This window comes from Vibrio sp. STUT-A11 (genome assembly GCF_026000435.1).
Taxonomy (GTDB): domain Bacteria; phylum Pseudomonadota; class Gammaproteobacteria; order Enterobacterales; family Vibrionaceae; genus Vibrio.
On record NZ_AP026763.1, the window covers coordinates 920,735 to 1,036,077 of the forward strand.

Annotated in this window: 118 protein-coding genes and 2 tRNA genes (2 of these 120 running past the window's edge); 80 read left to right on the top strand and 40 right to left on the bottom strand. The window is 45.1% G+C overall.

The features are described 5' to 3' along the window. The 9 genes from OO774_RS04335 to OO774_RS04375 form a co-directional block, all read left to right on the top strand. Nucleotides 1-878 carry the 3' portion of an aspartate-semialdehyde dehydrogenase gene (locus tag OO774_RS04335; protein ID WP_264905016.1) on the top strand. The gene continues 136 nt to the left of window position 1, outside the view, so only the last 878 of its 1,014 coding nucleotides appear in the window; its start codon lies beyond the left edge, outside the window; its stop codon occupies nt 876-878. A gap of 198 nt (nt 879-1,076) precedes the next feature. Beyond that, on the top strand, nt 1,077-4,814 hold the full coding sequence (locus OO774_RS04340; RefSeq protein ID WP_264905017.1) for a FimV/HubP family polar landmark protein: 3,738 nt from the start codon (nt 1,077-1,079) through the stop codon (nt 4,812-4,814). 124 nt (nt 4,815-4,938) lie between these two features. Further along, complete coding sequence (gene truA, locus OO774_RS04345; RefSeq protein WP_264905019.1) at nt 4,939-5,733, top strand: tRNA pseudouridine(38-40) synthase TruA; 795 nt, start codon at nt 4,939-4,941, stop codon at nt 5,731-5,733. Nucleotides 5,734-5,928: 195 nt separating this feature from the next. After that, a complete protein-coding gene (gene accD, locus OO774_RS04350; RefSeq protein ID WP_264905021.1) occupies nt 5,929-6,855 on the top strand; it encodes an acetyl-CoA carboxylase, carboxyltransferase subunit beta in 927 nt (308 codons plus the stop codon). A 45-nt stretch (nt 6,856-6,900) separates the two neighbouring features. Then, nucleotides 6,901-8,160, top strand: a complete 1,260-nt coding sequence (folC, locus tag OO774_RS04355) for a bifunctional tetrahydrofolate synthase/dihydrofolate synthase (protein WP_264905023.1) — start codon at nt 6,901-6,903, stop codon at nt 8,158-8,160. A 30-nt stretch (nt 8,161-8,190) separates the two neighbouring features. Beyond that, the gene (locus tag OO774_RS04360; protein ID WP_264905025.1) at nt 8,191-8,778 is read left to right on the top strand and encodes an SPOR domain-containing protein; all 588 of its coding nucleotides are present in this window, start codon (nt 8,191-8,193) and stop codon (nt 8,776-8,778) included. Between the two features lie 61 nt (nt 8,779-8,839). Further along, nucleotides 8,840-9,331 (top strand): CvpA family protein, encoded by a 492-nt coding sequence (locus OO774_RS04365; protein WP_237315031.1) that lies wholly within the window; start codon nt 8,840-8,842, stop codon nt 9,329-9,331. 36 nt (nt 9,332-9,367) lie between these two features. Continuing rightward, entirely contained in the window at nt 9,368-10,882 is a 1,515-nt protein-coding gene (gene purF, locus OO774_RS04370) for an amidophosphoribosyltransferase (protein ID WP_264905027.1), read from the top strand. A gap of 506 nt (nt 10,883-11,388) precedes the next feature. Further along, nucleotides 11,389-14,292, top strand: coding sequence for a polysaccharide lyase family 8 super-sandwich domain-containing protein (locus OO774_RS04375; protein ID WP_264905028.1), 2,904 nt, complete (start codon nt 11,389-11,391; stop codon nt 14,290-14,292). A gap of 111 nt (nt 14,293-14,403) precedes the next feature. Here the strand turns inward: OO774_RS04375 and OO774_RS04380 are convergent, their stop codons facing one another. Then, a complete protein-coding gene (locus OO774_RS04380; protein ID WP_264905029.1) occupies nt 14,404-15,279 on the bottom strand; it encodes a LysR family transcriptional regulator in 876 nt (291 codons plus the stop codon). 295 nt (nt 15,280-15,574) lie between these two features. Between OO774_RS04380 and OO774_RS04385 the strand changes: the two genes are divergently transcribed. From OO774_RS04385 to recR, 7 genes are all read left to right on the top strand, one after another. Next, complete coding sequence (locus OO774_RS04385; RefSeq protein ID WP_264905031.1) at nt 15,575-16,672, top strand: response regulator; 1,098 nt, start codon at nt 15,575-15,577, stop codon at nt 16,670-16,672. 231 nt (nt 16,673-16,903) lie between these two features. Continuing rightward, nucleotides 16,904-17,032: a hypothetical protein gene (locus OO774_RS04390; protein ID WP_264905032.1), complete on the top strand. Its 129-nt coding sequence runs from the start codon at nt 16,904-16,906 to the stop codon at nt 17,030-17,032. Between the two features lie 17 nt (nt 17,033-17,049). Next, nucleotides 17,050-17,454 carry a YbaN family protein gene (locus OO774_RS04395; protein WP_264906067.1) on the top strand — a complete coding sequence of 135 codons (405 nt, stop codon included), beginning with the start codon at nt 17,050-17,052 and terminating at the stop codon, nt 17,452-17,454. A gap of 162 nt (nt 17,455-17,616) precedes the next feature. Next, nucleotides 17,617-18,162 (top strand): adenine phosphoribosyltransferase, encoded by a 546-nt coding sequence (gene apt / locus OO774_RS04400; protein WP_014232598.1) that lies wholly within the window; start codon nt 17,617-17,619, stop codon nt 18,160-18,162. 8 nt (nt 18,163-18,170) lie between these two features. After that, nucleotides 18,171-20,315 (top strand): DNA polymerase III subunit gamma/tau, encoded by a 2,145-nt coding sequence (dnaX, locus tag OO774_RS04405; protein WP_264905035.1) that lies wholly within the window; start codon nt 18,171-18,173, stop codon nt 20,313-20,315. 244 nt (nt 20,316-20,559) lie between these two features. Next, on the top strand, nt 20,560-20,889 hold the full coding sequence (locus OO774_RS04410) for a YbaB/EbfC family nucleoid-associated protein (protein ID WP_005380618.1): 330 nt from the start codon (nt 20,560-20,562) through the stop codon (nt 20,887-20,889). A 30-nt stretch (nt 20,890-20,919) separates the two neighbouring features. Then, on the top strand, nt 20,920-21,519 hold the full coding sequence (gene recR / locus OO774_RS04415) for a recombination mediator RecR (RefSeq protein ID WP_264905042.1): 600 nt from the start codon (nt 20,920-20,922) through the stop codon (nt 21,517-21,519). A gap of 80 nt (nt 21,520-21,599) precedes the next feature. On the opposite strand, the gene aqpZ is transcribed toward recR, so the two are convergent. The 3 genes from aqpZ to OO774_RS04430 form a co-directional block, all read right to left on the bottom strand. Next, complete coding sequence (gene aqpZ / locus OO774_RS04420; RefSeq protein ID WP_264905044.1) at nt 21,600-22,298, bottom strand: aquaporin Z; 699 nt, start codon at nt 22,296-22,298, stop codon at nt 21,600-21,602. A gap of 179 nt (nt 22,299-22,477) precedes the next feature. Beyond that, nucleotides 22,478-22,726 (bottom strand): YkgJ family cysteine cluster protein, encoded by a 249-nt coding sequence (locus tag OO774_RS04425; RefSeq protein ID WP_264905046.1) that lies wholly within the window; start codon nt 22,724-22,726, stop codon nt 22,478-22,480. A 123-nt stretch (nt 22,727-22,849) separates the two neighbouring features. Beyond that, the gene (locus tag OO774_RS04430; protein ID WP_264905048.1) at nt 22,850-23,098 is read right to left on the bottom strand and encodes a GlsB/YeaQ/YmgE family stress response membrane protein; all 249 of its coding nucleotides are present in this window, start codon (nt 23,096-23,098) and stop codon (nt 22,850-22,852) included. 189 nt (nt 23,099-23,287) lie between these two features. On the opposite strand from OO774_RS04430, the gene OO774_RS04435 reads away from it, so the two are divergent. After that, nucleotides 23,288-23,728, top strand: a complete 441-nt coding sequence (locus OO774_RS04435; RefSeq protein WP_264905050.1) for a YcgN family cysteine cluster protein — start codon at nt 23,288-23,290, stop codon at nt 23,726-23,728. Between the two features lie 134 nt (nt 23,729-23,862). Further along, nucleotides 23,863-25,542, top strand: coding sequence for a mechanosensitive ion channel family protein (locus OO774_RS04440; protein ID WP_264905052.1), 1,680 nt, complete (start codon nt 23,863-23,865; stop codon nt 25,540-25,542). A gap of 164 nt (nt 25,543-25,706) precedes the next feature. Here the strand turns inward: OO774_RS04440 and OO774_RS04445 are convergent, their stop codons facing one another. The 5 genes from OO774_RS04445 to gap form a co-directional block, all read right to left on the bottom strand. After that, on the bottom strand, nt 25,707-26,066 hold the full coding sequence (locus OO774_RS04445) for a hypothetical protein (protein WP_264905054.1): 360 nt from the start codon (nt 26,064-26,066) through the stop codon (nt 25,707-25,709). A gap of 256 nt (nt 26,067-26,322) precedes the next feature. Continuing rightward, a complete protein-coding gene (locus OO774_RS04450) occupies nt 26,323-27,270 on the bottom strand; it encodes a ChaN family lipoprotein (protein WP_264905056.1) in 948 nt (315 codons plus the stop codon). A 98-nt stretch (nt 27,271-27,368) separates the two neighbouring features. Beyond that, nucleotides 27,369-28,193 carry a 23S rRNA (guanine(745)-N(1))-methyltransferase gene (gene rlmA, locus OO774_RS04455; protein ID WP_264905057.1) on the bottom strand — a complete coding sequence of 275 codons (825 nt, stop codon included), beginning with the start codon at nt 28,191-28,193 and terminating at the stop codon, nt 27,369-27,371. A 185-nt stretch (nt 28,194-28,378) separates the two neighbouring features. Next, a complete protein-coding gene (locus OO774_RS04460; protein WP_264905059.1) occupies nt 28,379-29,263 on the bottom strand; it encodes a D-hexose-6-phosphate mutarotase in 885 nt (294 codons plus the stop codon). 147 nt (nt 29,264-29,410) lie between these two features. Then, nucleotides 29,411-30,406, bottom strand: a complete 996-nt coding sequence (gene gap, locus OO774_RS04465; RefSeq protein ID WP_014232584.1) for a type I glyceraldehyde-3-phosphate dehydrogenase — start codon at nt 30,404-30,406, stop codon at nt 29,411-29,413. A gap of 337 nt (nt 30,407-30,743) precedes the next feature. Between gap and msrB the strand changes: the two genes are divergently transcribed. Further along, nucleotides 30,744-31,154: a peptide-methionine (R)-S-oxide reductase MsrB gene (gene msrB / locus OO774_RS04470; protein ID WP_264905061.1), complete on the top strand. Its 411-nt coding sequence runs from the start codon at nt 30,744-30,746 to the stop codon at nt 31,152-31,154. Nucleotides 31,155-31,253: 99 nt separating this feature from the next. Here the strand turns inward: msrB and OO774_RS04475 are convergent, their stop codons facing one another. Next, complete coding sequence (locus tag OO774_RS04475) at nt 31,254-32,075, bottom strand: DUF2989 domain-containing protein (protein WP_264905063.1); 822 nt, start codon at nt 32,073-32,075, stop codon at nt 31,254-31,256. 99 nt (nt 32,076-32,174) lie between these two features. Between OO774_RS04475 and OO774_RS04480 the strand changes: the two genes are divergently transcribed. Continuing rightward, the gene (locus tag OO774_RS04480; protein WP_264905064.1) at nt 32,175-32,459 is read left to right on the top strand and encodes a DUF1315 family protein; all 285 of its coding nucleotides are present in this window, start codon (nt 32,175-32,177) and stop codon (nt 32,457-32,459) included. Nucleotides 32,460-32,530: 71 nt separating this feature from the next. Here the strand turns inward: OO774_RS04480 and ansA are convergent, their stop codons facing one another. Together ansA and sppA are read right to left on the bottom strand one after the other, a co-directional pair. Further along, nucleotides 32,531-33,544: an asparaginase gene (gene ansA, locus OO774_RS04485; protein WP_264905066.1), complete on the bottom strand. Its 1,014-nt coding sequence runs from the start codon at nt 33,542-33,544 to the stop codon at nt 32,531-32,533. A 112-nt stretch (nt 33,545-33,656) separates the two neighbouring features. Then, nucleotides 33,657-35,507, bottom strand: a complete 1,851-nt coding sequence (sppA, locus tag OO774_RS04490) for a signal peptide peptidase SppA (protein ID WP_264906068.1) — start codon at nt 35,505-35,507, stop codon at nt 33,657-33,659. A gap of 225 nt (nt 35,508-35,732) precedes the next feature. Here sppA and OO774_RS04495 point away from each other — a divergent pair, with 225 nt between their 5' ends. From OO774_RS04495 to OO774_RS04505, 3 genes are all read left to right on the top strand, one after another. After that, nucleotides 35,733-37,745: an NADPH-dependent 2,4-dienoyl-CoA reductase gene (locus OO774_RS04495; RefSeq protein ID WP_264905068.1), complete on the top strand. Its 2,013-nt coding sequence runs from the start codon at nt 35,733-35,735 to the stop codon at nt 37,743-37,745. A gap of 186 nt (nt 37,746-37,931) precedes the next feature. Further along, complete coding sequence (locus OO774_RS04500) at nt 37,932-38,480, top strand: NAD(P)H nitroreductase (protein ID WP_264905070.1); 549 nt, start codon at nt 37,932-37,934, stop codon at nt 38,478-38,480. A 100-nt stretch (nt 38,481-38,580) separates the two neighbouring features. Beyond that, complete coding sequence (locus OO774_RS04505; protein ID WP_264905072.1) at nt 38,581-40,545, top strand: DNA topoisomerase III; 1,965 nt, start codon at nt 38,581-38,583, stop codon at nt 40,543-40,545. A gap of 205 nt (nt 40,546-40,750) precedes the next feature. Here the strand turns inward: OO774_RS04505 and OO774_RS04510 are convergent, their stop codons facing one another. Together OO774_RS04510 and OO774_RS04515 are read right to left on the bottom strand one after the other, a co-directional pair. Beyond that, a complete protein-coding gene (locus OO774_RS04510) occupies nt 40,751-40,957 on the bottom strand; it encodes a hypothetical protein (RefSeq protein ID WP_264905073.1) in 207 nt (68 codons plus the stop codon). Nucleotides 40,958-41,099: 142 nt separating this feature from the next. Then, nucleotides 41,100-41,789, bottom strand: coding sequence for an SDR family oxidoreductase (locus OO774_RS04515; RefSeq protein ID WP_264905074.1), 690 nt, complete (start codon nt 41,787-41,789; stop codon nt 41,100-41,102). Nucleotides 41,790-41,917: 128 nt separating this feature from the next. On the opposite strand from OO774_RS04515, the gene OO774_RS04520 reads away from it, so the two are divergent. After that, nucleotides 41,918-42,835 carry a histone deacetylase gene (locus tag OO774_RS04520; RefSeq protein ID WP_264905076.1) on the top strand — a complete coding sequence of 306 codons (918 nt, stop codon included), beginning with the start codon at nt 41,918-41,920 and terminating at the stop codon, nt 42,833-42,835. Nucleotides 42,836-42,925: 90 nt separating this feature from the next. Here OO774_RS04520 and fecE read toward each other — a convergent pair whose 3' ends face one another. Genes fecE through OO774_RS04535 form a run of 3 tightly spaced genes read right to left on the bottom strand, consistent with a single transcriptional unit; the run spans nt 42,926 to nt 45,656 of the window. Then, on the bottom strand, nt 42,926-43,690 hold the full coding sequence (gene fecE, locus OO774_RS04525) for a Fe(3+) dicitrate ABC transporter ATP-binding protein FecE (RefSeq protein ID WP_264905077.1): 765 nt from the start codon (nt 43,688-43,690) through the stop codon (nt 42,926-42,928). Next, nucleotides 43,690-44,658: an iron chelate uptake ABC transporter family permease subunit gene (locus OO774_RS04530; RefSeq protein ID WP_264905079.1), complete on the bottom strand. Its 969-nt coding sequence runs from the start codon at nt 44,656-44,658 to the stop codon at nt 43,690-43,692. Before OO774_RS04530 ends, fecE begins: the two co-directional genes overlap by 1 nt. Continuing rightward, the gene (locus tag OO774_RS04535) at nt 44,655-45,656 is read right to left on the bottom strand and encodes an iron chelate uptake ABC transporter family permease subunit (RefSeq protein ID WP_264905080.1); all 1,002 of its coding nucleotides are present in this window, start codon (nt 45,654-45,656) and stop codon (nt 44,655-44,657) included. Before OO774_RS04535 ends, OO774_RS04530 begins: the two co-directional genes overlap by 4 nt. Before the next feature lie 334 nt (nt 45,657-45,990). Here OO774_RS04535 and OO774_RS04540 point away from each other — a divergent pair, with 334 nt between their 5' ends. Together OO774_RS04540 and OO774_RS04545 are read left to right on the top strand one after the other, a co-directional pair. Beyond that, complete coding sequence (locus tag OO774_RS04540) at nt 45,991-48,117, top strand: TonB-dependent siderophore receptor (protein ID WP_264905082.1); 2,127 nt, start codon at nt 45,991-45,993, stop codon at nt 48,115-48,117. Then, entirely contained in the window at nt 48,117-49,001 is an 885-nt protein-coding gene (locus tag OO774_RS04545) for a Fe(3+) dicitrate ABC transporter substrate-binding protein (RefSeq protein WP_264905084.1), read from the top strand. Before OO774_RS04540 ends, OO774_RS04545 begins: the two co-directional genes overlap by 1 nt. A gap of 208 nt (nt 49,002-49,209) precedes the next feature. Here the strand turns inward: OO774_RS04545 and OO774_RS04550 are convergent. From OO774_RS04550 to OO774_RS04560, 3 genes are all read right to left on the bottom strand, one after another. Then, nucleotides 49,210-49,300: transfer RNA gene (locus OO774_RS04550), tRNA-Ser, on the bottom strand. Between the two features lie 153 nt (nt 49,301-49,453). After that, on the bottom strand, nt 49,454-51,262 hold the full coding sequence (locus OO774_RS04555; RefSeq protein ID WP_264905086.1) for a DUF3413 domain-containing protein: 1,809 nt from the start codon (nt 51,260-51,262) through the stop codon (nt 49,454-49,456). Nucleotides 51,263-51,284: 22 nt separating this feature from the next. Continuing rightward, nucleotides 51,285-51,512, bottom strand: coding sequence for a YejL family protein (locus tag OO774_RS04560; protein ID WP_264905088.1), 228 nt, complete (start codon nt 51,510-51,512; stop codon nt 51,285-51,287). Nucleotides 51,513-51,597: 85 nt separating this feature from the next. On the opposite strand from OO774_RS04560, the gene yejK reads away from it, so the two are divergent. The 3 genes from yejK (at nt 51,598) to OO774_RS04575 (ending at nt 55,365) form a co-directional block, all read left to right on the top strand. After that, entirely contained in the window at nt 51,598-52,596 is a 999-nt protein-coding gene (yejK, locus tag OO774_RS04565) for a nucleoid-associated protein YejK (protein WP_264905090.1), read from the top strand. A gap of 226 nt (nt 52,597-52,822) precedes the next feature. Continuing rightward, nucleotides 52,823-54,073, top strand: coding sequence for an Hpt domain-containing protein (locus OO774_RS04570; RefSeq protein WP_264905092.1), 1,251 nt, complete (start codon nt 52,823-52,825; stop codon nt 54,071-54,073). Nucleotides 54,074-54,201: 128 nt separating this feature from the next. Further along, nucleotides 54,202-55,365, top strand: a complete 1,164-nt coding sequence (locus OO774_RS04575) for a chemotaxis protein (protein WP_264905094.1) — start codon at nt 54,202-54,204, stop codon at nt 55,363-55,365. 84 nt (nt 55,366-55,449) lie between these two features. On the opposite strand, the gene nhaC is transcribed toward OO774_RS04575, so the two are convergent. Then, on the bottom strand, nt 55,450-56,898 hold the full coding sequence (gene nhaC / locus OO774_RS04580) for a Na+/H+ antiporter NhaC (protein WP_264905096.1): 1,449 nt from the start codon (nt 56,896-56,898) through the stop codon (nt 55,450-55,452). Nucleotides 56,899-57,328: 430 nt separating this feature from the next. On the opposite strand from nhaC, the gene asd reads away from it, so the two are divergent. Beyond that, nucleotides 57,329-58,444 carry an aspartate-semialdehyde dehydrogenase gene (gene asd / locus OO774_RS04585; RefSeq protein ID WP_264905098.1) on the top strand — a complete coding sequence of 372 codons (1,116 nt, stop codon included), beginning with the start codon at nt 57,329-57,331 and terminating at the stop codon, nt 58,442-58,444. Nucleotides 58,445-58,474: 30 nt separating this feature from the next. On the opposite strand, the gene OO774_RS04590 is transcribed toward asd, so the two are convergent. Together OO774_RS04590 and OO774_RS04595 are read right to left on the bottom strand one after the other, a co-directional pair. Further along, complete coding sequence (locus tag OO774_RS04590; protein ID WP_264905099.1) at nt 58,475-59,347, bottom strand: ion transporter; 873 nt, start codon at nt 59,345-59,347, stop codon at nt 58,475-58,477. A gap of 35 nt (nt 59,348-59,382) precedes the next feature. After that, the gene (locus OO774_RS04595; RefSeq protein ID WP_264905101.1) at nt 59,383-60,021 is read right to left on the bottom strand and encodes a YchE family NAAT transporter; all 639 of its coding nucleotides are present in this window, start codon (nt 60,019-60,021) and stop codon (nt 59,383-59,385) included. A 701-nt stretch (nt 60,022-60,722) separates the two neighbouring features. Between OO774_RS04595 and adhE the strand changes: the two genes are divergently transcribed. Continuing rightward, entirely contained in the window at nt 60,723-63,425 is a 2,703-nt protein-coding gene (gene adhE / locus OO774_RS04600) for a bifunctional acetaldehyde-CoA/alcohol dehydrogenase (protein WP_264905103.1), read from the top strand. Between the two features lie 160 nt (nt 63,426-63,585). On the opposite strand, the gene OO774_RS04605 is transcribed toward adhE, so the two are convergent. From OO774_RS04605 to sodB, 3 genes are all read right to left on the bottom strand, one after another. Further along, nucleotides 63,586-64,269 (bottom strand): SDR family oxidoreductase, encoded by a 684-nt coding sequence (locus OO774_RS04605; RefSeq protein ID WP_264905105.1) that lies wholly within the window; start codon nt 64,267-64,269, stop codon nt 63,586-63,588. A 182-nt stretch (nt 64,270-64,451) separates the two neighbouring features. Further along, nucleotides 64,452-64,955 (bottom strand): VC2046/SO_2500 family protein, encoded by a 504-nt coding sequence (locus OO774_RS04610; protein ID WP_264905106.1) that lies wholly within the window; start codon nt 64,953-64,955, stop codon nt 64,452-64,454. 154 nt (nt 64,956-65,109) lie between these two features. Beyond that, entirely contained in the window at nt 65,110-65,694 is a 585-nt protein-coding gene (sodB, locus tag OO774_RS04615; protein WP_264905108.1) for a superoxide dismutase [Fe], read from the bottom strand. Between the two features lie 283 nt (nt 65,695-65,977). Between sodB and OO774_RS04620 the strand changes: the two genes are divergently transcribed. From OO774_RS04620 to OO774_RS04650, 7 genes are all read left to right on the top strand, one after another. Beyond that, nucleotides 65,978-66,313 (top strand): Grx4 family monothiol glutaredoxin, encoded by a 336-nt coding sequence (locus OO774_RS04620; RefSeq protein ID WP_237316306.1) that lies wholly within the window; start codon nt 65,978-65,980, stop codon nt 66,311-66,313. Nucleotides 66,314-66,545: 232 nt separating this feature from the next. After that, nucleotides 66,546-67,574, top strand: coding sequence for an IS110 family transposase (locus OO774_RS04625; protein WP_264905110.1), 1,029 nt, complete (start codon nt 66,546-66,548; stop codon nt 67,572-67,574). Between the two features lie 552 nt (nt 67,575-68,126). Continuing rightward, on the top strand, nt 68,127-69,158 hold the full coding sequence (locus OO774_RS04630) for an asparaginase (protein ID WP_264905112.1): 1,032 nt from the start codon (nt 68,127-68,129) through the stop codon (nt 69,156-69,158). Nucleotides 69,159-70,043: 885 nt separating this feature from the next. Next, nucleotides 70,044-70,211: a hypothetical protein gene (locus OO774_RS04635; RefSeq protein ID WP_170887429.1), complete on the top strand. Its 168-nt coding sequence runs from the start codon at nt 70,044-70,046 to the stop codon at nt 70,209-70,211. A 39-nt stretch (nt 70,212-70,250) separates the two neighbouring features. Next, nucleotides 70,251-70,556 (top strand): helix-turn-helix transcriptional regulator, encoded by a 306-nt coding sequence (locus OO774_RS04640; RefSeq protein ID WP_170887430.1) that lies wholly within the window; start codon nt 70,251-70,253, stop codon nt 70,554-70,556. Next, complete coding sequence (locus OO774_RS04645; RefSeq protein WP_264905115.1) at nt 70,537-71,496, top strand: reverse transcriptase family protein; 960 nt, start codon at nt 70,537-70,539, stop codon at nt 71,494-71,496. The genes OO774_RS04640 and OO774_RS04645 overlap by 20 nt, the downstream gene beginning before the upstream one ends. Nucleotides 71,497-72,245: 749 nt before the next feature. Next, nucleotides 72,246-72,875, top strand: a complete 630-nt coding sequence (locus OO774_RS04650; RefSeq protein ID WP_264905116.1) for a DsbA family protein — start codon at nt 72,246-72,248, stop codon at nt 72,873-72,875. A gap of 84 nt (nt 72,876-72,959) precedes the next feature. On the opposite strand, the gene OO774_RS04655 is transcribed toward OO774_RS04650, so the two are convergent. Both OO774_RS04655 and rnt read right to left on the bottom strand, forming a co-directional pair. Continuing rightward, nucleotides 72,960-74,285, bottom strand: coding sequence for a Na+/H+ antiporter family protein (locus OO774_RS04655; protein WP_264905117.1), 1,326 nt, complete (start codon nt 74,283-74,285; stop codon nt 72,960-72,962). A gap of 21 nt (nt 74,286-74,306) precedes the next feature. Further along, a complete protein-coding gene (rnt, locus tag OO774_RS04660; RefSeq protein WP_264905118.1) occupies nt 74,307-74,957 on the bottom strand; it encodes a ribonuclease T in 651 nt (216 codons plus the stop codon). 317 nt (nt 74,958-75,274) lie between these two features. On the opposite strand from rnt, the gene OO774_RS04665 reads away from it, so the two are divergent. Beyond that, nucleotides 75,275-76,156 carry an OmpA family protein gene (locus tag OO774_RS04665; RefSeq protein WP_264905119.1) on the top strand — a complete coding sequence of 294 codons (882 nt, stop codon included), beginning with the start codon at nt 75,275-75,277 and terminating at the stop codon, nt 76,154-76,156. A gap of 75 nt (nt 76,157-76,231) precedes the next feature. On the opposite strand, the gene OO774_RS04670 is transcribed toward OO774_RS04665, so the two are convergent. Continuing rightward, nucleotides 76,232-76,666, bottom strand: a complete 435-nt coding sequence (locus OO774_RS04670) for a DUF2753 domain-containing protein (RefSeq protein WP_264905120.1) — start codon at nt 76,664-76,666, stop codon at nt 76,232-76,234. Between the two features lie 140 nt (nt 76,667-76,806). Further along, nucleotides 76,807-77,223 carry a lactoylglutathione lyase gene (gene gloA, locus OO774_RS04675; protein WP_264905122.1) on the bottom strand — a complete coding sequence of 139 codons (417 nt, stop codon included), beginning with the start codon at nt 77,221-77,223 and terminating at the stop codon, nt 76,807-76,809. Between the two features lie 710 nt (nt 77,224-77,933). Between gloA and OO774_RS04680 the strand changes: the two genes are divergently transcribed. The 4 genes from OO774_RS04680 to OO774_RS04695 all read left to right on the top strand — a co-directional run bounded on the left by OO774_RS04680 (nt 77,934) and on the right by OO774_RS04695 (nt 83,408). After that, complete coding sequence (locus OO774_RS04680) at nt 77,934-78,713, top strand: TetR/AcrR family transcriptional regulator (protein WP_264905124.1); 780 nt, start codon at nt 77,934-77,936, stop codon at nt 78,711-78,713. A gap of 218 nt (nt 78,714-78,931) precedes the next feature. Further along, complete coding sequence (locus OO774_RS04685) at nt 78,932-81,319, top strand: efflux RND transporter permease subunit (RefSeq protein ID WP_264905126.1); 2,388 nt, start codon at nt 78,932-78,934, stop codon at nt 81,317-81,319. A 44-nt stretch (nt 81,320-81,363) separates the two neighbouring features. Beyond that, nucleotides 81,364-82,185 carry an outer membrane lipoprotein-sorting protein gene (locus tag OO774_RS04690; RefSeq protein ID WP_264905128.1) on the top strand — a complete coding sequence of 274 codons (822 nt, stop codon included), beginning with the start codon at nt 81,364-81,366 and terminating at the stop codon, nt 82,183-82,185. Between the two features lie 14 nt (nt 82,186-82,199). Continuing rightward, nucleotides 82,200-83,408, top strand: a complete 1,209-nt coding sequence (locus OO774_RS04695) for a hypothetical protein (RefSeq protein WP_264905130.1) — start codon at nt 82,200-82,202, stop codon at nt 83,406-83,408. Nucleotides 83,409-83,495: 87 nt separating this feature from the next. Here the strand turns inward: OO774_RS04695 and nth are convergent, their stop codons facing one another. The 8 genes from nth to OO774_RS04735 all read right to left on the bottom strand — a co-directional run bounded on the left by nth (nt 83,496) and on the right by OO774_RS04735 (nt 91,854). Then, a complete protein-coding gene (gene nth, locus OO774_RS04700) occupies nt 83,496-84,131 on the bottom strand; it encodes an endonuclease III (protein WP_264905132.1) in 636 nt (211 codons plus the stop codon). Nucleotides 84,132-84,371: 240 nt separating this feature from the next. Continuing rightward, nucleotides 84,372-85,064 (bottom strand): electron transport complex subunit E, encoded by a 693-nt coding sequence (locus tag OO774_RS04705; protein ID WP_264905133.1) that lies wholly within the window; start codon nt 85,062-85,064, stop codon nt 84,372-84,374. Beyond that, complete coding sequence (rsxG, locus tag OO774_RS04710; RefSeq protein ID WP_264905134.1) at nt 85,061-85,696, bottom strand: electron transport complex subunit RsxG; 636 nt, start codon at nt 85,694-85,696, stop codon at nt 85,061-85,063. The genes OO774_RS04705 and rsxG overlap by 4 nt, the downstream gene beginning before the upstream one ends. 7 nt (nt 85,697-85,703) lie before the next feature. Then, nucleotides 85,704-86,750, bottom strand: coding sequence for an electron transport complex subunit RsxD (gene rsxD / locus OO774_RS04715; RefSeq protein ID WP_264905136.1), 1,047 nt, complete (start codon nt 86,748-86,750; stop codon nt 85,704-85,706). Further along, nucleotides 86,750-89,242, bottom strand: a complete 2,493-nt coding sequence (gene rsxC / locus OO774_RS04720; protein ID WP_264905138.1) for an electron transport complex subunit RsxC — start codon at nt 89,240-89,242, stop codon at nt 86,750-86,752. The genes rsxD and rsxC overlap by 1 nt, the downstream gene beginning before the upstream one ends. Nucleotides 89,243-89,250: 8 nt before the next feature. Continuing rightward, complete coding sequence (gene rsxB / locus OO774_RS04725) at nt 89,251-89,847, bottom strand: electron transport complex subunit RsxB (protein WP_264905140.1); 597 nt, start codon at nt 89,845-89,847, stop codon at nt 89,251-89,253. A gap of 4 nt (nt 89,848-89,851) precedes the next feature. Further along, nucleotides 89,852-90,430: an electron transport complex subunit RsxA gene (gene rsxA / locus OO774_RS04730; RefSeq protein ID WP_264905142.1), complete on the bottom strand. Its 579-nt coding sequence runs from the start codon at nt 90,428-90,430 to the stop codon at nt 89,852-89,854. Nucleotides 90,431-90,867: 437 nt separating this feature from the next. Then, nucleotides 90,868-91,854: a zinc ABC transporter substrate-binding protein gene (locus OO774_RS04735; RefSeq protein ID WP_264905144.1), complete on the bottom strand. Its 987-nt coding sequence runs from the start codon at nt 91,852-91,854 to the stop codon at nt 90,868-90,870. Nucleotides 91,855-92,004: 150 nt separating this feature from the next. Between OO774_RS04735 and OO774_RS04740 the strand changes: the two genes are divergently transcribed. The 9 genes from OO774_RS04740 (at nt 92,005) to OO774_RS04780 (ending at nt 99,019) form a co-directional block, all read left to right on the top strand. Beyond that, nucleotides 92,005-92,736 (top strand): metal ABC transporter ATP-binding protein, encoded by a 732-nt coding sequence (locus tag OO774_RS04740; RefSeq protein WP_264905145.1) that lies wholly within the window; start codon nt 92,005-92,007, stop codon nt 92,734-92,736. Further along, nucleotides 92,726-93,550 carry a metal ABC transporter permease gene (locus OO774_RS04745; protein ID WP_264905147.1) on the top strand — a complete coding sequence of 275 codons (825 nt, stop codon included), beginning with the start codon at nt 92,726-92,728 and terminating at the stop codon, nt 93,548-93,550. The genes OO774_RS04740 and OO774_RS04745 overlap by 11 nt, the downstream gene beginning before the upstream one ends. Before the next feature lie 30 nt (nt 93,551-93,580). Further along, a complete protein-coding gene (gene zigA / locus OO774_RS04750) occupies nt 93,581-94,783 on the top strand; it encodes a zinc metallochaperone GTPase ZigA (RefSeq protein WP_264905148.1) in 1,203 nt (400 codons plus the stop codon). After that, on the top strand, nt 94,783-95,451 hold the full coding sequence (locus OO774_RS04755; protein WP_264905150.1) for a DUF1826 domain-containing protein: 669 nt from the start codon (nt 94,783-94,785) through the stop codon (nt 95,449-95,451). Before zigA ends, OO774_RS04755 begins: the two co-directional genes overlap by 1 nt. Before the next feature lie 4 nt (nt 95,452-95,455). Continuing rightward, a complete protein-coding gene (locus OO774_RS04760) occupies nt 95,456-95,920 on the top strand; it encodes a transcriptional repressor (protein WP_264905152.1) in 465 nt (154 codons plus the stop codon). Between the two features lie 88 nt (nt 95,921-96,008). Then, nucleotides 96,009-97,343, top strand: a complete 1,335-nt coding sequence (locus OO774_RS04765) for a dihydroorotase (protein ID WP_264905154.1) — start codon at nt 96,009-96,011, stop codon at nt 97,341-97,343. Nucleotides 97,344-97,387: 44 nt separating this feature from the next. Next, nucleotides 97,388-97,612, top strand: a complete 225-nt coding sequence (locus OO774_RS04770; RefSeq protein WP_264905155.1) for a hypothetical protein — start codon at nt 97,388-97,390, stop codon at nt 97,610-97,612. Next, nucleotides 97,602-98,615: a GTP-binding protein gene (locus OO774_RS04775; protein WP_264905156.1), complete on the top strand. Its 1,014-nt coding sequence runs from the start codon at nt 97,602-97,604 to the stop codon at nt 98,613-98,615. Before OO774_RS04770 ends, OO774_RS04775 begins: the two co-directional genes overlap by 11 nt. Before the next feature lie 146 nt (nt 98,616-98,761). Continuing rightward, nucleotides 98,762-99,019 (top strand): hypothetical protein, encoded by a 258-nt coding sequence (locus OO774_RS04780; RefSeq protein ID WP_264905157.1) that lies wholly within the window; start codon nt 98,762-98,764, stop codon nt 99,017-99,019. A 110-nt stretch (nt 99,020-99,129) separates the two neighbouring features. Here the strand turns inward: OO774_RS04780 and OO774_RS04785 are convergent. Beyond that, nucleotides 99,130-99,205, bottom strand: a tRNA-Asn gene (locus tag OO774_RS04785). A 277-nt stretch (nt 99,206-99,482) separates the two neighbouring features. Then, complete coding sequence (locus tag OO774_RS04790; protein WP_140249196.1) at nt 99,483-100,205, bottom strand: helix-turn-helix transcriptional regulator; 723 nt, start codon at nt 100,203-100,205, stop codon at nt 99,483-99,485. 432 nt (nt 100,206-100,637) lie between these two features. On the opposite strand from OO774_RS04790, the gene OO774_RS04795 reads away from it, so the two are divergent. The 28 genes from OO774_RS04795 to OO774_RS04930 form a co-directional block, all read left to right on the top strand. Beyond that, on the top strand, nt 100,638-102,872 hold the full coding sequence (locus OO774_RS04795) for a DNA-binding protein (RefSeq protein ID WP_264905159.1): 2,235 nt from the start codon (nt 100,638-100,640) through the stop codon (nt 102,870-102,872). Nucleotides 102,873-102,934: 62 nt separating this feature from the next. Beyond that, nucleotides 102,935-103,642: an ATP-binding protein gene (locus OO774_RS04800; protein WP_153645786.1), complete on the top strand. Its 708-nt coding sequence runs from the start codon at nt 102,935-102,937 to the stop codon at nt 103,640-103,642. A gap of 10 nt (nt 103,643-103,652) precedes the next feature. After that, entirely contained in the window at nt 103,653-104,165 is a 513-nt protein-coding gene (locus OO774_RS04805) for a hypothetical protein (protein WP_264905161.1), read from the top strand. Beyond that, a complete protein-coding gene (locus OO774_RS04810; RefSeq protein WP_025636972.1) occupies nt 104,165-104,683 on the top strand; it encodes a helix-turn-helix transcriptional regulator in 519 nt (172 codons plus the stop codon). Before OO774_RS04805 ends, OO774_RS04810 begins: the two co-directional genes overlap by 1 nt. A 74-nt stretch (nt 104,684-104,757) precedes the next feature. Next, nucleotides 104,758-105,030, top strand: coding sequence for a hypothetical protein (locus OO774_RS04815; protein WP_264905164.1), 273 nt, complete (start codon nt 104,758-104,760; stop codon nt 105,028-105,030). Further along, nucleotides 105,015-105,212: a hypothetical protein gene (locus OO774_RS04820; RefSeq protein ID WP_140249200.1), complete on the top strand. Its 198-nt coding sequence runs from the start codon at nt 105,015-105,017 to the stop codon at nt 105,210-105,212. Before OO774_RS04815 ends, OO774_RS04820 begins: the two co-directional genes overlap by 16 nt. Then, a complete protein-coding gene (locus OO774_RS04825; protein WP_264905167.1) occupies nt 105,200-105,814 on the top strand; it encodes a DUF3164 family protein in 615 nt (204 codons plus the stop codon). Before OO774_RS04820 ends, OO774_RS04825 begins: the two co-directional genes overlap by 13 nt. An 11-nt stretch (nt 105,815-105,825) precedes the next feature. Further along, a complete protein-coding gene (locus OO774_RS04830) occupies nt 105,826-106,026 on the top strand; it encodes an ANR family transcriptional regulator (protein WP_264905169.1) in 201 nt (66 codons plus the stop codon). Beyond that, entirely contained in the window at nt 106,023-106,217 is a 195-nt protein-coding gene (locus OO774_RS04835; protein ID WP_264905171.1) for a hypothetical protein, read from the top strand. Before OO774_RS04830 ends, OO774_RS04835 begins: the two co-directional genes overlap by 4 nt. A 61-nt stretch (nt 106,218-106,278) precedes the next feature. Beyond that, entirely contained in the window at nt 106,279-106,521 is a 243-nt protein-coding gene (locus tag OO774_RS04840; protein WP_264905173.1) for a hypothetical protein, read from the top strand. After that, on the top strand, nt 106,514-107,194 hold the full coding sequence (locus OO774_RS04845) for a DUF2786 domain-containing protein (RefSeq protein WP_264905175.1): 681 nt from the start codon (nt 106,514-106,516) through the stop codon (nt 107,192-107,194). The genes OO774_RS04840 and OO774_RS04845 overlap by 8 nt, the downstream gene beginning before the upstream one ends. Continuing rightward, entirely contained in the window at nt 107,187-107,663 is a 477-nt protein-coding gene (locus tag OO774_RS04850; RefSeq protein ID WP_264905176.1) for a hypothetical protein, read from the top strand. Before OO774_RS04845 ends, OO774_RS04850 begins: the two co-directional genes overlap by 8 nt. Next, complete coding sequence (locus OO774_RS04855) at nt 107,656-108,234, top strand: regulatory protein GemA (RefSeq protein ID WP_264905177.1); 579 nt, start codon at nt 107,656-107,658, stop codon at nt 108,232-108,234. The genes OO774_RS04850 and OO774_RS04855 overlap by 8 nt, the downstream gene beginning before the upstream one ends. Beyond that, a complete protein-coding gene (locus OO774_RS04860) occupies nt 108,231-108,551 on the top strand; it encodes a hypothetical protein (RefSeq protein ID WP_169650500.1) in 321 nt (106 codons plus the stop codon). Before OO774_RS04855 ends, OO774_RS04860 begins: the two co-directional genes overlap by 4 nt. A 10-nt stretch (nt 108,552-108,561) precedes the next feature. Next, nucleotides 108,562-109,101, top strand: coding sequence for a hypothetical protein (locus OO774_RS04865; protein WP_264905180.1), 540 nt, complete (start codon nt 108,562-108,564; stop codon nt 109,099-109,101). Nucleotides 109,102-109,109: 8 nt separating this feature from the next. Further along, nucleotides 109,110-109,376, top strand: a complete 267-nt coding sequence (locus OO774_RS04870; RefSeq protein WP_264905182.1) for a hypothetical protein — start codon at nt 109,110-109,112, stop codon at nt 109,374-109,376. 122 nt (nt 109,377-109,498) lie between these two features. Then, nucleotides 109,499-109,834, top strand: a complete 336-nt coding sequence (locus tag OO774_RS04875) for a hypothetical protein (protein ID WP_264905184.1) — start codon at nt 109,499-109,501, stop codon at nt 109,832-109,834. A 78-nt stretch (nt 109,835-109,912) separates the two neighbouring features. Next, nucleotides 109,913-110,314, top strand: a complete 402-nt coding sequence (locus tag OO774_RS04880) for a Mor transcription activator family protein (RefSeq protein ID WP_264905186.1) — start codon at nt 109,913-109,915, stop codon at nt 110,312-110,314. Nucleotides 110,315-110,459: 145 nt separating this feature from the next. Beyond that, nucleotides 110,460-111,038, top strand: a complete 579-nt coding sequence (locus tag OO774_RS04885) for an N-acetylmuramidase (RefSeq protein WP_264905188.1) — start codon at nt 110,460-110,462, stop codon at nt 111,036-111,038. After that, the gene (locus tag OO774_RS04890; protein WP_264905190.1) at nt 111,038-111,313 is read left to right on the top strand and encodes a hypothetical protein; all 276 of its coding nucleotides are present in this window, start codon (nt 111,038-111,040) and stop codon (nt 111,311-111,313) included. The genes OO774_RS04885 and OO774_RS04890 overlap by 1 nt, the downstream gene beginning before the upstream one ends. Then, on the top strand, nt 111,295-111,801 hold the full coding sequence (locus tag OO774_RS04895) for a hypothetical protein (protein ID WP_264905192.1): 507 nt from the start codon (nt 111,295-111,297) through the stop codon (nt 111,799-111,801). The genes OO774_RS04890 and OO774_RS04895 overlap by 19 nt, the downstream gene beginning before the upstream one ends. Next, nucleotides 111,798-112,022 carry a TraR/DksA C4-type zinc finger protein gene (locus OO774_RS04900; RefSeq protein ID WP_264905193.1) on the top strand — a complete coding sequence of 75 codons (225 nt, stop codon included), beginning with the start codon at nt 111,798-111,800 and terminating at the stop codon, nt 112,020-112,022. Before OO774_RS04895 ends, OO774_RS04900 begins: the two co-directional genes overlap by 4 nt. Continuing rightward, nucleotides 112,019-112,345 carry a DUF2730 family protein gene (locus OO774_RS04905; protein ID WP_081280737.1) on the top strand — a complete coding sequence of 109 codons (327 nt, stop codon included), beginning with the start codon at nt 112,019-112,021 and terminating at the stop codon, nt 112,343-112,345. Before OO774_RS04900 ends, OO774_RS04905 begins: the two co-directional genes overlap by 4 nt. Beyond that, nucleotides 112,332-112,622 carry an ArsR family transcriptional regulator gene (locus OO774_RS04910; protein WP_264905195.1) on the top strand — a complete coding sequence of 97 codons (291 nt, stop codon included), beginning with the start codon at nt 112,332-112,334 and terminating at the stop codon, nt 112,620-112,622. Before OO774_RS04905 ends, OO774_RS04910 begins: the two co-directional genes overlap by 14 nt. A gap of 15 nt (nt 112,623-112,637) precedes the next feature. Next, on the top strand, nt 112,638-112,805 hold the full coding sequence (locus OO774_RS04915) for a hypothetical protein (RefSeq protein ID WP_169566927.1): 168 nt from the start codon (nt 112,638-112,640) through the stop codon (nt 112,803-112,805). Beyond that, nucleotides 112,780-113,364, top strand: a complete 585-nt coding sequence (locus OO774_RS04920; protein ID WP_264905198.1) for a DUF3486 family protein — start codon at nt 112,780-112,782, stop codon at nt 113,362-113,364. Before OO774_RS04915 ends, OO774_RS04920 begins: the two co-directional genes overlap by 26 nt. Continuing rightward, the gene (locus OO774_RS04925; RefSeq protein WP_264905199.1) at nt 113,364-114,992 is read left to right on the top strand and encodes a hypothetical protein; all 1,629 of its coding nucleotides are present in this window, start codon (nt 113,364-113,366) and stop codon (nt 114,990-114,992) included. The genes OO774_RS04920 and OO774_RS04925 overlap by 1 nt, the downstream gene beginning before the upstream one ends. Nucleotides 114,993-115,012: 20 nt before the next feature. Beyond that, nucleotides 115,013-115,343 carry the beginning of a DUF935 domain-containing protein gene (locus OO774_RS04930; RefSeq protein ID WP_264905201.1) on the top strand. Its footprint extends 1,250 nt past the window's final position, so 331 of the gene's 1,581 nt are visible here — the first part of the coding sequence; it begins with the start codon at nt 115,013-115,015; its stop codon lies beyond the right edge, outside the window.

A 115,343-nucleotide genomic window follows, 5' to 3' on the forward strand; every position in this document is an offset into this window, starting at 1 on the left:
CTTACCGCTTTAATGGTAAAACCATACGCGTACAAAACGTAGAAGAGTTTGACTGGTCACAAGCACACATCGGTTTATTCTCTGCTGGTGGTGATCTATCCGCAAAGTGGGCGCCAATTGCCGCTGATGAAGGTGTGATTGTTATCGACAACACGTCACACTTCCGTTACGAGTACGACATTCCATTAGTGGTTCCAGAAGTAAACCCGGAAGCCATTGCAGAGTTCCGTAACCGTAACATCATTGCAAACCCTAACTGTTCGACTATCCAAATGTTGGTTGCACTAAAACCAATCCACGACGCAGTAGGTATTGAGCGTATCAACGTTTCAACTTACCAGTCTGTTTCTGGCGCTGGTAAAGCGGGGATTGATGAATTGGCAGGTCAAACAGCTAAGTTGCTTAACGGCCTTCCTGCGGAAACGAAACAATTCTCACAGCAGATCGCGTTTAACTGTATTCCACAGATCGATCAGATGATGGATAACGGTTACACCAAAGAAGAGATGAAAATGGTGTGGGAAACGCAAAAAATCTTCAATGATCCAGGTATTACGGTAAACCCAACTTGTGTTCGTGTGCCAGTGTTCTACGGCCACGCAGAAGCACTTCATGTTGAAACGCGCGCACCAATCGATGCGCAAGAAGTGATTAACTTACTTGAGCAAACTGAGGGTGTTGAAGTATTCCACGGCGAAGATTTCCCGACTCAAGTTCGCGATGCGGGCGGTAAAGACCACGTAATGGTTGGTCGAATCCGTAACGATATCAGCCATCACAGCGGGATTAACTTATGGGTGGTTGCGGACAATGTACGCAAAGGCGCAGCAACTAACGCCGTGCAAATTGCAGAAGTGCTTATTCGCGATTACTACTAAGCTTTGAGAGTTATTGAAACTAAGGCCTCGCATATTGCGGGGCTTTTTTGTTCTATTAGAGAGTATTTGTGTGAGATTAGTACGAATATGGTCAATGTCACACATTTTTTACGCTTAACGCTATAGTTTTGCTTGGTATATCCGATATATTTAACTGATCACCATTTCAAATTGTATCAAGCACAAACTGAGCCTTCTATGCGTCAAATTTATAAGCGTTTGTTAACAACCCTAGTGTTAATAAGCGCGACTCAGACATCGTCAGTGGTTCAAGCCGAAGGAATTCGTCTTGTTGGACCTTCAGGTGAAGTGCAATCATCGCCTAGCTATGCTGAAGAGATTGAGCGAGCATTACCCGCTCCTCCTGCAAATTCTCAGCCTTCTCGTTTTATTGGGCCGACAGGTGAAAATCAAACGTTATGGTCGATTGCGTCTCAAGTACGGCCTTCTCGCAATGTGACTGTTCAACAAACGTTACTTGCTATTTATCGACTCAACCCTCAGGCATTTGAAGAGCAGAATATCCACGAACTGATCCCGGGAAGCCGTCTTCGCCTTCCTTCGTTGGAACAAGTGCAAAGTGCGAGCACAGAGCAAGCCGTCGCTATCATGAAGGCCCATGAGGCGAAGCTAAAACAGGCTAAGCCAGTCAGCAAGCCAGCGACCGTTCAGCGCGTGGAGCAAAAAACAACTCCGCAAGTTAAGAAAGACCCCGTTTCTCCTCAACCAGAGTCGGTTACGCCTGTTAAAGCTGAACCTGTTAAGGCAAGTGAACCAATTGTTACGGTTCCGCCAGTCAATACGTCTCCACAAGGTGAGCAGCAAGTCACCGAACTTAAAGCGAAACTGCAAGGTTCACAGAGCGATCTCACTTCTCTGGAAGAGAAAAATCATCGTTTACGCCTGATGCTTTCAGAAGTACAGAGCGAAGTTGAGACGTTGAAAAATGAACTTAACGATGAAGAGCGTATTCGTTCCGAAATAGAAAAACTGTTGGCAGAAGAGCGTCAGCGTGCTGAAGAGCAGAAACGCATGCAGCCAACAGCATTAGATAACTTTTTATCTAATGGCTGGCTCGTGGGACTAGCGGCTCTTATTCCGGGCGCATTACTCGCTTTCTTGGTAGTCATGCTACTTGGTCGTCGCAACAAAGAAGAAGAGCCAGTTGCACAGCAACAATCACCAACGGTGGATCCACTTGCAGCACCAATCGGATTAGCTGCAGCAGATGAACTCGAAGAAGAATTGAATCTGGATGACGATCTCTTTGCTGATGACGAAAGCAACGCTGCCACTGAGAATGAGAGTATTCCAGAATTAGAGGATGATGTTTTTGCTGGCCTCGAGGATGAAGAGCTTGATTTCAATTTAGACGGCGACGATGGCGAAGATCCATTTGCTGGTATCGGTGATGATGGTGATCTTGATGTTGGCTTTGATGAGTTTGATTCATCAACGAACGGAATAAAAGTCAACGGTGAGGAGAAAGCGCTTGGTCTTGAGGAAATGGAGCGAGCGTTAGACGAAGCATCACCTGAACTCGAAGTTCTTGATGAGCCTGACTTTGATCTGTCTGAAGGTGAAGAGTTTGAAAAAGAGGATGTCTTCGCAGAGTTATTAGCCGACGATACAGCAGAAGATGAAGCTAGTAGTGGACAAATAGATCAAGCGATGCTGGACGAATTGTTAGCTGAACTTGATGATACTACAGCTGACTTGGGTGATGAATCATCAGATGATGAGATTGACAATCTGTCGGCTCAACATGAACAGCCTGAAGCGCAATTGCTTGATCCAGCCGTTGAGTCGGATGAGCCGGACAGCGTGATAAAAGCCGATGAGGTTGGCTCTCCTGATGTAGACGACAGTACTTTTGATCTATCTGATAGCAATGCCGATATCGATGAAAACAGCACGGACTTGTTGGATGAACTTATCGATTTTGATGACGAAGCGTCAGAGGATGAGTTTGATCCACTCAACGAGCTGGAATCATTGTCAGGCTTTAGTGGTGAAGACTTCGAAGAGTTGGACGAAGATAGTATCGACTTACTCGATGAGTTGCTCGACGACGATGTTAATCTTGAGTTAGAAGATGAAGCCGCTAGTGAACTCGATCCTTTTGATGAATTAATTGGAGCCGATGAAGGGCTGAAAAGTGAACTAAATCAGCAAGAAGAGGACGATTTACTCGCATCACTGGGTTTCGACGGCTTGGATGATTCACCATCAGAAAATACTCAGGACGCACCGTTATCAGATCAACCTATGCAAGCCGATCCAGAACAATCTGGTGAGACTGATATTGAGCTTGAATCGGATTTAGATATTGATGCGCTTCTTAATGAACATCAGCCTGAGCTGGAGCAAGAGTCAGAAAATCAAGATCCTGCAGAGCAAGAGAGTGAAGTTTCTGTTAGCGATGAATTGCTAGAAGATATTGAAGATATCTCTCTCGAATACGATCCTCTGATGCGTGAGTTGGATGAGTTATTTGAATCAAGTCAAGATGACGTCAATTCAGAACCTGAGGACATTAAAGAAGCGATTTCTGATTTAGATTCTCCGTCTGATGAGCAAGAAAAATCAGACAACACAGACTCTGCAGCGCAAACGGAAGCGTCAGAACAAAGAGAAGAGAGCACTTCAGAGGAATTTATTGAAGAGCCCGTTGTCGAGACATCTCCAGTTTCCGCAGAAGAGAAACAAGCAGAACCTGAACTTACTCCAACACCAAATACCGTTGAAAATGAATTTGGTGTGCCGCTGGAAGAGGACTGGTTGCTGGATGAAGCCGAACCAGAGCCAGAAAGCGAAGCGCCTGAGGCAAGTTCAGAAGCAGGCGATGAATTCGAATTTGACGAACTGGATCTCCCAGAATTCAGTGAAGAGGACGCTTTGGCTTCAATGGCCGATGAGCCGGAGATGGCAGAGCCAGAAAGCGAAGCGCCTGAGGCAAGCTCAGAAGCAGACGATGAATTCGAATTTGACGAACTGGAGATCCCTGAATTCAGCGAAGAAGATGCTTTGGCTTCAATGGCGGGGGAGCCGGAGTGGGGCCAGGCTGAAAGTAACGTTGATGAGCCAACTTCAGAACAAGACTCTGTCAGTTTTGATGATTCAGAACTTCCAGAGTTTACTGAAGAGGATGCACTTTCTTCTGCATCCGATGGTACTGAGCCGGAGTCCGAACCATCAAATAGCGCCAAAATGACGATCAAAGCAGACAACGATCATGATGCGTTGTTTGAACTGTTTGCTCAGCAGAGTAGCTTTGAGACAGAACCGGAACCAGTTCCATCCACTCAAAAACCAGACATTACAGGTTTCGCTGAGTCTGATATGGAAAGCCTGTTATCTGACAAGGGTGAATCTGAGGCTTTCAAAGGCCAGTTAGATAGCGACACGATAGACAGTGCGGGTATGGACTTTGAAACTATGCTTGATGTTGGTGACGATTGGGAAGGCTTTAAAGCACCAATTGATAGTACCCTATCGGAAGCCGAGGATGTGCCAGAAGACCAGCGCGATATCTGGGATTCAGAACAGGCCCTGAGCCAACCAAGCGTCGCCAAAGAAAACTGGGAACAGCAAACGACCCTCGAAGAGCTAGATGATTTTGACTCTAAGAAAAGTCAATTCATGACGATTGATGAATTGATGGCGCAGGTCGATAATGAGAGCGGAGACTTTGAAGAAGAGGACTTAAACCTAGATGTGGGTTTAAACGAGTTTCCGGATGTGATTGGCGATATCTCTGATGTGGATGTTGATTCCGATTCTGAAGGTGCAGGTAAATTGGACTTGGCTAAAATCTACCTAGAAATGAACGATCCAAAAGGGGCGATCAAATTGCTGGAAGAGGCCATTGTATTCGGTGAAGATGACGTTCGTCGTGAAGCGAAGACCCTCATCGACACCATTAATGGTCGATAAATCAAATCAGGGTGGCGTGAGCCGCCCTTTTTTATCTGCAAGCCAAGTCATTCTCGCTGAAACTGGCAACCAAACGTGACTTGGGTATATACTTCCCGCCCCATTTTAGAGTTCGAAGGTTAAGATGAGAATCGCATTAGGTATCGAGTATAACGGTACAAACTACTTTGGATGGCAACGCCAGAGAGACGTGAAAAGCGTCCAGGAAGCGCTAGAAAAAGCCTTGTCCATCGTTGCAAACCACCCTGTAGAAGTTCAATGCGCAGGTCGCACTGATGCAGGCGTGCATGGCACGGGACAAGTTGTTCACTTTGATACCAACGTAAACCGAAAAATGGTGGCTTGGACGATGGGCGCGAACGCGAACATGCCAAGTGATATCGCTGTCCGGTGGGCAAAGGAAGTATCAGACGACTTCCATGCGCGGTTCTCTGCGACGGCGCGCCGTTACCGCTACATTATTTTCAATCACGCGTTACGTCCGGGGATCTTAAGTTCGGGTGTCAGCCACTATCACGGGACGCTGGATGAGGAAAAAATGCATCAGGCAGGGCAGTATTTGTTAGGAGAGAATGATTTCTCCTCCTTCCGAGCTGCGCACTGTCAGTCTCTGAGTCCCTGCCGTAACATGATGCACCTAAACGTTACTCGTCATGGTGATTATGTTGTCATTGATATTAAAGCGAACGCATTTGTCCACCATATGGTGCGCAATATTACAGGCAGCCTGATAAAAGTTGGACGCGGTGAAGAAAATCCTGAGTGGATGAAGTGGTTGTTAGAAGTCAAAGATCGCAAACTTGCGGGCGCGACAGCAAAAGCAGAAGGCCTGTATTTGGTCGATGTGGATTACCCACAAGAATTTGATTTGCCTCGTGTGCCGATCGGTCCGTTGTTTTTAGCAGATAATTTGAACTAATTTTACAAACTTGCTTCAAAATATCGGTAGTTTACACTGAATGTGTACGGAAACTATGCGCTATTAATGGTAATAAAAATAGGTACAACCAGTTTTTTATCTACACTAGCAGCAAGATATGGTTTAATCCGTCGGTGTTATTTCGAATTACTATCTTTCGCAATGAAGCGGAAGAGTTGAGAGAAAAGGTCTTCCATGAGTTGGCTTGAAAAGATTTTAGAAAAAAGCAGTCTTGTAAGTTCACGTAAAGCTTCTATTCCAGAAGGCGTGTGGACGAAATGTACCTCTTGTGAGCAGGTTCTTTACCATGCTGAACTAGAGCGTAACTTAGAAGTATGTCCTAAGTGTAACCATCACATGCGTATGAAAGCGCGTCGTCGTTTGGAAACATTCCTGGACGAAGGTAACCGAGTTGAACTGGGCACTGAGCTTGAGCCTCAAGACAAGCTGAAGTTTAAAGACTCTAAGCGTTACAAAGAGCGTATCTCAGCGGCGCAAAAGAGCAGCGGTGAGAAAGACGCATTAGTTGTTATGCAGGGTGAACTGCTTGGCATGCCTCTCGTTGCTTGTGCGTTTGAGTTCTCTTTCATGGGCGGCTCAATGGGCTCTGTTGTTGGTGCTCGCTTCGTGAAAGCGGTTGAAGCGGCAATCGAGAACAACTGTGCGTTAGTTTGTTTCTCAGCAAGTGGTGGTGCACGTATGCAAGAGGCTTTGATGTCTCTGATGCAAATGGCAAAAACCAGTGCAGCACTGGAGCGTCTTTCAGAGAAAGGTCTGCCGTTCTTCTCAGTACTGACTGATCCAACAATGGGTGGTGTATCGGCAAGTTTGGCTATGCTGGGCGACATCAACATTGGCGAACCTAAAGCCTTGATTGGCTTCGCTGGTCGTCGCGTTATCGAGCAAACAGTACGTGAAGATCTTCCAGAGGGCTTCCAACGTAGTGAATTCCTGCTTGATCACGGTGCTATTGACATGATCGTTGATCGTCGTGAAATGCGTCAGCGTGTGGGTGGTCTTATTGCTAAGATGACTAACCACAAGTCTCCATTGGTGGTTTCGGTTAACGAATCTCCAAATGATGAGTCATATTCTGTACCAGAAGTGGACGAAAAAGGGTAAAGTAACAACTAACACAAAGCCAAAGAAATTAATGGTTAAAGTTAGATGACCCAAAACCCAATTCCTCAAGCCACATCCTCTCTAGAGATGTGGCTTGATTATTTAACAAATATTCATTCCTCAGCAATCGACCTTGGTTTAGACCGTGTTCAAGCGGTAGCAAATAAAGCCAACCTCACTAAACCCGCTCCGACGGTTATCACTGTTGCCGGTACCAATGGTAAAGGCTCAACGTGTGCGTTAATGGAAGCGATTTTATTAGACGCCGGTTACTCAGTCGGTGTTTACAGTTCACCTCACCTAATTCGTTACAACGAGCGCGTACGCATCAATGGCATAGACGTGGAAGACGCGAAACATTGTCAAGCGTTCGACTTTGTAGAAAAGCAGCGTGGTGATATCACGTTAAGTCTGTTTGAGTTCGGAACCCTTGCCGCATTACGTATCTTTCAGACAGAAAAGGTTGATGTCGTATTGCTGGAAGTGGGTTTAGGCGGCCGTTTGGATGCAACCAACGTTGTTGATCACGATGTCTCTGTTATTACTAGTTTAGCCGTAGACCATGTTGATTGGCTTGGTGATGACATCAATGTGATTGGGTTCGAAAAAGCGGGCATCTACCGCTCAGGTAAGCCTGCCATTTGTGGTCAACCTTTACCACCTGCCACCGTAGCCGCTCATGCGGATGATATTGGTGCTGAATTTTTCCAGGTCGGTATCCAGTTCGATTATCAACTGACCGAGAAAGGCTGGAAGTGGACAAGTGGTGCATTTGATCTCGAAGATTTACCCGTTCCGTCATTGCCTTTGCCAAACGCCGCAACCGCACTCATGGCGCTTGGTGCTTCAGAATTGCAAATTACTGACATAAACCTCGTCAATGGCTTGAATAATGCTCGGCTCGCAGGTCGAATGCAGGTGTTACACAGCAAGCCTGAAATCGTACTTGATGTTGCTCACAACCCACATTCTGCTGAATACTTAGTAGAGAAAGTGAAACATCAATATGCGGGTAAGAACATCCATATAGTGATTGCCATGCTACACGATAAGGACATCAAGGCCACGATTGAGGCCCTGACACCTATCGCCACTCAATGGTACCCAGCATCGCTTACAGGCCCTCGTGCTGCGACTGCCGAGGAATTGTGTCAATACTTACCTCAGGGGCAGGTTCAGTTCCAGACACCAGTAGCAGCGTTTGAAAGTGCCAAAGCGAACGCACAACAAGAAGATGTGATCTTGGTGGTTGGTTCTTTCCATACCGTGGGTGAGGTGCTGGAGCATTGGCAAACAAGTAATTAAGTAAAGATAACAAGCAGCAAAGGTAATTTGATGGCAAGTAAATTTCAGAGTCGTTTAGTCGGCACTATCATTCTGGTCGCAGTGGGAGTGATTGTGCTCCCAGATGTACTGGATGGTAAAAAACTTCACTACAAAGAAGAATTTGCCAGCATTCCTATCAAACCTGAGCTTGATAGCGATGTGGAAAATTTCGAAATACTAGAGCCTGTCGAAGATGACATTGCATTGCCTGATTCTCCAGTAGAGGCAGTGGTGCAAGAGTCAGAGGCGCCTCAGGTCGCCGCCGCTAATCGGGAACCTGTTCCTGAGCCAAAGGAGGCGAAACACCCCGAACAAGTTGAAGTGGCTACTCGTCCGGTTGTAGAGAAAAATCAATATGAAGATTCTGCATGGATCATTCAATTGATGGCGCTGAAGAATCATGACAATGCGGTCGCGTTAGTTGCCGATTTACAAAAGCGTGGTTATCAGGCTCACACGAAACAAGAAAATGAATTTACGCGTGTCATTGTTGGCCCAGATGTGTCAAAAAGTAAACTCGAACGACAAGTTCAAGAATTACAAAAAATTACTGGCTCAAAAGGTCAATTGCTTAAATTTAAGCCGTTAAATCCATAAGAAAACGTTTGCGTCAGCATTTTTTCTGTTAAAATGCGCGCCAACTTAAGATGAAGAAAGTATGAATTGGTTAGATTTTGTCATTTTAGGGGTGATCGGGTTTTCAGCTTTGATCAGTTTAGTTCGTGGTTTTGCTAAAGAAGCGTTGTCTTTGGTCATTTGGTTTGGAGCGTTTTTTATCTCCAGTAATTACTACACCAAATTAGCGGTATATTTCTCCAATATCGAAGACGACATGTTCCGCAACGGAGCTGCGATAGCGGCATTATTTGTCGCAACATTGATAGTTGGTGCAGTGGTGAATTATGTCATTGGCCAACTGGTACAAAAAACAGGGCTATCAGGTACGGATCGAATTCTCGGTATGGTCTTTGGTGGTTTACGCGGAGTCTTGATTGTATCTGCGGTGCTGTTTTTTATGGATGCGTTTACCGCATTCCCAAGCTCGGATTGGTGGAAAGCGTCACAGTTAGTTCCTGAGTTCAAACGTGTGATCGCTCCCTTCTTCGAGCATTTACAAGCAACGTCAAGTTTTCTTTCTGGCACTATCTAGTAGTGCCAGCTACTGTCGCAAATCGAGGATTAGGACATGTGTGGTATTGTTGGAATCGTGGGCACAACCCCTGTAAACCAGTCTATTTATGACGCGTTAACGGTGTTACAGCATCGTGGCCAAGATGCAGCGGGTATTTGTACCATAGAAAGCAATCGTTTTCGTCTGCGCAAGGCGAACGGTTTGGTTAAGGATGTGTTCGAAGCAAAACATATGCAGCGCTTGCAAGGTGAAGTCGGTATCGGCCACGTTCGTTACCCAACTGCTGGTAGTTCAAGTGCTTCAGAAGCTCAGCCTTTCTACGTAAACTCTCCTTTCGGTATTACACTTGCCCACAATGGTAACTTAACCAACGCTCACGAAGTTCGCCAAAAGCTGTTTGAAAAAGACCGTCGCCACATCAACACGACGTCAGATTCAGAAGTGTTGCTGAACGTGCTTGCTCACGAAATCGATTCTGTGAAAGGTAATGTAACGACAGAAGACGTATTCCGCGCGGTTACCAACGTTCATCGTACGATTCGCGGTGCATATGCCGTAACAGCAATGATCATTGGCCACGGTATGATTGCTTTCCGTGACCCGAATGGTATTCGCCCTCTTTGCCTGGGTAAACGTGAAGAAAACGGTCGTACTGAATACATGGTAGCGTCTGAGTCCGTTGCTCTGGATGCGGTAGGTTTTGACTTTATGCGTGATGTTGCGCCAGGTGAAGCGGTTTACGCAACATTCGATGGCGAGTTGTACACTAAACAGTGTGCGGACAATCCGAAGTTAAACCCATGTATCTTTGAGTTTGTTTACTTTGCTCGCCCTGATTCATTCATTGACAAAATTTCTGTTTACAGCGCTCGTGTTGAAATGGGTAAAAAGCTAGGTGAACGTATCAGTGAAGACTACGCTGATCTTGATATCGACGTTGTTATCCCAATTCCAGAAACTTCTTGCGATATTGCGCTGCAAATTGCACAAGCGATTGATAAGCCATACCGTCAAGGCTTTGTGAAAAACCGCTATGTTGGCCGCACGTTCATCATGCCGGGTCAACAACAGCGTAAGAAGTCAGTGCGCCGTAAACTGAATGCAATTCGTTCTGAGTTTAAAGACAAAAATGTACTTTTGGTTGATGACTCTATCGTTCGTGGTACCACGTCAGAACAGATCATTGAGATGGCTCGTGATTCTGGCGCGAAGCGAGTATACATGGTGTCAGCGGCTCCAGAAGTTCGTTTCCCGAACGTTTACGGTATCGACATGCCAAGCGCTACCGAGCTTATTGCTCACGGCCGCGACAACGAAACTATCTGTAAGCAGATTGGTGCAGATGCTTTGATCTACCAAAAGCTGGATGATTTGATTGAAGCCGTTGGCCTTGGTAACCAAGACATTACCCAGTTCGATACATCAGTATTTAACGGTGAGTACGTGACAGGTGACATTGATCAGCAATATCTGGATTTCCTTGATGGCCTGCGCAATGACGATGCAAAAATTCAACGTGAGATTCAGCAAGATCTCGCTAACCTAGAGCTTCATAACGAAGGCGCGTAACGCCCAGTGATCATCCGGGGTAAATCCGGTTGATCCTAAATGACTATCGCCAATATATATTAAGCACTGAACGTGAATACGTTCAGTGCTTTTTCATTTCTTAAAGCCTCACAAAATCAAGAAACACCACGTTTTCGCCTTCCTCAAAGCTATCAGCCAATAATGGAGTGGCTGTCACTGGCATGGAAAACTTCTGTTTATATCAACACAGATATTACGGTGCTCTTCAACTACAGTGAATTGCTGTTTTATAAAAATGAAGTTTGACTTTCTATTTTTGAAGCTGATTTTAAAGAGTGGAGTTGTGGTTATTTATTTTTATAAACAATTGGTTATTAATTTTTAAAGTAAAATAAAATGCGGTTTCATTTAAATTTTTTTGTTTTTGATTCCTGTCGCAAGATTAGTAAAACGCCGTTCCATTTTATGTGTTGTGTTTTCTATTATTAGTGGCGCAATAAGCGATGCAGCGTGAAACGTTGTTTATAAATTAGAAAGGAATGAACGTGAGAACATTTAAATACTCGCTACTGGCTATGTCACTGATGGCGGTGACTGGCTGTTTAGACAATACCTCCTCCCCTAGCAATAACCAAAAACCACAAGAAGCGGTTCAGGAAAGCGTCCAGGCAACAACTGAAGACTTTGAAACCCTGAAAAGCCGCGTGATCCCTGATTTCGTTGCTAGTGCAAAATCCACTGCAACGAAAAAAGGTACGACCCTAGAAGCATTGGCAGCAGAATACCTTCAGCTCGAGAGAGAAATTGAGCAGGAAGATGGTACCAAAGTGAAGGAGAAGTTCTGGAACCCAGAAGGTTACTGGCATGATGTTAATTACAAGCAGACAGAAAAACCAGGCTGGTCACCAAGAGATCACCTGGATCGCTTAGTTATTTTGGCAGCGACATACAATGAAAACCCTGATCCTGAGTTGGGTACTGCGATCAACAATGCCCTTATATACTGGCTAGATGCAGATCCGCAAAGCTGGAACTGGTGGTGGCATGATATCGGAATTCCTAAACGTATCGGGTACAGCGCAGTAATGGCAAAAGATGCACTGAGTGAAGCATTAAGTAATAGAGTTGCTGAATATCTGCCGAGTATCCCGAACTACTCTCCGAACAACCCGAATAGCCCGATTCCTAAAGCGGCCAACCGTACCGATATCGCATTGGCAGTATTGAATAACGGTATACTGGCGGATGATGCGGAGATGGTAGGTAAAGCGATTGCTGACATCGAAGCTACCGTTGGGATCGGTACCGGAGCGGGTGTTCAGCACGATTATTCGTTCCATCAGCATGGCCCTCAACTGTATACCTCGGGTTATGGGCCAGTGTGGTTTAGTTCTGCGGCTAAATGGGCCAACTTTGTTGAGGGTCTGCCTTGGGCATTTGGCCAAGATAAAATCGATGTCCTGGTTGCTTATATGCTGGATGGCCAGCGCTGGTCAAAACGTCATGGCCAGTGGGACTACAACACCATGAGCCGCGGGATCAGTCGTACTAAAAACACTGAGTTTACACCCCATAATACGGATACATTACCGGAAAACACGCCGTTAGATATCGTAGCTGGGTGGGCGCCGGAACGAGCTGAAGAGGCTGAGGCTTTTAAACGCCATGAATTTGGTGGTGAAGGCTCGGGCCTGAACGGCTTTAAGCACTTCTGGCGCAGTGATTACTCGGTGAAAGCCGCGGATGGTCATATGTTCAGTATTGGCATGAACTCCCAACGAGTAGAGCCAGCTGAAGCCGGTAATGGTGAGAACCTGAAAGGCTTCTGGCTTAGTTTCGGCAGCACCTTCTTGCTACAGCGTGGTAACGAGTACCATAACATCTTCCCGGTATGGGACTGGAAACTGGTTCCAGGCGTTACTGCACCTGAATATGTTGCTCAGGGTGCGGATTGGGGACGCATTATGCAGCAGGATGTTTCGTTTGTGGGTGGTGTAACCAACGATCGCTATGGTGTGTCTGTTATGGATCTGGATATCAGTATTCGCCACTCGCAAACCGCTCACTCAACTAAGCCTGCTTTCTATGAATTCGGTGAAGGTAAAGGTCAAACCCAAGCTAAGAAAGCGTGGTTTAGCTTTGCTGATGAAGTTGTCGCGCTGGGGGCGGGTATTAACTCTACCCACTATGAACCGGTTAATACTTCCGTGAACCAGGTTCTGCTTAACGGGGATGTGACCGTTGATGGCCAGGTAGTTCAGAAGGGCAGCCGCTTGGTAACAGACGCTAAGTGGGTACACCATGATAACGTGGGTTATGTCTTCCCAGACAATTGGCAGGGCACTGTATCTAACCAGACCCAAACGGGGACTTGGAAATCTATCCGTCGAACTAGCGGTGCAGAAGAGGTTAGTAAGGACGTATTTACTCTGTCTATGGCGCATGGCTCACAGCCGAACGAGGCTAAGTACCAGTATGTGATTGCTCCGGGTAAGAGCGCCGAGCAAACCGCAGAATACGCGAAGGAATTGCCGGTAGAGGTATTGCAGAATTCCAAGCAAGTTCAGGCAGTACGTCACAGCGATCTGAACGTAACAGGCATAGTATTCCATGAAGCGGGCAGCGTTAATCTTGGCAGTGATGTAATGGTTACGGTTAACCTGCCGAGTGTTATTTTGCTTGATGAAAGCGGCAAGCAGCCAACAGTCAGTGTGTCTACTCCTGGAGCCGAATATGCTGACCTACAGCTGGTGCTACAGTCGGCCACTCATGGCAACGTGACTCACCGAGTGCTAACGCCGGGTGGTGCAGCTGAGCTAGGTAAGAGCGTGACCTTTAACTGGAACGAAGGACCAGATAACAGTGAGCAAGAGGCTGCACAGGAAGCACAAAAGCAGGCTGAACAGGAAGCGGCGAGTCAGCCGGAACTGACACTGCTGGCAGTGGCGGATACTGAGCTACAAGGCGGTAAATACGCCGATGAAAACTTCGATGTTGTATCGCGCTGGGATCTTTGGGCAGGTCAGATTGCTGATAGAGAAGCAACTGAAGCAGGCGCAACTAAAACGGTGAAATCGGTGCTGAAGTTTGATCTGAGCCAGCTGCGCGACACTGCAGCAGCGAAAGCAACTCTGAAACTACATGTGCGTAATGTAGGCGGGGATTCGTCACAGACGGTTAATGTATCCGTACTGGCAGACAATGACTGGAGTGAAACAGGTATTACCTGGAATACATTACCAGCAAGCACGCCTAGTGACGCGGTATTAACAGTTAGCAGTGAGCAGAAGAAGCAGTGGGTAGAGTTGGATGTAACAGAGTTGGTTAACAATGCTCGCTCTGATGGCGCTATTAGCTTGCTGTTGGAAAACTCAGGTCTTGGTTTTGTCGCGTTCGGCTCTGATGAAACCGATCAGATTCCGGCACTGGATATCAAACGTGCACTCTAACGCTGGGTGAATTCTGAATAACTCGGATAATTAATACACAACGGCGACCATATCGGGTCGCCGTTTTTTTACTGATGAAGAACTTATACGGAGCTATAGGTTATGGATGTCTCAGTGAATGTTGTAAGCGATCACGTAGTCAATGAAGAGGCGTACCTTTTCTGGTAAATGATCTTTATGGTTGTAAAGCATGTAAATGTCACGAGGGTTGGCGCTCCAGTCTGGCAAAATACGAATTAAGTCGCCGCGCTCGATGTATTCTTTGATCATGACATTGGGCATCAAGGTAATACCTAGTCCTTCAGAGCAGGTACTCCGAACTACGTTCAGTGCATTGGCCTGAAAGCGCGCACGATCCGTGTTTACGACAGATTCTCCCTTACTATTTTTCAGTGTCCACTTGATTAAAGGGTAACCTTTAAGTAAAGCATGATTGGAAAGCTCTTCAGCGTGCTCTGGAGCCGGGTTAGCCGCAAGGTAGTCAGGGCTCGCGACTAAAATGTCTTTTACTTCACCCACTTTACGAGCAATCAGGCTGGAGTCACGCTGTGGTCCAACGCGAAAAATGACATCCCACTCCGTTGGATCAAGTTTATCCGCGTTATTTTCTGTCGTTAGCTCAATATTGATGTCAGGGTACTGCTTCATAAAGCCATTGAACATCGGCATCATCATACGTTTTGTTAGATTGTACGGAGCTGATATTTTGATTCGCCCGGATGCGCCACGACAATCATCGGTAATTTCCTCGGCGGTTGATGTTAGGCTTTGTAGTAGTGGGGAGCATTCTTTGTAAAAACGCTCACCAGCTTCAGTAAGGGAAAGCTTACGTGCATGACGGTTCAGTAGTCGAAGATTGACAGAGTCTTCTAGCGCTTGAATGCGTCGGGTGATGGTCGCAACCGGAATCATCGTTTTTCGTGAAGTTGCTGTATAGCTCCCATTTTCGACAACCAATCGAAATAGGTTTAAATCATCTAATTTCATATTTCCAGACACATTAAGTTACTAATCAACGCTAATTTATAATTAACTTTGCTATGAAAGATTGCTTTAAGTCAACATGTTGCACTATTTGACCACAGCACGCGGTGATGAGCAAACATTGATACAGCAATGATATACCGACGAATATTTGTATAAACGCATTTTTCAGACTACGGTTTATAACGAGGTGAGGTCACCTAAGACTTTAATTGGTAGGGACATCATCGATAAAAGCACAACAATAATAAAGACTTAATAAAATTTGTTTTGACTGACCTGTGTGAGGTGTAAAGGTATGTTTAAGGCTCACAGTCATACGGCAATGGTCTCGGCTCAGGAAGCGGTTCATCATAAACTCATCATGTTAGTGGATGATGATGCCATTTTTCGTAACGTAACCAATGCCTATTTAGAAAGTCAGGGTTTTGAGGTTGTAGAAGCTGAAAATGGCTTCGATGCACTTCAACAACTTAGGGAACGCCAACCCGATCTAGTCTTATGTGATTTATCTATGCCGTTGTTAGATGGTATAGAGTTCGTCGAAGAAGTCAGCCTGGAATATCCATCGTTGCCACTGATTGTGGTGTCGGGCACGGATGAAATGTCAGATGTCGCAAAAGCATTGCGTTTTGGTATTAAAGACTTTCTTCCCAAACCGATAGGTAACTACAAGCACTTATCTCAAGCAATCGATAATACGCTGGAGGATTGTGACAGCCATTTTTCTGAACAACGTGATTTTTCAAGTCAGTGGTTCAGGGTCGATGATGGTGGAGAAATACCAGATGAACAAGAACTTTACTGGCATTTAGAGTACTTGCAACAAAACCCAAACGCTGCAAGAGATTTGCTGCATGCTTTATTACCGGATAAAGATGCATCTCAAGGAGACTGGCGCTGCTCATACCGTTTACTTCAGTCGACAGACGTCATGCCGTTAGTGTTTGACTATCGATGGTTGATGAATGGACAGTTTGCGTTCTACTTGGTTGATTCAGCTTCTCAGAATCACTGTGGAGTCGGGACAACTTTGCTTATAAGGGCGCTATTTGATGATTATCTGCGTAACTTGAAGAGTTTTAGTGCTGATCTTAAAGACATGGTGGATATCATTGAAAAGGGTATCGAGTGCTCGGAATGTGCAGGCGCTATTAATGCTGTGTTTGGTGTAGCTGATCTGGCCTCATCCACGGTTTCGATTTTACCTGCGGGGTTGGACAGTCAATGGTCTAACGGTGTGTCCAACCAGCACATTGCGGCAGGAAATAGCCTGGGTGATGGCAGCATGAAAAACTTTATCACTCGAGACTTATCGCTGAGTACAAGCGGACAGTTGTCAATCGGGTGTCTCGGTTCTTCCAGCTTTAGCCTAAATATTAGTCGTCACGACTAGAGTGTCAAAGCCCAACCTGACTAACAAAAAGCAGCTGAGAAAGCTGCTTTTTTTATATGGATTGAGAGCAAATAAATCAAGCTTAGGGATAAATAACCTTACTTTTTGCTTGTGTTTATCATTGGCTGTATAAGGTATAGTCAGCGTCTAAACAATAATGACCCATTTGTGTAACGTGTGCTTAACGTTGCGGCATGGGAGAAGCAAAGTCAAATAGTGAGAAGAAACATCATGGCAGACAAAGAGTTTAAAGAGCCTTATAATATTGTGTACTTTTTAGGTTTCATTGCAGTACTTATGATCCCAACATTACCTGCAACGTTAACCTGGCTTCGTGTAGTCAACGGCTACGCGGGCTAACAAACTAGCTATCGTTTCTGGAGTTCACCATTCGTATTAAACGTTACTTTTTCAATATCGTTGGTGGACTCTGCATTTTGCTCGGCATCGCCGGAATTGTCCTTCCTCTATTACCCACTACACCGTTTATCTTGCTCGCCAGTGCGTGCTTTATGCGAGGCAGCCCAGCATTTCATCATTGGTTACACAATCACCACACCTTTGGCCCTATTTTGTATAACTGGAATCAAAATAAAGCGGTCGAGCCCAAAGTAAAACAGCGTGGAGCGATTTTTATTGTGCTCAGTTTTACGATTTCGATTTTCGTTGCCCCTATGGTTTGGGTGAAAATTGTACTTTTAGTAATGGCAATCGTTTTACTTAGCTGGTTTATGCGTCTACCTGTGATTGAGTTAGTTGCTGACCGAGAAGAAAATCACTAAGATTGTAGGGAATAGTGTGCCCGCTCTTCGAGTGGGCGTTTGTATTTTTAGCGTCTGTGAGTTTAGGAATATAAGCACATAGCGATGAAAACCTATTGTTCGTTGCCCTCGTGATACTGAGATAGCGAGAGGGTGATGAGCCAATCTAAGTAAATCGGTATTATGACTACAGAAACAATTTCACTGATCAAATCCAGCATCAAAAGCATCCAAGATTATCCAAAACCTGGCATTCTTTTCCGCGACGTAACCAGCCTTTTAGAAGACGCGAAAGCGTATCAGGCGACGATTGGTTTATTGGTCGAACGTTACAAAGCGATGGGATTCACAAAGGTTGTGGGGACAGAGGCGCGAGGCTTCCTGTTTGGTGCGCCTTTAGCGCTTGAGCTAGGTGTTGGTTTTGTTCCAGTGCGCAAGCCAGGTAAGCTACCACGCCCAACGATTGCTCAGTCTTATGAGTTAGAGTACGGTATGGATACTTTAGAAATCCATACTGACGCGATCGTAGAAGGTGACAAAGTACTTGTTGTCGACGATTTGCTAGCAACCGGCGGTACCATCGAAGCAACAACAAAACTGATTCGCCAATTAGGTGGGGAAGTTGAGCATGCTGCATTCGTTATCAATCTACCTGAAATCGGTGGTGACAAGCGTTTAGAAGCGTTAGGTCTAAATGTATACAGCATCTGCGATTTTGAAGGACATTAATACATTCAATGAGTTATTTAGCTTTAGCGCGAAAATGGCGTCCTAATAAGTTTGACCAGGTCGTGGGACAAAAACATGTTCTCACGGCATTGGAAAATGCGTTAGCGCAAAATCGCCTCCATCATGCGTATTTGTTTAGTGGTACTCGTGGTGTTGGTAAGACGAGTATCGGCCGTTTGTTCGCCAAAGGGCTGAACTGTGAAACCGGAATTACCGCAACACCTTGTGGTCAGTGCGATACTTGTCGCGAAATTGATGAGGGGCGATTTGTTGACCTGCTAGAAATTGATGCAGCCTCACGCACTAAAGTTGAAGACACTCGAGAACTGTTAGACAACGTTCAATATAAACCTGCTCGCGGACGCTTTAAGGTGTATCTCATCGATGAGGTACATATGTTGTCACGTCACTCCTTCAATGCTCTGTTGAAAACATTGGAAGAACCGCCGGAATACGTTAAGTTCTTACTGGCGACCACGGATCCGCAAAAGCTACCCGTGACGATTTTGTCACGTTGTCTGCAGTTCCACTTAAAGCCAATCAGTGTCGATGAGATTCATCAGCAGCTAGATTATATCCTTGAGCAAGAACAGGTCTCAGCAGAACCGAAAGCGTTGGGTATGATCTCTCACGCGGCCGATGGCAGTATGCGTGATGCTCTGAGTTTGACTGATCAAGCGATTGCTCTGGGTAATGGTGCAGTAGAATCTGGCATCGTTAGCCATATGCTAGGCACCATTGATACTGATCAGGCTATTCACTTACTTGATTCGATCAGTAGCAAACAGCCCCAACAAGCGATAGAAAAAATCCAACAATTGGCGTCAAATGGCGTGGAGTGGGATGGCTTATTGCAACAGTTGGCAGCCCAATTACACCGAATTGCTATGTATCAGGCTTTGCCATCTACGTTAGATCAAGCTCAGCCTGATGCAGAAAAAATCGAGTTATTAAGTAAAGCGCTCAGCCCACAAGATGTGCAGCTTTATTATCAGGTTGTGATAAAAGGTCGTGAAGATCTCTCGTTGTCACCAAACGGCCGAGTCGGCATGGAAATGATCGTATTGCGCATGATGGCATTTCGCCCGTCAGCAAGTAATAGTGCAAATGTCATTTCTACTGCAACGCAACCGCAATCTGCGCCTATACAGAACGTGAGTCAGCAAAAAGTACAGAAGACTGCAACTCCGCAGACTTCGGTTCAACCACCGCCGTCACGACCGTCGCCAGTGTCATCACAGCAGCCTGTAAATCAACCAGTGGTCAACAACCAGGCTCCGATGCAAGATGGGTCTCAGCTCCAGCCTGACTATCAACCAGCCGAGTACGAGACACCGGCGCAATATGACATAGCGCCACCAATGAGTGAGAACCCAGCGCCTCAGAATCAGGAATCGCCTCAACAAGCCTCAGAGCGTGCTTCAGCAACACCTGCTCGTGGTGGGTTAAGTGGCTTGCGCCATCAACTCCGCTCTCAGCGTCAGGGTTTACAACAAAATGCCCCGCAGCAAAGTGGTGGTCCAAAAAAGCCTAAAGCGACATCTGCCAAACCAGAGTCGGTTCTTGATCGTGTCGCGCAAAGACACGGCAGTTCCGCGCAGGTGTCGCCAAGCTCAACGCCTCAAACGGAAGAGCCAGTCGTTGAAGAAGCGTATCGCTGGCGTCCGAGCAAACCAGCTGAGACAAAAGTCAATACCAAACTGACACCTACGCAGCTCAAGCAAGCGCTTGAGCATGAGAAAACACCTGAAATGGCGCAAAAGCTCGTCGATGAGTCTCTAGAGCAAAATGAGTGGGCAAAACTCATCAGCCTGATGAACATGCCTAAGCTAGTGGAGCAACTTGCGCTAAACTCACATTATAACAAAGAAGGTTCGACGGTTTCTTTGCAGCTGAGAAGTGCTCAGGCACACTTAAATACAGATAGAGCACAAGGCGAATTACTCAACGCTCTCAATACGCTTTTAGGTGAAGATTGCCATTTAACTGTAGAAATTAGTGATGCTGGTGAGACACCGTTAGAATTGCGAGATCGACTCTATCAAGAAAAATTGCAACAAGCTTTGAATAGCCTGGAAAACGATCCAAACGTTCATTTTATCGAACGTCGATTTGCCGCAGAGCTTGTGAAAGATAGTGTGCGCCCTATCTAATAATCGAACGGAGTGGGGTTGAAAATGTTAAGTTATAACCCCATTAATTGATGCAACACCTCATAGCAATCACAGTAAATAAGTGAGCAGAAATAGCGCAGGAAAAATGCTCGAGGACAAGGCGCAATTTTTCGATAAGTAGTTATTCTACAATCAAAAGTTGCAACGATGTTATCGAGCATTTTAACAAGCTAGAATGACCAGTTATTTACTACGATTGGTATCACAAACCAGAGAGATAAACATGTTTGGTAAAGGCGGTATGGGCAACCTAATGAAGCAAGCCCAGCAAATGCAAGATCGCATGCAAAAGCTTCAAGAAGAAATCGCGAATATGGAAGTAACTGGCGAGTCTGGTGCTGGTCTAGTTAAAGTTACAATTACTGGTAGTCACAGCGTACGTCGTGTTGACATCGATGAAAGTTTGATGGAAGACGACAAAGAAATGCTGGAAGATTTGATTGCGGCTGCATTCAACGATGCGGCTCGTCGCGTTGAAGAAACTCAAAAAGAGAAAATGGCTTCTGTAACTGGCGGTATGCAACTACCACCAGGTATGAAAATGCCATTCTAATCTGCTGAAATTTAATTAAGCGGATTTTCAATGCGTACCAGTCATATGCTGGAACAATTGATGGAGGCCTTACGTTGTCTACCTGGGGTTGGCCCCAAGTCGGCACAGCGTATGGCCTTTCATTTGTTACAGCGAGATAGAAAAGGCGGCTTACAGCTCGCCGATGCTCTTAGTCAGGCAATGACGGAAATTGGCCATTGTTCAGAGTGCCGTACTTTTACTGAAGAAGAAGTTTGCCACATTTGTACTAACCCAAAACGCCAGGAAAACGGCCAAATTTGCGTAGTAGAAAGTCCGGCAGACATTGCAGCAGTCGAAGCGACCGGTCAGTACTCTGGACGATACTTTGTTTTGATGGGGCATTTATCTCCGCTTGATGGTATCGGTCCAAGTGACATTGGCTTAGATGTGCTCGATTATCGCCTCCGTCGAGGTGATATTACTGAAGTGATTCTTGCTACCAACCCAACGGTAGAAGGGGAAGCAACGGCACATTACATCGCAGAACTATGTAGAGAGCACCAAGTTGCCGCAAGCCGAATCGCACATGGTGTTCCAGTGGGCGGTGAACTTGAACTTGTTGATGGCACAACGTTGTCACACTCACTCTTGGGTCGACACAAGTTATAATGGAAAGCCGCTGGATTCAGCGGCTTTTTTTCATCTTGTTCACCAATTATCTTATGTCTTATTTATGGTTGATAAGCGGGTTAGCTGTCTGAATCTGAAGCCAGTAGGTTTTTATAGATAACCGCACCTAAAACGCCGCCAATAATAGGGGCGATCCAGAACAGCCAAAGCTGAGATATGGCCCAGTCTCCAACATAAATAGCCACGCCAGTACTGCGTGCAGGATTGACAGAAGTGTTGGTGACGGGGATGCTGATTAAATGAATAAGCGTTAAACATAGGCCGATTGCAATAGGCCCAAACCCTTCAGGTGCACGTTTGTCCGTGGCGCCCATAATGACAATCAAGAACATCATGGTCATCACAACTTCTGTTACTAAAGCGGCCAACATGGAATATTGGCCTGGTGAGTGTTCACCGTAACCGTTCGATGCAAATCCTGAGGTGACAATATCAAAGCCCATTTGACCCGATGCAATTACATAAAGTGTGCCACCGGCAATTAAACCGCCGATAACCTGAGCGATGATGTAAGGCAAAATGTCTTTGGTGTTAAAACGACCACCAGCCCAGAGACCAATGGTTACGGCAGGATTTAGGTGGCAGCCAGAAATATGGCCAATCGCAAAAGCCATAGTAAGAACGGTTAAACCAAATGCCAGCGACACGCCTAACAGCCCAATACCTACTTCAGGAAATCCAGCTGCTAATACGGCACTGCCACAACCACCTAGTACCAACCAGAACGTACCAAAAGCCTCAGCCAAATATTTATTCATGTAATTTCCTATTTCTTATTCGATAACTTGCTGAACATAGTTGAAGATTGTCAGTTAAGTGTGAGGCAAAACACGAAAAGATAAGAATAGGAATGGTATGTACAATGGTGTCTCAGAGATGAAACCGAAAGAGCCAAGATAGTGCAACAGAGGCGTGGGGATCAAAGACAGGGCAAAGCTTACGTTAATTGCTCTAATTCAGTAATATTCGTCAGCGCTTCTTGGTTGGTCTTTCCACACACAACTGGGCATGGTTTGAAATCATGGCACACTTTTGGGCGCTCGGGCTGACCAAATAGCTTACAAAGGTTGTCATCGTTCAGTTGTACACAACGAGCACCTGCCGGCTTACCATTTGGCATGCCAGGAATTGGTGAAGAGATACTTGGGGCGATACAGCACGCACCACAGCCTAATCGACAATCCATAATGTAAACCTCTTAAAAATTGAGGTGGCAATTATGGTCATTTTGGCGTGGATTGGAAGAGGGTGCCAATAAAAAAGTACAAGTAAAACTAAAGCTCTTGCACTTTTTACCTTGCTAAAACGATCACTTTAGAAAACGGTTATAGACAAACAAGATGACGAATGCACCCAGAGTGGCGGTAATAATACTGCCGACGTTGATACCGGTTGCACCGCCTTGTCCCAGAAAGCTTCCTAAAAAGCCCCCTACAAATGCGCCAGCGATTCCTAAAAACATAGTGGCAGTCCAACCGCCGCCGTCATTGCCTGGCATTAACCACTTTGCCAAGGCGCCCGCAATCAAGCCTAAAACTATCCAAGAAATGATACCCATAAACGATCCCCATTGTTCTATTAAGATTCTAATCAAACGACACTGGCTTTAAGGATAGAGCATGACAACAGAAAATGGTCAATTGCTCTTAGCTGATGTGTTTAGTATCAAGAGAATCGCTGAATACTTGAACTTTTGTGATGAGAGGGGTATAAATCGCCCCCTAATTCCTTTAGTGAGACCGAAACTATGAGTACTCCATTTTGGCAAAGTAAAAAGTTGGAACAGATGACCGAAGAGGAGTGGGAATCTCTGTGTGATGGTTGTGGTAAATGCTGCCTTCACAAGCTAATGGACGAAGACACGGACGAAATTTATTACACTAATGTGGCATGTAGCTGGTTAAACAGCAAAACTTGCTCATGCAAAGATTATCCAAATCGCTTCACATCTGGAGAAGAGTGCACAAAGCTAACCCGTGAAGACATTGATGACTTTACTTGGTTACCGCATACTTGCGCGTATCGCCTGTTAGCTGAAGGCCAATCGTTACCAGAATGGCATCCACTCATCACTGGCTCAAAGTCAGCGATGCACGCAGCAGGTGAAAGTGTACGTAATAAAGTGGTGTACGAAATCGATGTTGTAGATTGGGAACAGCATATTTTAAATCACCCCAACAGAGCCTAGGTGATGTCTTACCTCACTTTTACATCTAACACCTTCTTTTGACACGTACTTATCTTTGCATGATATAGAATAAACAAAGGTGATGTTCTCGCCTGCTTCCGTTTCTGATCGATTCCAGTTTTTACGAGGTAAAAATGACGTTTAGTTTCCCGCTGAAAAATCGCCTGACACCTTGGTTTACGTTACTTTTTCTTTTCATCGCGATGATGAATCCTGTTTTAGTCAACGCTGCTGAGAAAAAAGAAGCACCTGCCGTATCGGCGGCAGAAGCATCCATTGATAACTTAAACATCGATATCATCGATTTATCGCAAAGCTTAACTCAAACCAATGGTGATGAGCGTGATGCGCTTCAGTTGCAACTTTTTCAAAAAAACCAACAACTACGCGCTCAGTTGGCGGCTGCTATTGAAAAAGAATCTATCCCGCACGACAAGCTGATCAAATTAGTCAAAACGCAAATAAAGTACACGGAAGATGCAACGCTCTATCTGGCATCGAAAACGAAGTTAGCAACAGAAAATCTGAACGCGGCTAAAGATGAGGAAAAGCTGTCGATCATTAATGACTACCGTGAAGTACAGCACTATCTAGACGTGATATTTGAGGCGAGCTGGCAAAACTTAGTTTGGTTAGAGCAACTGGGTGAACAGAATAAGCGGGCTGAAACAGAATTTAAAGAAAACGTAAATAAGCGTATTCGAATGTTGTCGGCATCCGTGCAGTACTTGAGTCAGCAGAGTGAAATCATTGGTGGACAACTTTCTTCTAGCCCAGAGTCGGAAAAAGCCGCCCAGCAACTGAGCCAGATGATCGTCAAGCAAAGGCTGGAGATTGCAACAGAAAGTCTACGCAACTTGATGTCAATTGGTGACAAGGTTGGTATTGAAACCTCTGAGTACAAGCGTCAAATATTCGAAGTTACCGGCAGTATTACGCATGATTTACTGAATAGCAAAGTTGTCTGGTCAATCGTCAGTCACTGGTCTAACTCAGCAGTGGACTGGTTAGCTGGAAATGCACCACAGCACCTTTTTCAACTGTTTATTTTTGTATTAATTTTGGCAATTGCTCGTGCATTAGCGAAAATTACCCGCAAAGTCATGCGCAAGGCGGTTGCCTCTAAAAACTTAAAGCTCTCCCATTTGATGCAGGATTTCTTTATTTCGATGTCCGGTAAATTTGTGTGGGTGATTGGGATAATGGTCGGTCTATCGCAGATTGGCCTCAACCTAGCGCCAATCCTAACCGGTTTCGGTATTGCTGGTGTGATCATTGGTTTTGCGTTGCAAGATACCTTATCCAACTTCGCGGCAGGTATGATGCTTTTAATCTACCGCCCATTTGATGTCGGTGACTTCGTTTATGCGGGTGGTGTGGACGGTAAAGTCAGTCATATGAGCTTGGTAAATACCACTATCCGCACCTTCGACAACCAGATAATCATTGTACCGAACAGTAAAATTTGGGGTGATGTGATTAAAAACGTGACACATGAGCGCATTCGTCGTGTGGATATGGTTTTTGGTATTGGTTACGCTGATGATTTGCTAAAGGCAGAATCGGTACTCACGGATATCATTACTTCTCATCCATCAGTACTGCGCACTCCTGAGCCAAATATCAAAGTGCATACGCTGAATACTTCTTCGGTGGATTTCATTGTTCGTCCTTGGGTGAAAACAGACGACTATTGGGATGTGTACTGGGATGTAACCAAGGAAGTGAAGCTTCGTTTTGATCGTGAAGGTATCTCTATCCCATTCCCTCAACAGGATGTACATTTGCATATGGTTGAGAAAAAAGACGCTTAATTACTCGTCCTCTATTTGGAAAAGCACTCACATTGTTGAGTGCTTTTTGTTTCTATCGGGTAGCGTGTTTCAAGTATTTGCTCGAAGGTGATTGTCGAAGCCTTGAAAAACAAAAAGTTGCACAGGTTAGAGATTATACCAATCTACGTTTTGTCATTGGGCTATTATGCAAGTGCGAGGAGAATGCCACCTACACTCAGCGCGGCAGAGAGATATTGCCCCGCAGAGTAGGAGCTGTCTTCCTCTTCCTCGATTTTATCAGGACGGTCCATCCCCAAAGCGCCATGGGTAAATGATTCTACTTTTTCACCAACAGTCTTATTTTCCGCTGCCGCTTTTTTACTTTCGTGGTCGATTTCTTGTAACGCGGTAAGCAGCGCCTTCCCCTCAGAAGAAAGTGTCACTTTGTTTTGTTCCACTTTTAACGGTGACGCATTTATGTCTTCTGTGGCTTTTGTTGTTGAAGACACAGTGGGCTGCAAATTAGCGTAGGTATTAACTTGATTGCTTCCTACTGGATTCATCGCATACTCCTTGAAAATCGACACTCGATCATTGAGTGTGGGTAAAAAGCAGTTATTGACTATATCGGCAACGCAGGGCAATTCTTAAATCGTTCAAATAAAAAACAGGCCTGTTTTTGCCGCTTGTTATAAATACCCAGAGACTAAAGCAAAAAACAGACCGATATAATTCAATTCACGTTCTGGATAGCCTGTAGTTACACCAAAGAGAATGAACAATGACAATGCGATTTGCGAGCGAAAGATCGTCAGCCGTTTATTGGCACTCAAGATCAGTGTTGCGCATAATGAGGTGACTAAACGCTTGCATACGATTGCTATCCTGTACGTAGCGAATAGGCGGCGCTAACACTTCGAGTTGGTAGTCGGTGCTATCAGAGGTAACTTCTGGGGTTGGTGTGATGATCACCACCTTTAAATTTGGATTGCGGTTTAAAATCGAAGTGGCTGTGCCTAATCCGCCTTCGATGTGGAAATTTCCTGCCACATGCACAACTTGAGAACCCTGATGTTTGTCCAGGTAGTTCACGATGGACTCGGCCATGGTCTCATCCCAGGTTATTTGCGCAGCGTACTGTTTTTCTGTTTGCGCTGACTCGCCGTGATGCATTGAGGCCATAAACTTTTCTTTGTACAAACTGTCATTGGTATTGATGGTCTCCGCGACAAAACGACGTTCTTTACTGTCGAGCTTATTGAGATAGTCGATACCTTGGCGTCCTATGCAACGTACAATCTTTTTTGGGGCGTTAGCTGCAATAACCGCAATATCAGCACGCTTAGCAAATTCGATAAGAGGACGATAGTCACTCTCATAATTTGGCCAGGCATTGCTTTGTTGGATGAAGAATTGCTCACCGATCTGGTCACTTAAATACTCATCTAGCACGTTTTGCTTATCGCGGGTAATTTGCTCCATTGAAAGGGCAACGGGGCGTTGTCCTTTGGATAATTGCTTGAGCATGTCTGTCTGGAAACGGTGGATACCTGCATGGGTGTGCCATTCACCGATCAACAGCACATCGGCTTGTCGTAACTCAGATGTCAGGTGAGTGATGGTCACTGGGGTACCTGATGGGGAGTGAAGCTGATAATCGTAAAAGCTGCTTACGTCTGCTGAAATGGGAGCAGACGTTGTTGCTGTAGTCGAGATACAACCTGTCAGCAAAGTTGCAACCGCAAAACCTAAGATAGAAAAGCGCATGGGAAGCCTCCAAAAATGTCCCAGAGATATTTGTGGAGGCGACAAGATCAATTTAAGTCAACGAGTGCTATGTTCACTTGCGCTGCGATAGAGCGTTATCAATGCGTGGATTTGCGATAGACTCGCACCATAAAATCGGCCTCACATTGGAAAAGTGTAGCGGATTTTAATTCTTCTCGGAGTTCGTCAGCCGCTTTCCAGGCGAATGGTGTCATTTGCAGTAGGTCAAATGCGTCGCCGTCTTTTAAGTCCATCACGTAGTTAAGCTGGTGTTGCTGTTCTAGTTCGTAGCCGTCGATGGTTTCAGGCGTTTCATCGTGGAGACGAACGTCTTGGTAAATTCGTTCACGAAGCTGGTAAAGATGTCTGCCTGCTGGCGTAACGGTAATCACGACACCACTGTCTTTTACTACCCGTTTAAGCTCTTCGGCTTTACATGGCGCGTAGATTCGCAGGACTGCATCCAAAGATTGATCTGCGAATGGAAGTCTATGGCTTGATGCGACACTAAAATGACAATCTGGGTAGCGCTTAGCCGCATAGCGAATCGCTATTTTTGAAATATCTAAACCATAGGTGACGGCTTGTTCATCTTGCGTCTGCAATGATTTTTGCACCTGATCGGTGTAATAGCCTTCGCCACAGCCAATATCCAATAATTGATACGTGGTTCCTTTGGTGTACTCAGTACAAATTCGGGCGACTTCTTGGCGCATCGGGTCGTAATATTTTCCTTCCAGAAAGCGACGGCGCGCTTGCATCATTTCTTTGTTATCGCCGGGATCTTTAGAACGTTTATGATGGGCTGGCATCAGATTAACGTAGCCTTCTTTTGCCATGTCGAATTGATGATTATTTTCACACTTAAACGTTTTTACGCTTAACGTAAGAGGTAGGTGACATAGAGGGCATTGATAGTTCATGACGATCTCGAGCTGAAAGTAGGGCGACAAATTCTATCAAAAAGCACGACTTTAAGTGAAACAAAAACCGCTAAACAGCTTTGCAGAGCGCTAGTTAGAACTAGAGAACATAAATAACAGGGGGGGAACTGGACGATAAAGGGTTACCTGGAATTATAAGCCGGCGTAAACCGGCTTTGATGTTGTTATTGTGCGGAAACAACGGTAACCAATTCGTAGCTTTCACCTGGCTGCAAGGTTTTGCCTTGATCAAGGCTGGAAGCATGCAGCGCGGATTCGACGCATAGCATGGTTTCATAACCATTATCAGCCATGTCTCCCATTGACTGAGCACCTTCTGCCCAAGGGTTCCATAGTACTGCCGAGTTGTGACCATGGTTTTCTACGCTCAGAGTGCGTCCTAATACGGGGTCTTTGACTAAGATCTGCGCTTCAGGCTGCGTGTATACGCGGTCTATAGTGTCGGTTAATTGCAGGACTGCACCACCTTGACATACCTCGTTGCCTTTCAAGCTGTCGATGTACTCGCTACCCATGCCTGAAGTTTGAGCTTGTAAAACATCGCCAACGTTAAGGTAAGTATGCAATGCGCCAGAGAATGTCCATGCCTCGTCATCGATATTCAGCACTTTCAGTGTCACTTTCAGCTCATCGCCGACTTCTACCAAAAGGCGAGCTTCAAACATATGAGGCCAAATTTGGTGGGTTTCTTCGCTTGGGAACAACGCAAGTTCGATAATCACACCATTTTCATTTTCACGGTGTTCTATCAGTTCCCATTCTGTAGTGCGCGCAAAACCATGAGCCGGTGCTGCAATGCGACCAAACCATGGCCAACACACAGGAATACCACCACGCAAAGCGGCTTTGCCATCGAATACTGCTTTTTCACTCATCCAAATTAGATCTTCCTGACCTTGTGGTTTATATGACACCACATGGCCACCGTGCAAAGCGATACCAGCGGTTGCTTTATCGTGAATGATGCGAACAACTTTGACCTGATCAACTTCTACTACGGTGACATTGTCTGAAAGGACGGTTAGGGCAGGGAAGGTATTTAAATCCATCTGATTATTTTCCTATCGCTGGGAGAGGTGAGTATTTAGTTGACGAACGCTTCACACTCAAATACCAACCTCAAATTCCAGATACAAAAAAGGCGACTATCAAGCCGCCTCTTTTCAACTCAGTTAAGAGCTAATCACTGTTTCTAATTACTTAGAGATGTGTGCGATTAGGTCTAGAACTTTGTTTGAGTAACCGATTTCGTTGTCGTACCAAGATACAACTTTAACGAATTTGTCAGTTAGAGCGATACCAGCTTTAGCATCGAATACAGAAGTGCAAACTTCACCGATGAAGTCTTGAGATACTACTGCATCTTCAGTGTAGCCTAGAACGCCTTTTAGTTCGCCTTCAGAAGCTTCTTTCATTGCTGCACAGATAGCTTCGTAAGATGCGCCGTTTACTAGGTTAACTGTTAGGTCAACTACAGAAACGTTAGCAGTTGGTACGCGGAAAGCCATACCAGTTAGCTTGCCGTTTACTTCTGGAAGTACAACGCCTACAGCTTTAGCAGCACCAGTTGAAGATGGGATGATGTTTTGAGAAGCACCACGACCACCACGCCAGTCTTTAGCAGAAGGACCGTCAACAGTTTTTTGAGTTGCTGTTGTAGCGTGAACTGTAGTCATAAGACCAGATTCGATACCGAACTTGTCGTTAAGAACTTTAGCGATAGGTGCTAGACAGTTAGTAGTACAAGAAGCGTTAGAAACGATGTCTTGACCAGCGTAAGTGTCGAAGTTTACGCCGTTAACGAACATTGGAGTTGCGTCTTTTGAAGGACCAGTTAGTACAACTTTTTTCGCGCCAGCAGTGATGTGCTTACGTGCAGTCTCGTCAGTTAGGAAAAGACCAGTTGCTTCAGCTACAACGTCAACACCGATTTCGTCCCACTTAAGGTCTTCAGGGTTGCGCTCTGCAGTTACACGTACTGTTTTGCCGTTAACGATTAGGTTACCGCCTTCAACTTCAACAGTACCGTTGAAACGGCCGTGAGTTGAGTCGTACTTAAGCATGTATGCCATGTAATCTACGTCGATAAGGTCGTTAATACCTACAACTTCGATGTCGTTACGCTCTTGCGCTGCACGGAAAACGAAACGGCCGATACGGCCAAAACCGTTAATACCTACTTTGATAGTCATTATAGTTGCTCCACAACTTAATTTCTGATTAAAGATAACTGGTAGTAAAATTACAGAATCCAGTAAACATCTGCAACAGATAATCGGACTTAACTTGTTTAAAGTCAAAAAAAAGCGACGCTTTTTTTAACAATTCTTTGCAAATGTTCGTTTTTTAAACTTTTTACTGCTTTTACTCTAGCTCAGTTGGCGTAATATAACCTGCGAGATTAGTGCTCGTATCAAATTAATTACACATGGTGTCCTGGTGAGAAAGTATGTGCTACAACTGTTACGAGAATCAAGTTTTTTGCTAAAAAAGTCATTGCGAAAAACAGGAAATAAGGATCTAAAATTAGTGGAACAAAGCGGAGGAAAAGTGACGAAGTCCGATGAATATTGGCGTGAGCGTCTATCTGATGAAGAGTTTCGTGTTTGTAGAGAGCAGGGAACTGAGCCACCGTTCAGTGGTAAGTTATTGCATAATAAGGAAACTGGTATATATAGCTGTACCTGCTGTAATACCCCTCTTTTTGTCTCTGATAACAAGTACGACTCAGGCTGTGGATGGCCGAGTTTTGATGCGCCAGTTAATGACCAAGCGATACGCTATTTAGATGATCTGAGTCACGGAATGGTGCGTACTGAAATTCGCTGTGCGACATGTGATAGTCATCTGGGGCACGTTTTTGAAGACGGACCCCAAACAACAGGCGAGCGTTACTGTGTCAATTCAGTGTCGTTAATTTTCAACAAATCTGAAGATTAGTAACAAAATTGCAGTTAAGAGTGTTTCATCCTTTCAGAACTGTATCGGTGAACATATAAACACTGAATGAATAAAAAACTCCCGACTTGCGGGAGTTTTTTAAATATCAGCGGGAATCAAATTGGGAGAGTAACTTCCCTGTTCAATGTTGTTCGCGATCGACTTTGCCAGGTCGTCCAGTTTTTGATTTTGGTCTGGATCATTGAAGTCGAACATGCGCTTTAGCTGCTTTTCGTCAGCTATTGGCACATCAAACCTTTTGGCTACCATCGCCCATAAATAGGCGCGTTTTTTCTCCCCTAAACCTTGATGAATACTTGCCAGTGATTTGAGAATGACAGGATTCAGATTGTCCTCGTTCGACAAGCGCAATGCATTATTCAGTAAGGTGAGTGTTTTAGCTGTGTCTCTATTGGCATAGAACGTGGCTAGGGCGTATTGCATGTCTGCCGTGTTTAACCCGGGCGACCCTTCCATTTGTAAAAACTGGCGTTGTGCCTGATTATCTCCGGTTTGGGACCAAAGGAAATATAAGGTCTCTGGTTTTGCCGATACCTTTAACTCGCTAACGATACGTTCCAGTTCATCGATACTGTGTACTAATGCACTAAAGCGTTGTGCTCTTAGCTCGCTTTGGTCAATTGGAGCGATCTGAGATGCTAACTCCAAGCACTTTCTGTATTCGGCGACGATGCCGTATTCTTTTATCTGTTTTTCTTCGCTTGGGTGCTTGAACTGCTCATAACGATGCCATATTAAGTTGGTGCGCGGGATGCGGCACTGTCCGTCACCCATGTTTAGATTTTCGCAGCGCAGTTCTGGGTTATTTTTGCACAGTTGTTCCGTGGTTACGTTACGTTCAAAGCAACCGGTGATAGTTAGAGTAGCGACGCTTGCCAGCAACCAGTACGTTGTTTTCATGGTTTTGCCTGTGATCCGTTACACCAATTCATTTTTGTGTTCTTGACTCCAATTCTTAACCCGCTATGTTCTGAACAGAATGTAATAAGAAGGTACACTATGGACACAGAACAATTATTAAAAGCGATGACTCCAGAAGTTTACGATCGCTTGGTATATGCAGTGGAGACTGGAAGATGGCCAGAGGGTACAACACTTTCTAGAGAGCAGCGAGATTCGTGTATGCAAGCTGTGATGTTGTATCAATCAAAACATAATACTGATGCTCAGCATATGACTGTTGCTGCAGGTGGTGAAATCAGTTTGAAGTCTAAGCAAGAATTAAAAAAGCAGTTCAATAACGAAAAGAGCGATATCGTCAGGGTAAATCCAAACTTCGATTGATACGTTCGACATCTAAAAAGCCCAGTGTAATCAATGGGCTTTTTAGACTTTAAGTGCTGCGCATTAAGCTTTTATAGGCTCATTTCACCGCGCAATACTTGCTGCATTTTGTCTTTTACTTCTTCGTAAGAGAGGTTCTGGCTTAGCAGGTAATGCAGCTTGGCTAGTGCCGCTTCAGGCGTCATGTCAAAGCCACTGATCACGCCAGCATCAGCCAGCGCACAACCGGTCGCGTAACCACCCATGTTAACTTTACCCGCCAGACATTGGGTTAAGTTAACCACAATAACGCCACGTTCAGATGCTTCTTTTAGATGACCAAGTAGTTCTGGGTTCTGTGGTGCATTACCTACGCCAAACGTTAGCAGAATCATCGCGTTAACCGGCTGAAGTAACGTGTTGCGAATCACTTCATGAGAAATGCCAGGGTACATGGTAATAACCCCAATCGGCTGAGGTGTAATGTTGTGTACTTTAAATTCGCCTTCAGGCTGAGCACCAACTGTCACGTTATTGCTAATCTGAATATTGATTCCCGCTTCCAACAAAGGAGCCAGGTTTGGCGAAGTGAAGGCATTGAAGCCATCAGCATGTGATTTCGTGCTGCGGTTACCACGCATCAACTGATTGTTGAAGAACAACGTTACCTCGTTGATCGGGAAGTTAGCCGCGATATGCAGTGCGTTTAACAGGTTTGCCTGGCCATCAGAGCGCAGCTCTGCTAATGGGATTTGAGAACCAGTCACAATCACTGGCTTGCCAAGGTTTTCCAGCATGAAAGACAGGGCAGACGCGGTATAAGCCATGGTGTCTGTACCATGCAGAATAACGAAACCATCGTACTTGTCGTAGTTATCACGAATATCATCAGCAATTTGTTGCCAATCGGCAGGAGTCATGTCTGATGAATCGATTAGCGGATCGTATTCGTGGATGGTGTAGTCCGGCATCTCTGGACGATGAAACTCTGGCATTGCTGCTAATTGCTTCTCCATAAAGCCAGCGATAGGCACATAACCGTGATCTGACTTTTGCATACCGATGGTGCCACCGGTATAAGCGATATAGATGTGTTTTCTAGTCATCGTTCTATTTACTTTCATGTAGGGGAGCAGTGCGCGGATTATAACGAATTGATGGGTAATAAAAAGGGGAATATCACTAAGATATGCCCCTTTTTTGACTAGTTAAGCAAGGCTATTGAACTTGGCAATTCAAACAGAAAGCGTATTGACCTCTTGGGTCATTAAAACTCTGTAGCACGCTTGCATCTTGTTTTAGCTGCTGAGCAACAGGCTGCAAGCTTTGCGGCAACATACTTGTTACATCAATACCAAGCGAAACTTTGACGTTATTCATGAATTCGTCGAGGAATATCTCCGCTGGTGAAAGTGGTTCTTCAACCCAGTAGAGGTTGTAATCCGTGACATTTGCCAGCTGCGCTGCTAAATCGATCGCATCGTCAAAGTCACCCATTTGGTCTACCAAACCATAGGACATGGCATCCTGACCTGTCCATACGCGACCTTGAGCCACATTGTCGACCTCCTCAACAGTCATCCCACGGTTATCACCGACCAGAGAAATAAAGCGCTGGTAGCCGTGTTCAATTGACATTTGGATCGCTTGCGATGCGCCTTCTGACAGACCCGTTGACAGTCCGTCACCAGAGAATGGAGACGTACCAACACCGTCAGTATGGATGCCTAGCTTGCTGAAGCCTTTTTCAAAGGTGGTAATCACGCTAAAGATACCGATAGAGCCAGTCAGTGTCGTTGGCTGAGCGACAATTTTATCTGCACTCATAGAAATCCAGTAACCGCCTGACGCCGCTAAGCTAGACATTGATACCACAACGGGTTTACCTGCTTGCTTTAACGCGGAGACTTCGTTACGAATCACTTCCGATGCAAAGGCGCTGCCACCTGGGCTGTTGACGCGAAGCACGACCGCTTTAACATTCTTGTCGTTACGAGCCTGACGAAGAAGACTTGCCACCGTATCACCGCCAACAGTACCTCTCGGTTGTTGCCCATCCATGATTGCACCGCTCGCAACGACGACCGCGATGTCATCTTCTGATGTACTGTAGTCAGGGTGCATGGTTGCTTGATAATCGTAATAGCTGACTGCGTTATAACTGTCTTTACCGTCACTACCAAATTCTTTGGCGAATAGGGTGCGAATGTCCTGACGAGTTGCCAGTTGGTCGACCAAGCCTAATTTAAGCGACAGTTTTGCAATATCGCCATTAACAGAACGCATTTCTGCTAACAGCTCGTCCATGGTTGGGTTGAGAACTTTAGCATCAATTTTACGGTTGGTTGCGACATCATCGACATAGGCACTCCACAGCTGAGTGATCCAGCGCGTTGCCGACTCTTCCGCTGCATCAGACATGTCGTCGCGGGTAAATGGTTCTATTGCCGACTTATAAGTACCAACACGGAACACATGTGTGGACACATCCAGTTTTTCTAACAGCGATTTATAGTACATCGAGTAAGCGCTGTAGCCTTTAATCAGGACTCCGCCATCTTTCCCCAGATACACTTTGTCGGCGTAACTGGCGAGGTAATACTGGCTTTGATTGTAGAAGTCGCTGACCGCATAAATCGGTTTACCCGACGTTTTGAACTCGTTGAGTGCTTTTGCGATATAGCGTAACTTGGTTAAGTTCGTTTCCGGCATGTCACGTAGAGATAAGACTAGCCCAGTAATTTTAGGGTCATCTTTGGCGTAGCGAATGGTATCAACGATATCGAACAAGACGTTTTCTTTTGGCATCTCTTTACCAAGCAATGAGCCCGTAAAGGAATCCATCGGGTTCGCATAACGTCGTTGCTCGACGATTGGACCGGATAGATTCATGACAAGCGCAGACTCTTTCTCTACAACAGGTCGACCTTCTCCAGTGTAGGTAAACGCAAAGTAAAAAACGGCGATCATCAGGAGGAAAAGCAGGTTTGCCAGAGCGAGCCTGACAAAGGTGATGCCTTTCCATATGCCTTTAAATATCAAACCAATAAACTTGAAGAGTTTTTTCATCATGTCTCCATCACGAGATAATCAATTCGTAATTTTACCAAATTATGGGTTCTTATCTCTAAGATCTCAAAATATAACGTGTTTTTAGCTTATCACGCTCCTTGCACAATTGGCATATTTTAGCGTTAGATTGATCGCCATTACAAAAATGTAAACACCTGTTTGATTTTGTTGTTATCGAAAAGTAATATTATTTCACAAGATAATAACAATGGATGTTGAGTAATGTCTGCACTGTACCCAAACTTATTAAAACCATTGGACCTCGGATTTACCAAAATACGTAACCGCGTTCTGATGGGATCAATGCATACCGGTTTAGAAGAGGACAAAGAAGGCTTGCAAAAGCTGGCTGCGTTTTATGAAGAACGCGCGAAAGGTGGCGTTGGATTGATTGTTACAGGGGGGTTCTCTCCCAACCTTCGTGGTCGACTACACCCTCTGAGCGCAGAGTTCAGCAAGCCTAAACATGCAGAAGCGCACAAAGTCGTTACTGAAGCCGTCCATAAACACGGCAGCAAAATTGCTCTGCAAATCCTGCACGCAGGCCGTTATGCCATGCATCCTTTAGCGCAAAGTGCATCGGGTATCAAAGCGCCGATTTCTAAGTTTGCACCTAGTGAAATGAGTGAGCGTCAAATTAAGAGCACCATTGCAGATTTTGCTAAAAGTGCCGAGCTGGCTCAGATCGCAGGCTATGACGGTGTAGAGCTGATGGGTTCAGAAGGTTACCTGATTAACCAGTTCCTGTGTAAACGCACCAACATGCGTTACGACGAGTGGGGCGGCAGCTATAAAAAGCGTATGCGTTTCCCTATTGAGATAGTTAAAGCGGTACGTGAAGCGGTGGGTGATAAGTTCATCATTATTTTCCGTCTTTCTATGCTGGACCTAGTCGAACAAGGCAGCACGTTTGAAGATGTGATTGAGCTGGCAAAAGCACTTGAAGAGTCTGGCGTAACCATCATTAACACCGGTATTGGCTGGCACGAAGCTCGCGTTCCAACTATCGCGACACAAGTTCCGCGTGGCGCGTTTACTTGGGTAACCGAGAAAGTGAAGCCGCACGTTTCTGTACCTATCATCACCTGTAACCGTATTAATACCCCAGAAGAAGCAGAGCGTATTCTCTCGTCTGGGCATGCAGATATGGTCTCTATGGCTCGACCATTCTTGGCTGATCCTTATTTTGTGGCGAAAGCTGAACAAGAGAAGGCGCAGTTCATCAATACCTGTATTGGCTGTAACCAAGCTTGTCTCGACAACGTATTTAAGGGCAAGCGTGCAAGCTGCTTGGTTAACCCATTAGCGTGCTATGAAACTGAAATTGTCGTTGAGCCAGTACTGAAGAAAAAGAACATCGCCGTAGTAGGTGCGGGTCCTGCTGGCCTTGCATGTGCGACGACATTGGCAGAGCGTGGCCACAAAGTCGATTTGTTCGAGAAGAATGATCGCATTGGTGGACAATTCCGCCTAGCAATGCAGATCCCGGGTAAAGAAGAATTCCGTGAGACGATTCGCTACTTTGCCAACCGTCTTGATGAGACAGGTGTCAATCTGCATCTTTCTACTGAAGCGAACTTCGACCTACTCACCGAGTACGATGAAATTGTGATGGCATCAGGCGTAGAGCCACGTAAAGTTGCCATTGAAGGCATTGATAATCCAGAGAAAGTCGTGGATTACCAGACCTTGATTCGTGAAAAGACACCTGTTGGTGAGAAAGTCGCAATCGTTGGTGCAGGTGGTATCGGTGTTGATATTGCAACCATGATTACGGAGCCTGTCGATCATACTTTGGATGATTGGCTACACGAGTGGGGTATTGATAAAGAGATTTCTCAACCAGGTGGTTTGTATCCTTTCCCTGACTCAGTGAGCGACAAAGAGGTGTGGGTACTACAACGTCGCCAAGGACAAGTGGGTAAAGGTCCGGGTAAAACAACGGGCTGGATCCATAAACGTACTCTGGAAAAACGCGGCGTTCATCTTCTCGGTGGCGTTTCTTACCAAAAAATCGATGATCGTGGATTACACATTCAGGTTGATGGTAAATCACAAGTGTTGAATGCAGATAAAGTGGTTATCTGTGCAGGTCAGGAGTCGGTTCGTCCGTTCGAAGATAAATGGTCTCAGCTAGGTGATAAGCTACACATTATTGGTGGTGCCGACCACGCTGGTGAGCTGGATGCGGTACGAGCAATCCGTCAGGGTGTGAAGCTTGCAGTGAAGCTATAAAAGGCATTCACAAATAGGTATGAAAAGCTGCGCATTGTGCGCGGCTTTTTTGGTTTCTATTCGACTGGAACAGGCATTTTGTGGGTTAGGTATAATCCCCAAAAAACAGGTTGTTATTCAGTGGGCTAGATTGTGCTAAAGTGACCAGCAGACTAAATGCAAGTTAGATTCAATAAGGACCAGTTCATGGAAGCTCTCGATCTTTTGCTTAACCGCCGTTCTGTCGGCAAGTTATCCGCGCCAGCACCAGAAGGTAAAGTGTTGGAAAATATCATACGCGCTGGCCTGCGCGCGCCTGACCATGCTGGTTTAACGCCTTGGCGCTTTGTGATTTCGCAAGGTAATGGGCTGAATAGACTGTCTGATATTTTGGTTAAAGCCGCACTAGCAGACAACAGTGAAGAAGCGGTAGTTGAGAAGCTGAAAAATGCCCCATTCCGAGCACCAATGGTCATCACGGTTATTGCAAAAGTGACGCCGCATGAAAAAGTGCCTGCACTTGAGCAGTACCTGTCAGCAGGTTGTGCCGTTCAAGCAATGCAAATGGCCGCAGTTGCGCAGGGCTTCCAGGGCTTCTGGCGCTCAGGACCATGGATGTTCCACCCTGAAGTGCATAAAGCGTTTGGCCTGGAAGGGGAAGATGAAATCGTCGGTTTCCTTTACTTGGGTTCTCCAGTTGGCACCCCCATGAAAGTGCCAGAGCGTGACCTGTCGAAGTTTGTTGAGTTTCAATAAACGCTAACCACATTCTTACTGTCTATCTATACAGTTTTTCTTGATTTATTAGGGCTACATTCGATAATGTGGCCCTAATTATTATTACTTTCCAAAGCTTATGTCTCGTCTGTTTATTGCTGAAAAACCAAGTTTAGGCCGCGCGATTGCTGCTGCACTTCCTAACCCTCAAAAGAAAGACCAAGGCTTCATTCGCTGTGGCAATGGAGACGTGGTGACTTGGTGTATCGGTCATTTATTAGAGCAGGTAGAGCCAGACGCTTATGACGAACGCTACAAAAAATGGAATATGGCAGATCTGCCTATCGTTCCTGAGCAGTGGCAGTTAAGGCCAAGGAAGAGCGCCAGTAAGCAATTGACGGTGATTCGTAAATTGTTAAAAGAGGCGACAGAAGTCATTCATGCTGGCGACCCGGACCGTGAAGGTCAACTCTTGGTGGATGAAGTGCTTGATTACTGCAAGCTGTCTAAAATCAAAAAACAAGCGACTCAACGGCTACTGATTTCAGACTTGAACTTACCAGCAGTAAAACGAGCGCTGAGTTCAATGCGCAGCAATCGTGATTTTATCCCGCTTTCTGTTTCTGCACTGGCTCGTTCGAGAGCGGATTGGCTCTATGGCATGAATATGTCTCGTGCTTATACCTTGCTGGGGCAAAAAGCGGGTTATCAAGGCGTGTTATCGGTCGGGCGAGTACAAACGCCAGTGCTTGGGTTGGTGGTTCGTCGCGATGAAGAAATCGAAAACTTTATCCCTAAAGACTACTTCACCCTGCATGCTCTTATCCCATACCAAGATCAAAACGGCGCATTTGACATTCGTGCGAGGTGGAAACCAAGCGAAGCGTGCAAACCTTGGCAAGATGAGGAAGGGCGAGTTCTGAACCGAAAGCTGGTGGAGAATGTTGCTGCTCGTATCAAGAACCAACCCGCCACGGTGAAAGAGTCTGAGCAAAAACAAACCAAGCAATCTGCCCCTTTACCTTATTCTTTGTCTGCATTGCAGATTGATGCGGCAAAACGTTATGGCATGAGTGCCCAGCAAGTCTTGGATACCTGTCAGGCATTGTATGAAAAGCATAAGCTGATCACTTACCCACGTTCGGATTGCCATTACCTGCCGATGGAGCACTATGCACAAGCGGGTTCAGTCACTTCTGCAATTGCCAACAATGCCAAAGAGCTGCAAAGTGCCGTTCAGGACGCGGATTTGTCGATTAAATCGAAAGCATGGAACGACAAAAAAGTGGATGCGCACCACGCGATCATTCCTACGCCTAAGCAAGCTAATGTGAATTCGTTATCCGGCAATGAGATGAAGGTGTATCAACTCATTGCTCGTCAATATCTGATGCAGTTTTATCCCGCGGCCATATACGCTGAAGCGAAGCTGGTGTTTGATATCGCTGGAGGCACTTTTATTGCCAAAGGTCGTCAGCTTGTCTCTCCGGGCTGGAAAGCTTTGATGGGTAAAACTGACAAAGAAGACGATGGGATTGATGCCGTGCCACCTTTAGCAGAAGGCACGGTGCTCACTTGTCGGGAAGGGGAAATAAAAGATCGCAAGACCGAGCCACCAAAACACTTCACCGAAGCGACCCTGTTGCAGGCGATGACGGGAATAGCCCGCTATGTTGCTGATAAAGAGTTGAAGAAGATTCTACGTGATACGGATGGCCTTGGAACCGAAGCTACGCGTGCTGGTATTCTCGATACACTCTTCAAGCGCCAGCTTCTGACTCGTCAAGGCAAATCGATTTTAAGTTCACCAGCTGGCCGAGGTTTGGTTCATGCACTTCCCCAAGACGCGACTTATCCGGATATGACGGCGCACTGGGAATTCCAATTGCAAGGGATGGCAGAGAAGAATCAAGCCTATCAGCCGTTTATGCAAGCGTTGGAGCAAAGAATAGATAGCCTGATGGGGGAGGTTAAATCAGGACCGATTCCTGAATCTTTACGTCATTTACCTAAAGTCGAGCGCCCGGCGTTTAAGCGTAGGAAGCGCAGTTATTCGAAGGGCAGTGGTGCTAAGTCTGGTCCAGCAAAACGGAAGTCATCTTAAAAAAACAAGCGGCACTTTCACTCTACGGTCATTCCAGCGAGCCAGAGCGAGACTAGGAATCTATTATCCTAGTACTCGACTTAGCAATTCAGCGCTCGGAGAGAAGATCCTGAATCACGCTCCTTCGTCGCTGTTCAGGATGACGGGAGGGGTTAATCGAGCGGCATTGCAATGATCAACAGTGCCGCTTTCGTATTAAACGTGACTACTCAAACAAGCCGCCATTTTTATCGATCGCGCCTTTAACATCATCTTGGGTCAGAACACGCTTGCCGAGTTCTTGTTTGACTTGCTTACCCAAGTTAACAAGCGCGTCTCTGTTTGCTTGGGTTTGACGTTTACCTGTGCTTCTTAAGCAATGGTTGAGTTCATGCTCTTCACTGAAATTAACCAGATCTTTATCTGCAGCCATTGTAACTCTCCTTAGTGGTTTGATAACTCCACTAAGTCTGGATTGCATATCATGAAATTCAAGTTTTGTTAATCAAATATTTGCATATTATTTTTTCCGACTTATGAACGATTCACTGCCAAAGCACTTATAGCTATGTGGCCTACCAAGGTAGCTCGGTTCCATCGTAATTAATAAAATGTCCGGAATTCTCTTGTGTGCTTTCCTCAATAACTTTAGCGAGCCCTGCCGCTGAGAATTCAGCGTCAATTAATGCATTTGGCCCGCCCATCGCTGTGCGCACCCAGCCTGGATGAAGAGCTAGAACCGTGAACCCTCGGTCGGTTAAGTCGTTGCTTAAGCTTTTTACCACCGAGTTAAGCGCGGCTTTAGATGAACGATAAATATAACCACCACCTGAGGTATTCTCGGTCATGCTGCCGACTTTAGATGAGATGCAGGCGATCTTCTTCATTTGGCCCTGTTGCAGCAATGGGTAGAGTGTTTCGACTAATTTGAGTGGCGCAATGGTGTTGATTTCAAGAACTTTACGCCACTCATCCACATCGGTATTTCCAAACCCATAACCTTTAGGACCGTAGTAACCCGCGTTGTTTATTAACAGGTCGATAGCAGGCAGGTTCTTCGCGAGTTGCGCTACCTGCTTGTAGTTGGTGACATCGAGTTCATGAAGCGTTAAAGAGAAGTGCTGGTTGCTTAAACTGACTAATTCGTCGCTGTTCGCTAAGTTCCGAGTAGTCGCATGTACTTGCCAGCCATTGTCGAGATAGAGCTTAGTTAAACTCAGGCCGATACCGCGATTTGCACCAGTAATAAAAACGGTAGAACTCATCTGATTCCCTTATCCCTATTTGTTATCGAGTTATTGTTTTAGCTCTTCAAACCTTAGCAGTGAAATGGCATTTTATTCAATGGTTGAACTTGGTACTATTTCGCCACAATTGTTAAAAAGAACCTTCCATGCTGCCACTTATTTATCACCCGATATATTCAAAACTTGCTTTGCCTGAAGGGCACCGTTACCCAATCATGAAGTATCAATATCTCTATGAGGCGGTTCAAGGAAAGCTAGAGAACGAAAAATGCCAAGAGCGAGTGCAGTTTTTCGAGCCTGCGGCGCTTTCTGTAGCAGAGATTAAGCGAGTGCATGAGGCCGAATATGTGGATTTATTGGTCAGCGGTACGATGCCGGCGGCTAAAATGCGCCGTATTGGGTTTCCCTGGAGTGAGGCACTGATCACCAGAACACTGACTTCTGCGGCTGGTACGTTGATGACGGCGGAGAAAGCGCTGGAACACGGTGTGGCTTTGCATTTGAGTGGTGGATATCATCATGCTCACAGAGACTTCGGCAGTGGGTTCTGTCTGTTTAACGATCTTGTGATAGCAGCAAAGCATATGTTGGATCACGACGATGTCGATAAAGTCTTAATCATTGATAGTGATGTACACCACGGTGATGGTACGGCAACGCTCTGCCAAGATGAGCCTGATATTGTCACGCTCTCTTTCCACTGCGATAAAAACTTCCCGGCGAGAAAGCCTGAGTCTGATCTGGATGTTCCTTTGGTGAGGGGAACCAATGATGAAACCTTCTTAATGACATTTAAAGAAGTGGTGCAAATGGCGCTCAATCTGCATCGTCCTGACATGGTGATTTATGATGCTGGTGTTGATATACATATTGATGACGAGCTTGGTTATTTTGATGTGTCTACGCAAGGCATACTAGAGCGTGATCGCTTTTTGATGCAGTTAATGAAAGAGCGCGGTATTCCCGTAGCAGCAGTAGTGGGTGGTGGCTACCGAAGTAATCATGAAGATCTTGTGCCGATTCATATGAATTTGATTCAGGCGAGTTTGGAAGTTTTTGGCTAACGGTTTAAGCACGTTGTTTTCTCTTATCATGATCGTAGTGAGGCATCAGGATAAGAGAGAAATCAAACCTGCAGTCCCGCTTCACGATTCTTAATGGGCGATACACATAGGCGTATTAGCGACAGGGTCCTGAATTACTCGCGCATCAAGAGAGAACACGTCCTTAAGCAGGGTTTCAGTGAAAACGTCATCCGGCGAGCCTTGAGCAATCAGCTGGCCTTTTTTGAGCACAACTAAGTGATCACAGTAGCGACATGCCTGATTCAAGTCGTGTAATACAACGATCACCGTTTTTCCTCTGTTGTTCATCTCGCGCATGATTTTCATCAGCTCAATCTGGTGCGATAGGTCCAGGTAGGTCGTGGGCTCATCAAGCATAACGATATTGGTGTCTTGCGCCAGAATCATGGCTATCCAGGCTCTTTGTCTTTGGCCTCCGGATAACGATTCAACCGTTTGTTCTGCCAAGTCATCAACGCCTGTTTCTCGCATTGCACTGGCGACCATCTTCTTATCATGCTCGCCCAATTTCCCCCAGTGAGAAAGGTAAGGTGAGCGACCGTATTCAACCAGGCGTCGTACTGTTATACCCTCAGGCGTTTCTAATACCTGAGGCAATAATGACATCTCTTGTGCCAGGTGTTTGTCACGGTATGATTTCAATGCCTTTCCATTCAGCAAAACCTCACCTTTGGTTGGTATATTAATTCGAGCCAGGGTTTTTAATAAGGTTGATTTACCACAACCATTTGGACCGATAAGCGCGGTGATTTTGCCTTTTGGTAGCGTGAGGTTGAGCGCTTCAATAATGATTTTGTCACCATAAGAAACGTTTAAATTGTTTGCAGCTATCATCACCACCCCTTGTAGCGTTGCAATAAGAAAATGAAGTATGGTGCGCCAATTAAAGACGTTAATACGCCGGCTGGAAGCTCCAGAGGGGGGTGTATTCCCCTCGCTAACGTGTCTGATACCAATACCATCAGTGCGCCAAGCAAGGCAGCGCTTGGCACAAGCAATTTATGATTATGACCAAATAGCATTCTTGCTAAATGCGGTGCCAGTAATCCAACAAAGCTAATCGTGCCACATACAGACACGCTGACGCTGGCAAGAACAACGGCACTAATCAGTGAGAGTAATTTGATGCGCTGTGGTTTAATACCAAGTGAGGTCGCGCTATCTTCTCCCAGCCCCATTACATCCAATCGCCAGGCTAACCAGCAGGAAAACGGAACCGTGATAGCGAGCGTTATCCATATAAAAGGGACTTGCTCCCAGTTTCTTCCCCACAAGCTACCCGTCAACCAAACCATGGCTGTGTTGATCTCTATCGGGTGTACCACCATCAAAAAATCAATAAAGCTGGATAGAAACGCGCTGATCGCGATACCGATTAACGCCAGTCTTGCCGCGGTTGGCTGTATTTTGTAGCTGACGAGCAGAATCATTCCGGCGGCAGTGAAACCACCGACTAGAGCGGCCAGAGGTAAGTAGTGTGTTGGGGCTTGCGGAAACATCACCAATAAGGTGGTTGCGGCTAATCCTGCGCCGGCACTTATCCCCATTAAATCTGGCGATGCGAGTGGATTTCGGATCACGCCTTGTACCAACATGCCAGATAAACCCAGACCAGCGCCAACTCCGATAGCGAGGAATATACGCGGTAACCGGTATTGATTGATAATGAAATCAAACTCCCCACCGCGGAGTAGAGTAGTTGAGACCTGCTTTATCGAAATATCAGATGCACCAACGATCAGACTGAGAATCGCGATAATCAGGAGTGAAGAAGAGAGCAGAGTGAGTTTTATATTGTTCATGAAGATTTACTTCGCATGGCTAAAAACACAAAGCAAGGTGTTCCAATTAGTGCCGTAATCACGCCCACCGGAGTTTCGGCAGGAAAAGCAATCGCTCGCGACAAAGCATCAGCCCAAACTATCAATGCTGCACCAAGCAAAGCACTCGCAGGGATGAGGGTAATAAAGTCGTTACCGACAAATCTTTTTGCAATATGAGGGACGAGCATACCAACGAAGCCGATTGGCCCCGCTACTGCGACGCTGGAAGCGGTAAGTAAAACGACGGCGAGATAAGTCAGTGCCCTAGTAAGTCTGATATTTATTCCCAGGCTGGTGGCAACGTCTGAACCCAGCGCAAGGAGATTAAGCTGTCTCGCGACAAAAAGAGACACAATCAATCCTAATACGCTGGTTGGCCATAGTGTATTCCATTGTTGCCATTCGACAGAAGAAAGAGAGCCAGCCAACCAACTGATGATGGAGTACGCTTTATCATCAGCCAGTATTACCGCTGCTCTGGTCACACCGATAAGAAGTGCATTGATAGCTATTCCTGCAAGGACGAGCTTGAGAGGGTGGGGCTTTGCAGAAAAGAAGCCACCCAGTGTCAATACGACTGCTCCGCTGAGAACGCCACCAATTGAGGCTAATAATACACTCGGCATAGTTTCTAAAAAAGGAGCGCCGATACTTGCCAGCGCCATTAAACACGCCGCACCTGCATTGATCCCTAAAATTGAAGGCGATGCGAGAGGGTTTCTGGTCAGCCCCTGCATCATTAACCCTGCGACGGCGAGATTCGCACCAATCAAAAGACCTGCCAATACTCTGGGCATACGAATCGAAGCAATGATTTGTTGCTCCATACTCATAGGATCAAATTCGAACAGATACTGGTAAATATGAGAGATCGTTAGCGGAAAACTAGACCAGGCGGTAAGAGAGTAACAGGCTCCTATGATGGATAACAAAGTCAAAGGTACCCAGAGATAAAGAGTGGAAGTGAAAATTCGCATCGATTACTACGTAAAACTCTCAGGCTAAAACGTTGATAGAAGCCATAAGGAACAAAAGTTGAGTTAGTGTAACCATTCTGATAATCACAATCAATTGCGTTAATGAGTGAGGTAGCTATCGTTTACCTCAACGCATTTTCTAATCAAAGCACAATCCCAAGCGTTAGATTTTGGTTTCTTGATAGAAAAAGAGAATCTGAGTGAATTTTAACTTGTATTGATAATGATAATAATTATTATGTCCAATCTTGATTTTGTATCTAAATGTGTACAAATGAAACAAAATAATAATGCGCTTATGTGCAATTAAGTTAATTTTCTATTGAGTTGTTTTATGAGATTTGCTGCAAACACCATCACCAAAAGTTTATTTATTGCAATGGGACTGAGTTCCTATGCGGTTGCCGGGGAGGACATCACTTCAGAGGAGAGTTTGGTAGACGAGACCGTTGTGGTTGTCGGCCAACAAAACTCTTACCTAAACCCAAGAGTGACTACCGCAACAAAAACGGATATCGACCCGTTAGACACCCCACAAACGGTTAACGTCATCAATCAGCAGTTCTTGCAGGATATCCGGGCAACCACATTAGATGATGCCTATGGTTATACCACAGGTTTAACCCGTTCTAATGTCGATGCAGATGGTTTTACGCTGCGTGGCATGCCTGCAGACCTTAACACCATTCAAGTCAATGGACTACCTGGCCTTGCTTCTCGATTTGGATCACCGACGACAGCAAACGTCGAGAGAGTCGAAGTACTAAAAGGCCCGGCATCTATCATGTATGGTCAAATCCAGCCGGGTGGTATGGTCAATATCATTACTAAGAAGCCTCAAGATATCGCTTCGTTTTCCTACGATATTTCTGCGACAACATACGCGACCGGCGTGAGCGATTTCGGCGACGATAACGGGTTTACCGGGACAATTGACGCCACCGGGCCGCTAAATGCGAGTAAAACCTGGATGTATCGCCTGATTATCAGTGGTGAAAATGCAGACTCATACCGTGATGATGTTGACCAGCAGAATTACTACTTATTCCCAACACTGACCTATCGCCCATCGGAATTAACCGAACTTACCTTTGGTCTGGAGCTTCAGTCAGAACACCGTGTTGCGGACAACGGGCTGGTGGCGCTGAACAACGATATCGACCAGGTAGCGTCCATTGATACGCATTACCAGTCGTCTGACGATACCGATGAAGATGAAGGTCTGGTTGCGTTTGCCAGCTACAACACCATGTTAGTAAACGGTTTCGACCTAACCGTTGATTGGCGTAGTGTGTGGCATGAGGACTCGCGTGATCTTCATGAAACCAGAGACGTGGTTGACTCAACGAGTTTGGTTAAAGTGCGCGACCGAGATCAAGTGAATAAGCGTGAATATCACTTCGTCGATGTTCGCACTACCGGTAGCCTCTGGACGGGTGACGTTGAACATCAGCTCCTTTTGGGCGGAAATATCGGCCTGGAAAAGCGAGATTTCCTGCGTGAGACCTACGCGACGACAACGGTCGATTTTACGAACCCGCAAGACGTGACCGGGCGAGATCAAAGCGCGTATAAAGTGGATCACCGTATTACTGATTACACAAACTACGGTTTATACCTGCAAGATACGGTATACCTAAGCGAAAAATGGACCGTGATGGGTGGAATTCGCTACATGCGTCAAGATGTGGATTTTGATTATGTCAGCAAGTCGACGGATGACACTCAGTCTACCGATGCCTTCGTTTCTCAGGCTGGGATCGTGTATAAAATTGTCGATGGCACCTCTCTGTATACCAGTTATGGCGAAAGCTTCAATCCAAATAGTGTCGAAAAGAAAGATGTTAACGATGATGCTTTTGACCCAGAGGAAGGCCGTCAATATGAAGTCGGTGTGAAAACCGATCTGTTGAACAGCAACAGTAACTTAACCGTCGCCTATTTTGATATCGAAAAATCCAACGTTGTGGAGAAAAACAGCAGCGGTGATTATGAATTGCTTGGTGAAGTGCGCAGCAAAGGTGTGGAAACCGAGCTACTTATGAAGCCGCTAGAGAACTGGCAGGTTAAGCTAGGGTACGCTTATGTAGACTCTGAAATTTCAGAGAATCCAGACGCGAGTATTCAGGGAAGCCGAACGCCTATGACGGCTTACCACGATGCTTATTTCTGGACTAAATATAACTTCCCTTACCAAGTTGCGGGCGGTGTATTAGGTACAACTTTTGGTGCCAACTATGAAGGTGCGCGATACACCAGTGAGGATCCATCTGATCGAGTCGAGCTTCCTGCTTATGTGACGGTTGATGTCGGTGTTCACTACGAAGTAAAAGATTACCGTCTATCGCTGAACGTTGCTAATCTATTGGATGAAGAGTACTACGTCGGCGGAACGGATAGCCATAGATTGTACTTAGGCGATCCACGTAACGTTACCTTGAGTGTGTCAGGTAAGTTCTAATGGCACTCATACGCTTACTAACTGCTTTGCTTGTACTGTGCGCTTGCACGGTACAAGCCGCTTCTACGCCAGAAACTACTGCGCCAACAGATTCTGCACCTAAAAGGATTGTCGTGTTGGAGTACTCTTTTGTTGATGCGTTGGCTGTTATTGGCATTTCACCGGTTGGCGTGGCTGATGACAAGGACCCAAACAGAATTATTCCACAGGTGAGAGAGCTCATAGAACCTTGGACTTCTGTGGGTATGCGTTCCCAGCCCAATTTAGAGGTCATCGCGCAGCTTAAGCCTGACTTAATTATTGCCGACAGTTATCGCCATAAAATCAGTCTGCATGATTTGTCTCAAATCGCTCCGACAATTTTACTTAAGAGCCGAGGAGAGGCGTATCAAGAGGGCTTGGAATCTGCCTTAGCAATAGGCAAAGCTGTCGGTAAAGAGCGGGAAATGAGAGCGCGCTTGGCCAAGCATCGTGAACTTATGGCCTCCTATAAAGGTAAGTTTAAAACCAGTGGCACGGTTCAGTTTGCTAATGTCAACGAGAGGGGAATGTGGATGCATGGACCGTTGTCATACACGGGCAGTTTATTAAGCTATCTTGGCCTCCAGCCTGCGCTTCCTGACCTCAAGCAGAGTCATCTGATGGAAGCAAACCTAGAGGTTTTATTGAAAGTGAATCCAGATTGGCTTTTCTATAGTAAAAGGGCAGGCAATACGGTGTTGGATAGCTGGCAGAAAAGCCCGCTGTTTAAACTGTTAAAGTTCAATAAAACCGGACAAGCGGTGCAAGTTTCACCTGAACTTTGGTCTCTTAACAGAGGCATACTTGCCTCAGAGTCGATTGCACAGGAGTTGGACACGATTATGGGAAAGACTTCAACTTAACAGGGAGTGGGGCTGCATCCATCTAGGGATTTAGGGCAAATCCCTTTAAAACTTTGGAAACGAAAAGGGCCGCTAATTTCTTAGCGGCCCTTTTACTAAATGTGGCGGAGTGCTGGGGTTGCATCCAACTAGGGATTTAGGACAAATCCCTTTCAAACTGTAAAAACGAAAGAAGCCGCTAATTTCTTAGCGGCTTCTTTACTAAATGTGGCGGAGAGATAGGGATTTGAACCCTAGATACGCTATTAACGTATGCCGGTTTTCAAGACCGGTGCTTTCAACCACTCAGCCATCTCTCCGTTGTTGACGCGAATAATATAAGGCTTTGAAAAGCTTGTAAACCCTAAATCTATCCGTTTGCCTGTTTACTGATCAATTTTGCGCTGTTTGTTGTTTTAGTAAACAAAAAGCCTTCCTTTGAGGGCGTTTTGAACGAAATGCGTAAAGCAGCATTAATTGCTCTTGGTATAAAATCGTTGTAGCTCCGTTAAACCCTGCATGAGTACAGGCATTTTAGGGCTGTCATCACGCAGGCGTTTGTAATCTTTGTCGTACAGCTTATAGTTACCAAATTTGTCTATTACTGTCGTTTGTGCGTCAGTGATGAGTGCCAATTCGCGAGTGTCGCCTGCGAGAATCCAACGTCGGCGACTCTCATCGAATAAATTGCGGCCGCTACTGTAATCATAAGGGTTCGATGAAACCCCTAGCATGTCTTGTAGCAACGTCACGGAAAGATCTAAATGACTGGTACTATGAGCAAAATCACCTGCCAGTCTGCCTGGCCAATGAATCACCATTGGTACCTGCAGTTGATAACGGCTGTAGTTGCTGTTCGCACCCCAACTATTGGTGTTGGTTTCATTGAACTCACTGCCGTGATTTGAAGTGACGATAACCACGGTGTTGGTTAGTAAGTGTGTTTCTTTTAATTCGTTAATAATGCTGGCAACGGTGTTATCTGCTGATGTAACCGCAAACTCGTACGCTTTTTTGAACCGTTCGCTTGCAGGCATTTCTTCATCTGCATTTGAAGGAATCGATTCAAAGTTATCAACTGCGGTAACTTCGATGTAGCTAAACCAAGGTTGCTTTGCGTTTTCGACTAGCCATGTATTCCAATCGGAGATGGCTTGTTTATCTGTGTTAGCTTGTCTGCTATCAAGTTGCTCAGCCAGGTTTAGGTTTCTGAAAATGATCTCTGAATACAGGTCATCTTCAAAGCCATTGCCACTGAATAAACCAAAGCTGTAACCCTGCTCTTTAAGCACGTCAAGCATGACTGGTGAAGAGCCTTGCGCCTGAATGCTTGAAGCGTAACTGGTTGGCAAGCCATAAAATAAGCCGAATGCACCATAGGTGTCATTGCTCGAGCTGTAGTGGTTACGGAAATTCTGATTTTCCTGCGCAAACTCATAGAGATTTGGCATCTCTTGTTCATTGAGTGCATCCGCTCTTAAATTATTCACGCTGATCATCAGAACATTCAGCTTGTTCACGCGGCGGTTGAATTCAAGTTTCTCAAGCGGGTAGTTAACCAGTTCTACATTACCTTGGTTTTCAGCTAAGCGTTTCAGGTACTCTTCACGGTCCAATAAGCCGTGTTTTTCCATAAAGCTTTTCGCTGTCATTGGGTATGAAAGCGGGAAATTAGCACGTTGACTGGTAATTGGGTTATAGAAATAAGCATCCGCCCAAATGTATACCAAATGGCTGGTGATAAAACTCAAGAAGAACAGGATGGCCAGAGGGCGGCCAACGTGTTTATGAGAAAGTTTGCGTTGTTTTCGCCACACCCATTCTGAAAGCGCAAGTTGAATCAGGAAAATGAAGGGCATCACAACAAACAGGTGTTGCAGATCCGAACTCAGAACGCTTTTATCATCGCTAAATAAAAGCTCCCAGACTACAGGGGTCAGGTGTAAGTTGATCGACTGATACGCTTGGGTATCGATCAGCAAGATCGTCTGACCGATGGTAGCGAATATCACTGCCATCAAGCGGAATAGCTTCCGAGATGGCAGGACAAAGGTCAACGGGAATAGGACCAGTAAGTAAAGAGCGAAAACCAGAAAGCCAAAATGACCAACCCAAGATACGGCCAGATAAAACTGACCGAGCAAGGTCTCAGGCCAAGGCGATTGAGTAATATAGCGTGTGCCTATCAACATTGACGCAACAATGTTGAAGAATGCAAACCAATGTCCCCAACCTACCAGTCGAGATACGCGTTCGCCGTATGAGTTTCCGCTGTCTACCATGTATGTGTCTAATTATCCGTTATTAATGTGATTTTGGTGTTTCTAATGAAGACATCAGTGCCTGAGCAAATTTTTCAGCAATCGCTTTACGTTGTGAAGCGGCAACTCGTTGATTTAAGACATTGGTTGCGATATTTCCGGCAATCATTAGTGTTAACTCAGGTGAAGCTGCATGTTTTTCAAGAACTAAAGCGACTTCCGCAAGAATGTTCTCTACTTGTTCGTCAGTATATTTAGATGTAATCGGCATAAAGACTCTAATAATGATAGTAAAAGCGGCTTATGATAACCTACAATGCCCATCAACTAAAACCTTGTAGCAAGATAAAATCACTATGAGCCTTCATCTTTCAAACGTTATTCTGCATCAATTATGCAAAAACGATCAGGACGAACTGGTTGTTAACTTTCGTCCCGCATCACTAGAAAATGATGCATCGACTGAAAACCTCGTCGCGGAACTTCATCGAGTGTTCCATTCTAAAGCTGGTAAAGGTTTTGGTTCTTTCCAGTCAGACAGCGAATTTCAGTTTTGGCTTCAAGAAATGCGCAAAGGTGAGCGAGATTTTTATGATTTCTCACAAATTAGTGCAAATCGACTGAAAGAAGAGTTGATTAAGTACCCATTCGCAGACGAAGGCATTTTGGTTTTCGCCGAGTATCAGAGCCTTGCGACGGATTATTTGTTCATTGGTATTTTGCCAATGAATCAAAGTCTGAAAGTAACTGAAGGTCTGGACATTAGTGCGACCGACTACTTAGACATTACGAAAATGGATATCGCGGCACGTATTGACTTATCGAGCTACGACACTGACAAAGAATCCAACCGTTATCTGTCGTACATTAAAGGTCGGGTAGGGCGTAAAGTAGCAGACTTTTTCCTCGACTTCCTTCAGGCAGATATTGGGTTAGATACGAAGCAACAAAACTTGGTATTGATGCAAGCCGTTGATGATTTTTGTGCTGATTCAAAGTTAGAAAAGCAGGAAGTAAACGAGTACAAAAAACAAGTTTACGACTACTGTAACGAGCAGATTAAATCCGGTGAAGAAGTGCAAGTCTCTGAGCTTTCGGGTGAATTACCACCGAGTCAGGATGGCACCAGCTTTATGGACTTCACTAAAGAGCAAGGTTACGAACTTGAAGAATCATTCCCTGGTGATCGTGCAACGGTTCGTAAGTTAACCAAGTACGTTGGAGCGGGCGGTGGTTTAAACATCAGCTTTGACAGCTTACTGCTTGGTGAGCGTATTTTTTATGATCCAGAGACCGATACATTAACGATCAAAGGAACACCACCAAACTTAAAAGATCAGTTGAGTCGTAGCTAATCGAAACGGCTAGTCACAATTCAAAGTAAGAGAGCCAATGGCTCTCTTTTTATATGCAGCTGATATCAATTATGATTTTAACCTAGCAGGAATAGGAAAGAGCCTGTAATTTCTAACTATTTACTCCTTTTGATTGGTATTACACCAGCGTTGAGACGTATAACCCTGTGTCCTGCAAGATAATGGTATATCCTTGTTATTAATAGAAATATGGGAGGGTGACGAATTGCAGCAATTAAAATCGGGGGTCAGGCGCTATGTTTGGTTTCTATTCGTTTTATGGTGTGTATTAACCTTAGGTATTTGGCAGCAATCCAAACAGACCGTTCAATTGCTTTCGACTGTTAATGAGTTGGGAAGCAAAGTCGAGGAAGTTCGTAATTTCTTTAATTTCGAACTACCGTATCGCGTGCAACACGTAGATCCAGTATCTCTGAAACTTCAGCTTGTTTATTCCGTTCGGCTTCAGCTTGAGCATGAATATTTGGACGGTATATCTCCACCAGATTTAACCCAGTTACTCTATTCCACAGACCGTTTTTTAGAAAACGCACATGCTTTTATTGGTAGCGATAATGAATTGGTCTCATTAGCAGAGCAGTTGCGAAACAACCGTGCTCGAGATAACAACTCTGACCAAGTTCACTCGATGTACTATCGCTTAGGGGCACTGGTATTAGAGTCTATTTTCAGTGATTCGGCGACAAAGGCTGATACTTACCGAGAGCTCGATTCCCTCTTTATTGCATCAGACTCATTGATGGTGGATGAGCGTACAGCGTTTCAACGCAGACTTGCGCAGACCTCAAGCGTCCTTGCCGCCAATGCGCAAGGACGTTACTTAGCTGAACAACTACTCAAACCGGACTTAGCCAATCAATTTGCTACGACTAATATGGCATTAGAGCAATCGCTAACCAAGTTAATGGTGTGGTTAGGGGGAATCAGTGGATTATTTTTAGTGATGGTCACGTGGGCCGCTTTCGGCAAAAGAGAACCTAGCAACTCCGCCGGAGTCGAGACATCCGCACTCTGTTCCAAGTCACTTGAAGGAGGGAGACGGCTCGATACAGGACTATTAAATAAGAAAACCCTTGTGAGTCCCTCTTCAGGAGACATGACAGTCGTGGCTGATGAACCTTACATCGACATTAGTAAGATGCTCGAATCATTGTCTGGTGATGAAGAGGCTGTTCGTATGTTGTTAGAAGTCTTTATTCAGGAGCACTCTAGCGACGGCACTAAGTTATGCCGGGTGTTGAACTCTGATAAACAACAAGCACAAAGAATCGTTCATAGCCTGAAAGGAGTTTCAGGGAGCTTGGGTGCAATGCCTTTAAATTCCATATCAGGTGATATTGAGCTATTGATTAAAGAGCAGCAAAACGTAACGGAAAGTCAGCTCACTAAGTTGAATTGTGTATTGGAGCAAACGATACTTTTTGCAACGCATATTCTCAAAAGTGAAAAACTATAAAAAACGCTAACAGGTTGATATTTCTCTGACTTAAAACGTCAGAGGTTGAGGTATTCAAAGGCGCACTTGAACTGGCCTTTCAGTTCGCTTTGATTCCTGTTCCGTACCAATTTACTAAAGGTAATACCATGTCTGTTCATCGAATTCTTTCAATGATGGTTATGTTGGTGGCAATAATGCTTTCTGGATGCTCACTTTTAGAAGTGAAAATCGACAGCCAAACTGTTCCCCTTACCAAGCAAGAGCTCAATATGCGTATATTGACTCGAGAATATGCGCTGCAATTTTTTGCTCAGGTAGAGCAAGCGGCTGATACGTTAGAAGCCAAGTATGATCCCAATGATCAGATTAACCAGTCTTACATCCTGTTATGGAAAATAAACGCGGAAGAAGGCTTACAGTCCTCGGCTTATCAGGTTACCCCAATGGCAGGTTTGATTGACACCTGGGTATTCGCTCATCAAGTAGACGAGTTTTTTTCCACAGGCGCTGGCAGCAATCTGTTTGCGACGGATGAAGCCAAAAAAGTGTCTGAGCAGTTGGCGTATGAAGTCGATAAGCTCGCACAGTCTGTATTGAAAAAAGAAGTGTATGATAATACAAAACGCTTTGTGTCCGACTTTGTTAAGCAGCATCCTTTTTCTGATCTAAGTATGATCAGAACGCCAGCTTATCGAGCATGGTTGGAATTCAACCAAATTAGTGAAGAAGAAGCGGTCACGACTTTAGGAACAATGCCTGAAGCGCTGGGAGATGTGTCAGATCGCTTGAGCTTAGCCTCTAAGCAAACACCAAAGATCATGACCTGGAAAGCACAATTACTGGCATTAAACAGTTCTGCCAGCATTGAAAAAGTCAACGCGGCACTGAGCAGCATACAAGTGACCGCCGACTCAATGAGAGATTTTATCGACAATAACCCGGAATACATGCGCTATTTAGCCGAGCAAATGGCGGTTGAACTTCAGCCACTGGTTGACGATATCGATTTGAAAACCGAAGCACGCTTATCGCAGTTAGGTGAGGAGCGTCAGGCGCTAGAAGATATGGTTGCGAGAGAGAGGCAGGAAATCGCGTTGATTATTACTCACGAGCGAGAAAAGTTTGCACAAGACATGGATCGCGTCTCACAACAGGTTGTTGATCTGGCAATGACCAAGTTAGTTGAGTTGGTGAAAAGCACTATTGTCTACTTTATTCTCTTCATTGTCGCGATCTTCTTCGCTCCGCTTGGACTAGGCTATGTGCTGGGTAAGAGGGCAACAGTTAAAGCAAAGGCAAAAGAAAGTTAGTTTTACTCAACCAGCTGAATTCGATTTAAATAAACAAAAAGAGCACGATGGCGCTCTTTTTGTTTTATATATCAGATCATTAGATTAGGCCGTTTGTTGTTGTCGCTCTTTTTCTTCTGGCTGGTTTTCTTTCTGCAGGGAAGATTCTGCCATCGGCTCACACTTATCTACAAACCACCCCATGTATGAGCTGACGATGGTCACGATAATACAGACAAAGCTAAGCCACATGAAAGGCGCGTAAGACAGGGTAGCAACACCCAGGATACTTGCCATATAGATGCCGTTGTCACTCCAAGGGACCATACCCGAGGTTAAGGTGCCGCCGAACTCTGCGTTACGAGATAGATTCTTACGCTTATAACCTAAACGGTCATAGTTTTTAGCACAGATTTTTGGCGTCAAGATAAGAGACACGTACATCGCAGAACCAAATACGTTACCCATAAACGCAGTACCAATGGTGCTGGTGGCCAGTGAACCGGAGCTTTGGACACGTTTTTCGAATAGCTTCGCAATGGTCTCTAACACGCCGACTTTATCCAGCAAGCCGCCAAAGCCCAAGCCAAACACGATAACAGCAACGGAGCCGAGCATTGAAGACATACCGCCTCGGTTTAGGATCGAGTCAATGAAGTCAACACCAGACGAAATAGCAAATGGTGCCCACGCAGTATTGAATGCGATCAGGAAGTCAACTTCCTGGATCATGACTGCCCAGATGATACCGAGTAAAGAGCCAAAGCTGATCACCGGGAAAGAAGGCATGCGCATCGCCAGTAAACCAAGCACGATTATCACAGGTACAAATGAATAAGGTGTGATGTAAAATTGCTGCTCCATCGCGTTGATCACCGAGTCCACCTGGCTCATATCGACTTGACCTGCATAGTGGAAGCCAAATGCGGTGAACATAATGCCAGTAATGATGTAGCTGATCAGGGCGATAGGTAGCATACCTTTGATGTGTTCCATCACTTCGACGTTAGACATAGAAGACGCAAGGATCACTGAATCAGATAGCGGTGACATTTTATCGCCGAAGTAACATCCAGATAGGACAGCACCTGCCGTAATCGGTGCAGGAACACCAAGCCCCTGGCCAATCCCCATCATTGCAATACCCGCAGTACCTGCCGCACCCCAAGACGTTCCCGTTGCTAATGCGGTTAACGAACAGATGATCATTGTCGCAAGCAAAAAGATAGAGGGGTGAATCGCTTTTAGCCCATAGTAAATAATGGTCGGAACGATACCACCTGATATCCAGGTGCCAACAAGTGCACCAACGGCGAGAAGAATTAGCACTGCGCCAAGACCGTTGGAAATGCCATTTAATGCTGCTTTTTCAAGGTCTTTATACTGATGGCCCAGTTTTATACCCAAGATCATGATAATGAACCAGCCAATGTACAGGGCTAATTGGATTGGAAGATCGAGTTTAGCAGTGAACGAAAATGCCAAAAGAAGGAATAAACCCAACGAGACAAATACTTGTATCAGGTTAGGAAGGCGTGTTGTAACTTGCTTCATACGTGCCTCTGTATATTGTGGAGCAGTAAAAGAAGGCGCTCCTTGTTGTAATAGCGGCATAACATACAGTAACAAAAACTATATTTCGAACATTTGGTCTTTTATGTTGATCTTGTGCGGGTTAAACGTTTGCATGTGAAGTTATTTTCTAGTTAGATTTAAATAAATTGGTGTTAAATGTTGTGTGGTGTGAAAAATATGTGCTTCAAATGTTACAGGGCAATGAGTGGTAAGACCAATTTGGTCATTACATAACTTTTCCTACTTGCAAATTCTAATTTCCCGAACTGCAAACGCGTAAAAATCACTTTTAGTGCGACTTTTCGGAAGAAAACATTAAAAATTGAGCTTATTTACAAAATAGGGGTTGAGATTTCTCTGCGAAAATTGAACTATGGGGGAGGTTTTTAATACATGGAGAGTTAAGGCGATGAGAGTTGGTTTAGTTGGTTGGCGCGGTATGGTTGGTTCAGTCCTAATGCAGCGCATGGTTGAAGAAAAAGACTTCGATCTAATCGAACCAGTATTCTACAGTACTTCTCAAATTGGTATTCCTGCTCCTAACTTAGGAAAAGACGCAGGCTTACTGCAAGACGCGTTTGATATTGAAAGTTTAAAACAGCTTGATGCAGTAATTACGTGTCAGGGTGGTGGCTACACCGAGAAAGTTTACCCAGCACTTCGTCAAGCTGGTTGGAAAGGTTACTGGATTGATGCTGCATCTACGCTACGTATGGCAGAAGATTCTATCATCACACTGGATCCTGTTAACCTTACGCAAATCCAGCAAGGCATCCACGGTGGCACTAACACGTTTGTTGGTGGTAACTGTACAGTAAGTTTGATGCTAATGGGTCTTGGTGGTCTGTTCGAGAAAGGCTTAGTTGAGTGGACAAGCGCGATGACGTACCAAGCGGCTTCTGGTGCTGGTGCACAGAACATGCGTGAACTGATCTCACAAATGGGTGTAATCAACGATTCTGTAAGCTCAGAACTTGCTAACCCTGCAAGCTCAATCCTTGATATCGATAAGAAAGTTGCAGATACAATGCGCAGCACTTCTTTCCCAACGGACAAATTTGGTGTTCCTCTAGCTGGTTCACTTATTCCGTGGATCGATGTAAAACGCGATAACGGTCAGAGCAAAGAAGAATGGAAAGCGAGCGTTGAAGCGAACAAGATCCTTGGCTCTCAAAGCTCACCTGTTCCTATCGATGGTACTTGTGTACGTATCGGTGCGATGCGTTGTCACTCACAAGCTTTGACTATCAAGCTGAAGCAAAATGTACCAATGGATGAAATCGAAGAGATCATCGCGACTCACAACGATTGGGTAAAAGTGATTCCTAACGAGCGTGATATCACGGCTCAAGAGTTATCACCAGCGAAAGTGACTGGCACAATGTCTGTACCAGTTGGCCGTCTGCGTAAGATGGCGATGGGCGATGACTTCCTGAACGCATTTACCGTTGGTGACCAATTGCTTTGGGGGGCAGCAGAGCCGCTACGTCGTACTCTGAGAATTATCCTTCAAGAGAAAGCATAAGTTTCGATTTATCATATCAAGAGCTCCGTTTTAGGAGCTCTTTTTTTTGCCTTCGCCTTGCACTACGCGCTTATCAGGGTCCGCCAATTCACTTCCACAGTGCTTACAGTAGATAGCATCTGGGTCATGGCCCGCATGAGAACAATTAGGGCACTTGACCAATTGTTTGTGCGATTGCATTTCTTGATGCAACTCGGCGGTAAAAATGCCTGTCGGTACCGCTAGTATCGAATAGCCCAGTAACATCGTGATGGAAGCGAGCGCTTTACCTAAGTTGGTTTGTGGGATCAAATCGCCATATCCAACCGTGGTAATGGTCACAATGGCCCAGTAAATGCTTTTCGGAATACTAGTAAACCCATTTTCAGGCCCTTCAACGATAAAAATCAGAGACCCAAATATGGTTACGAGAATGGCAACCGCACTGAAAAATATGAATATTTTCCTACGAGCCATGAGCAACGAGCGAAGAAGAACGTTAGAGTCTTGCAGATAACGAACTAGCTTCAAAATTCGGAATATCCGTAACACACGAAGTGCTCTTATCACACCCATAAATGAGGCCGACGGAAAGAACAGTACTAAGTAGGTTGGCAGGATCGCCAGTAAATCGACCACTCCGTAGAAGCTTTTTGCATAAGCGGCAGGTTTCGGTGAGCAATACAAGCGAAGAAGGTACTCAATGGTAAAGAGGCCGGTAAAGGTGTACTCCAGGAACTTTAACTCCTTTGCCCATACAGCCTGTACGGCAGGAATAGAGTCGAGAACCAGCACGGCGAGTGAGCTTAAGATCGCAATAATTAATGCGATATCAAAAGTACGACCAGCTTTGGTATGCGTACCAAAAATAGTAACGTAAAGCGTATTTTTCAGAGAATGAGTCTTCATGACAAAGCGATCCATGGTTGAATCGCTCTATCATACAAGCTTATAGAAAGTCAGGCTAATCCGGGAAATAGATTACGTAGCCCGTTAGCGATGAACTCAATGCCGAGTGCACCAAGGATCAGGCCCATAATACGTGTGATGACGTTGATGCCTGTTTGGCCTAAGAACCGAACGATAAACGGAGCGGAACGAAACAACAACCACGAGCAGAAACAGAACACACCAATCGTAATACTAATACCGACGGTATCCAGCATGTTCGGGTAGCGAGCACCATAAACGATGGTTGAGCTGATCGCGCCGGGCCCAGCCATTAGAGGCATAGCCAGAGGAACGACCCCGATTTGTTCGCGACTAACGTATTCCGACTTCTCTTGTTTATTTTGTTTATCCTCACCCAACTTACCACTCATCATTGAGAATGCGATGCTTAGCAGCAGTAATCCGCCAGCAACGCGAAATGAATCCAGAGAAATACTGAACATGTCCAGCAGGAGCTGGCCTGCGAGTAGCGAGATACAAAGGATTATTGCAACGGCAATGTTTGCGGTTGTGGCTGTTTTACTCTTTTCTTCAGGTGTCATATGACCCGTGAGCGATACGAACACTGGCATGATGCCAACAGGGTTAACAGCAGCAACCAGACCTAAAAAAAATTGTAAGAAAATAGCGAGCTCGAAAGTTTGCATAGTGCATTCTCATAAAAATTCACATAAGTGAAAAATGGAGAGAGTAGGGTATCCAAATCGTTTGAAGTTAAAGACTCTCTATTCAGACGATATGACGTTGGGCGCTAAATGTAAGTTAAAACATCACCAAGTAGAAATGAAAAAAACTAACGTATTTCCCATACTATTTGTGAGAAAAACTAATTTTTTAAAAATCTGTATCTAATATGGAAATCAAATGTTGCGTGGAGTGCTATTGTTTAACAGTTGTGCTTTACACAAGCGTTAACATTCGAACACATTTGACAATAACAAAGCGCGTTTGCAGAGCTATGAAGTAATTAGATATACTCTTAGTAGCACATGGAATTAGGCTTACATGTAATTTGTTTGTCTAAAAATGAAACTTTTTTACATATTGGTGTTGTTTATTTTAATTTTTTGTCTGTTTGATGCTTTTTTGTTCTATGTGGAGTAATGTTAAATATAGTTATTTATCAGTTGGTTATGTTGGTTTGTTGTGATTAGTCACCACTTTGGTGGTATTTCGCGTGTGAGAACTGATCCAAGTCAATTTTTTTCATACTGTGAAATATTATACTCAGCCATGAAAGCAATTTACTAAGTCGTTTGTTTGTTAAGTGGCTGATAAGCAGCAATAAGAGATAAGCAATAGCCTTACTAAAAAGTTTTTAATATTTGTTAATTTTAGGAGAATCCCTATGCCTGTCACTAATATGGCTGAACTAGATGCAATGGTTGCCCGCGTTAAGAAAGCGCAAGAAGAGTTCGCTACTTACTCTCAAGAGCAAGTAGACAAAATCTTCCGTGCTGCTTCTCTTGCAGCTAACCAAGCTCGTATCCCTCTAGCGCAGCAAGCGGTTGAAGAATCTGGTATGGGTATTGTTGAAGATAAAGTAATCAAGAACCACTTCGCTTCTGAGTTTATCTACAACAAATACAAAGACGAACAAACCTGTGGCATCCTGGAAGAGGATGACAACCTAGGTACAATGACTATCGCTGAGCCAGTAGGCATCATCTGCGGTATCGTACCAACTACTAACCCAACTTCGACTGCAATCTTCAAATCTCTTATCTCTCTGAAGACTCGTAACGGTATCATCTTCTCGCCACACCCACGTGCGAAAAACTCTACTAACGACGCAGCTAAACTTGTTCTAGATGCAGCAGTTGCAGCGGGCGCACCAAAAGATATCATCGGTTGGATTGACCAACCTTCAGTTGAGCTTTCAAACGCTCTAATGAAGCACGATGACATCGCACTTATCCTTGCAACTGGTGGTCCAGGCATGGTGAAAGCGGCTTACTCTTCAGGTAAACCAGCTATCGGTGTTGGCGCAGGTAACGTTCCTGTTGTTATCGACGAAACGGCTGACATCAAACGTGCAGTAGCTTCTATCCTGATGTCTAAAACATTCGATAACGGCGTAGTGTGTGCTTCTGAGCAGGCAGCTATCGTGGTTGACGAAGTTTACGACGAAGTGAAAGAGCGTTTCGCAACGCACAAAGCGTACGTACTAAACAAAGCGGAAGCGGAAAAAGTTCGTAAAGTTCTTCTTATCGACGGCGCACTAAACGCGAAAATCGTTGGTCAGCCAGCGGCAGCAATCGCTGAAATGGCTGGCGTTAAAGTGCCTGCGGACACTAAAGTTCTAGTAGGTGAAGGTCTGGGTAAAGTTTCTTACGACGACGCATTCGCTCACGAGAAACTGTCTCCAACGCTAGGTCTGTTCCGTGCTGACAACTTCGAAGACGCCGTTGCTCAAGCGGTAACCATGGTTGAAATCGGCGGTATCGGCCACACTTCTGGTCTGTACACTAACCAAGACGTTAACGCAGACCGCATCCGTTACTTCGGTGACAAGATGAAGACGGCTCGTATCCTAATCAACATCCCGACTACTCACGGTGGTATCGGTGACTTGTACAACTTCAACGTTGCGCCTTCTCTAACGCTAGGTTGTGGTTCATGGGGTGGTAACTCTATCTCTGAGAACGTAGGTCCTAAACACCTAATCAACAAGAAAACTGTTGCGAAGCGAGCTGAAAACATGTTGTGGCATAAACTACCTAAGTCAATCTACTTCCGTCGTGGTAGCCTTCCAATCGCGCTTGGCGACCTAGAAGGTAAGAAACGCGCATTCCTAGTCACTGACCGTTTCCTATTCAACAACGGTTACGCAGATGACGTAGTGAAACTACTGAAAGCACAAGGCATGGAAGTTCAAACGTTCTTCGACGTTGAAGCTGACCCAACGCTATCTGTAGTAGAAAAAGGTGCCGCTCAAATGGCGAGCTACCAACCAGACGTGATTCTAGCGCTAGGCGGTGGTTCACCGATGGATGCAGCGAAAATCATGTGGGTAATGTACGAGCACCCAGAAACGCACTTCGAAGAGCTTGCAATGCGCTTTATGGACATCCGTAAACGTATCTACAAGTTCCCTAAAATGGGTCAAAAAGCTGAGCTTGTTTGTATCACAACAACTTCAGGTACGGGTTCAGAAGTTACACCATTCGCGGTTGTTACTGACGACAAGACCGGTGCTAAATACCCACTAGCGGACTACGAGCTAACTCCTAACATGGCTATCGTTGATGCGAACCTTGTTATGAACATGCCTAAGTCTCTAACCGCATTCGGTGGTTACGATGCCGTAACTCACGCTCTGGAAGCTTACGTATCAGTTCTAGCGAACGAATACTCAGATGGCCAGGCTCTACAAGCACTTAAGATGCTAAAAGAGTACCTACCATCAAGCTACGCGAACGGTGCTAACGACCCAATCGCTCGTGAGAAAGTACACAACGCGGCAACTATCGCTGGTGTGGCATTTGCGAACGCATTCCTAGGTGTTTGTCACTCAATGGCGCACAAACTGGGTGCTGAGTTCCACGTTCCACACGGTTTGGCTAACGCACTGCTTATCTCTAACGTTGTACGTTACAACGCGAACGATAACCCAACTAAGCAAACTGCGTTCTCTCAATACGACCGTCCACAAGCACGTCGTCGTTACGCTGAAGTGGCTGACCACCTAGGCCTAAGCCAAGCTGGTGACCGCACTGCTCAGAAGATTGAACGTCTACTAGCATGGATGGATGAGCTAAAAGCTAACCTAGACATCCCAATGTCTATCCAGGCAGCGGGTGTTGCTGAAGCTGACTTCTTCGCGAAACTGGATGAGCTAGCAGTTGAAGCGTTCGATGACCAATGTACTGGTGCGAACCCTCGCTACCCACTAATCAGCGAGTTGAAAGAAGTTCTGACTGCTTCTTACTACGGTAAAGCTTTTGTTGAAGGCGAGACTTTCGAAGGTACTACTGTAATCAAGAAGAAAGCAGACCAAGAAGCAGCAAAATCTGCGCCTAAAGCTAAAAAAGAAAAAGCTGACGCGTAAGTAAGCGTTGTTTTGAACTAGGTTTTCGCTAGCACGAAACCTTAATCGGGAAAAAGTTAAAGCCCCAGTCGAAAGACTGGGGCTTTTTTTCCTATTGTATCGTCCTGAAATGTGCTTATACATTGAGGGCAAGTTATGACCTTTGAAATTGACTGAGTGTTTAGACTTCGGTTGATACGACTCTGCCGCTAAAGTACTCATTAGAGACTATGTACTCGGTATTGCGTACCAGTTCATCCTGTATTTCTGCCCAATGGATATCGTCTAAGTCTTCTTTGGTATGAGTTACTGATGGAATAACACCACCAACTCTGATATTGAATGGAGTCAGTTCTTTTGCCCAACTATAGGTGAATCCGGATACCAAGGCTGCCATGCTCTCCACACCTGTCAAATCTTCATGGTTGTCATGGGAAACTACATTGACGATAACCCCTTTCTTATTCCGTCTTCGGAAACGCTCAGCAGCAACCTGTCCGTAGGTATAAAGAAAACGAGCGGCAGAAGATAGGTGATCGATGTATATACTCATTGGTTCAGGTGCCATTAAACTTGGCATTGGGGAGCTGGTCCAGCAATTGACCACCACATCTGGCGTAGCGCCAAGTTCGGACTCAATTTGGTCAAACAACAAGTTGATCGAAGTCGTGTCGTCACTGCATACGTGCATAGCAAAAACTTTATTGGTAAACGCACTGATCTGCTCGTAGCTTTCCTTCAGCGTGTCGGCGTTTTGATCACATAAAATCAAGGTAGCACCGAGGTGGGCAAAGTGGCTAGAGCATGTTCGCCCGATGACTGAACCTGCTGATGTGACGAGTATAATTGATTCTTTGATATCCATATAACACCTTCACTGCTCCGTATAAACCAGTGGTTTGTGCTATCAGCATGGATTAATTTCAAACAGCTCAGTGTGAAAAGCTTCAAACTAACGCTTTTGGGGGAAGACTATTGTATGGGAATTAGTAAGTCGTCACATTTCGTATGTGTTACAAGTGTAATTGTCTGGTGAAAGTTTGAACACTAAACTTGAGCTTGGATCTGGTGTTGGCGCTGAGCGGTGACAAGCTGGTTATACAATCCAGCATCAGAAATAAGAGGCTGACTTCTTTCCCCTAAACGGCGTCGTTCGTGCCCTGACAGGTTGTGGTAGACCTCTTCGGGAAGGTTAAAAGTGTCTTCCGGTAGGTAGGTTAGAGCATCTGGTTTGAGGTAATGACTAAGCTTCGCGGAAGGCAATCCAGCACCGTGAAACTGTTTAGCTTGCACGGCAGCAAGTTCATAACTACTGCTGTCGGATCGCAAAGTTTGCGGTTGAGAGAGGAAAAACTGCTGACGTAGGATCTCATCACTTGTTTTCACCTCTTTCACTTCTTCAACGGGAGCAACGTCGCGAACATCGTTAGAGAACATAGACAAGATAAGAGCAAAATCTGAACGTCGACCTTCATGAACGGCATGACTAATACCGCTACCAAATTGAAGCTCGTTAATAATTGCTGCTTTGTCTAGAGTATGAATTTGCATGATGTTCCTCTTGAGATACTTTTATAGCGGCCTAGCAAGAAAGAACTTTAGAAAAAAGAAGAGATTAAATGCGTGTTTTAAAGTGAGGCAATAAAAAAGCTCGCTGTATTGGCGAGCTTTTGAATAAGACTAAATTGAACTAGGGGGAAGTCAATTACTTCGCTAGGTTCTCTGCTACGAATTCCCAGTTTACAAGAGCCCAGAAGCCGTTCATGTAATCAGGACGTACGTTGCGGTAATCGATGTAGTAAGCGTGTTCCCATAGGTCAACAGTTAGAAGTGGCGTTACACCTTCTTCTGTTAGAGGAGTGCCTGCGTTAGAAGTGTTAACGATGTCTAGAGAACCGTCAGCTTTCTTAACTAACCAAGTCCATGAAGAACCGAAGTTGTTGATTGCTGCATCAGTGAACTTCGCTTTGAATTCTTCGAAAGAACCAAATGCTGCATTGATTGCGTCAGCAACAGCGCCAGTTGGTTCGCCGCCCGCGTTTGGAGCTAGACAGTGCCAGTAGAACGTGTGGTTCCAGATTTGAGCAGCGTTGTTGAATACGCCACCAGTAGAAGTCTTGATGATCTCTTCTAGTGTTTTGCCTTCGAACTCAGTGCCAGGGATAAGACCGTTTAGCTTAACTACGTAAGTGTTGTGGTGCTTACCGTGGTGGAAATCTAGAGTCTCTGCTGAGATGTGTGGTTCTAGTGCGTCTTTCGCGTAAGGAAGAGCTGGTAGTTCAAATGCCATTACTCGATTCTCCATTGATATGAAAGGGTTACCTTTCGATTGCTTCCAGTGTTTTTATTTATTTTGAGTCAATACGACTGACTTGCTAGGTATTTTAGCAAGTTTTTACTTTATTAAAAGCCCGATATGAAAATATTTTAAGATGTTAGCTGTGACGAAGAGATGAATTTCCCGCCACTAAACAGTCTTATTTTAAACCATACCAATTATATGGTTTTTATTCTGCTGTTATTGAGTAAAATGTGGCAGATAAACAAAGTTAAAACCTATGAATGAGGAAGCGATGGAAACTATCGACAAAATCAAACAGCAGATTTCAGAAAACTCTATCCTGCTGTACATGAAAGGCTCACCGAAACTGCCAAGCTGTGGTTTCTCTTCTCAAGCGTCACAAGCTCTTATGGCATGTGGTGAGAAGTTCGCTTACGTAGACATTCTACAAAACCCAGACATCCGTGCTGAGCTACCAAAATACGCACAATGGCCAACGTTCCCACAACTATGGATTGAAGGTGAGCTAATTGGTGGTTGTGACATCATTCTGGAAATGTACCAGAAAGGTGAACTTCAGCCTCTAATCAAAGAAGCTGCAGCACGCGCTGAAGGCGAAGCTGAGTAATTCGTAAATACTCACATTTAGCGAAGAATACGAAGGAGCCACACTGGCTCCTTTTTTCTTTTTTAAGGTAGTGGAATAAACTAATGCTCACAATCTTTAATGCCTAAAGACCTCGTGCTCTATTCTCTGATATTCAAAATCTATGTGTAGTGATGTGATGGACGCCTCAGCACTCAAGTTTCGCGGTATCTGCCAAACTTGATGCTGATAGTAAACCTAAAGGGCTGCCATTATGGATATAAAAGTTGTTGGAATTGATTTAGCCAAAAATGTATTTCAGGTCTGTGTTTGTCTTGTAGATCATTCAATTAAGAGTAATCAAAAAGTTAGACGCAATAAGCTACTCGATAAAGTAAGGCAATTTCCTCAAGGAACTTTAATTGCAATGGAAGCATGTGGGACCTCTCACTATTGGGGGAGGAAGTTCAAAGAGTTAGGCTTCGATGTTCAGCTAATTCCAGCCCAACATGTTAAGCCATTTGTCTCAAGCCAAAAGAACGATGCGAATGATGCTCTTGCTATATGTGAAGCAGCTTTTCGACCTAATATCCATAAAGTGCCAATAAAAACGGTAGATCAACAAGATATTAAATCATTACGCTGTGTTCGGGCCCGCTTAGTCCAAAACAGAACGGCGACAGTAAACCAAATTCGCAGTTTAGCAGGTGAATCTGGCGTTATTTTTAGTGCCGGAAGAATAAAACTTCAAGCGTCCCTGATAGATGCTTTAGAAGATGGAAGCAACGATCTTTCGTATACTCTCCGTAGCCTTCTTAAATCTCTATATGATGATTTATGCGCTTTAAATTATCGAATAGAGCAAATCGAGCGTGATATTAAAGCTCTTTGTCAAAATCAACCTCGCTACGAAGCACTGCTTTCAATTCCTGGATTTGGGCCATTAGTAACAGCGAGCTTTATTAGTGAGATAGGTTCAGGTCTACAATTCAAAAATGGCAGGCAGTTATCTGCATGGTGCGGACTGGTACCAACTCAATCTAGTTCTGGTAGTAAAATCCGCTTAGGGAGCATCACAAAAAATGGCAGCGCCGATCTGCGTGTGTTACTTATTCATGGCGCGAGAGCTGTAGGGCGTTTTGCCAACAAACGGCAAGATAAACTTGGGCAATGGTTCAACGCTTTAGCTGTCAGACAAGGTAAACATAAAGCTGTGGTCGCACTTGCGAATAAACTAGCTCGTATAGCATGGAAAATATTAACAGGAAGCCATGACTTTGACGTAAACAAAGCCTTTGCATAATAACCTCAAGAAAGTTTACATACACTGATGAACAAACGGTTAACCGTACCTATTGTAACCTGAGTTGACCAAGGCATTAAATGCCGATGTAGTGATTAGGCAATAGGTTTCGGATTTACATCAAGGCGCAGGCGAAAGCGTCTATAACGACGCCGAATATATGGTAGTGAACCAATCATTCAAAAGTGTTGTAAAAGCTGAGGCGTCCATATATGGTCAAGTCTGCGAGGGGCCACCATATTCCAGAAGTCTCGTAGAAAAATCTATGGGCCTTTGTCTTTTCTGCTCCGGTCTATATCCGGTCCTAGGTTTACCTCACAATACTTTTCAGCCTGACTTACTCATATCAGTAATCTTTTGCCTCTAGCTGTCAGTGGACGTTAGCAAGCCAATATCACACATCCGACACAACCTTATGAGTGCAATTGCATTATTAAGGTGCATAATGTTGCACTGCAGAGTTCGAATTCCACGACAACGCAAGGTCTGGCACGTTGGCATGCTAATTGATTAGTGAAAGTTAGCAATAAAAACATAAACATGGAGTTACTAATGAAAAAATTATTACTTGCAGCGTCGATCTCTTCACTTATGTCGTTTTCCGTGCTGGCTGATAGTTTACCCAAAGTCACTATTTTTGGTACTGGTGGCACTATCGCAGGTTCATCAAAACAGGCAACCGATGTTACTGGTTATAAATCAGGGGAGATAGCAGTAGGTACACTTATTGATGCGGTTCCGGAGATTGCCAAAGTAGCAGATGTGAGTGGTATTCAAGTAGCAAACACTTCAAGTGCCAATATTACTTCAGATATTCTCCTTAGCATGGGTAAGCAAGCTAATGATTTATTAAAACAAGATGTTTCTGGTATCGTAGTTACCCACGGAACCGATACTACTGAAGAAACCGCTTTCTTTTTAGATTTAGTTAATCAAACAGAAAAACCAATTATTGTTGTTGGAGCTATGAGACCAGCTACTGCAATTAGTGCTGACGGTCCTATGAACTTACTAAACGCAGTAAAACTGGCTACTAGCGAAGAATCTATAGGCCGAGGGTCTATGATTATGCTTAATGACTACATTGGCTCAGCTTATTACACGACCAAAACCAATGCTATTTCGTTAGATACTTTCAAAGGACGTGACGAAGGATTCCTTGGTGTATTTGCTGGTGGTGTCCCTCATTTCTACTACGAACCATCTAAAGTAACAGGTAAGCATACTTTTAATATATCCCAAGTAGATAAACTACCAAAAGTGGATATCTTATACAGTTATCAAGACATGACGACAGAGCAAATTGACGCTCTGATTAAATCAGGATCAGAAGGTATTGTTATTGCCGGTAGTGGTAATGGTTCAACGCCTAAGGCGGTGAAAGATAAAGTCAAAGAGCTTAAAGAGAAAGGATACCCAGTTGTTTTATCTACTCGAACAGGCGGTGGTTATGTTACACATAAAGATCATGCTATTGGCTCTGGACTTTTAAACCCACAGAAGGCCAGAATTTTATTAATGTTGGCGTTAACAGAAACTAAAGATGTGAATAAAATAGAAAAAATCTTTGGTACAGAAGCTTAAGTACACAGTATATACGGTGAGTCCGTGCCGGGTTTCGACTAGCCCAATAAATAGGGTATAGACCGGACTAGGAAAGAGAAAGGTGTATGAATTTGTTCATACACCTTATCGAGAATTAGGGACGTACTTAGACTTAACAAAAGGTTAATGACTTTCAAGTCAAACGCAAGAACTTACAGGAACACAGGTGCCTCGACTAGGTAGCTAACTTGTACTAAATCAAACTACTCATTCAGCAAGTTCAAAGCGGCATTAGCCATAACTGACATTAGAAATTAATTTGGTCAAAGCCGAAGTGCTCAAAGATGTAACCTGATTGACCTGAGAAGCTTTGGGACAGTTTCGTGCCAGCCGAGATCTCATGCCAGTCGAGATCTCGCTGACACGTTGTTGGACAAAAGTTCGTTAGAGTTTCTACTTAATTTAGCAAAGCACGGATTACTACAAGTATGAAAAACTCCTGTTTCCTGACCAAATTCACGATTCCACTACAAATCTATCCTCACTGATAGATTGAAGAAGAGACGAAAGAAGGTAAATGTCATCATATTCACATTATTTAATATAAATTACAGCACTTAAGTTGCACACCAAAGCAACTTGATATAGTCTTTTCAATACGTTGTGGTGTGGGATATCCTCGTCACATATTGAGCTTATTTAGCTCGTGGGAAAACGAAAGTTTTCTGTCTTTTTGACCCATACATGCCTAGCAGTGACCATGATGAGCACCGTTCAGAACATGTGGGAATTCGAACCTTGGGACGAAATCAAGGTTCGTCGAGACGGGGGCATGTGCTGATCAATCCCTTCTCTGTAATTGGACGAAACCAAGCTTTTTACTTCGTACTGGCGAGGGGGCTTGGGGATTACGGAGGACATGAAATGTCAAATAACACGCAACGCGATCAGCAAGTAAGCATTACAAAACCATCAAAGCATGAGAAACGCCAAAAGCAATTCAAACGCTTCCTTAAAGCTCTTAGTTGGCTATACCGTCTTTGGTATTGGTTCAATTTTCTTCTAGGTCTGTTAGATGGTGGTGATAGCTAATGTTTGCTCCCCCTAGTTTCGAAATATGAGGCTATTTATATGATTCATAGAGCATTACGTTTGATTCGTCAGTATCATAATCTTTCTGTAACCAAGCTAGCTGAAGAACTCAGCATTCCTAAGCAATATTTAGATGGAATAGAATCAGGTGTAAAACCTGTAGGCAATGATATTCTCGAAAAATATTCAAATAGATTCGATATTCCTATTTCTTCTCTAGTTATGTTCTCAGCACAAATTACTAATGAGAGGAAACTGGCGAAGAAGCTTAGAAGTTCTTTGGCAGGAAAAATCCTTGATGTAGCAGAATGGGCGATGAATAAAAATGAAAAAATCGAAGCTTAAAATCAAGACCAATGGCAAAGAATACTCGCTGAAAGATTCCCCTTTCTACAATATAAAAACCAAGAAAAGACTATCAATTCTAATTGGTTGTACTCTTAATGAACTTAAAGCTTTTTCTATAGACCAAGGCAACTATCACGAGTTTCAAGAAAAAAGTACTGGTGGTAAAAGTCGGAAGATACAACAACCAGTTAGGGGCTTAGATAGAATTCATACTCGAATAGCTAGTCTTTTATGCAGGATAGAAACACCAGGCTATCTACATTCAGGGAAAAAGAATCACTCAAATGTATCTAATGCAAAAACTCATGTAGAAAAACACCTCGATAATGTTCCGACTATGACTACAGATATTAAGTCATTTTTCCCATCGACTACCAGAAAGATGATTTTTTCTTTCTTCTATTCTGTAATGAAGTGCAGTGCAGACGTTGCTGATGTCCTAGCGGATATTTGTACAATTCACAAGTTTTTACCTACAGGCAGTCGAATTAGTATGCCTCTTGCGTTTTGGGCAAATTCAAGAATGTTTGAAGAGCTAGAAGCTTTATCTATAAAGCACGATATTGTTATGACCGTTTACGTTGATGACCTTACTTTTTCAGGTAATAACGTAAATAAGCTTTTCAAATCAACAGTAAAGAGAGTTATAGAACGTCACCACCATACAATGCATCCAGACAAGACTAAGATATATAAGAAAGAAGAGCCTAAGTTAGTTACAGGAGTTGTTGTACATAATGGTGAAATCAAAGTTCGCAATGAGCAACACAAGCAACTAGTCACTGACATGGCTTGTTGGAGTAGTATTAAAGCAATACCAGAAGCTATCAGGATGCCTTATACAAACAGGCTGATAGGGCGATTACACTCGATGGGGGTAATCGAGTCTATTTTTAAAGATAAAGCTACTAATATCAGAAACCAAACTGCAAAATAAACTGCTATCCAAGGTTTGGTAAGGCCTGAGATATGTAGACACAGGTATTACGAAAAATAAGTCAAATGACGCTTAGGTGTCGTTGTGTATTCATTCTGTTGAAACAAGGTTTGGGGTACAAACGTGCTAGCAGCGACCGTGCTTGCGTGTACTTTGGAGACAACTGTGTTGAAAGCATGGTATACGCTTAGTTCTCGCTACAGAATCAGCACTGTCAGTTGAATTTGAATTGATGCATATACATCTTTAAGCTCTTCATAGGTATCTGGTTTGCAACGCTACGAAAAACATTTCTTAAAGCGAGCCATGCAAGATATGTCACAATAGCAAACCTTGAGACATTTAAAATCCCTCCTGTGCTTCCACCTGCGATGTTTACAATCTAGTCTTTTAGTAATAATTACATGTGTTTTTTCATAATTGAAGACGAAGAAATGAACGATCAGTTATGAAGCAAATGAAGTCTTGTGCTACCTAGCTTGAGTGTGAATTACCAAGATAAATAAGTTTTTCAATTTACGAGACTGTATAATTACTCTGAGATTTTGAAATGACTTTGAAGTTAACGGTAAGAAATCGCTGTTTTCGTGGGGAGTGCGTGAGAAGACCAAAGGCCAGAACCTTTGCCGGATAACTCGTTAACTTCGAAGCATAAACCAAGCAATTAGATTTAAATGTGCCGCCACTTCATCGCCACTTAATGTTCTTGTTTGATTTAACTAAATGATTTTAAAGGTTTAATTATTAAAGTGGATATAAAGCTTTACTACGTGCATGATCCTATGTGCAGTTGGTGTTGGGGATACAAACCAACCATCGATAAACTGAAGCAGCAACTGCCGGGTGTGATTCAATTTGAGTATGTGGTGGGTGGGCTTGCACCAGATACAAATTTACCTATGCCACCAGAGATGCAACAAAAGCTTGAAGGGATTTGGCAACAGATTGAGCGTCAGCTAGGAACTAAGTTCAACTACGACTTTTGGAAATTGTGTACGCCAGTAAGAAGTACTTACCAGTCTTGCCGAGCGGTGATCGCTGCGGGCTTCCAGGACAGTTACGAACAGATGCTGGAGGCGATTCAGCACGCATATTACCTGCGAGCGCTGCCACCCCATGAAGAGGCGACGCATTTACAGCTAGCAAAAGAGATTGGCTTGAATGTTCAGCAGTTTAAAAACGATATGGATGGCTCATTCTTAGAGGGTGTATTCCAAGATCAGCTGAGTTTAGCCAGAAGCTTGGGTGTAAATTCGTACCCAAGCCTGGTTCTGCAAATCAATGATGCTTATTTCCCTATCGAAGTGGATTACCTATCGACCGAAACAACGTTGAAGGTAATTCGTGAGCGCATCATCGAGAATATGCCAGCTGAATAATGCAATCGCTTAAACAACAAAAAACCGCTCAATGAGCGGTTTTTTCGTAACTAGGGTATCACTTCTTCTTTCGAAGCACGGATACTAAAGCACCATTGCAGCAATCCAACCGAAGATGATCAGTGGGATGTTGTAGTGGATAAAGGTCGGTACTACGGTTTCCCAAATGTGTTCGTGCTGACCATCAGCATTCAGGCCAGATGTCGGACCTAATGTAGAGTCTGAAGCCGGTGAACCAGCATCACCCAGTGCCGCTGCAGTACCCACTAGCGCAATCGTTGCCATTGGCGAGAAGCCAAACGCCAATGATAGCGGAACGTAGATGGTTGCAATAATTGGAATCGTAGAAAACGATGAACCGATACCCATCGTCACTAATAAACCAACAATAAGCATAAGCAGCGCAGCAAGTGGTTTATTGTCGCCAATGCTGGTTGAAAGTGACTGAACCAAGGTTTCAACGCCACCGGTTTGCTTCATTACTGCGGCAAAACCTGCTGCGGCGATCATGATGAAGCCGATCATTGCCATCATGTGAACGCCTTTAGTGAATACGTCTTGGGTTTCTTTCCACGCAATCACACCACCAAAGGTAAAGACCATAAAACCAGCCAGTGCACCAATGATCATTGAGCCTGTGTATAGCTGAACACTTAACGCGGCAACAATACCGATTGCAGCCACAAGGATGTGCTGTTTGTTGATTACATGATTGGTTTCGTGGACAACCGTTAATTCTGTTTCTTCATAGATACGAGGCTTACGGTAACTGACAAAAATCGCAATGAATAAGCCAAACAGCATGCCTAAACCAGGAAGCAACATCGCCGTTGGAACCTGACCAGCAACCACGTTTTCCAGACCGTTGTCATGCAGGTTCTTCAATAGAATGTTATTTAAGAAGATGCCGCCAAAACCAACCGGTAGAACCATGTATGGTGTGATCAGACCGAAAGTCAGCACACAAGCGATTAGACGACGATCCAATTTAAGCTTGGCAAATACGCCCAAAAGAGGTGGAATCAAAATTGGAATAAAGGCGATATGAACAGGGATAACGTTCTGAGAAGACATGGTAACGAGGATCAACGCCACTAATACCGCGTATTTTAGACCGGTCGTCGAGGCAGAGCTTTCTTTACCATTGATGCGTTTAATCACATCTTTAGCTAACAGATCAGTGATACCAGACTTAGAGATTGCAACGGCAAATGTACCGAGCATCGCGTAGCTTAAAGCAATAGTAGCACCGCCACCGAGACCGCTTTCAAAAGCAGCAACGGTATCGCCTAGGCTCATGCCTGCGACAAGACCACCCACAATTGCACTGAACGTGAGGGCGACCACCACGTTTACCCGCATCAACGCTAATACGAGCATGACGCAAACAGAAATAACAACAGGATTCATACTTTTTCCAATATATTGTGTTTACTTATTGTTGTCGTCAACAAGCGGCCAACCGCCAAGGGCCTTCCATTTGTTAACAATGCCACAGAATAACTCTGCAGTTTTTTGTGTATCGTAAAGTGCTGAATGCGCTTCACGGTTGTCGAATTCCATACCCGCCGTTTTACATGCTTTTGCCAGAACGGTTTGGCCATAAGCAAGACCACTGAGTGTCGCAGTGTCAAAAGTGGCAAACGGATGGAAAGGGATTCGTTTTAGTTTGCAACGTTCGTTCGCTGCATTGACAAAACCTAGGTCGAAAGCGGCATTATGTGCGACCATAATCGCTCGTGAACAGTCTGCGGCTTTTTGCTCTTTACGGATGAGCTTGTAAATTTCTTTTAACGCTTCTTGCTCAGATACTGCACCACGTAGCGGACTAAATGGGTCACGAATACCATTGAATTCTAGTGCTTCTTTCTCCAAGTTCGCACCTTCAAACGGCTCAACATGAAAATGAATCGTAGAGGCCGGATGCAGAACACCATCTTCATCCATGCGAAGGGTAACGGCGCATATTTCTAAAAGTGCATCAGTTTGAGCATTGAAACCCGCAGTCTCAACGTCAACCACCACAGGGAAATAACCACGAAAACGTTTTTTCAGGGTTAGAGCTTCATTTTCTATTGTCATGTTGGCTTATTTTTGTGTGACGAAGGCGGCATTATTACAGATTCTTCGGATGAGAAAAACCGCAATCTCGGATAAAAATGCAATTCTGCTTTTTAGTTAGCTGGTAAGTCACTTTGACGCGAAATGTGCTGATGTTCACCACCAAAGCGACGATTTTATGTTTTGCTTTACGTTCTAACACTTATGATCATCTCTGTCGTTAAGACCATTAAAATTGGCTTAGCTATGTTGTTGGCGGGAATATTGCATTGAAAACCATGGTTTTGAATTGATGCAAATTGGCGGCAAAAGACTGCCATTTAAGAGAAAGTACCCAGATGAATAAATGGCTGATAACCAGCGGTGTGATATCTTCATTGCTTAGCGCTAACAGTTATGCAGAGTTGAGCAAGCGCTATGTTGCGACTCCACAGCAGTCTCAATGGCAGATGGTTGTTAACACGCCACTAGAATGTCAACTTGTACATCCTATCCCACGTTTCGGTGACGCGGTGTTTTCGTCACATGCGAGTAAAAAAATCAATTTAGATTTCGAATTAAAGATGCGGCGTCCTATGGGCGAGACGCGTAACGTTAGTCTGATTTCTTTGCCACCGCCTTGGCGTCCGGGAGAGCACGCGGATCGGATTACCAACCTCAAATTTTTTCAACAGTTTGATGGTTATGTTGGTGGTCAAACAGCATGGGGTATGTTGTCTGAGCTAGAGAAAGGGCGATATCCGACATTCAGCTATCAGGACTGGGTGAGCGGTGACCAAAGAATCGAAGTCGCACTGTCGTCGGTACTGTTTCAAAGTAAATACAACACCTTCAGCGACTGCATTGCCAATTTATTGAAGTACAGCTTTGAAGATATTGCTTTTACGATCCTACATTACCAGCGACAGGGCGATCAGCTGACTAAAGCGTCGAAGAAAAGATTGGCGCAGATCGCAGATTATGTTCGTTACAACCAAGACGTGGATTTGGTCCTGGTCGCGACTTATACCGATTCGACCAATGGTAAAAGTGCAAGTCAGAGCTTATCGGAAAGACGTGCAGAATCACTACGCAGTTATTTCAAATCGTTGGGGATGCCAGAAGACCGCATTCAAGTACAAGGTTATGGCAAGCGTCGACCTATCGCAGACAACAGCTCACCCATTGGCAAAGATAAAAACCGTCGGGTTGTCATTTCACTGGGGCGAACACAAGTTTAGTGTTCGCGTTTCTCATTTGCTGACCGCAGGGGCGGTTTAAAATACCCATCCACAAGCTGAATTGTGTCGTTGTTGCTAGTTCAGACGAAACTTGGCGATGATTTCACAGTTAGTGGCGGTGTCGATTTTTTCAACCTGCTTGGCAATCACCGGGTTAGGGTGACGTTTCATAAAATCAATCAGTGCTTTTGTGCAGCAACCGATGGATTCCATAAAGCTGGCACAGTCCTTATTTGGGCATTGAGGAATGAGAGTCAGGACTTTTTCAGACGCCAGTTGAAGGTATCGGAGTTCATATTCCGTGTCACCCGCCCATCGCCAGAATTGCGCTAGGTTGTGACAGGAAATAACAGAGATTAATAGACGTTCATCAGCTTCAATCTCCACACAGTCACTGATATCTTCACTTAATCTAAGCGCCTGTTGATAATGAAGAATACTACGTATAGGGTCATCTAATTGAAGGGCGGTATCGGCCAGAAGTGTGTGTTTTTCCCATTCACTGATCATTATCGTTATCCCACATATCGAAGTTGGACTTAAATCTAAACGATAACCATTATCAAGTAAAGCTTTTTGTTTATAAATAAAAGGCAGGTCTCACACCTGCCTTTTGTTCATGCTTTCAACAACCGCTCACCAGAGACGTATTAGCCTTCTAGACCTGCCGTTGCTTGTTTGTTTTGGATCAGCTCGATCATGTAGCCATCTGGATCTTTTACGAAAGCGATATGAGTTGTACCACCTTTCACAGGACCAGGTTCACGCGTTACGTTACCGCCAACCGCTTTGATAGCGTCACAAGTCGTGTAGATGTCATCGACGCCGATTGCGATATGGCCATAAGCATTACCTAGGTCATATTCTGTTGTACCCCAGTTGTAAGTCAGCTCAATAACCGCACCTTCTGACTCATCGCCGAAGCCTAGGAAGGCAAGCGTGTACTCGTACTCTTTGTTTTCGTTGGTACGAAGCAGCTTCATACCCATAACGTCAGTGTAAAATTGGATGGATTTGTCTAGATTACCCACGCGTAGCATGGTGTGTAGAATTCGACCGTTTGACATTTTTAACTCCTAGCTTTCATTTCCAAATAGCATTAACTATCTGGGTATACTTTCTTCTTTATAGTCGTCCTATATGTAGCAAAAAATCATTTAAGTAAGTGGGTTAGTGAGTAAATGATCAGTAATAGCGCACTACATAGAGCATTTTCTCATCTAGGATTCACTACGAAAATAGGAAACTTTGTAAATATAAGAGATTTAAGGTCTCAAAACATGATGAATGATGCCAGAAATCCTTTCCAAAAAGGAAGCATTTCGTGCCGCTCGCATGCTTCTTTTTCTCCTCATCATAATCAGCTTTAGTTCGCCATGGATTATCTATTGCTGGTTTAATTTTTAGTACTCATTTCGCCTAGGGGCCATAGTTTTGGAAACGTACTGCGGTCAATCTAAGCATTGAAGTTACTGTCGAAGCGATACGCTGGACGAAGTGGCAGAGTAATTCTCGAAAGCAAGAAAGACATGATCTTGCCTTTGAAGCGGATGCATCAAACTCGGTTTAAGGTGTCGGGAGCATTGTAACAATTCTAATATCTCGACGGACTTCAACTTTCTTCTTCTGTTGAATGAAAATTACACTTGAATTGCTTGTTTTTTGCATTATTATGACGATGTGTTAAAAGTGACGAAGCGTCATTTTTATCTGGAAATGTTAATTAGTATTCGTGGTACAATCGGCTTATTCCAATATCACTTGATGAGCAAGAGGCATGTTTCATTTTAACGGAAATGATAATAAAGGCGGCAATGGTTGTAAGACGGGGTTATCCCGTAAGCAGCAGGCCATCTCTGACAGAGAAGTAGAGCTGATACAGCTAGCTAAATCCATTATTCAGGAGCAGGGAGTTACAAACCTGACAATGGATAAAGTTACGGCTGCCAGTCAGTACTCAAAGGGGACGATTTATAATCATTTTTGTAGCAAAGAAGATCTGGTAGTGGCTCTTTGTCAGCATACGATGAAATATGAGATTGCCCTGTTTTCCCGGGTAAAGAGTTTTAAAGGAAGTACTCGAGAAAAGGTACTGGCATTACACGTCTGTTATCAGATATACATACGTATGGAGCCCGTAGCATCAATGTTGATTATGATATCTAAAAGCCCGTGGATTACAGAGAAAGCCTCTGAAGAAAGGGTTAAAGAGCGTGGAAAACTGGAGAAAAAGCTCTTCGAAATTGCATACGAGATAATAGATGCCGCAGTAAAAAAGGGAGATTTACAATACTCCAGCGGGATGGGAGCGGATGCCGTTCTTTTTGCTAACTGGTCTCTGCTTTTTGGTGCTAATGCGTTAGCACAGACAGCAAGAAGTGAATGTATTGATCAGATGGAAAGCCGTTATTCAGCACTCTTTAATGCGAATGTATTACTTGATGGTTTGCGCTGGCAACCCCTTTCAACCGAGTGGGATTATCATAAATCCTGGCGGCGGATTGAGAAGGAGCTGTTTAGTGAAGAGCTGGCGTACCTAAAAACTGTCGGGTGCTAATCTAACTAGTGCTGAACGGTTTTTATCCGCTAACTCGGTAACGAATCCCGCACTGCGGGATTTTAAACGACCATTAAATGACGTTTCGTCAATAAATTTTGTTTGTTTAGAAATAGACTAAGTAGTTATTTGATTTTTTGACATAAACAATACTGATCAGCTACGGCTGATTTTTTAAAAAAACTTATTTGACGAAACGTCATGTTATGGAGTTTGTGATGAGACATTGTAATCGCGCTCAGTTTAAACCGTGGTTAGCCAGGCCGGTAACCAATCCGGTTTGGATGCTATTCATTACCATTCTGTTGGTTGTTGCCACCGCCATGGGCGCCAAGAACCTCTATTTCCGTGGAGATTACAATATCTTCTTTGATGGAACCAATAAGCAGCTACAGGCATTTGATGAAATTCAGGCCACCTTTGCTAAAACCGACAATCTTGCGGTAGTAATCGCTCCTAAGAGTGGCACGGTTTTTACCCCAGAATCCTTAACTCTTATTCAGGAATTCACAACAGACGCCTGGCAGGTACCTTACTCCAGCCGTGTTGATTCCTTGGCTAACTACCAGCATACCGAAGCCATCGAAGATGATCTCCTGGTGGAGGACCTGCTTCTGGAAGATTATGCACATACACCAGAACGCATTGAAAGGGTAAAACAAATTGCCTTGAGCGAACCGGTTACTAAGCGTTCTCTGGTATCTGAATCGGGTGATGTGGCGGTCATCAATATTACCGTGCAGCTTCCTGAGGTGAATAAGTCACATGAGGTTGAAGAGGTGTACAGTTTCGCCAGTGAACTCGTTGAAAGGTACCAGCAACAATACCCTGATACGGAGTTTTACAAAACAGGCATCATTGCTATGAATCACGCATTTATGTCTTCAGCACAGCAGGATTCTTCAACTCTGATTCCAGCTATGTTGTTGGTGGTATTGGTCTTTCTTACCATCATGCTGCGGTCAGTGCTAAGTGTGTTAGCCACTCTGGTGGTTATCATTTGCTCAGTTGTTGCGACATTGGGACTTGCTGGTTGGGCAGGTATGTTTATGAGCACAGCTACAGTCAATATACCCACACTGGTGCTGACACTGGCTGTGGCGGACTGTGTGCATATTATTGCGACCATGCGTCACCAGATGCAAAAAGGTGTACAAAAAGCAGAAGCAATTATTCATAGTCTAAGGCTGAATTTCGTTCCGGTTCTTATCACATCAGTAACCACTGCTGTCGGCTTCTTTATGATGAATATGTCCGATTCACCAGTGTTAAGAGATTTCGGTAACCTTGCCGCCTTAGGCGTTATGTTGGCGTGTGCGCTTTCCGTCACTCTTTTACCTGCTTTACTTAGGATTTTGCCGATAAAAGTCAAACCGGTGATTGAGAGCGATAAGGCTCACTTTATGGATCGCCTTGGCGATTATGTGGTGAATAAGCGTAACGTCTTGCTGCCGTTATCTGTGGTAATTATCGCGGTCACAGCTGCTCTGGTTCCTCTGAACAAGATTAATGATGAAGCTGTTAAGTATTTTCACAAGCAGAGTGAGTTCCGTCAGGCTGTTGATTTTATGCAGGAGCATATCAGTGGGATGGATAGCATTAGCATTGCGGTTAAGACCAATGAACCACAGGGGATTGCAGATCCTAATTTCCTGAAGACCATTGCAGATTTTACGGAGTGGTTGAGAGCTCAGCCGGAGACGGATCATGTTGCATCATTATCTGATGTCTACAAGCGTCTAAACCAAAACATGCATGGGGATGATGAGAGCTATTACCGCTTACCGGAAGATCGACAACTGGCGGCGCAGTATCTGCTTATGTACGAAATGTCGCTCCCTTATGGTCTGGATTTGAATAACCAGATCAGCATCGACAAATCATCGCTGAAAATGCAGCTTACTACGAAAAACTTGGGCAGCGTAGAGCTGGTGGATTTAGAAAACCGTATCCGTCAGTGGTTTTCCGAGAATGCACCAAGAAACGAGTTGAATTCTCATATTCCTCGCTACGAAGTGGTGGCTTCGAGCCCGTCACTGATGTTTGCCCATATAGGTCAAATCAATATGCGGAGTATGCTGATGTCACTGCCAATCAGCTTGGTGCTAATCTCTGTACTTATGATATTTGCGTTACGGTCTGTGCGGTTAGGCTTAATCAGCATAGTGCCGAATATGGCTCCGGCGATTATTGGTTTTGGTGTGTGGGCTCTGATTTCCGGTGAAATTAACCTTGGCCTGTCGGTTGTTGTCTCGCTGACGCTTGGTGTGGTTGTTGACGATGCAGTGCATTTTTTAAGCAAATACCAGATTGCCCGCCGGGAAGGTAAATCGGCTGAAGATGCGGTTCGTTACGCGTTCCATACAGTGGGACGTGCACTTTGGGTCACCACCGTCGTATTGGGGGCTGGTTTTGGAGTGCTATCCATGTCCATGTTCCGTCTGAACTCAGATATGGGGCAGCTTAGTGGCATAGTGATCTTGTTAGCCCTGGTAGTGGACTTCCTGTTTCTGCCTTGCCTGCTGATGCTGTTCGACAGAAAGTCTGAAAAAACGGTCATAGCACCATCGGCGTCAACATCTACTAACCCTGTAACCAACCCGTAATTATCGGCCAGCAGAGCAGAATTCTGCTGGCAAGGAGTATTGATATGCAAAATCTATTTTCTGAAAGCTCAAACCATAAGCTGATAAAAGGAGTGATAGTTAGCTCCCTGATAGTTTTATGCTCAACATTAACTGCCCCCGTGTACGCTGATCCGGCTAAAGGGCTAGAGATAGCCAAGCAGCGTAAAGCAAAAGATTTGGGCTGGCAGGATTCAACCGCGACGGTAGAAATGTTGCTGAAAAATGCGCAAGGCCAAACCAGTACCCGCCTGATGCGCATGAAATCTCTAGAGGTTGAAGATGATGGGGATAAAGGACTGACTATTTTCGATGAGCCAAGGGATGTAAAAGGCACAGCATTTCTTAACCATTCCCATGTGGTTGGGGCGGATGACCAGTGGCTTTATCTTCCCGCTCTGAAACGGGTGAAACGTATTTCTTCCAGAAATAAATCCGGCCCGTTTATGGGCAGTGAATTTGCGTACGAGGACCTGAGCTCGTTTGAGATTGAAAAGTACCAGTTTGATTATCTGAAAGATGAATATGTTAACGATGTACCGACCTATGTGCTTCAACAGATACCAGAAGATAAAAACTCCGGATATACCAAACAGTTAGTATGGCTGGATAAGACGGAATACCGGCCATTAAAGGTAGAGTTCTATGACCGTAAGGGGGCGCTGCTGAAAACCCTGACTTTCTCAGACTACAAACAGTATCTGAATAAGCACTGGCGGGCTCATACCATGGAGATGGTTAACCACCAGACAGGGAAGAGTACCATTCTCAGTACAGTGAAACTGGCTTTCGATACTGGATTACAAGAGAAAGACTTCCGTAAGAATATTCTTAAACGCGTGAGGTAACGGAAGGGGTGCCTATGAGAAAACAGATAAATATTGCAGGTCGGCTTATGGCCTGCATCTCAGCCGTGGCTCTGACGGTGTTTACTTTTTCCGCTAACGCAACATCACTGACGGATGGTGAATTAAGCGGGCAGCTAAATCTGGAACACAGGCAGTTTTTCTCAGACGGTTTGTCGGGGCAGGATAATGTACAGTCATCACTGGTGATGCGCCCGGAATGGTACTGGGAACTGAATGATGGAGATGCGAGCTTTACCTTTTCGCCATTCTACCGCTATGACGCGATGGATGACGAACGCAGTCATGCCGACATCCGAGAAATGCTGTACCTCAGTGTGTGGGGGGATTATGAGCTTAGAGTCGGGATCAGTAAGGTGTTCTGGGGTGTAACAGAATCGGCCCATTTGGTGGATGTGGTGAATCAGACGGATGCTATTGAAGCCGTGGACGGTGAAGAAAAATTGGGGCAACCGATGCTTCACTTTACAACAGTAAAAGATTGGGGAACCGCGGATCTGATGTTGTTACCGTATTTTCGCGAACGAACTTTTGCCGGATATGATGGCAGACTGAGAGCGTCATTGACAGTAGATGCGGATGATCCGCTATACGAGTCATCCAGGGAAGAAAAGCATGTTGATTTTGCAGCCCGTTATTCGCGCATGTTAGGGGACTGGGATATTGGACTCAGTTATCTTCAGGGCACAAACCGCGATCCGTACTTAAAATATCAAGCCGGTGAATTACGCCCATACTATGCCCAGATGAAACATACCGGGTTGGATCTTCAGGGGATTGTCGGAGACTGGCTGTGGAAGCTGGAGGCTGTGTATCGGGACAGTCAGGAAAACCATACTGCGGTAGTGACCGGGTTTGAGTATACCTGGGTGGGGGCCCTGGGCAGTATCTGGGATGTAGGATTGATCTCTGAGTATCTTTTTGATTCACGCGATGAGACATCGGCTCTGGGGCAAAATGACCTTTTTGCCGGGGTACGTCTGGCACTTAATGATGAGGACAGTACGGAAGTTCTTACTGGCATCACTCAGGACTTGGATAACAGTGATGTGTATGTAGTGAAACTTGAGGCGTCTACCCGGCTAAGTAATCACTTTACCGGCAGATTTGAAGCCTGGTTATTTGAGAACGATACACCGGATGATTTATTTTACTCTGCCAGAAAAGATGACTTTGTTGAGTTTGCATTGGAATACTATTTCTGATTATCTAATTTGTCTAAAAGCTAGATTGAGCTTTGAAGAAAAAGGAGTTAGGGGGATGGGCGGATTCCCGCCCTAAAAGAGGTTGACCTAATCACTGGTCTTTTCTTTGAATTCACACAGGTCTTCAATTATGCAGCTACCACAGCGGGGCTTACGGGCAATACAAGTGTATCTGCCATGTAAGATAAGCCAGTGGTGTACGTCTAATTTAAACTCTTTAGGCACCACTTTTAATAGTTTTTGCTCTACATCGTCGACCGTTTTACCCATCGCAAATTTGGTACGATTAGACACACGATAAATATGAGTATCGACGGCAATGGTGGGCCAGCCGAAAGCGGTGTTGAGAACAACGTTTGCCGTCTTTCTTCCCACGCCTGGTAGAGCCTCAAGCGCTGCACGATCTTCCGGAACTTCACCGTTGTGCTTTTCTAGTAAGATCTTACAGGTTTTGATGGTGTTTTCTGCTTTCGAATTAAACAGGCCAATGGTCTTGATGTACTTTTTTAGTCCATCGACGCCCAAATCAAACATGCTCTGTGGCGTGTTGGCAACCGGGAACAGTTTGTCAGTGGCTTTGTTTACGCTCACATCTGTCGCCTGTGCTGAGAGTAATACAGCGATAAGCAGTTCAAAGGGAGAGCTCCAGTTTAGCTCGGTCTGAGGGTTTGGATTGTTTTCCCTTAATCGTTGTAAAATTTCAATTCTTTTGACTTTGTTCATTGCTGACTTCCAATACCGTCTTGGCGGTTATTAATACCAATCGTAGTAGATAACTGGTCATTCTAGCTGGTTAAAATACTCGATAACTGCGTTGTCAATTTTGATTGTAGATTAACTACTTATCGAAAATCTCCGCCTTGTTCTCAAGCATTTTTCCTACGCTATTTCTGCTCACTTATCTACTGTGATTGGTACAAAAAGGCCCTACAAACGGTAGAGCCTTATTTTTTATTCTGCGTACTATGCGTTAGTGACGCGGGCACGCTCAATGGTTGGTTTTTCTTCTTTTGGTTGTCGTGCCTGAATCGAGTTATCGATAATATTTTTTAAGGCGATCAGCAAGCCAACACCAATGAAAGCGCCTGGCGGCAGTAGAGCCAGAAGGAAGCTGCTATCGAAGTGAAATATTTCAATTCGAAGCGAAGCTGCCCAGTCGCCTAATAGTAAATCTGCGCCGTCAAATAACGTACCGTTACCAATAAGCTCACGCATTGCGCCTAACACGACCAATACGCTGGTCATGCCTAAGCCCATCCATAAGCCGTCTAAAGCCGAAGGGAGCACATCGTTTTTCGATGCATAGGCTTCTGCCCGGCCAATAATAATACAGTTGGTTACGATCAGCGGGATAAAGATACCGAGTGAAAGATACAAACCGTACGCGTAAGCATTCATTAACAGCTGTACACAGGTAACCAGTGAAGCAATGATCATAACGAAGACCGGAATACGGACCTCTTTTGGCACGTAGTTACGGATAAGAGACACCGTCACGTTTGAACCGACCAGCACCAATAGCGTAGCAATGCCAAGGCCAAGTGCGTTTGTGATCGTTGATGAGACGGCTAAAAGGGGACAAAGACCAAGCAGCTGAACTAATGCTGGGTTGTTGTTCCACATGCCGTTTTTCATCAGCAGTTTGTTTTCACTCATTGGTTGCCTCCTGTGCAGTCGAGGGGCTGACTGAGAATCTCATTCCGGGTGTTATTGACGTAGTTTACGGTGTTTCTTACTACTTTGACTACCGCTCTAGGTGTAATCGTTGCGCCAGTAAACTGATCAAAATCACCACCGTCTTTACGAACGCGCCAGGAATTCCAGTTTTCTTCCGTGACTTGTTTTCCGCTAAAGCTCAGGATCCAATCCGTCACTCGTAGGTCGACTTTATCACCTAACCCCGGTGTTTCTTGATGATTAAGAACACGAGTCCCCAGAATCTTGCCTTGGTTATCAATACCTGTGATGACTTTGATCGCACCGTTGTAACCGTCTGGGGCGATAGACTCAATCGCGATCGCGGTTGGTTCACCATTTTTCGTTGCAATATAAGCGGGCATTGCGTGTAGTGTTCCAAGCTCTGGGGAGCTAACCATAGTACATGCTTGGGTTAACGCGTTGTCATGCATGGCCTCAGGAATGACCTGATTCAGCACCGACAACAACTGTTTTCGTTCTTGCAGTTTGATTTGATCTTCGGTTAAGTACTGAGTCAATGCTACCAGACCTGTTGTGGCACAAGCAAAGATAGCGAGTGTCAGACCATTTTTTCTAATTGCGGTTAACATGTTTACCTCAGTGACCGTAAGTTCTAGGTTTGGTGTAGTAGTCAATCAGTGGCACGCACATGTTGGCCAGCAGAACAGCGAATGCAACACCATCGGGGAAACCGCCCCAACTACGAATAACAAAGACGAGTGCGCCGATAAGAGCACCAAAAATCAGGCGACCTTTTACCGTAGTTGAAGCTGATACTGGATCCGTCGCGATAAAGAAGGCACCCAGCATGGTCGCTCCTGATAGTAAGTGGAAGACTGGTGACGCCGTTTCTCCCGGAGTGAGCAGCATGAACACCAGGCTAAACACGGTCAGGCTCGCCAAGAACCCTGCAGGGATGTACCACTGAATAATGCGCTTTTTGATCATCACCAGGCCACCAATAAAGTAAGCGACATTGACCCATTGCCAACCCATCCCCGCCAAACCTGAAAAAATAGGCTGTGAAAGAATTTCACTTGGGGTTGCACCAGTATGTAGACCCGTTTTAAAAGCGTCGAGTGGTGTTGCCATTGTCACGCCGTCGACACCTGCTCGTACTTGCTGCAGCGATAGACCGTCATTATCAAATCCAGTAAAAATAAGTGATAACACATCGGCGAAATTGACGTAATCGGGAATAAGTGATGTTGGTACGCTCCAGCTTGTCATTTGAACCGGGAACGAAATAAGCAGCACAACATAAGCTACCATCGCTGGGTTAAACAGGTTTTGACCAAGACCGCCATAGAGATGCTTGGCAATTACAATCGCGAAGACTAAGCCAATCACGCTAAGCCACCAAGGAGACCAAGGTGGAATGGCAACCGCCAGCAGCCAAGCTGTAACGATGGCACTGTTATCACGCAGTGCTCGAATTGGCGGACGCTTGCGGACGACCATCACCAGTGCTTCCAGAGCCATCGCGACAACAATAGCAAAAATAAGCTGGATCAATGTTCCCCAGCCAAAGAAGTAAGTTTGAGCCGCTAAACCAGGGATCGCACACAGTGCCACCCATTTCATCAAATCAGGCGTGCTACGACGGCTGTGGGTATGCGGTGAGCTGGCTATAAAAAACGACATTACTCGTTCTCCTCGGTATTATTTTTATTTGCTTCTTGCTGAGCTTTGCGCGCTTTCGCACGAGCAATGGCAGCAGCCACAGCGGCTTTCTTCGGATCTTCTGCTTGCTCAGCCGGCGCTTCATCTTCAGTCGGTTTCGACTCTGCTTCTTGCTGAGCTTTGCGTGCTTTCGCACGAGCAATCGCAGCTGCGACAGCGGCTTTTTTCGGATCTTCTGCTTGCTCAGCCGGCGCTTCATCTTCAGCAGGTTTTGCTTCTGCTTCTTGCTGAGCTTTACGCGCTTTCGCACGAGCAATCGCAGCAGCGACAGCGGCTTTCTTTGGATCTTCTGCTTGCTCAGCTGGTGTTTCATCTTCAGTAGGTTCTGCTTCTTGCTGAGCTTTGCGTGCTTTCGCACGGGCAATGGCTGCAGCGACAGCGGCTTTCTTCGGATCTTCTGCTTGCTCAGTTGGGGCTTCATCTTCAGCAGGTTTTGTTTCTGCTTCTTGTCCTGCCTTGCGCGCTTTTGCACGAGCAATCGCAGCAGCGACAGCAGCTTTTTTCGGGTCGTCTGCTTGCTCAGCTGGGGCTTCATCTTCAGCAGGTTTTGCTTCTGCCTCTTGCCCGGCCTTGCGCGCTTTTGCACGAGCAATCGCTGCCGCCACCGCCGCTTTTTTGTCTTCTGGCTCAGCTGAAGGTGTGCTTTCCTCTTGCTGTGCTTTTTTCGCTTTGGCGCGAGCTATCGCGGCGGCAACCGCTGATTTCTTGTCATCAGCCTTATCGCTTGAATCGTCGCTCTGCTCTTTCTCTGCTTTACGTTCACGAGCCAAGCGCTTGCGTTCTTCACGCAGTTTTGCCATCTCGGTATTGTCTGGCTCAGCAGCACCCGCTTCTGCAGCGGCAGCTTGTTTGGCTTTCGCTTTTGCTATCGCAGCAGCCACCGCTGGTTTCACAGCAGGCTCTGCTTTCTCTTCTGCATTAGCTTTTTGAGCTTTCACACGCGCAATCGCAGCGGCTATCGCATCGTCGCCACCTTGAGACTTCATATCTTTGCGGCGTTCATCAGCCGCTTTCTTGAAGCGATTCTCACGTTCTGCTTTTTCGCGCTCCATACGCGCTTTTTTCTCTTCAAAGCGCAGTTTTGCACGTTCAGCCGCTTCGGACTCTTGTGCTCGGGTGCGAATTTCTGCTTTTGCCTGGCGATAATATTGAACCAGTGGAATTTCGCTTGGGCATACAAAAGCACAAGCGCCACACTCAATACAGTCTTTCAGGTTTAGCTCTTCAAGCTTGTCATACTCTTCCGCTTTGGAGTGCCATAACAGCTGTTGAGGAAGCAGTGACGCAGGGCAGGCTTCAGCACATTGGCCACAGCGAATACATTCCATCTCATACTGACTGGCAGAGATCTCAAAGCGAGTTGGCGCAAGAATACAGTTCGCCGTTTTGGTAATGGGCACGTGAGAGTGGGGCAGAGTAAAGCCCATCATTGGGCCGCCCATGATCAAACGCTGGAGCTTTTTGTCGGCTTTGTAGCCAAATTCATCCAACAGATCTTGTACTGGTGTGCCCAGAAGCGCCCAGACGTTGCGCGGCTTCTTGAAGGTTTTACCTGTCAGAGTGACAATTCGCTCGATCATTGGCTCGCCATTAATGACGGCACGTTTGATTGAGTACAAAGAACCCACGTTTTGCACCAGAATGCCAATATCTGCCGGGATCGCGCCACTAGGCACTTCTTTATTGGTCAGAATTTTGATCAGCTGCTTTTCACCGCCTGACGGGTATTTGGTCGGGATTACGCGGATAACAATATCTTTGTTTAAAGCGGCAGTCTCCAGTGCTTTAATGGCTGCGGGTTTGTTATCTTCAATACCAATGATGGTCAGTTTTGGCTTGAGCATATGCTCGACAATTTCAATGCCCTGAATCAGTTCATCGGCATGTTCCTGCATGAGTTTGTCGTCGGCGGTAATATATGGCTCACACTCCGCGGCGTTCACAATCAGAATTTCTGTTCGAGCAACACCGGATTGGAGCTTCTTCGCGGTTGGGAAACCCGCTCCACCCATACCCGAAATACCCGCAAGGCGGATAACGTCGATTAACGCATCAGCGGATTCTTGAGTGTAATCAGCGACGGGCGTTTTTTCACACCAGGTATCTTTGCCGTCGGTCGTGATAACAGCACACAGTTCACTTAGCCCTGATGGGTGAGCAACCGTTCTGGCTTCTATCGCAGAGATTGTTCCGGATGTCGGCGCGTGCACAGGAACGGTAAAACCGGATTCGGATTGTGTTAAAGCCTGACCTTTCAATACCGTGTCACCAACGGCAACGAGGAGATTACCTGCTTTACCAATATGCTGTTTTAATGGCAGTACGATCTCAGCCGGAATCGCTGCGTGGAGTAATTCTGTTTTATTAGATTGTTTTTTGTTTTCTGCCGGATGCACACCGCCTGGGAAATCCCAAAGCGACCCAGTACGAATTTGTTCAATCAAAGACAACATACGAAACCTTAATTAATTGAATCTTTCACGTTCGCTGCATCTTGGGCAGCATCCGTAATATCCACGACTGGAATGGTATTAAGTTGCCACTTCCAGCTGTCTGTGGTGGTTGCCACAGGAATCATTTCAATACAGTCAGTTGGACAAGGAGCAACACACAAGTCACAACCAGTACATTCTTCTTTGATAACGGTGTGAAGTGCCTTAGTTCCGCCAACGATGGCATCGACAGGACAAGCCTGAATGCATTTGGTACAGCCAATGCACATGTCTTCGTGAATAAACGCGACCGTAGGAACTTTGTTTTCAAGATCGTGTGCCGACTCTTCAGGTTCTACACCCATTAGATCGGCTAACTTCTCTATTGTTGCCTGACCACCCGGAGGACATTTATTGATATGGTCACCATTCGCAATCGCTTCTGCATAAGGGCGACAGCCTGGATAGCCACATTGGCCACACTGAGTTTGAGGCAAAATAGCATCGATTTGATCAACGATAGGGTCCGCCTCAACTTTGAAACGAATAGATGCAAATCCGAGGATGGCTCCGAAAATCGCAGCAAGCACAGCGAGTGCGATGATCGCAATTAGAATTGTACTCATCGTTTTACTTCACCAAACCTGTAAAGCCCATAAAGGCAAGCGACATTAAGCCAGCGGTGATCATCGCAATGGACGCGCCTTTAAAAGGAAGCGGGACGTCTGCAGCAGCAATTCGCTCACGCATAGAGGCAAATAGAATCAATACCAGTGAAAAGCCAACTGCTGCACCAAATCCATAAATGATTGACTCGATGAAATTATGGTTTTCATTAATATTAAGTAGCGCAACACCCAGTACCGCACAGTTGGTGGTAATGAGCGGTAAGAAGATACCCAGCAGGCGATACAGCGTCGGGCTGGTTTTGTGCACAACCATCTCTGTGAACTGAACCACAACAGCAATAACCAAGATAAAACTCATGGTTCTTAGATATTCGATACCTAATGGGCTTAGGATGTAGCTTTCTACTAAATACGAACACACCGACGCGAGGGTTAGCACGAAAGTGGTTGCTAAGCCCATACCAATTGCTGTTTCCAGTTTTTTGGACACGCCCATAAACGGACAGAGGCCCAAAAATTTTACCAGTACAAAGTTGTTTACCAGCACAGTGCCGACTAACAACAAAACATATTCGGTCATAGTTTTTACGTTCTTAAAATCCGATCCCAATATTATCGTGTTTTGTGACACCAATAACAACCAGTGAACGATGTGGTTTTATATACACGGCGGAAAAATAGCCGTCTATGTGATTCAGATAGATGAGTTTTTATCTTAATGAGAGGTTTGGTGAATGATTTGTGAGCCAAATTAGGACTAGATCTTTATTGATTGGGAAACTTTAACTCATCGCTCCGGGACTCGATGCTGTCGGCTAGGTGCACCGGCATTTAGGTCTGAGACATTTCACGGTCATTGGTGTTTCAGCGACATCGATTGATGTAGCAATGCGGCTTGTAGGATTGTGCCTACAAGCCGCCACTACCCGTTATTTACATTTTTGTAGATAACATGTATCTGAGTTTAGATACAGTGAAAGACAGAGTATAGCTGGGGGCTAATAGGTTACATGAATATCAATGATGACATTGCTTAAGGCTATTTATCATCGCCATCAGTAAAGAGTGGTATTGATCTTTTCCTGGAGCTATGTTCGCACCAATAGGATCCATTGTGCCTATCGTTTTCACTGTTGAATTTTCAAATACTGTGTTGACCAGCTCAGGATTAAATTGTGGCTCGGTAAACACGCATGTAACACCCAAATCTTTCACCGTTTGGCGAATTTTTGAGATTCGTGCCGGACTCGGTTTTGATGCATCAGAAATAGAAATCGCACCAGATGCTAGCAGTTGGAATCGCTGCTCAAAATATTGGTAAGCATCGTGAAATACAATGAACTTAATACCGTTGAGTGACTGAGCCTGTTCATTTATAGCACCACTCAATTGGTGTAAACGAATGATGGTTGCTTTTGCATTGTCTTCATAAATATGCGCATGTTCAGTATCAACGTTCGACAATGCACTCGCTATAGCTTCTACCCAAACTTCAGCATTTTTAGGGTCTAACCATACATGCGGGTCATGGTCACCATGATGATGGTGATCATGATGTGCGTCATGATCATGTTCTTCATGTTCTTTATGTTCTTCATGTTCATGGTGTTCGTCGTGTCCCTCTTCACTATGTACGTGTGCTTCGAATGTTGCACCTTCTCGGAAGCCATAGAGTGTGGTTCCTTCGACTTCCATCATTTCAATCTTAGTAGAGGAGTTAGCTAAGCTTGAAAGTGGTTTTTCTAACCAAGGTGTTAATCCTTCACCAATCCAAAACACGATGTCTGCCTGTGAAAGCGCTTTAGCTTCTGATGGGCGTAGATGATAGTCATGAGGTGATGCTTCGGGGCGAATGAGCAAGTCGGGTTCACCAACACCATCCATTACTTGTGTAACTAAAGAATGTAACGGTGCGATGTCTACGGCCACTTTCGGGACTTGAGCATAAGCCTGAGAGGCGGTTGCTAAAGCGATGACAATGCCAGATAAGGCTTGTTTGAGCATGATGTTCTCCTGGTTATTTTTAATCAAACATGGTACACATTGAAAAATCTAAATGTTATGTTATAACATATCTGTTGGTTTGAGAAACCTATACTTTGCTGTTTAAAAATTTATCGCGCAGCTAGTAGTAATCCTATTGAGAGAAAGTAGATGTTGATTTCTTCACAAGCGTTGTCTGTCAGGTTTGGGCAACACCTGATTTTGGACCGTGTCAATATGTCGGTGAATCAGGGCGAAATCGTAACGATTGTTGGGCCTAATGGTTCTGGAAAATCAACGTTATTAAAAACCTTAATTGGGTCGGTGCTTCCGACGAGTGGTCAAGTGCTTCGTGCTGACAACTTGAAGATAGGCTACGTACCGCAACGACTTCACATTGATGAAGCTTTGCCTATGACGGTGAATCGATTTTTAACACTGCCATTGCGTCGTTCAAAAGAGGCTATTAAGGAAGTGTTAGGGCGGGCAGGTGTCGAAAGCTTGGAGAAACAGCAACTGGTGTCCTTATCAGGAGGACAATTGCAACGAGTTTTACTAGCCCGTGCATTGTTAGAAGAACCAACGCTATTGCTGCTTGATGAAGCTACTCAAGGGCTCGATCAACGTGGAACTGTGGGTTTTTATCAACAAATCGATGCCATTCGTCAGGAAAGCGGTTGTGCTGTCATTATGGTCAGCCATGATCTGCATGTGGTGATGAAACGAACCGACCGCGTTATCTGTTTAAACGGTCGTGTATGTTGTGAAGGTGTTCCGGAAACGGTTAGTCAATCTCCAGAATACAAAGCACTTTTTGGCCTAGACGATGATGATGTCCTTGGAGTCTACCGACATCAGAGCTCCGTACACAACATTAGTGGAGGCTCATTACATGTTGGATGATTTTCTTTGGCGCGCAGCTTTAGCTGGCGTTGGTGTAACGTTGGCTGCGGCGCCTTTAGGATGCTTTATTGTTTGGCGCCGCATGGCTTATTTCGGCGATGCAACGGCTCATGCTTCGATGCTGGGTGTCGCATTGTCGCTCTCTTTTTCACTACCGATTTTCCCTGGCGTATTGTTTATTGCGCTACTCATGGCCATCACTGTTTCTTCATTCACTGGTCGAGGCTTCGCGATGGATACGCTGTTAGGGGTAATGGCGCATTCGGCACTGGCGTTTGGCCTGGTGGCTGTCTCTTTTCTCTCCGGCATTCGAATGGATCTGATGGCTTACTTGTTTGGCGACATTTTGGCTGTGAGTAAAACGGATTTACTGATTATCTGGACAGGTACGGTATTAGTGATTGGCCTGATTCGATTGCGTTGGTCTGGGCTTCTTCTATCGACGCTAAATAAAGATCTGGCACTGGCTAGTGGTTTTTCACCAAAACGAGAACAACTGATTCTAACCATCGCACTCGCCGTTGTAGTCGCCGTGGCCATTAAAGTGGTGGGCGTATTGCTGATTGTCGCCATGCTTATTATTCCAGCAGCGACCGCTCGACCATTTAGTCAAACGCCTGAAATGATGGTGATACTTGCTGCGCTGATTGGCAGTAGTGCCAGTGTGATTGGTCTACGTGCCTCTTATCTTCTGGATACCCCAACTGGGCCAACAATGGTTTGTATCGCCACTGGATTATTTATTTTATCGAGCATTATTTGGGTCGTCCGGCATAAGTTGCGAGTAACCACAGAGCATCGACAAGAAACATAAAATAATAATATCAACTTTGGAGTGAGTAAAATGAGTCAGAAAAAGATTACTGTGACTGTACTTTCCGGCTTTCTTGGGGCAGGAAAAACGACCGTGCTGAGTCATATTCTCAATAATCGCGAAGGCAAGCGAGTCGCGGTGATTGTTAACGACATGAGTGAAATTAATATTGATTCCGCGACGGTGAAAAACGAAGTGTCGCTCAATCACAAAGAAGAAAAATTGGTGGAAATGAGCAATGGCTGTATTTGCTGCACGCTTCGAGAAGATCTGCTGATAGAAGTGACCAAACTGGCCAAGGAAGGCCGTTTCGATAATCTCGTGATCGAATCTACAGGTATTTCTGAGCCACTCCCCGTGGCTGAAACATTTACCTTTGCTGACGAAAATGGTGTATCGCTGTCTGATGTCGCGATATTAGATAACATGGTGACAGTAGTAGACGCAGTGAACTTTTTGCGTGACTACGAAGCCGCGCAATCTCTTCGAGAGACTGGCGAGCATTTAGGTGAAGAAGACCATCGCAGTGTTTCTGACTTATTGATAGATCAAGTTGAGTTTGCGGATGTCATTCTGATCAGTAAAACCGATCTCGCTCGTACCGAAGAGGTCGAGCGTTTGAAAGCGATTCTGAGAACTCTAAACACACATGCTCGAATTATTGCCATACAAAATGGGCAGGTGGATATCTCTGATGTGTTGGATACGGGCTTATTTAATTTCGAACGCGCACAGCAAGCACCGGGTTGGCTAAAAGAACTGCGAGGTGAACACATTCCGGAGACCGAAGAGTATGGCATCAGCAGTTTTAGCTATCAGGCGCGACGCCCATTTCATCCCGACCTGTTCTATGACTTGCTACATAACCTATCTCATTTTGGCAACTTAATCCGTTCAAAAGGCTATTTTTGGCTCGCTACCCGCCCAGAATTCGCAGGACAGTGGAATCAAGCTGGCGGGGTCGCGGACTATGGTTTTGCAGGAATGTTTTGGAAGGCGATCCCAAAAACACAATGGCCGAGTGACCCTGAATATCTCAAGGCCATAGAGGATAACTGGATTGAACCATTTGGTGATATGCGCCAAGAGCTGGTGTTTATTGGTCAAGGGTTAGATAAAGCCGCAATGATAAAGGCGCTCGATGATTGTTTGCTCACTGAGGAGGAAGTCCAGGCGGGTGAAGCCTTTTGGAAAGCGTTGCCGGATCCCTTTTCGTCTTGGGAGGTAGAGTGATGAGTATCGATATCATTGAAAGTGCACCACCTATCTGTTCAAAACAGACGTCTTCTATTGCACAAGTTCCGAGCATTCTGACTGACATTTATAAGCCAGAACACAATATTGCTATCTGGCAGCGGACGCTCGTAAAGGTAATGACGACCAATATTGAGCAGATGCTTTCAGACGAGAAACCATTAGCATTGGTCCAAAGTGTCACTCCAGGTGACGCCGCACAATGGGTGCAAAGCAAATTAGACGGTTATTCATGTGCGAAGGCGTTGAGTGAAGATATCGCCTTAATCGTCGATATGTTCTGCTGTTTGTTTGATGTAAAAGAAGCAGGTTTGAGGCTCACTCGCTTAGATAGCCCGATGTGCCCGAAATTTCATTTTGATCGCGTGCCTTGCCGACTTGTCACCACTTATACCGGTCGAGCGACGGAATGGCTGACTAACGAAGTCATTGACCGCACTAAGCTCGGTGCAGGTAGCCTTGGTCAACCCGACCATCTGTCAGGGCTGTACGACTCTGAAAGCTCAATACGAAAAATGCAGCCCGGTGATGTCGCCTTACTCAAAGGCAGCGGTTGGGAAGGCAACGAAAATGATGGGCTGGTACATCGTTCTCCTAATGTTGAGCCAGGAGAGCGACGATTACTGCTTACATTGGATTTCATCTAGACAAATGCGAAATATCAACAGCGTTGACGGGATTATGGAGCAGGCAGAAAAGATCTGCCTAGCTCGAGGCAAACAACTCACTACTAAACGGAAATTGGTTCTGGGTGCGCTGTTGCATTCGAACAAGCCCCTTTCCGCTTACGAACTGGCCGATTACTGCAATTATCATTTTGCTCAAAATATGCAAGCGATGTCGGTTTATCGTATTTTGGATTTCCTTGAGGCTGAACATTTCGCTCATAAGCTCAATATATTTAATAAGTACATCGCCTGTTCTCATATCAAGTGCAATCATGAGCACGGTATTCCTCAATTTTTGATTTGTTCTCAATGCGGAAAGGTCAGTGAAGTAACCGTTGAACCAAAGGTTATCTCCAGTGTATGTGCGAATGCCAGGAAGGAAGGCTTCACTGTTCTCAGCCCTCAATTTGAGATCTCCTGTATCTGTGATGATTGCGCCAAAAAATAACGCCCACGACCGATCATAAATGTCACCTTGATGGTTACCGTCGGTGTACTTTTCTTTTTCCAATTCATTAAGGAGAACTTGAGGCCTTATGCCAACAACCTTGATTAAAAATGCCCGCGTGGTAAACGAAGGTGTCATCATTGAAGCCGACTTACGTATTGTCGATGAGCGTATCGAACGCATTGCCCGCGAAATCACCGCACAGTCAGGAGACATAATCATTGATGCTCAAAGTGGGTATTTACTGCCAGGAATGATTGACGATCAGGTGCATTTCCGAGAGCCGGGATTAACGCATAAAGGCTCGATTACAAGCGAATCTCGCGCAGCTGTAGCAGGTGGTATCACAAGCTATATGGAAATGCCCAATGTTAGTCCTGCCACGACGACTATTGAAGCGTTAGAACGCAAGTTTGCTCTCGCTAAAGACAGCTCGTTTGCGAATTATTCTTTCTATCTTGGTGCAACAGAAGACAATCTAGAACAAATTAAACAACTTAACCCCAGACAACATTGTGGTGTGAAAGTGTTTATGGGGGCATCAACGGGAAATTTGCTGGTCGAAGATCCGCAAGCCTTAGAGTCAATTTTTCGTGACTCTCCTGTACTGATTGTGACTCACTGTGAAAGTAGCGCTGTCATTAAACAAAATCATCAAAAGCAACGACTTAAGAAATCTGAGTTCACCATCGAAGACCACCCCATTTTACGTGACGAAGAGGCGTGTTACGCTTCATCTTCTTATGCGGTAGGACTTGCCAAAAAGTATCACAGCCAACTGCATGTGCTGCACATCACAACGGCGAAGGAGTTAACACTGTTTGACGCGGGTGATATTCGAGATAAATCAATCACCGCGGAGGCTTGTGTCCATCACCTATGGTTCAGTAGCAAAGATTATGCAGAACTCGGTAACCTGATCAAATGCAACCCTTCAATCAAATCCCCTAATGACCGCGACGCGCTAGTGGCAGCGTTAAATACTGGTCAAATAGATATCATTGCAACAGATCACGCTCCTCATACCTGGCAAGAAAAACAAGTGCCTTACGAGCAGGCGCCAGCGGGGTTGCCGTTAGTTCAGCATGCGTTACTTACACTCTTCGATCATGTCCGTTTGGGCCATATGAGCTTGACTCAAGTAGTCGAAAAAACCGCGCACAACCCGGCCATTCGCTATGGCATTCAAGGCAGAGGCTTTATTCGCGAAGGTTACTACGCTGATTTGGTGTTAGTTGATGCTCATACCCCAACACGAGTTAGCCACGAAAACAGTTTATATCACTGTGGCTGGTCGCCTTTTGCTGGACATGAATTTTCAGCTCAAATTCAAAAGACTTGGGTCAATGGCGCGCTAGTTTATGCCAATAACAAAGTCATCGATAAACCAGCCGCAGCGATGCGTTTATCCTTCAATCGTTAAGTGGCTTACCGCACAGAAAGAACCATGAACAAACTGGAAGCATTATGTTAAGAAGAAACCCAACGGGCCATATGCCACAGGTGTCCTCAACAGCCTTTATTGATCCAACCGCGCATTTCCATGTACCACCCATGACCAATATTGGTGTTGATTTTGATTTGGATAGTATCTCAAAGGTACCACCAGAATATTCAGCTTTTTCCGAATCGGTGGTCTCTGCCAATCACGAGTTAGTGCAAGGCTATCGGAGAATAGTCAATGAACTTTAATCGCCCTCTGCTCTCGCGTGTACCGACCAATATCATTACTGGTTTTCTCGGTGTAGGAAAAACATCCGCGATTATGCACTTGATGGCGAATAAACCGAGCAACGAACGTTGGGCAGTTCTGGTCAATGAGTTTGGAGAGGTAGGCATTGATGGCAGCTTGTTACAAGGTCAGAAAACAGACCAGGATCAAGTCTTTATTCGTGAAGTTCCTGGCGGATGTATGTGCTGCGCAGCAGGCTTACCGATGCAGATCGCCCTTAATCAATTGCTGTCTGAAGCAAGACCAGATCGCTTGTTGATTGAACCTACTGGACTTGGTCATCCTAAAGAAGTGTTGCAGGTATTATCAACCGAGTATTATCGCCAAATCCTTGCTTTGCAAAAGAACATTACTCTGGTCGATGCGCGTAAGTTGTCGGATTCTAACTACACTGACCATGAAACTTTTAACCAACAAATTGCTATTGCCGACACGGTGGTGGGAAACAAACGCGATCTTTATCGAGAAGGAGACGAGCAAAAGCTTATCGATTATGTGGCAACATTGGGGTTATCGAATACAACAGTGATTTTTTCTGAACATGGCGCTATCCCTTTTGCAGAATTTGAGGGAGAGACTCGTATGAATGAGCAAAAAATGCCCTCTATTCTTCATCGTGAGCGCGAGAAAAAGTCGCTTGTTCCTGAGTTGCCTATGCCCGAGAGTGGTATTCTAAAAGCAACTAATCAGGGGGAAGGCTTCTACAGTATCGGTTGGCGTATCTCTGCCGAGAAAGTGTTCGATCATCAAAAACTGAGATTGTTGCTGCTCGACCTCAAGGTTGATCGAATGAAAGCGGTATTTATCACCGGAAGCGGTATTTTTGGTTACAACCTAACAGCAGATGGACTCGCAGAGTTTGAGTTAGACGAGTGTTCAGAAAGCCGCCTTGAACTGATTTCTTCTGCTCTAGATGACCAATTTGAAGGTAGATTACTTCAATGTTTGGAGAAGACATCATGATCGAGAAGAAAAAATTTTCCTTCTACCCTCAATGCCTAGCCTCCTAATTATGATAATGGGATTCTTTTAGAGGTGCGCTTACGGCACTTATGTCGCCTTATCGGGTTAGGGTGAGTAACCGTATTTTTTTGCCTGTACGGTTCCTCATGGGTCAGTTTAGATTTATTGCTTTAATCGTTGCTGTGCTTTGTTTTTCGGTCGCTTTGCTTCTACCAACCGCGGATAAGCCAAATCAAGAGAGTCACAGCGCTCAACTCAATCAAAGCGTTGATACGTCACAACCTCCATCATCAGAGGTGATGACTCCCTCTGATATCAGTTCGATACCGTTACCTAAACGGATACACTACATGGTCAAAGTGGGAGACTTGCTCAGTGGTATGTTCGCTCAATTGGGTATCTAAACTTCTAAGCTAGTACGAGTTCGGAAAAGGCGTTAAGAGAATGCAATTCCTTGAAATGGCAAGATTTAGATACAAAAAAAGACGTCCTGGGACGTCTTTCTTCTCGAATTTGGCTCCCCCTGCGGGACTCGAACCTGCGACATACGGATTAACAGTCCGCCGTTCTACCAACTGAACTAAGGGGGAATTGCTTTGCTTGAAAGCGGGGCAAATCTTACCGACCCCCAAATCTACTGTCAACAGTTGTAACCTACCATCTAATATGAAAAACATAAGGAATAGATAGGATTTGGCCGAAATAAGTCGGAAGGCCACGTCTTTCAACGGCTGAGGATACTATCAGCTCGAAAAAACAAAATCCACTAGAAATGAAAAAAATCTGCTGAAATTTTTCTAGTTAGCGCAAAAAATGAGAAAACGCTCAAATTGATAAAGAGCATCCGATTTGGCGTTTAAAGCTCATTTAAATGTCTGTAGCTCTCTGAACCACACGGCCTACGATGCACAACTGATCTAGCTTGTCTTTTGGTACTTCGATTGGAGCGTAATCCTTGTTGTCACTGATAAGTGTCAGTGAGCCGTCATAGCTCTTCTGGATTCTCTTGGCGTAAAGCTCATCACCTAAGCGAACCACGTATATTTTACCGTCAATAGGAGTTGTTGAATCCCTATCAACCAACAATGAGTCGTTGTCTGTAATAGTGTCGGCCATAGAGTCGCCTCTCACGAACACAACAGCACAGCGCTCTGGGTTTAATCTCTTGAACTTAAGATATTTCTTTCTAAAAGCTAGCCAGCGCTTAGGTTCTTGGTCAAATGCATCACAGCCATTACCAGCTGAAACCTGAATATGGAAGCCTGGTACTAAGCAAAACTCCTCTTCAAACACTTCCACTGGATTGATAGGAGAAGGCTTAGCTGGAGTAGCGTCAGCTGCTTTGCCATCTTGGCTGCTTTCTTTGCCTGTTGCCAACCAATCAATAGATACACCACAGGCTGAGGCTATCTTAAATGCTGTTTCTAGGTTGGGTATCGAGCCTTTAAGTATCTTTCTTAAAGCTCCTTCTGTTACTTCAGTACGCTTTGCGAACTGGCGTAAGCTTTCTTCGCCAATCAATTGTTCCAAGCGCACAGCTACCGATCCGATTCCCTCTGGTTGAATCGGATCATCGATCCGTTTTGTCATCTGAAGATCCGTTTTTAAAAATATCCAATCAAATCAAAGAGATATATTTCTTTAATAGCTAAAGATCGCATTAATTGAAACGGATGCGTACTTTGGTGTTGAAATTAACTATGGTACGCACTATTATCATTACCACAGTGCGCAGTGCGTACTGTAGTTCGTTTTAATTAAGAGTTCGCAGTGCGAACGAGAACAAGAGTGTAACTGAAAGCATGGATATAGTCACTGCAAGAGACATACATGCAGCTTTAATCCGCAAAGGTTATAGCTGTCGCAGTTGGGCTATCGAGCAGGGTTACTCGCCTAGGACGGTGCAGAAGTGTATTCAAATACATGCACCGGAATCCCAAAAGAAAATTAAGGGCAGAATTTACATGGATATTATGAAAAAGCTGTCTGAAACGATTGGGCATGATTTGGTTGGAGGTCCACATGAATAAGGAATGGTTTACTCCAACTGAGCTAGCTGGGCTGCCAGGGTTACCTAGTACCGATAGGAATGTAAGAACAAAAGCACAGAAGGAGCTATGGAAATCTCAGAAGCGTACCAAGGGTAAGGGCAGTGAATATCACATATCTTCACTACCGTTAGAAACCAGATCTTACCTGCAAAAAATGATGGTTTCTAAGTTGGCTAAGTCAGATAAAGCCACGCAAGAAGCCGTAAAAGACGTTGCATTATTCGAAGGTGGTGAAAAGCAGTCTTTTGCATCAACTCGTCAAGCGAGAATGAAGTCAGCTATTGCCTTAAATAGCTTACCTGAGTCTCAGCAGAACCGAGCTAACGCCAGAGCACGGATTGTAGAGTTGAGAGCTATGTTTCTGGAACCATTCAAACTGGCCAACAACTTAGTTGCTGGAGAGCACGAGTTCGTTAATGCATACAACAGCGGTCTGCTTGAGCTGGATAACTGGATTCTAAGAGAGGTATCCCAAGTCAGTTTCAGTACGTTGCGCCGTTGGAAAAAGCAGTTAGAGCAGGAAGGTATTGCACGTTTAGCTGGTAAGTATGAGTCCAATAAAAAATCAGGGCTTATCGAGCAACAACCAGAAATTCAGAATTACCTAATTGCGCTGATTACTAACAAGCCTCACTTAGCGAAGCGACCAAATGTGATGCACAGAATGCTAAAGGAAAAGTCGTCTGCGTTCCCGCATTGGAATATTCCCTCGGCCAGCTCTGTTTGTCGTTGGCGAGATAAGTGGCTTGCGGGTAATGGGGCGAAGTTTACCAACTTGACCAACCCCGACGCATACAACAACAAGCATCGACCTCTATACGGGAAAATGTACCCATGGATCTCAGCTCCTAACGATTGCTGGGAGTTCGATAGTACGCCAACAGACGTTCAACTAAACGTGGATGGCAAGCTGGTTAGGCACAGCATTATTGCCGCGATCGATGTCTACAGTCGCAGAGTGAAACTGTTGCTTGCTCCTACTTCATCGTCAGAAGGCATTTGCTTGCTACTGCGTAAATGCATCCTCGACTGGGGCATCCTTAACCCTGGTGGTGTAGCTCGTACCGATAACGGTTCTGACTACGTCTCGAATCGAGTTAGTACCGTAATGCAGATGCTGGATTTGGATCAGTCGAGGGCTAATCCGTTCTCTGGTTGGGAAAAGCCATATGTCGAGCGATTTTTCGGAACGCTAAGCCGAGCTCTATTTGAGTTACTGCCTGGTTACATCGGTCACAGTGTCTCTGACAGACAGCAGATTGAAGCAGCAAAAGCTTTTGCTCAGAGAATTGGTGAAGGCAAGAAGAAGCTACAAAAAGAAGCGTTAGAGTTGGCATTAACACCCGCTCAATTAGAAGAGGTCATGAACGATTGGCTAGAGCATCGATACAACCACACTGCGCACGAAGGGCTTAAAGGTGATACGCCATTTAACCGTTATGTATCTAGTGGCTACAAGCCAAGAAAACTTTCAGATCCACACAGCATCGATCTTCTACTCAACTTTGTTGGTGAAGCAACCGTAGTACGCGGTGGAGTGAAAGCACAATCAGTTAGGTACACAGCTCCAGAGCTAATGAATCCAGACTGGGATCGCAAAAAAGTACGCGTATTTTTGGACCCATCTGATGTTGGTTCCGCAACGCTTTACTCGTTGGAAGACATCGGTACTTACGTTGAAGCGGTTAACGATGAGTTGGTCGGTAAGAGCATTTCACCTGAAGCGTTCAGAGCCGCTCGTAAGAAGTTCAACAAAGAAATTAGCAACTTCCGAAAAAGTGCTAAGCGCCTGCAGAGTGAGTTCGGCATTGACACTCAATACGCTGAATCTCTGGCCGCTGATAAAGCCAAAAACAACCTGGCAGGTTTGGACCTACCAGCTCAAACGGTAGACAACCAAGTATTAGGCGCACTATCAAAAGCCAACAAAGCTAAGCAAAAAGACACCTCTCGAAGTGAAGATGAGCTGGAGCGCTTAGAGATAGCAAGACAGCACCTAATTCAACAAGAAGAACAGGTTCGAGAACAGAAAGGCATGGCAATCAGGAACATTCATGAGAAGGCGAAATACATTGCCAGTCAATCTCTTGAACGTGAGTTAACTGAAAAAGAGGAGGAATTCTTAACGAAGTATTTGAAGAACCCAGAGAACAAATTCAGCCGCAAGGCTATTGAAAATATTATGGCGCACCGCCGCCAAGCATGATGCGCCATATAAACACCGTCAGTAAAAGTTAAAACTTAAAAGTGCTATAAAGGAGTTTAGCAATGAAACCAGTAGTTGCACCAGTTAAAAACCTTCTTGCTACACAGATCGCATTAGAGATGTTGTTACAACGCTCATATGGCGTTCCTGGTATCGGTTTGCTGCATGGACCCAGCGGGCTAGGAAAGACCACAACAACAACCTACCTCTACAATCAGGTCAATGGCATTTATGTCAGTACCCGAGCGCATGATTCGACAAGCAGCTTGCTGCAACGAATTGTTGAAGAACTTGGCGCACAGCCAATGCATCGCATCAGCAAAAATGTGGATTTCATCATTGAGCAGATGAGTATGCACGAGCGCCCTTTGTTCATTGATGAAGCGGATTACTTGATGAATGACAAGCGTCTGCTCGAAACCATTCGTGATTTATATGATGGTACTGAGGTACCAATCATCCTCATCGGGATGGACCAAATTGCACGTCGTATTAGCAGCCATAAACAGTTTTACAACCGTATTTCTGAATGGGTCGAATTCAAACCTGCCGACATTAGTGACGTCAGAACCATGGCTGAATCTCTGCTTGAGCATGATATTCAAGTTGAGGATGACTTGTTAGAGCACCTCCGCATGGCAACTGGTGGTGAGCTACGTCGAATCACTATTGGTCTGCAAAAAATTGAATCTTTAGCAATCGCCAATGACCTCGATCTTGTCACGCTCGATGCGTGGGGCGATCAGCCTTTCCACGGTATGAGAGCTTAGCGAGGGTGTTATGACAGAGCGACAGCTTGCTTGGTCGTATATCAAGCAGTTCGGTGGCAAGGAGTTCACCGGGATGCAGATAGTGCAGGCAGTAGAGTTAAACAATTCAAGAACCAAGAGCCTTATTTCAATGCTAGTTGAGTTAGGGCGAGTGGAGTTAGTGGATAAGGGGCCAAACCTTTTAAAGAGTCGATATCGCGTTGTCGACCCTAGCCCAATTCCTAATCGGTTCTTAAAAAAGAAAAGACCGAATCGCCCCAAAGTAAATCAACGGTTATGGAATTCATGTCGAGTGCTCAAAGTCTTTTCTCTTCATGACTTATGCGCGACGTCTTCAGCTGCTCTATCAACAGGACGCAATTTTTTACGTCCGTTGATGAAAGCGAAGATCATCCGCAAGGTTAATGGCCCAGACGGAGAGCTTTACCGCTTGAACGCTAACTTGAGTAGTGCATGTCCAGAAATTACGGCCGATGGAGTGATGATTAAAGGGCGCTTCTTTCCTTTTCAGGAGGAAACCTGATGAGTGAAAAAACTTGGTTGGATGCGTTAAAAGCAGAGATAGAAAAGCCTGGTAACTCTCAGAACAAAGTTGCTAAGGAGCTGGGTATTAGTACATCTAAACTCAGCCAAACACTTCGAGGTGTTTATCCAGGTTCTGTGGAGGATATCCGAATTAAAGTTGAGGGTATGTACCTGACACGGACAGTGACTTGTCCTGTCAAAGGTGACATCCCAATACACGAGTGTGCGGATAACCAGCAGCGTCCGTTTTCTTCGTCCAACAGGGAGCGAGTACGGTTGTACAAGGCTTGTCGTTCAGGTTGTCCTCATTCGAAATTGGAGCAAACCACCAACACTAAAGCTATCAGCGTAGTTTCGGAAGAAAACGACATCTACAACCTAGATAACCAATTGGCGTTTTTGAAGAGAGAAGCAAAAGGCAACTCGCTTCGCTTAAACGAATTGCTGGAGGCGGAGTTAATAAAACTTGCAGCCAAATACAACCAGTTACTTTGGGCATCGAAGTATAAAAAATAGCCAAAAACAATAACCGAAGTGAATCAGCTTCCTCCTATATAAAGGAGGAAACTGGTTCACAAGGAAGGTGATTTATGACCATTACAACGAACACAATCAGCAACCAAGAAAGACAGGCTTCCCACGTTATCAAGAAGCTCCGCCATTACGGTTGCAAAGTAGTAGTAGCAATGAAAACACCACGCGGCGTGATTATTAATATCGAACAGCCAACGCCTGAAATGAAAGCTAAAGCCGTAGAGATTAAACAGTTTTTAATGGGCGTTTATTCCACGGTTTACACACTGCAGGTTGACGGTTGTACCGTGAACTGGAAGCAAGGAGACCTGCCATGTCGACTGCATTAAGTGCCCAAGTGGTTATCGATGTATCGCTGGATACAGAAAACAACAAGGTACGTTACGCGGTTCTCACCAACGAAGGTGATTGCAGCGGCATTAACCAACTGGCTGAAAAGCTCACCAAAAGAGTCTTACTTGCGCTTCCTGAATGCGCGAAACCACAAGGAATTACCAAATGTCAGAAGTAGCAGTACCAGAAGGCTATCGCCTAAAAGCCAATGGAACCTTAGTGCCTGAGTCTCAGGTTAAAGATATCGATAAGTTACGTGATGATTTGGTCACGGAAATCGTGGAGAAAGCCAAGGCCGCTCAACAAGCTTTAGCTGAATTCAAAGCCATGGCAATGAGCCAGATTCGTGATTTTGTTGACCTTTCGGCAGAGGAATACGACGTGAAGTACGGCGGCACCAAAGGCAACGTTTCATTGCTGTCGTTTGATGGCAAGTACAAGCTGATGCGTGCTGTGGGTGAGCACCGCGTATTCGATGAACGTATTCAAGTGGCGAAGAGCAAGATTGATAGCTGTATCAGCCGTTGGTCAGAAGGTGCGAATGACCACATTAAAGCGCTGGTGGAACATGCGTTTCGAGTTAACAAGCAAGGCCACATTGATTTGAATTCTGTGCTTTCTTTGCGCTCACTCAATATCGATGAGCCTGACTGGATGGAAGCCATGGAAGCGATTGCTGATTCAGTGCAAGTCACGGGAACCAGTACTTACCTGCGTATTTATGAGCGTCAGGAAAACGGCCAGTACAAGCAGTTCCCTCTCGATATCTCAAAGCTCTAAGGAAGGACTCGATGATAAAGGAAAAAAGTAGTTATCCAGACTATGCCGAGCATGCAGCCAGTTTAGAAAAAGTAGGTTACCTCAAAGACGCCGCATTTGCCTGGCAGGTAGCAGCAAACTACGCAGTTAAGCCAGAGAACCGTCACTGGGCAGAGAGCCGCTCTCAGTTTTGTCAGAAGTGGGCGTGGCGTTACGAACAGGAGGCAGCATGACACAGTTTACCAGCCCTTATGACCAAGAGGCCGTCGAGAAAGAAATCGATCTAGCGCAGACGCTGATTGAAATCGAAGGAACGGGATACCCCGATGATACCAACGAAGACGGTGTGATAGCCGCCCTTCGATGGGTGCAAGGGCGATGGTCCGCCCCAACCAGTGATGCCTTAGAGCACTTAGAACGGTAGCCAACAGATGTATATCCCCGCTATCGCGGGGATTTTTTTACCCAAAATTTAGGAAATTATCATGGAAATTAAAATTAAAGAGCTGAGCAAAACGCACCGAGCAGTTATCGCAGCGCACTATATGCGTGAACAATACTTTATCCACGAAACAATGTTACCAGCCTGCGAGGCAGTGCTTGAGAAGTTCCCAGAGCTGACTGCTGATCAGGTTATATGCATGTGGTTAGCAACTAATGCTAGCAACTGTTCAATGGCTGAGTGTGAAGAAATAGAACTCCCGTCAATTGGGGGCGACAATGAATAACAAAGTATTGGATAAGCTTAAAAAACTGCTTCGCCTCGCTAAATCTTCAAACCCACACGAAGCATCTCTAGCGTTGTCTCGCGCTCAAAAGCTGATGATTGAGCATAACATTGGCGCTGACAATCCTGAGTTGAATGGCGTTTGTGATGAGACCATTACATCTCAATTGCGAATTCAGACACCACCTGCTTACCTCGCAGGGTTATTTAATTTGGTTAAGGAAGCTTTTGGTTGTGATGGGTATTTTCAGCCAACATTTACACGTATGGAGATGGTCTTTATCGGCCACGATCAACGTCCAGAGATAGCAGGCTATGTTTACACCGTTCTTGAACGTCAGCTTACGGCGGCACGTAAAGAGTTTATGTCTACGCTGAGCAAAAGAATGAAAAAAGCCAATAAGACAATTCGCGCCGATCAGTTTTGTGAGGGGTGGGTAATTGGTGTTTATAAAAAAGTTGAAGCTTTTACCTTAAGTGATGATGAGATGCTGCAGATCGAAAGCTTTAAAAAATCTGCAAACCTTGAAAAAGCAAATGTTCGAGCAGCTAAAAGCGCAGGCCAGAAAGGTAACGAAGCTCGATACCAAGGCTTCAAAGAATCAAAGAACGTAGTGCTCAACCATGGTGTTCCAGGACAAGAAAGTAAAAAGTTGGAGGCTAGCAATGGCTAAAGTAATTAAGTTCAGTCCAAAGGCTGTGGCACTAGAGACTCACGAAGGTTTCGCCCACGAATGGGTTGAAACTGCAGAAGGTATCTATGATTTCGTCCGTGAAGCCATCAAAGATGAGTGTGACTGTGGATGTGGAGAGTGTGGCGGCTTCCCATTAAGTCAGCTTGCCAATGAAGAAATCTTACTTGCCCCTGGTGCAATCTATCGAGCCCGCAATACTAAGGAACCAACAGAGTTAAAAAAGCCATCGCCATCTGCGGAAGATAAGGTCAAAGGTGAAGCGGTAATGCAGTTTGTTAACAGCATTATTGGAGCGTATGAGGCGGGGTTTATTGATAGTCATGAACTCACCCTTGCTGACCTGTACCTTTGCGCCAAGATGCATGTAACAGACAACTATCATATAGCCACACCAAAGTTAAATGATGCTTGGGGTGATGGTGCTGAGGAGTGGTGTAAAAATGGCTAACCGTAACCGCCTTATCCAAATCATCCATGTCGCCAAACGCGAGCTGGCTCTGGAGGACGATGTTTACCGCCTGCTGTTGGAAAGCGAAACAGGCAAAACCTCGTGCAGAAAAATGAACATCAAAGAGCTTGAACAAGTACTTTCGGCACTAGAGGCAAAAGGATTTAAACGCACTTTACCTAAAGGTAAAACACCATTTAAAAAGCGTTTAAGTCCCAAATCAGGTAAGTCGAAAAACACCATTATTGATAAGTGTCGTGCCATTTGGATCTCGATGGCAATCCATGGCTTTGTTCGTGACCGCTCTGAAAGTGCTCTGGATAAATACACTCAGCGCATTCTTAAAAATCAAAAAGACAAAGTGGACTGCATTGCCTGGTGTGATGAAGACCAAGCCACACAGGTGCTAGAAGCGCTTAAAAGATGGCATTACCGCGTGATGATAGATGACATGACTTTAAAAGGGTGGTGCATCCCGATTAACGCCAAAACATGTAAGCCAGTTGGTTACGCCCCATTAGTTGAGGCTTACCAGAGCAATCTCGATAAGAACAAGGAACTCTCAAAATGAATTTTAAACAAGTGATACAAGCCATCATCAAACACACTATCGAAAATAAAAGAATTAGCATCGATATCGTTGGCGAAGGTGGGGACACCACAATCTCGTGTCAGGAACTCGGAATCATAATTAATGGCCTAGATAATGTTGCAGAAGCATCAGGAACGCTAATTGAGAGTGTATCGACTTCGGTGTTAGAGCATGGTGTAGAGTTCGCGATTACAACGGAAGGTGTAGATACTAAGAACATGGAACAGTATTCAAACCCCAATTTTGAAGGAGCTATTTCTATTCAGTTCAACCTAGCGATAGACACATTACATTAGGAGGTTCTGAATGAAGTTATCGAGATGTCCTGTCTGTCATGCCAACTTGCACCTAGAGGCGCTGGTTCAGGATGATGCAGGTCGAGAACTTTTGGGAGAGGTGGCAAAGTTACCTGATTTTGTCGCCAAACCGATGTTGAGTTATTTGGGATTGTTCCGTCCGGCCAAGCAGGATTTATCCAATGCGAGAGCGGTGAAGCTGTTGCGAGAAGTCTTGGAGAAGTATAGAGCCGATCATGTCCTGGCTTCAGCCTTAGCGGAAACCGTGAGTAAGATTCATGAAAAGCGTTCTAGCTATAGCGATTCAAAACCCTTGGCAAACCACAACTACCTAAAGCAGGTCTATCAGTCTGCAGCCACGCGTTTAGGTGGCTCTCCAGATGGCAAGCAATCAGGGCCGCAAGTGAATCAGCCAAAAGATGATGGTTCAGCTTGGTACTTTGAACAGGCTGAACGCATGATCAAGGCGGGACAAGACCCATTAGGCAAGGAAAGCTCTATTGCTAGTCGATTGAAAGAACTTGGATGGAATGCACAAAGTCAAAGGTAGATTTAGCAATGTATAAATGTCCAACTTGTAAAGGTCAAAGGCAGTCAATTGCTTTCATTAACACAGGAATTGATAGCTCTAAGCACTACAGTGAAGTCCAAACGTGTGAAAGATGTTTAGGTGCTGGATATGTATCTAAAGACATTCTAGATGCGATAGAGCATGGAAAGCAGCTGAGACGGGAGCGTATAGATAAAGGCTATACGCTTAGAGACGCGGCAAAAGCGGAAGGTGTTTCCGTCTCCGTTATCTCAAAACGAGAACTTGGTTATTGAACCTTATTCTTTGACTAAAACTACAGCCACTCTTCGGAGTGGTTTTTTTGTTATGAGACTTTGCACATTACATTTAATTTAATTCGCCTTTAAGATAATGCTTTCAATTTTAAGGATATAAGATGAAAGCAATTCTAGTAATTTTACTGGCAGCGGTTCTTATTGGTGGGTGGATGGTTTTGCCAAACTACCAAAAGGACAAGGTTTACGCGTTGTTTGACTCCAGTGTATCTAGGCAGTGTTTTGATTATCACCGAGAAAAGCTTAAAGACCCAGAAACAGCATACTTAGTTAAAGAAAAAGTCAGCGCTTTAGCAGAAACCTTCTATATCACAGTAAAGGCAAAAAACGGATACGGGGCGTATGGTTCAGTAGTTCTGGAATGTAAACAAAGAAACGGGGAGTTAAACGAATCCGCAATGTTTAGCATGTCAATTGATGAATTATTAGGGCGTTAAGGATCTTACTGGTCAAGATTCATGCTTGAGGATCATTTTCACTGTTTCATACTTCCCATATGAAGTGGGAGGGTGACAATGACTCAGCGTGAAATGTTCAGTGACGAAGAAATCGATAACAAGGTGCTAGACCATATTGGTGACTTACCAGAAGGCAGTGCAGCTTGGCCTGCAATGCTTTTGGAACTGCATGGTGTTGTGGCTAACGAGCTAAAGCAAGCTGGTATCGAAACTCCTGACTTACCGTTAAAAGTGGTGATGAGCATTGGCGAGTACATGGGCGGTATGCAGGTGTACTTGCCACGCGGTGACAAACTCAAACAGCAAATCCGAGACATGGAGATTTTCAATGAGTTCAATGGCCGCAACGTTCCCCAGTTAGCCAAGCGTCACCACCTGACCAGCAAGACCATCTACGAAATCATTGCCAGAATGAGACAAGTCGAAATCCAGCGCCGCCAATTCAGCCTATTTGAATAATCAACGCCTCCAACTATGGGGGCGTTTTTTTACCTGATCTTTTCTCAACTCTCCATTGTTGCGGGTGAATTCCTGCTCCCCACCAACCCAAATCAAAATGTTCATAACAATCAACGGAATTTATGCAATTCGTGAGGATATGAGCATGCCTGAAAGCATTTCGAGAGCCTTCTCGTTCTCGACCAAGGGATATTCGGAAAGTTTTTGTCACGCGGTTGAGTTCGTGCTTATCGAAGAAGGTGCGCTTTACCACGATGGAACACCTAGACCTGGCTTAGGTTACGTAAATAACCCTAAAGACCTCGGTGGAGAAACTAAGGGAGGCATCAGTAAGCGCGCGTTCCCAGGTGTGGATATTGATGCACTGACGCTCGATAAGATTGTTCGACTTTATTACACCAACTATTGGAAGCCTGCCTACTGCCCTGAATGGTCGAGTGCTATTGCGCTGTATGCGTTTGATTCTGCGGTTCAGCACGGGGCGGTCAATGCTATCCGCATGCTGCAAGAAATCAGCGGCACTAAGGCTGATGGCAAAGTTGGCCCCAAAACACGTGCGGCGGTTCATGCTGGTGATGTCGAGTACTTGTGTGCCCGATACGGTCTACGCCGTGCTCGTTTTTATGCTCGCATCCTCAGAAATAACTATTCCCAAACCACTTTCATTGAGGGTTGGCACAACCGATTGGTGAGCTTAACCAATGCCGTTTGGGAAATCTTCTGATGACCAAGCGGATGAAGAACACCGAATACGCACAGCGCCGTGGCAAGCAAAAGCGATTGGATGCAGAGCGTATTTATTCGGAAGGAGGTCGTCCAGTTCCACCTTCTCCACCCCTTTTTAGTCATGACGCAACACTGCAAAGCTATTTCAACAAGGGTTGGAGTGGTGTCACAGCTTGCGATATCTCCATGCACCTTAGAGAAGCGACAGCAACGGAAGGTGCGGATTTAATTTCGAAGATAAGGAATTTTAGACAATGTCACTTTCAGCAATAGCCGCACTGGCTTTACAGGTTGGTCCTGCGGCCATTCGTGGGATCTCTTCTTTGTTTGGCGGTAACTCTACAGTGGACAAGGTTGCAGATGCGGTAGAGTTTGCCCATCAAGAGTTCTCCACCACAGAAGCAAAGCAGGCATCCGTCAGTTATGTGCTTGAGTCTTTCACCCCAGAGCAGCAACTGGAGCTTGAAACACTTCGAGTTCAGCTTGAAAAAGAGCTCACCGAACGCGCCAAAATCGCAGCCCAAGACCGTCAAGCCGAACAGCATGAAACCCAAGACACCATTCGAAAGGGCGACACGGCGACAGACAAAGTCGTACGTTGGTCGCGTCCACTAATGGCACTCGTCAGTTGTGGCTCAGCGAGCTATTACCTGATCACAACTGAATCACCTGACTTAGCTGTTGCCTCGCTACTTCTTGGCTTAGCTGTGACCTACATGGGCTTACGCCACCGTGAGAAAGATAAAGGACTGACTCAATGAGCGATTGGATCGACAAGTCGGTCGAGAAGCAACACAGCGAGTTGGAGCGGTGTATCAATAACGCAAGAACGCGGCGCGAGCGCGGGCAGGGCATTCAGAAGAAAATTGCTGATGTTGTGATTTGCTCTGAGTGCCTGGAGCCAATCCCAAAAGCGCGATTAGCGATTAAGCCAGACGCGACGCACTGCGTGGATTGTCTGGCTGAAATGGAGGCACCGTGAAGCCTGAATCGTTGGAGCTAATCCGAACCTTTACCCCTTGGGTGATGAGTGGCATCACGCTTGGCTGGATCATCGTGGTGTTTGTGCTCAAAAAGACTTACGCCAAAACCGAAGACCTGATTGCCGTCAGGCAGGAAATGACAGCCATGCACGCGAAAGTGGATGCCTTACCTGGTCATGAAGAAGTAACCCAGCTGCGCATCGAGCTCTCTGATGCAAAGGCAGAAATCCGAGAACTAAGGGCTGAGCTTAAACCCGTTAATCATCTGGCTCAGTTGCTACTCGAAAACGAACTAAAGGAAAGAAACAATGGCAATGGCTGAACTTCTGCAGCAAGACCGACGGTTGGTGATGCTGCGCATTCTCAATGAATCAGTGGGCTACACCGCCAACGATAGTGTGCTCGACCACAGCTTAGATGCGTATGGTCACCTAGTCAGTCGTGACACCGTTCGCGCCGAAATCTACTGGCTCGAAGAGCAGGGCTTGATCTCAACCAAAGACATCAATGGCACCTTAGTCACCACGATTAAACAGCGTGGGATTGATATTGCCACAGGGCAAGCGGTTCATCCTGGTGTGAAACGTCCAAGCCCATAAAGAGCAGGTGAGTCTATGTCAGAACCAATGAAGATTTACTTGTTGTGGGTGGCGTCTTATAGCGCGTTCCAATACGCGAAGTTTCGTTATTACATCCGTTGTCGCCCGATTATTCGCCCGGCGTTGTCATCGTTTACTCGTCGTTTAAGAGGGCTTTATGAGCGATTCAAAGAAACACACTAAGCACCGCGTCAGTAAAATTGACCAACTGCCGGATGAACTTAAAAGCCAGTTAAACATGCTTTTACGTGATGGCCGAATGAGTCAGGAGCGTATCCGTACGCTGATTAATGATGAAATCGACCAGAAAGGATTATCCGAAGACCCTGAATACATCAAGCGTAATGCGATGAGCCGTTATGCCCAATCCTTTCGCAAAGGGATGGAGCGTTACGCTCAGGCGCAAGAGCTGACTAAGCAGTGGGTAGGCCAGTTTGGTGAAATGCCACAAACCGATATTTCACGCGCTTTGATTGAGATCGGCAAGTCACACATCTTTGAATTCCAGATGGATAAGCTGGAATCAGACCAACCTATCGACCCTAAAACGATGGGGCAGCTGGCTCTCGCGATTAAACGTCTGCAAGAAGCACAAACGGGTAGCGTGAAGTTAGAGCAGGAGATTCGTCGTCAGTTTGCTGAAGAAGCAGCAGATGCGATCTCTGAAGAACTGCATGGTGTTGATGGCATGAGTGAGCAGTTTGAAGAACGTATTCGTGGCATCTTACTTGGTAAAGCGTAATGACTAAACAATCCCTCGTACCAACGTCCAAAGCAACAAAGATAGACCTTGCCGACAAGATGGCCGAGTTAGGTGTTGATGTCCCACTCGCTGATGAATTTGAGATCCCATCAAAAGAACCCGTTTTTCTGAAGTACCAGCAAGAATGGTTTGAAGATGAAAGCGACATCATGATTGCTGAGAAAAGTCGTCGAACGGGTCTTACTTGGGCAGAGGCTGGGCGAAACGTGATTACCGCTGCCAAACCTAAAAAGCGTGGGGGACGAAATGTCTTCTATGTTGGCTCGAAACAAGAAATGGCGCTTGAATATATTGCCGCCTGCGCGCTGTTTGCTCGCGCATTTAACGAGCTGGCTGAAGCGGATGTCTACGAGCAAACTTTCTGGGATAGCAAGAAGAAAGAAGAAATTCTTGCTTACATGATTCGCTTCCCGAATAGCCGTTTCAAAATTCAAGCTCTGAGTTCTCGGCCTTCAAACTTGCGTGGTCTGCAAGGCGACGTGGTGATTGATGAAGCAGGTTTCCATGAGAGTTTGGAAGAGCTATTGAAAGCGGCACTGGCGCTTACTATGTGGGGTGCAAGGGTGCGATTGATCTCTACTCACAATGGCGTTGATAACCCGTTCAACCAATACATCCAAGAGGCGAAAGAAGGGAAAAAGGATTACTCAATTCATCGTATCACCTTGGATGATGCTCTCGAAGACGGCCTATACCGTCGAATTTGTTTTGTTACCGGAAAGCCGTATAGCAAAGAGTTAGAGAAAAAATGGCGTGACGGTTTATATAAAAATGCCCCAAACAAGGAATCAGCTGATGAGGAATACGGTTGTATACCTAAGAAATCTGGAGGCACCTATCTAACTCGCATCTCAATTGAGCAGGCAATGATAGCCGACCGTTCTCTGCCTATTCTGCGCCTAACTTGTACTGATGATTGGATGGAGTGGTCCCCAGAGCATCGATATCTTGAAACTCAGCAATTCTGTGAACAAGAGTTAAAGCCGTATCTAGATGGTTTAGTGGTTAAGAATACGCATTATTTTGGTGAAGACTTTGCGCGTAAAGGCGATTTGTCGGTATTTGTTGTGCTGGCAGTCGACAGCCTATTAAGGAAGTCAGTACCGATTACTGTGGAAGTCAAAAACGCACCTTATGAAGTTCAAAAGCAAGTGATGATGTTCATCATTGAATCACTACCACGTTTTCGTGCGGGTGCTTTTGATGCGACCGGTAATGGTGGGTACCTAGCAGAAGCCGCTGCGCTTAAGTACGGAACCGAAGTTATTGATCGAGTAGACCTAAGCGCGAAATGGTACGGCGAATGGATGCCGAAATTAAAAGCCGAGTTCGACGACTTCAACTTAACGTTGCCAAGACACCAACACATTCTTGATGACTTATCGAATATCAAGGTCGTCAATGGTGTTCCTCAAATAGATAAAGGACGCACCAAAGACCTTGAGGGTGCCAAGGGTGATAAGCGCCACGGTGACTTTGCGGTTGCACTCGCCATGGCCGTTCGCGCTAGCTGGATGGAAGGCAGTGCCATCGAATTCACTCCCATTCCCAATTCTAACGACGATGACTATGACGACTACCATGCGTTTGAGCGTGGTGCCTGGTAGCAAGCAGGCAAGGATTACTTATGGCTAAACGACAATCAAATATCGTGGACTTATGGGGCCGTCCTATTGAGATGGATGTGCTTGATGAGCCACAAACCAAAACCGATGCCAAACTGGCAACGCTGCATCGAGAATTTGCTGACCATCCATCTTCTGGCTTAACACCAGCTAAACTGGCTCGCTTAATGCGCGATGCTGAGCAAGGTGATTTAAAAGCGCAGTGTGAACTTGCCGAAGATATGGAAGAGAAAGACGCTCATATTCAAAGTGAGTTAGGTAAGCGTCGTATGGCCCTGCAGGGCATGGATTGGAATATCAAACCACCGCGTAACGCCACAGCACAAGAAAAAG

Bases quoted from the DNA above. Each gene is read 5' to 3' on its own strand.
- OO774_RS04410 (WP_005380618.1), top strand. From the start codon at position 20,560: ATGTTTGGTAAAGGCGGTATGGGCAACCTAATGAAGCAAGCCCAGCAA.
- OO774_RS04505 (WP_264905072.1), top strand. From the start codon at position 38,581: ATGTCTCGTCTGTTTATTGCTGAAAAACCAAGTTTAGGCCGCGCGATT.
- OO774_RS04555 (WP_264905086.1), bottom strand. From the start codon at position 51,262: ATGGTAGACAGCGGAAACTCATACGGCGAACGCGTATCTCGACTGGTA.
- OO774_RS04445 (WP_264905054.1), bottom strand. From the start codon at position 26,066: ATGAATCCAGTAGGAAGCAATCAAGTTAATACCTACGCTAATTTGCAG.
- fecE (WP_264905077.1), bottom strand. From the start codon at position 43,690: ATGATAGCTGCAAACAATTTAAACGTTTCTTATGGTGACAAAATCATT.
- gap (WP_014232584.1), bottom strand. From the start codon at position 30,406: ATGACTATCAAAGTAGGTATTAACGGTTTTGGCCGTATCGGCCGTTTC.
- OO774_RS04655 (WP_264905117.1), bottom strand. From the start codon at position 74,285: ATGAATCCTGTTGTTATTTCTGTTTGCGTCATGCTCGTATTAGCGTTG.
- OO774_RS04790 (WP_140249196.1), bottom strand. From the start codon at position 100,205: ATGACAAAACGGATCGATGATCCGATTCAACCAGAGGGAATCGGATCG.
- OO774_RS04705 (WP_264905133.1), bottom strand. From the start codon at position 85,064: ATGAGTGAAAACAAACTGCTGATGAAAAACGGCATGTGGAACAACAAC.
- OO774_RS04810 (WP_025636972.1), top strand. From the start codon at position 104,165: ATGAGTGAAAAAACTTGGTTGGATGCGTTAAAAGCAGAGATAGAAAAG.
- OO774_RS04380 (WP_264905029.1), bottom strand. From the start codon at position 15,279: ATGAAATTAGATGATTTAAACCTATTTCGATTGGTTGTCGAAAATGGG.
- nhaC (WP_264905096.1), bottom strand. From the start codon at position 56,898: ATGAAGCAAGTTACAACACGCCTTCCTAACCTGATACAAGTATTTGTC.
- OO774_RS04875 (WP_264905184.1), top strand. From the start codon at position 109,499: ATGAAAGCAATTCTAGTAATTTTACTGGCAGCGGTTCTTATTGGTGGG.
- OO774_RS04340 (WP_264905017.1), top strand. From the start codon at position 1,077: ATGCGTCAAATTTATAAGCGTTTGTTAACAACCCTAGTGTTAATAAGC.
- OO774_RS04530 (WP_264905079.1), bottom strand. From the start codon at position 44,658: ATGAACAATATAAAACTCACTCTGCTCTCTTCTTCACTCCTGATTATC.
- OO774_RS04510 (WP_264905073.1), bottom strand. From the start codon at position 40,957: ATGGCTGCAGATAAAGATCTGGTTAATTTCAGTGAAGAGCATGAACTC.
- OO774_RS04590 (WP_264905099.1), bottom strand. From the start codon at position 59,347: ATGGATCGCTTTGTCATGAAGACTCATTCTCTGAAAAATACGCTTTAC.
- OO774_RS04695 (WP_264905130.1), top strand. From the start codon at position 82,200: ATGAGAAAACAGATAAATATTGCAGGTCGGCTTATGGCCTGCATCTCA.
- OO774_RS04575 (WP_264905094.1), top strand. From the start codon at position 54,202: ATGTCTGTTCATCGAATTCTTTCAATGATGGTTATGTTGGTGGCAATA.
- OO774_RS04665 (WP_264905119.1), top strand. From the start codon at position 75,275: ATGAATAAATGGCTGATAACCAGCGGTGTGATATCTTCATTGCTTAGC.
- OO774_RS04850 (WP_264905176.1), top strand. From the start codon at position 107,187: ATGGCTAAAGTAATTAAGTTCAGTCCAAAGGCTGTGGCACTAGAGACT.
- OO774_RS04450 (WP_264905056.1), bottom strand. From the start codon at position 27,270: ATGCGCTTTTCTATCTTAGGTTTTGCGGTTGCAACTTTGCTGACAGGT.
- OO774_RS04885 (WP_264905188.1), top strand. From the start codon at position 110,460: ATGCCTGAAAGCATTTCGAGAGCCTTCTCGTTCTCGACCAAGGGATAT.
- OO774_RS04460 (WP_264905059.1), bottom strand. From the start codon at position 29,263: ATGGATTTAAATACCTTCCCTGCCCTAACCGTCCTTTCAGACAATGTC.
- OO774_RS04365 (WP_237315031.1), top strand. From the start codon at position 8,840: ATGAATTGGTTAGATTTTGTCATTTTAGGGGTGATCGGGTTTTCAGCT.
- accD (WP_264905021.1), top strand. From the start codon at position 5,929: ATGAGTTGGCTTGAAAAGATTTTAGAAAAAAGCAGTCTTGTAAGTTCA.
- OO774_RS04690 (WP_264905128.1), top strand. From the start codon at position 81,364: ATGCAAAATCTATTTTCTGAAAGCTCAAACCATAAGCTGATAAAAGGA.
- OO774_RS04880 (WP_264905186.1), top strand. From the start codon at position 109,913: ATGACTCAGCGTGAAATGTTCAGTGACGAAGAAATCGATAACAAGGTG.
- zigA (WP_264905148.1), top strand. From the start codon at position 93,581: ATGAGTCAGAAAAAGATTACTGTGACTGTACTTTCCGGCTTTCTTGGG.
- rlmA (WP_264905057.1), bottom strand. From the start codon at position 28,193: ATGAACTATCAATGCCCTCTATGTCACCTACCTCTTACGTTAAGCGTA.
- OO774_RS04610 (WP_264905106.1), bottom strand. From the start codon at position 64,955: ATGCAAATTCATACTCTAGACAAAGCAGCAATTATTAACGAGCTTCAA.
- OO774_RS04765 (WP_264905154.1), top strand. From the start codon at position 96,009: ATGCCAACAACCTTGATTAAAAATGCCCGCGTGGTAAACGAAGGTGTC.
- OO774_RS04540 (WP_264905082.1), top strand. From the start codon at position 45,991: ATGAGATTTGCTGCAAACACCATCACCAAAAGTTTATTTATTGCAATG.
- OO774_RS04855 (WP_264905177.1), top strand. From the start codon at position 107,656: ATGGCTAACCGTAACCGCCTTATCCAAATCATCCATGTCGCCAAACGC.
- OO774_RS04360 (WP_264905025.1), top strand. From the start codon at position 8,191: ATGGCAAGTAAATTTCAGAGTCGTTTAGTCGGCACTATCATTCTGGTC.
- rsxB (WP_264905140.1), bottom strand. From the start codon at position 89,847: ATGAGTACAATTCTAATTGCGATCATCGCACTCGCTGTGCTTGCTGCG.
- rsxG (WP_264905134.1), bottom strand. From the start codon at position 85,696: ATGTTAACCGCAATTAGAAAAAATGGTCTGACACTCGCTATCTTTGCT.
- OO774_RS04770 (WP_264905155.1), top strand. From the start codon at position 97,388: ATGTTAAGAAGAAACCCAACGGGCCATATGCCACAGGTGTCCTCAACA.
- OO774_RS04925 (WP_264905199.1), top strand. From the start codon at position 113,364: ATGACTAAACAATCCCTCGTACCAACGTCCAAAGCAACAAAGATAGAC.
- asd (WP_264905098.1), top strand. From the start codon at position 57,329: ATGAGAGTTGGTTTAGTTGGTTGGCGCGGTATGGTTGGTTCAGTCCTA.
- OO774_RS04775 (WP_264905156.1), top strand. From the start codon at position 97,602: ATGAACTTTAATCGCCCTCTGCTCTCGCGTGTACCGACCAATATCATT.
- OO774_RS04900 (WP_264905193.1), top strand. From the start codon at position 111,798: ATGAGCGATTGGATCGACAAGTCGGTCGAGAAGCAACACAGCGAGTTG.
- OO774_RS04830 (WP_264905169.1), top strand. From the start codon at position 105,826: ATGATAAAGGAAAAAAGTAGTTATCCAGACTATGCCGAGCATGCAGCC.
- OO774_RS04630 (WP_264905112.1), top strand. From the start codon at position 68,127: ATGAAAAAATTATTACTTGCAGCGTCGATCTCTTCACTTATGTCGTTT.
- OO774_RS04825 (WP_264905167.1), top strand. From the start codon at position 105,200: ATGTCAGAAGTAGCAGTACCAGAAGGCTATCGCCTAAAAGCCAATGGA.
- OO774_RS04520 (WP_264905076.1), top strand. From the start codon at position 41,918: ATGCTGCCACTTATTTATCACCCGATATATTCAAAACTTGCTTTGCCT.
- OO774_RS04835 (WP_264905171.1), top strand. From the start codon at position 106,023: ATGACACAGTTTACCAGCCCTTATGACCAAGAGGCCGTCGAGAAAGAA.
- OO774_RS04820 (WP_140249200.1), top strand. From the start codon at position 105,015: ATGTCGACTGCATTAAGTGCCCAAGTGGTTATCGATGTATCGCTGGAT.
- OO774_RS04800 (WP_153645786.1), top strand. From the start codon at position 102,935: ATGAAACCAGTAGTTGCACCAGTTAAAAACCTTCTTGCTACACAGATC.
- OO774_RS04640 (WP_170887430.1), top strand. From the start codon at position 70,251: ATGATTCATAGAGCATTACGTTTGATTCGTCAGTATCATAATCTTTCT.
- rsxA (WP_264905142.1), bottom strand. From the start codon at position 90,430: ATGACCGAATATGTTTTGTTGTTAGTCGGCACTGTGCTGGTAAACAAC.
- adhE (WP_264905103.1), top strand. From the start codon at position 60,723: ATGCCTGTCACTAATATGGCTGAACTAGATGCAATGGTTGCCCGCGTT.
- purF (WP_264905027.1), top strand. From the start codon at position 9,368: ATGTGTGGTATTGTTGGAATCGTGGGCACAACCCCTGTAAACCAGTCT.
- OO774_RS04545 (WP_264905084.1), top strand. From the start codon at position 48,117: ATGGCACTCATACGCTTACTAACTGCTTTGCTTGTACTGTGCGCTTGC.
- recR (WP_264905042.1), top strand. From the start codon at position 20,920: ATGCGTACCAGTCATATGCTGGAACAATTGATGGAGGCCTTACGTTGT.
- OO774_RS04535 (WP_264905080.1), bottom strand. From the start codon at position 45,656: ATGCGAATTTTCACTTCCACTCTTTATCTCTGGGTACCTTTGACTTTG.
- OO774_RS04860 (WP_169650500.1), top strand. From the start codon at position 108,231: ATGAATTTTAAACAAGTGATACAAGCCATCATCAAACACACTATCGAA.
- OO774_RS04475 (WP_264905063.1), bottom strand. From the start codon at position 32,075: ATGAAAACAACGTACTGGTTGCTGGCAAGCGTCGCTACTCTAACTATC.
- OO774_RS04760 (WP_264905152.1), top strand. From the start codon at position 95,456: ATGCGAAATATCAACAGCGTTGACGGGATTATGGAGCAGGCAGAAAAG.
- sodB (WP_264905108.1), bottom strand. From the start codon at position 65,694: ATGGCATTTGAACTACCAGCTCTTCCTTACGCGAAAGACGCACTAGAA.
- OO774_RS04430 (WP_264905048.1), bottom strand. From the start codon at position 23,098: ATGGGTATCATTTCTTGGATAGTTTTAGGCTTGATTGCGGGCGCCTTG.
- OO774_RS04895 (WP_264905192.1), top strand. From the start codon at position 111,295: ATGTCACTTTCAGCAATAGCCGCACTGGCTTTACAGGTTGGTCCTGCG.
- gloA (WP_264905122.1), bottom strand. From the start codon at position 77,223: ATGTCAAACGGTCGAATTCTACACACCATGCTACGCGTGGGTAATCTA.
- OO774_RS04390 (WP_264905032.1), top strand. From the start codon at position 16,904: ATGGCAGACAAAGAGTTTAAAGAGCCTTATAATATTGTGTACTTTTTA.
- OO774_RS04685 (WP_264905126.1), top strand. From the start codon at position 78,932: ATGAGACATTGTAATCGCGCTCAGTTTAAACCGTGGTTAGCCAGGCCG.
- OO774_RS04635 (WP_170887429.1), top strand. From the start codon at position 70,044: ATGTCAAATAACACGCAACGCGATCAGCAAGTAAGCATTACAAAACCA.
- OO774_RS04595 (WP_264905101.1), bottom strand. From the start codon at position 60,021: ATGCAAACTTTCGAGCTCGCTATTTTCTTACAATTTTTTTTAGGTCTG.
- OO774_RS04745 (WP_264905147.1), top strand. From the start codon at position 92,726: ATGTTGGATGATTTTCTTTGGCGCGCAGCTTTAGCTGGCGTTGGTGTA.
- OO774_RS04815 (WP_264905164.1), top strand. From the start codon at position 104,758: ATGACCATTACAACGAACACAATCAGCAACCAAGAAAGACAGGCTTCC.
- OO774_RS04740 (WP_264905145.1), top strand. From the start codon at position 92,005: ATGTTGATTTCTTCACAAGCGTTGTCTGTCAGGTTTGGGCAACACCTG.
- OO774_RS04780 (WP_264905157.1), top strand. From the start codon at position 98,762: ATGGGTCAGTTTAGATTTATTGCTTTAATCGTTGCTGTGCTTTGTTTT.
- aqpZ (WP_264905044.1), bottom strand. From the start codon at position 22,298: ATGAATAAATATTTGGCTGAGGCTTTTGGTACGTTCTGGTTGGTACTA.
- OO774_RS04915 (WP_169566927.1), top strand. From the start codon at position 112,638: ATGTCAGAACCAATGAAGATTTACTTGTTGTGGGTGGCGTCTTATAGC.
- rsxC (WP_264905138.1), bottom strand. From the start codon at position 89,242: ATGTTGTCTTTGATTGAACAAATTCGTACTGGGTCGCTTTGGGATTTC.
- OO774_RS04480 (WP_264905064.1), top strand. From the start codon at position 32,175: ATGGACACAGAACAATTATTAAAAGCGATGACTCCAGAAGTTTACGAT.
- OO774_RS04440 (WP_264905052.1), top strand. From the start codon at position 23,863: ATGACGTTTAGTTTCCCGCTGAAAAATCGCCTGACACCTTGGTTTACG.
- OO774_RS04605 (WP_264905105.1), bottom strand. From the start codon at position 64,269: ATGGATATCAAAGAATCAATTATACTCGTCACATCAGCAGGTTCAGTC.
- OO774_RS04425 (WP_264905046.1), bottom strand. From the start codon at position 22,726: ATGGATTGTCGATTAGGCTGTGGTGCGTGCTGTATCGCCCCAAGTATC.
- OO774_RS04620 (WP_237316306.1), top strand. From the start codon at position 65,978: ATGGAAACTATCGACAAAATCAAACAGCAGATTTCAGAAAACTCTATC.
- OO774_RS04870 (WP_264905182.1), top strand. From the start codon at position 109,110: ATGTATAAATGTCCAACTTGTAAAGGTCAAAGGCAGTCAATTGCTTTC.
- OO774_RS04680 (WP_264905124.1), top strand. From the start codon at position 77,934: ATGTTTCATTTTAACGGAAATGATAATAAAGGCGGCAATGGTTGTAAG.
- OO774_RS04845 (WP_264905175.1), top strand. From the start codon at position 106,514: ATGAATAACAAAGTATTGGATAAGCTTAAAAAACTGCTTCGCCTCGCT.
- rsxD (WP_264905136.1), bottom strand. From the start codon at position 86,750: ATGTCGTTTTTTATAGCCAGCTCACCGCATACCCACAGCCGTCGTAGC.
- OO774_RS04385 (WP_264905031.1), top strand. From the start codon at position 15,575: ATGTTTAAGGCTCACAGTCATACGGCAATGGTCTCGGCTCAGGAAGCG.
- OO774_RS04795 (WP_264905159.1), top strand. From the start codon at position 100,638: ATGAATAAGGAATGGTTTACTCCAACTGAGCTAGCTGGGCTGCCAGGG.
- OO774_RS04435 (WP_264905050.1), top strand. From the start codon at position 23,288: ATGAGTACTCCATTTTGGCAAAGTAAAAAGTTGGAACAGATGACCGAA.
- OO774_RS04500 (WP_264905070.1), top strand. From the start codon at position 37,932: ATGGAAGCTCTCGATCTTTTGCTTAACCGCCGTTCTGTCGGCAAGTTA.
- OO774_RS04515 (WP_264905074.1), bottom strand. From the start codon at position 41,789: ATGAGTTCTACCGTTTTTATTACTGGTGCAAATCGCGGTATCGGCCTG.
- OO774_RS04755 (WP_264905150.1), top strand. From the start codon at position 94,783: ATGAGTATCGATATCATTGAAAGTGCACCACCTATCTGTTCAAAACAG.
- OO774_RS04865 (WP_264905180.1), top strand. From the start codon at position 108,562: ATGAAGTTATCGAGATGTCCTGTCTGTCATGCCAACTTGCACCTAGAG.
- OO774_RS04625 (WP_264905110.1), top strand. From the start codon at position 66,546: ATGGATATAAAAGTTGTTGGAATTGATTTAGCCAAAAATGTATTTCAG.
- folC (WP_264905023.1), top strand. From the start codon at position 6,901: ATGACCCAAAACCCAATTCCTCAAGCCACATCCTCTCTAGAGATGTGG.
- OO774_RS04840 (WP_264905173.1), top strand. From the start codon at position 106,279: ATGGAAATTAAAATTAAAGAGCTGAGCAAAACGCACCGAGCAGTTATC.
- yejK (WP_264905090.1), top strand. From the start codon at position 51,598: ATGAGCCTTCATCTTTCAAACGTTATTCTGCATCAATTATGCAAAAAC.
- OO774_RS04735 (WP_264905144.1), bottom strand. From the start codon at position 91,854: ATGCTCAAACAAGCCTTATCTGGCATTGTCATCGCTTTAGCAACCGCC.
- OO774_RS04805 (WP_264905161.1), top strand. From the start codon at position 103,653: ATGACAGAGCGACAGCTTGCTTGGTCGTATATCAAGCAGTTCGGTGGC.
- ansA (WP_264905066.1), bottom strand. From the start codon at position 33,544: ATGACTAGAAAACACATCTATATCGCTTATACCGGTGGCACCATCGGT.
- OO774_RS04910 (WP_264905195.1), top strand. From the start codon at position 112,332: ATGGCAATGGCTGAACTTCTGCAGCAAGACCGACGGTTGGTGATGCTG.
- OO774_RS04890 (WP_264905190.1), top strand. From the start codon at position 111,038: ATGACCAAGCGGATGAAGAACACCGAATACGCACAGCGCCGTGGCAAG.
- nth (WP_264905132.1), bottom strand. From the start codon at position 84,131: ATGAACAAAGTCAAAAGAATTGAAATTTTACAACGATTAAGGGAAAAC.
- truA (WP_264905019.1), top strand. From the start codon at position 4,939: ATGAGAATCGCATTAGGTATCGAGTATAACGGTACAAACTACTTTGGA.
- dnaX (WP_264905035.1), top strand. From the start codon at position 18,171: ATGAGTTATTTAGCTTTAGCGCGAAAATGGCGTCCTAATAAGTTTGAC.
- OO774_RS04920 (WP_264905198.1), top strand. From the start codon at position 112,780: ATGAGCGATTCAAAGAAACACACTAAGCACCGCGTCAGTAAAATTGAC.
- sppA (WP_264906068.1), bottom strand. From the start codon at position 35,507: ATGAAAAAACTCTTCAAGTTTATTGGTTTGATATTTAAAGGCATATGG.
- apt (WP_014232598.1), top strand. From the start codon at position 17,617: ATGACTACAGAAACAATTTCACTGATCAAATCCAGCATCAAAAGCATC.
- OO774_RS04670 (WP_264905120.1), bottom strand. From the start codon at position 76,666: ATGATCAGTGAATGGGAAAAACACACACTTCTGGCCGATACCGCCCTT.
- rnt (WP_264905118.1), bottom strand. From the start codon at position 74,957: ATGACAATAGAAAATGAAGCTCTAACCCTGAAAAAACGTTTTCGTGGT.
- OO774_RS04495 (WP_264905068.1), top strand. From the start codon at position 35,733: ATGTCTGCACTGTACCCAAACTTATTAAAACCATTGGACCTCGGATTT.
- OO774_RS04645 (WP_264905115.1), top strand. From the start codon at position 70,537: ATGAAAAAATCGAAGCTTAAAATCAAGACCAATGGCAAAGAATACTCG.
- OO774_RS04560 (WP_264905088.1), bottom strand. From the start codon at position 51,512: ATGCCGATTACATCTAAATATACTGACGAACAAGTAGAGAACATTCTT.